This is a genomic window from Arthrobacter sp. 131MFCol6.1, from assembly GCF_000374925.1.
GTDB lineage: Bacteria > Actinomycetota > Actinomycetes > Actinomycetales > Micrococcaceae > Arthrobacter.
In genome coordinates this window covers 1-114,025 of sequence record NZ_KB895548.1, presented here as the reverse complement: position 1 = coordinate 114,025, position 114,025 = coordinate 1, and the positions used below count along the sequence as shown (strand labels likewise).

The window sequence follows — 114,025 nt, the reverse complement described above, 5'->3', positions numbered from 1 at the left end:
CAACATCCTGGCCCGGGGTACCGCCGTCGTTTCCACCGGCGCCACGATGCTGAGCTGGCATTCGGACTGAAGCGGATCAATGGCGGCGGGCAGGTGATGGGAGGCTGAGCACTCCCGCAGCTGCTCAAGGGCCGCCGGCTCCACCACGGCGTGGCTGACATCCAACACCAGGTGGAGTCCTTCCCTCAGGTGGTTCGCCCGCTTGACCACCACGTACAGGGCCTGGAGGCTTCTCGCCGTCACATGTCCCTGCGCTGCTACTTCTGCCTGACCGCAATCGAGGTCAAGCCTGACAAGAACCCGGAGTTTGTGGTTCAAACGATTCCCCTGTTCGTGCATTTACTGCTTTGGCCGCGACGCTGCGACCGGTTTGGCCGCGACGCTGCGACCGCCCCCAGCCTAGGCAGGGAGTGTGACGCAGGCAACAGTGCGCTTCATATCCGGGAAACCCCGCGTTATCTAGCGCCTTCTTGGGCCAGAAGTATTGTTGCCGTGCCCGGTGTACTGTAAAGAAGGCCGCCACCGCGCCCACTTTCCGGCGCCTGGCCCCCGGCGCAGCCAGCCTGAGTACGGCCAGCCTGAGTACGGCCAGATAGATTCCGGGCACCGTCCCGACTGACCAAGAGGAACACATGACGCACCCCTTCGACAGCGCAGACCAAGTCCCCGCGGCCGGATCCAGGGAACGGCGGCCCCTGAAGAAACACCGAGGCCGCAAGGTGCTGATCGCCGTCGCCGTGGTGGTGGCGCTCGTCGCGGTGGTGGCTGGCGGCTACCTCTTCAACCTGGCACGGACCTTCGACTCCGGTACGAGCAAGATTGAGCAGGCCTTCCCCGACGAGTCCACGCGGCCGCAGAAGACAAACTCCGCGATGAATATCCTGGTGATGGGCAGCGACAGCCGCGGCGCCACCGAGGCTGATGCGGCGGGCGGAACGCCCACGAACCAGCGCGCGGACACGCTGATGCTCATGCACATCCCGGCGGACCGCAAGAACATCTACACCATGTCCATCATGCGCGACCTCTGGGTGGACATCCCCGGGCACGGCGAGGCGAAAATCAACTCGGCGCTTGCCCTTGGCGGTACGCCGCTGATGGTGCAGACCATCGAGTCGATCTTCCAGCAGCGCATCGATCACGTGGCGATGATCGACTTTGAAGGCTTCAAGGGACTCACCGACGCGTTGGGCGGGGTGAGCGTGAACATCAAGGTGCCGTTCACCTCGACCGCACTGCCTGGCCAGTCCTTCGCCCCGGGCCAGCACACCTTCGACGGAACCCAAGCCCTGGCCTTCGTGCGCGAACGCCATGCCTACGCCGACGGCGACTACCAGCGGGTCCGCAACCAGCAGGAGTTCCTGCGGGCCATCATCAAAAAATCGATCGCCGGCCAGACGCTGAGCAACCCGATCACCATCAACAACATGGTCGGTGCCGTCTCGCCGTTCGTCACGGTCGACAAAACCCTCGATTCGGGCGCCGTGGCAGGGCTGGGGCTCGAACTCAAGGACATCCGGGCGCAGAACACCGTCATGTTCACCCTGCCGACCGGGGGCATCGGAACGTCCACGGACGGCCAGTCGATCGTGCTGGCCGACCCGGACGCCATCCAAAAAATCTCCGCGGCGATGGCCTCTGACACCCTGGGCGAATACGTCGCGGCGAACAAGTTCGAGAACGGCAACTAAGCCCGGCCGGGTGAGGCGCCCAGAGAGGCCCTTGGACCCATAGTCCGCGGCCGGGCGCAGTGGTAGCGTCCGCTTATGGGGAACGCTCCGGAGCCAGCAGCAGCGGCATCCGCGGCGTCCCCGCCCCCTCCCCCGCCCGCCGCGGCAGGCGCCCGCCGCCGGACGATGCTGCTGCTGGGAGTACTTCTCGCGGTCGCCGCCGCGGTGGCCGTCGCGGTCGCGGCGTACGTTCTCCCCGGGACCCGGCCCGGCAGCCCCGGACCGGCCGGAACCACGGCACCGGCCGCCGCCCCGGCGGCCGCGACCGCGACGCCGGCCAGCCCCACGCCGGCGCCCAGCCCCACGCCCACCCCGGAACCACCCGCCGTCGCCCTCAACATCCTGCTGATCGGGAGCGACAGCCGGGTGAATGAACGGGCGGCGGCGGCCGGCGGCACCACCTCCGACCAGCGCGGCGACGCCCTTGTGCTGATCCACCTCCCGGCGGACCGGAAGAACGTCTACGGCATCTCGATCATGCGCGACCTCTGGGTAGACATCCCCGGCCACGGAGCCGCGAAGGTGAATGCCGCACTGGAACTGGGCGGAGTGCCGCTGATGACGCGGACGGTGGAGGTGCTGCTGAGTGCCCGCATCGACCACACGGTGATGCTGGATTTTCAAGGGTTCGCGGCCATGACGGACGCGCTCGGCGGCGTCGACGTCACCATCAAACAGCCATTCACCGCCACCGCAGATGACAAGGTGCATTTTCCGGCGGGCGTGAACCACCTGAACGGGCTGCAGGCCCTGGCCTTTGTCCGCGAACGCCATGCCTTCGCCGACGGCGATTACCAGCGGGTCCGGAACCAGCAGACTTTCCTGAAAGGAATGATGGCCAAGATGGCTTCCGAAGGCGGCCTGGCGGACCGCGGCACCGTCCGCACACTCATCAAAACGGTGCTGCCGCACGTGACCTTGGACGCAAGCTTCACCCTGAAGCCGCTGGAAAACCTCGCCTTCAGCCTGCGGAACACCCCGCCGGGGCGTGCCGTGTTCTTCACCCTGCCGACCGCCGGCACCGGGACCAGCCGGGACGGCCAGTCGATTGTCCTGAAAGACCCTGCCGCGACCGCCGCGGTCTCCGCCGCACTGCGCTCGGGAACGCTCGCCGGCTACGTCGCGGCCAACAACCTGCAGAACGGCAATTGAGGCGCCGCTCTTCGGTAGATTGGGTCCATGACCCAGACTCCCGCCCAGCCGTCCCCGCAGCCTCCCGTCGCCCGGAAAGTCCCCTCGGTGCGCACCCACCACGGCGACGCATTCGAGGACAACTACGAGTGGCTCCGGGACAAGGAGTCCGCAGAGGTCGTGGACCTGCTCAAAGCGGAAAACTCCTACCAGGAGTCCGTAACCGCGCACCAGGAGCCGCTGCGCGAAGCGATCTTCCAGGAAATCAAGGGCCGCACCCAGGAAACTGACCTTTCCGTCCCGAACCGCAAGGACGGCTGGTGGTACTTCACCCGCTCCGTCGAGGGCAAGGAGTACGGCATCCACTGCCGCGTGCGCGGCCAGGACACCGGGGACCGCGTCGCGGACTGGACTCCCCCGGCCGTGGAGGCCGGCGTCGTCATCCCCGGCGAGGAAGTCCTCCTCGATGGCAACCTCGAGGCCGAGGGCAAGCCGTTCTTTGCCGTGGGCGGGGCCGCCACGACCATCGACGGCACCCTCTATGCCTATGCCGTGGACAACGCCGGCGACGAGCGCTTCACCCTGCGGATCAAGGACCTCCGCACCGGCGAGCTGCTGCCGGACGTGATCGAGAACGTCTTCTACGGCATCTCCTTCTCCCCCGACGGCAGCCGGATCTTCTACACCGTGGTTGACGACTCGTGGCGGCCGTACCAGGTCAAGTCCCACGTGCTCGGCACACCCGTCGGCGAGGACACAGTCATCTACCAGGAGGACGACGTCGCCATGTGGCTCGGCTTCGAGCTCTCGGCCGACCGGCGCCACCTGGTGCTCAGCATCGGCTGCTCCGAGTTCAGCGAGACCCGCCTGCTGCCCTTTGACGATCTCGACGCCGGCCTGCGCACCGTGATCTCCCGCGACGAGCGCATCCTCTACGAGGCCGAGCCGTTCCTGCTGACGGACGCCTCGGGCCGGGGCCAGGAGCGGATCCTGCTCACCCACAACAAGGACGCCATCAATTCCATGGTCTCGCTGGTGGACCCGGCCGAGCTCGCCAAGCCGCTCGCCGAGCAGCACTGGGACACCGTCGTCGCCCATTCCGACCAGGTCCGGGTCAACGGCGCCGGGGTCACGTCGACCCACGCGGTGGTCTCCGTGCGCAAGGACACCATTGAACGGGTCCAGGTCCTGCCCCTGGCCGGACTGGGCACCGCGGAGCAGGGCGCCGCGGTGGAACCTGCGTTTGCCGAGGAGTTGTATACCGCCGGCGTCGCGGGCTCCGACTACGAGGCGCCCGTGATCCGGATGGGCTATACCTCCTACTTCACTCCGTCGCGGGTCTACGACTTCGTGCTGCCCACCCCGGAGCTCCCGGCCGGTGAACTGCTGCTGCGCAAGGAGAGCCCGGTGCTCGGCGGCTACTCGCCGTCGGACTACGTCGCCACCCGGGAATGGGCGGTGGCCTCCGACGGGACCCGGATTCCGCTCTCGGTCCTCCGCCACGCCTCCGTCCGGCAGGATTCGACGGCGGCAGGCCTGGTGTACGGCTACGGCTCCTACGAAATGAGCATGGATCCGGGCTTCGGGATCCCCCGGCTGTCCCTGCTGGACCGGGGCATCGTGTTCGTGATCGCCCACATCCGCGGCGGCGGCGAGCTGGGCCGGCACTGGTACGACGACGGGAAGAAGCTGCACAAGAAAAACACATTCACCGACTTCATTGCGGCCACGGACTGGCTTGCCGGTTCCGGCTGGGTGGACCCGGCCCGGATCGCGGCGATGGGCGGCTCCGCCGGCGGCCTGCTGATGGGCGCCGTCGCCAACCTGGCGCCGGAAAAGTACGCGGCGATTGTTGCCGCCGTCCCGTTCGTGGACGCGTTGACCACCATCCTGGACCCGGAACTGCCGCTCTCGGCGCTGGAGTGGGAGGAGTGGGGCAACCCGATCACCGACCCGGACGTGTACGCGTACATGAAGTCGTACACGCCCTACGAGAACGTCCGCGCCGTGGCGTACCCGAAGATCGCCGCGGTCACCAGCTTCAACGACACCCGCGTGCTCTACGTGGAGCCGGCCAAATGGGTGCAGCGGCTGCGCGAGGTGAACACCGGCAGCGAACCGGTCGTCCTGAAAATCGAGATGGAGGGCGGCCACGGCGGCGCCTCGGGCCGGTACGTGCAGTGGCGCGAACGGGCCTGGGACTACGCATTCGTCGCCGATTCCCTCGGCGCCACCGAACTGCTGCCCGGAGCCGGACTGAAGTAAGAACCCGTCGGTTGCTCCGTAGCCGCCCTTTTGGACCTCCATTAGGGCAGCTACGGAGCAACCGATGCGCTTTCCGGTCGGTCAGCGGACTTTCCGGAAATAATCCGGGAGCCCGCTACCGCCTATTTGGTCATCATGCTTACTATTTACTGGCATGATGGGCCTTCGACGTGGAACCCGTCCGCTGGGGGCGGGGCGTCGAAGGGCTTTGACCGGGCACTGGGTGCCGGAGATGGAGTTTGTTATGAGCGTTGAGCAGGGAATGACCCCGTTGACTGATGATGAGCTGATGGCGCAGGGCGGGACGGCCCTTCCGGACAAGGAAGTCGCCTCCGTCCTGGACCTGAACGCCGACCTGAACCTGGGGATCAGCGCAGCGGCGCCGATCGACCTCGGCATCGCGGCCAACGCCAACGTGGCCGCCCCGATTGACGCGGCCGCCTCGGCTAACGTGCTCTCAGTCGGGTCCGAATCCCAGGCCCTCGCCGACCAGGGCACCATCATCAACCAGGGCGTCACGGGCGATGCCACGGCAGACTCCACCCAGGACAGTGTCATCGAGCAGGGCACCGGCGCGGATGCCGGCACCGGTACCGATGCCGCGCCTGCGCCCGCGCCTGCCGCCACGGATCCGGCCGCGTCTGCCACCACGGCTGATCTCGGCGGCGCCGTACCCGCCGGCACGGTACCCGCCGATGCCACCGGCGTCCTGCCGGATGGCACGGCCCCGGACCTGGGCGGCGCGCTGCCGACGGACGTGGGAGCCGCCGCCGGCGCCGCGGGCGCCCTCAGCGGCAACCTGCTCAACGTCGACGTGAACCTGGACGCCAACGCGGGGATCGCGGCACCGATCAATGGTGCGGTGGCCGCCAACGCCAACGTGGCCGCGCCGATCGACGCTGCCGTCGGCGCCAACATCGGCTCAATCGACAGCAACGCGTTCGCCGTCGCCCAGCAGGATGCCATCATCAACCAGGACATCCATGGCGACGCTACGGCGTCGGCTGACCAGCAGTCCGACCTGAAGCAGTAGCACCTAGATGAGCACAGTGCACGGAGGGCCGTCCGGGCAGGACGGCCCTCCCGCCGCGTCTGCCACCGGCGGCGCCCCATCCGGCGCCCCATCGCCCGTCGCCGACTCTGGCGCTGGCGCTGGCGCGCGCGGCGCCGCCGCCGCCGGGCCGGCGTCGTCCGTGGCGGTCGCCCTGCAGCCGGTTCCGGTGCGGGCCGCCGGCGTCCAGCTGATCGGCGAGGCGAAAGGGTCCGGTTACAAGGAAGCCCCGTCCCTGGTGCGCCGTGCCGACGGCCAGACCATCCAGCTCACCCGCCTGCTGTACCTGGTGCTCGAGACGATCGACGGCCAGCGGGGCATCGAAGAAATCGCCGGGCACGCCAGCGACAGTTTCGGACGGCTCGTCAGTGCCGAGAACGTCCGCACGCTGATCACCTCCCAGCTGCTCCCCCTCGGGCTCCTGCAACTGGCGGACGGTTCCGAGCCCGCGGTGAAGAAATCGAATCCGCTGCTGGGCATGCGGTTCCGCTACTCGGTGACCGATCCGGACCGCACCCGGAAGATCACGGCGCCGTTCGCCACTCTGTTCAACCCCTTGATCGTCGTGGCCGTGACTGCTGCATTCCTGGCCACGTGCTGGTGGGTGCTGATGGTCAAGGGGCTGGCGTCGGCCACGCATGAGGCCTTCGCCAACCCCGGCCTGGTGCTGCTGATCCTGGTGGTCACGGTGCTCTCGGCCGGTTTCCATGAGTTCGGCCACGCCGCCGCCGCCCGCCGCGGCGGGGCCACCCCCGGCGCCATGGGGACGGGCCTGTACCTGATGTGGCCGGCTTTCTATACCGACGTCACGGATTCCTACCGGCTGGGGCGCGGCGGCCGGCTGCGCACGGACCTCGGCGGCCTGTACTTCAACGCCATCGTGGCCGTCGCGATCATGGGCATCTGGTGGGCCACCGGCTTCGATGCGCTGCTGTTGGTGGTGGTCACCCAGATCCTGCAGATGGTCCGGCAGGTGATGCCGTTGGTCCGCTTTGACGGCTACCACATCCTGGCAGACGCTACCGGCGTCCCGGACCTGTTCCAGCGGATCAAACCCACGCTGCTGGCCCTGGTGCCGTGGCGGAAGACTGATCCCGAAGCCGGGCTCCTGAAGCCCTGGGCGCGGGCCGTGGTCACCATCTGGGTGTTGGTCACGGTCCCCCTGCTTCTGTTCAGCATGGCCACCATGGTGCTCACCCTGCCGCGCGTCCTGGGCACCGCCTGGGACAACGGCCTGAAGCAGCAGGCCATGCTTTCCCAAAGCGTCGCCACCGGGGACGTCGCCGACGCCGCCGTCCGGGTGATCGCGATCGCCTGCCTTGCGCTGCCGGTGCTGGGCATCTTGTACATCCTGCTGCGCCTGGTCCGCCAGCTGGCCACCGGGTTGTGGCGCAAGACCCGCGGCAAGGCCCTCCAGCGTGCCACCGCCATCGTTGCGATCGCGGCGGTGGCGGCGGGCCTCGCCTGGGCCTGGTGGCCCGGCGCTGACACCTACCGCCCGGTCCAGCCCTACGAGCGCGGCACCCTGGCCGACGCCACCACCGCCGTCTTCCCGGCCGCCACCGCGGCCCGGATGGCCGAGGGCCAGTCCGGAACGACCGTTGCCCTGTGGCCGGAGGGCGCCCGGCGGCCCACACGCGAGGACCCGCAGCTGAGCATGGTCCTGGTACCCCGGCAGTCCGGCACGTCCAACACGGCCGGCCCCGCGACAGCGCCCGCTGCCCCTTCCTGGGTGTTCCCCTTCGACAAGCCGGCCGCTCCGGAAGACGACGGCAACCAGTCGCTCGCGGTCAACACCACTGACGGTTCCGTGGTCTACGACGTCGCCTTCGCCCTGGTCTGGGCCGAGGACGGTGACACCGTGGACACCAGGAATGAGGCCTACGCCTTTGCCAGCTGCGCGGACTGCGCCGCGGTGGCGGTGGGCTTCCAGGTGGTCCTGATTGTGGGCCAGACCGACGTGATCGTTCCGGAAAACCTCTCGGCGTCAGCGAACTACAACTGCCTCCGGTGCCTGACCTACGCCCTGGCCAGCCAGCTTGTCTTGACCCTCGACGGGCCCCTGAGCAGCGACGGCATGGCCAGGCTCAACGCGCTGTGGCAGGAGATCGCCGCCTACGGCAAGGACCTGCAGAACCAGCCGCTCTCGGAGATCCAGGGCCGGCTCAGCGCCTACAAGGAACAGATCATGGCGGTCATCAAGGCCGATCCGAACGCCACCCCGGCCGGGTCCGCCGGCACGGCCTCGACGCCGGGGGCCACTCCCGGCGCAACCTCCGGCGCCACGCCTGCCGCCACCACGGGAGCCAGCACCGGCAACACGCCTGGTGCGACTCCCGGCGCCACTGCGGGAGCCACCCCCGGCAGCACGCAGCCCCCGGCCCCGGGACCCACGGGAGCCGCGGCGCCGACTGGCGGTACGACGTCGTCCGGGCCCGCCCCGGGTTCCTCTGCCACGGTGCCGGCGGGACAGCAAATGACGCAACCCGCGGCCCCCGCACCGGGCACGGTCTCACCGGTGCCCGCGTCGACCGCGCCGCCGGCACCCTAAGCCGGGGGCCCGAATCGGGTTCGAATTGACGCAGATGGCCGGAATGGGGACTTCATTCCGGCCATCTGCGTCAGACCGGTGTCCCGTTAGGTCGGCGTTCCGTCAGATTGGGGCTTCCCGGCGCCGTCAGCCGCCGGATACCTGCTGCCGGGCCTTCCACTCGTCCGCGAGGATGGCGTACACCACCTCCGTGGCCCATTCGCCCTTGTAGTGCCATTTGTCCACCTGCCGCGATTCCAGGCGCATGCCGAGCCGTTCACAGAGCGCCGCCGAGGCCGTGTTCAGGGCATCGAGCTTGGCGTCGATGCGGTGGAAGCCCAGATCCTCAAAGCCGAGCTTGAGCAGCGCCCGGGCGGCCTCACTCGCGATGCCCCGGCCCCGCGCCTCCGGGGCCAGGCTCCAGCCGATCTCGGCCTGCCCGCACCCTTCCAGCCATTTCAGCACCACCTCACCGAGGAGTCCGGGCGAATCCTGGGCCTCGATGGCCAGGGCCACCCAGTCGCCCTCCTTCTCGAACTCGAAATTGGCATACCGTCCCACCGTTTCCATCGACTGGGTGTAACTCTTGGCCTCGCGGGGCAGGAACCGGGCGGTTTCCGGGAGCGAGTGGTAGGCGTGGAAGGCATCGAGGTCGGCGGCGGCAAAGCGCCGCAGCACCAGCCGTTCAGTGCGGATGGGCAGCGGAGGGAGGGGCTTGGGTTCGGTCACATCTCCAACGCTACCCAATCAGCCGCTCCGTAAGCGCCGTTTTGAGCCGCCACAAGGGCGGCTACGGAGCAACGGATGCCCGGGCGACGACGGCGGCCGTTGCCTCTGCGATCGCCCGCTCCTCGTCGGTGGGAACCACGAGAACCGGCAGGGCCGACGTCGGGGTGGAAATGACGCGGGGTTCCCTGGACCTCTCCCGGTTCAGCCCGGCGTCGAGCTCGACGCCGAGGGCACCGAGCCGCTGCGCCACCAGGTTCCGGAACTGGTGCGAGTTCTCGCCGATCCCGGCCGTGAACACAAGGGCCTTCGCGCCGCCAACGGCCACGTGGTAGCCGCCGATGTACTTCGCTAGCCGGTAGGACGCGACCGCCAGGGCCATGGCTGCCTTGGCGTCGCCGGCCTCCGCGGCCTCCACCACCGAACGCATGTCGTTGTTTCCGGCCAGGCCCTTGAGCCCGGACTGCCGGTTCAGCATCGAATCCAGGTCCTCGGGGGACCAGCCGTTCCGGCCCAGGAAGACCAGGATGGACGGATCGAGGTCGCCGGAGCGGGTGCCCATGACCAGGCCCTCAAGGGGCGTGAATCCCATGGAGGTGTCGATCGACTGGCCGCCGCGGATGGCCGTGACCGAGGCGCCGTTCCCCAGGTGGGCGATCACGGCGTCGAACTCCTCGACCGGAACATCCAGCAGCGCCGCCGCCCGGTGTGCAACGTATTCGTGCGAGGTGCCGTGGAACCCGTAGCGGCGGATCCCGTGGTTCGTGTAGAGCTCGTCCGGCACCGCATAGCGCCAGGCGTGCTCGGGCAGGGTGCGGTGGAAGGCGGTGTCGAACACGGCCACCTGCGGCAGTTCGGGCCACTTCTTCGAGATCGCGCGGATGCCAAGGACGTTGGCGGGATTGTGCAGCGGTGCGAGCGGGTTCAGCCGTTCAATGGCCCGGGTAATCTCGTTGTTGACCAGCACCGGTTCGGCGAAGCGCTCACCGCCGTGCACCACACGGTGGCCCACCGCATCCAGCACTCGGTCCCCCAAGGCTTCGTGAATGGCCCCGTCCACCTGTTCCAGCGCCTCGGCGTGGTCGCGCGGGCCCTCGATCTGGCCGTCGCCCTCGCCGCCGGCACCCATGCCGATCTTCTCGACCAGGCCTTCGGTGAGCACGTTGCCGGCCTCGACGTCGCGCACCTGGTACTTGAGCGAGGACGAGCCGGAGTTGATGACGAGCACGAGCATGGGGCCTCCTAAAGCCTTGGCTTCGACGCTACCCTGGGGTGCGCCGTAACTGGCATCACGCCGGAGCCTGGCCGAGCGCTCCGTGGGATCAACTATAAATTGCCGGACGGAATTGCCGGACCAAAATGCCGGAACGCCAGGGCGGCAATCCGTTGCGAAAGCCGGGCCGGGCGCCTAGAGTCGGCGGACCAACTGGACAACTCACGAAAGGGATTTCCATGACTGACGACCCGACCCAGCCGGACAGCACCGAGCCAGAGGGCACCGGACCGGCCAGCGGTTCCGGTAAACCGGATCCCACCGGCGTCGTAGGCGCGAACCCGGCCTTGGACGACACAGGAAACCCCAAGGCCGCCGAGGTAGGGGAAGCACCCGAGGCCCCCGAGAATCTGGAGGACCTGGATCTCACCCCGGCGGGCCTGGCCGATGAGCCTGCCAAGCAGGAAGATCCCGACAGCCCGGCAAAGCCGGAAAACAGCTGAGCCGGAACACAGCTGACGGAAAACAGCTGGCTATGCGCTGGCGGCCGCGGGTGCCGGCTCCGCAGCGGGCTCCACGGACTGGGCCTGGATGGCCGTGATGGCCACGGTGTTGACGATGTCCTCCACCGTGCAGCCGCGCGAGAGGTCGTTGACCGGCTTGCGCAGGCCCTGCAGGACCGGCCCGACGGCGACCGCACCCGAGGACTGCTGCACAGCCTTGTAGGTGTTGTTGCCGGTGTTCAGGTCCGGGAAGATGAACACGGTTGCCTGCCCGGCCACGGACGAGCCCGGCATCTTGGACGCGGCGATGGCGGCGTCCACGGCGGCGTCGTACTGGATGGGCCCCTCCACCGCGAGGTCCGGGCGCCGGCTGCGCACCAGTTCGGTGGCCTCCCGGACCAGGTCCACGGCCCCGCCCGAGCCGGAGCCGCCCGTGGAATAGGAGAGCATCGCGACCCGCGGCTCGACGCCGAACTGCACCGCCGTTTCCGCTGACGCCAGTGCAATGTCCGCGAGCTGCTCCACGTTGGGTTCAGGATTCACGGCACAGTCGCCGTACACCAGGACCCGGTCCGGCATGAGCATGAGGAACACGGAGGAGACGATCTTGACGCCGGGCCGGGTCTTCACGAATTCCAGTGCCGGGCGGATGGTGTGCGCCGTGGTGTGGGCGGCCCCGGAGACCATCCCGTCCACCACGCCGAGCTGGACCATCATGGTGCCGAAGTAGCTTTCGTCCTGCATGACCTCCAGGGCCTTGGCCAGGTCCACGCCCTTGTGCGCGCGCAGTTCCGCGTACTTGCGGGCGAAATCGCCCCGGAGTTCGGACGAGGCCGGATCCACGATGTTGATGCCGGTGAGATCGACGCCATGGGTGGCTGCGACCTCGCGGACGTCGGCCTCGCGTCCGAGCACCGTGAGTTCGCAGACGTCGCGGCGGTGCAGGATCTCGGCGGCGCGCAGGATCCGCAGTTCCTTGCCCTCCGGCAGGACGATGTGGCGGCGCTGGGATCGGGCCCGCCCGATCAGCTCATGCAGGAACCGCAGCGGGGTCATCCGTTCCGGCCGGGGCAGGTGCAGGCGCTCCAGGAGCTCGGCCTCGTCCACCCGCCGGGCCCAGAGCCCCAGGGCGGAGGCGATCTTGCGGCGGTGCCCGGACCAGATTTCGCTCCGGACCTCGGAGACGCGTTTGGCGGTGACATAGGTGTCGTCGGGAGCAGCGAAGATCGGGAAGGGCGCCTGCGCCAGCAGTGAGTAGATGGTCGGGTCCGGGGCCAGGCCGCCGGTGAGGATCAGGGCCGACGGCACAGGGAACTCCGGCGAGAACGAGGACGCCAGGCAGGCCACGAGCACGTCCGCCCGGTCGCCGGGGACGATCACCAGCGCGCCGTCGTTGAGCACGTGCAGGAAGTTGGCGACGTTCATCGCCGCGACCTTGATGGAACGGACATCGCGTTCCAGGTCCGGAAGCCCGGCCACCTGGCCGAGGCTCAGGGCCGAGGCGACCTCCCCGGTGGTGGGCCGGGCGATGTCGTCCAATTCCGGGAAGACGTAGACAGGCCGGCCGGACGCGCCGGGCTTCACGGCGGCGGCAATGGCGTCGAGGTCTTCCGGGTCGGCACGGTTGACCATGATCGCCAGGAGCTCGCAGCGCTCCGCGAGGAGCTCCTTGCGCGCCACCTCGACGGCGTCCGCGGCCTCCGGTGCGGTGAGGCCGCGTGCGCCCACCACCGCTACCACCGGGGCGGCGAGGTTGTTGGCCAGCCGGGCGTTGAGGTCGAACTCGACGGCGGCGTCCTGGCCGGTCAGATCCGTTCCCTCGACGATCACGACGTCGCAGTGCTGGGACAAGTCGGCGAAGATTTCGACGCACCGGGAGTTGATTTCCTCGCGCTTTCCTTCGGCCAGGAGGCTGCGGACCTCGGCGAAGGTCAGGCCGCCGCGGCAGCGGTCGTCGTCCAGGCCGAAGCGGGACTTCATGACGGCCACCATGGGGTCCGAGGCGGCGTCGGGGCCGTTGACCACGGGCTTGAAGAAGCCGATCCGGTCCGCGTGCCGGTGGAGGGTGTCCGCCAGGCCCAGCGCTACGAGGGACTTGCCGGAGCCCGGGGTGGTCGCGCTGACATAGATTCCTTTGGCCATGCGTCCCAGCATACTTACACCCCTTGACAGCGGGCACCCACATGGGATTACCTAATGAACATTCGGTAAATAAAGCTGGAGGCAATGAGGCATGGCTGAACTGACGATTTCCGGTGACACCCACCCAATCCTGAAGGACGACTATGCCTCCGAATGGATGGGCATCGAAGTTCTCGCACTGGACGACGGACATGCCACGATCCGGATGAGGCTCCGGCAGGAAATGCTCAATGGCTTCGGCATGGCCCACGGCGGAATGATCTTCGCCTTCGGCGACACAGCCTTTGCGCTGGCCTGCAACCCGGCCAGCGCGAAACCCGGCGAAGCCGGGATCGACAGCGGCACCATCACCGTGGCCTCCGGCGTCGACATCAACTTCCTCAAGCCGGCCTTCCGCGGCCAGGTCCTGACCGCCGTCGCCAACCGCCGCGCCAGCACCGGGCGCAGCGGCCTCTACGACGTCCAGATCTATGCCGCCGATCCCGGCGCCGGCGGGGGCACTCCGCAGCCGGCACCCGCCGGCTCGGTTCCCAACGCCACGGTCCCGGGCGAACTCCCCGCGGACCCTGCCACCCCTGCGGGCGAACTCATCGCCGAGTTCCGCGGCCGCAGCCGCACCATCTCCAAGAAATAGAAACAGGGACCCACAGATGACCCAAGAAACTGCCGCCGCCACAACTGACGCCGTCCTGGACCGCGAGGAGACCATCTCCCGCGACGAGCTCGAGGCGCTTCAGCTCAGCCGCCTGCAGCACACGGTGGCCTACGCCTATGACCGCGTCCCCCTGTACAAGCGCAAGTTCGACGAGGCCGGCGTCCACCCGGCGGACCTGCGTGAGCTCTCCGACCTCGCCAAGTTCCCCTTCACCACCAAGGAGGACCTCCGCCTCGAGTACCCCTTCGGCATGTTCGCCGTGCCGCAGCACGAGGTCGCGCGGATCCACGCCAGCTCCGGCACCACGGGCCGCGCCACCGTGGTGGGCTACACGAAGAAGGACCTCGCCGACTGGGCCAAGCTTGTGGCCCGCTCGCTGCGCGCCTCCGGCGTCCGGCCCGGCATGAAAGTCCACAACGCCTACGGCTACGGCCTGTTCACCGGCGGCATGGGCGCCCACGCCGGCGCCGAGGCCCTCGGCTGCACCGTCATCCCGATCTCCGGAGGCCAGACCGAGCGCCAGATCACGCTCATCCAGGATTTCAAGCCCGACGCCATCCTGGCCACGCCCACGTACCTGCTGACGATTGCCGACGCGATGATCAAGCAGGGCATCGACCCGGCCTCCACGTCCCTGAAGTACGCGGTCCTGGGCGCCGAGCCGTGGACCGAGGAAATGCGGCACGAGCTCGAGGTGACCATGAACCTCAAGGCCTGCGACATCTACGGCCTCTCCGAGGTCATGGGCCCGGGCGTCGCCGGCGAAGCCGTGGAAACGCAGGACGGCAGCCACATCTGGGAGGACCACTTCCGGCCCGAGATCATCGACGCCTTCGACCCCACGGTGGTGCTGGGCGACGGCGAACCGGGCGAACTCGTCTTCACCTCGCTCACCAAAGAAGCGCTGCCGATCATCCGGTACCGCACCAAGGACCTCACCCGGCTGCTGCCGGGCACCGCGCGTCCGGCACACCGCCGCATGGGCCGCATCACCGGCCGCAGCGACGACATGATCATCCTGCGCGGCGTGAACCTGTTCCCGTCCCAGATCGAGGAGATCGCCCTGCGCATCCCCGAGCTCAGCCCGCACTTCCAGCTGGAACTGACCCGGCCCGAGGGACAGCGCATGGACCAGCTGACCGTCAAGATCGAGCGCCGCGACGCCGTCACGGTCAAGGGCGCCACGGACGCCGCCAAGGTCCTGCAGCAGCAGATCAAGATCCACGTCGGCTCCTCCTGCACAGTCGACGTCGTCGAGCCGGGCTCCCTGGAGCGGTCCAACGGCAAGCTGCGGCGGATTTACGACCTGCGCCCCAAGGCCTGAATGAGCACCCGATCGTGAGAAACTAGCCACTATGCCCAGCACAGCAACCACCACCAAGCGCGGCCGCCCCGGCTATGACCAGCAGTCCGTGCTGGTCATCGCCGTCGACGTCTTCAACCGCCACGGCTACGACGCCACCTCGATGGGTATCCTCGCCGAGAATCTGGGCATCTCCAAGTCCGCGATCTATCACCACGTGCCGTCCAAGGGCGACCTGCTGAAGCTCGCCCTGGACCACGCCCTGGGCGGGCTCGAGGCGATCCTGGACCAGCCCGGGGCAACCTCCGGTTCGGCAGATGCCCGGCTGGAGTTCGTGGTCCGCCAGACCATCTCGGTGCTGGTGGAGCGGCTGCCCTTCGTGACGCTGCTGCTGCGCCTGCGTGGGAACACGGAGATCGAGCGGGATGCGCTGGAGCGGCGCCGCACCTTCGACCACAAGGTCGCCGCACTGATTTCCAAGGCCCGGGATGAGGGCTCGCTCCGCCAGGACATTGACCCCCGCACCGTCACCCGGCTGCTGTTCGGCACCATCAACTCGATCGTCGAGTGGTACAAGCCGGGCGGTTCGCTGTCCCCGGAGAAGCTGGCCGACGACGTCATCACCATGGCGTTCCACGGCCTTCACGTCCCCCGCTGACCGCCTGCCGGCCGGCGGGTGGCCCGGCGAGTCGTTGACGGCAGGATAACGGACGCCCACCCTGTTGTCATGGCCACGAAGATCTCTGATGTCCTCTTCAGCACGTTCCCTGATTTGCGTTATCAGCCCACCGCGAAAAGGGTCCGTGCCATGGCGGGCGGGCGGGCCGTCGTCGACACCCTGGGCGCGCTCCTGGTGTGGGAGCCGAAACGCGTCACCCCCGTCTACGCCGTTTCCGAAGGTGACCTCCGGGCCGAGCTCGCGCCGACGGGGCAGCAGGCGGGCGACGTCCCGGAGCACGGGTTCAGGATGGGCCGGGAGGGGCAGCCGGCACTGGATCCGCGCACGGCGTTCGGCAGGCACACGGCGGCCGGTGAGGAGCTCGACGTCGTCACCTCCCATGCGAGGCTGCCGCGCGCTGCTTTCCGGCCGGCGGACCCCGACCTCGCCGGCTATGTGGTGCTGGATTTCACCGCTTTCGACTGGCTCGAGGACGATGAGGAGATCATCGGCCATCCACGTGATCCGTTCCACCGCGTGGACATCCGGGCGTCCTCGCTCACCGTGGAGGTTGGGATCGACGGCGTAACGCTCGCCATGACGAACGGTGCGCAGCTGCTCTACGAAACCATGCTGCCGGTGCGCTACTACATTCCGCCGTCGGATGTGCGGCTGGATCTGATGGAGGAGAGCCCCAAGCGGACCGTCTGCCCGTACAAAGGCCAGGCGAGCTACTGGAGCTACCCGGGTTCCGTGCAGGGCAGGAACGTCGCGTGGAGCTACGACCGGCGGTTCCTGGACGCCGCCCAGATCCACGGACTTGTCAGTTTCTTCAATGAAAGAGTGGACATCACGGTGGACGGCGTCCGGCAGGAGCGCCCGGTCACGCCGTGGTCCCGCCCGGACGGACCGGGGGCACCGGCGGTGTGAACCCAGCGCTTTAGTTCTCTTTCACCCGCATTGGGTGACGACTGCCCCCGGCTGGAAGCGCTAGCTTGGAGAACATCTGAAGGACCACCTCTATCGCTTGTGAGACCTCACCAAAGGCTCCCCGCCGTCTGGCGGAAGGAGGAGGGATGATGTTCTGCCCGTTGATCACCGGTGACCCGCGGTGTTGCCGGCCGGGCACGCCGCCCCGAGCTGGAAGAAGGACATTCGGGGTCACCCGGATCGTCTCAGTCGCGCCGGGTTGCCGAAAATGAGCGAGCCTGCAGCATCGCAGCCCAGTTTCGATCCGGCCGTCGTAATTCGTTCCAGGGCGTACATTTCTGCGCTTGTGCTGGCAGCGGTCCTGGGCGTTCCCATCTCGGTCATTGCGTACGGCTTTCTCGCTTTGGTCGCGGCGGTCCAGCAGTACGTCTTCGTCGGGCTGCCGGAACAAGTCTTCGGGGGACCCGCTCCTGCCTGGTGGCCGGTTCCGTGGTTGGTGCTGTGTGGGCTGTTGACGGCGTCGACCATCCGGTATTTGCCGGGAACCGGGGGCCATTCACCGGCTTTCGGCTTCAAGACGGGCGGCGGTCCGCCCAGCGGCCGGGAGCTCGTGGGCATCATTCTCGCGGCGCTGACCACGCTCAGCCTCGGTGCAGTGCTCGGGCCGGAGGGTCCGCTGATCGCGATCGGTGGCGGCCTCGGGGCGTTGGCGGTGCACCTGGCGAAGAAGGACGCCCCGCCGATGGCCCTGACGATCATGGCGTCGGCTGGCAGCTTCGCAGCGATCAGTACCCTGCTCGGATCCCCCGTGCTCGGTGCATTCCTGATCATGGAGGCCGCCGGAATCGGGGGAATGACGCTGAGCCTGATGGCCCTGCCCGGACTGCTCGCATCCGGCGTCGGGGCGCTGGTGTTCGTCGGCCTGGACGGCTGGACCGGGTTGGGAAGCTTCTCGCTGGCGCTGCCCGTCGTGCCGCCTGCGGTGCCGCCGACCCTGGCGACGCTGGGCTGGGCGGTGATCATGGGCGTCGTCGGCGCGCTGTTGGGATGGTTGATCCGCTGGGTCGGGCTCTCGCTTCGTCCGCTCGTGCACCTGAACCGGGTGCTGGTGACCTCTGGGCTCGGCCTGCTGATCGGTCTTGCCGCGATGGCCTACCAGTTGATCTCTGGGAAAAGCTTCACGCAGGTCTTGTTCTCGGGGCAGGACGCCCTTCCGGATCTGGTCGAACACGCCACGGACTACTCGCTTGCTGTGCTCCTCCTGCTGATCGCCTGTAAGGCCTTGGCCTACGGGCTCTCGCTGAGCGCCTTTCGTGGCGGGCCCGTGTTCCCTTCGATGTTTATCGGTGCGGCGCTGGGTATTGCCGCGAGCGGGTTGCCCGGAATGAATCTCGCGGCAGGGCTCGGCATGGGCATGGGAGCCATGTGCGCAGCCATGCTGCGGCTGCCGTTGACGTCGACGCTGCTGGCCACGCTGCTGCTGGGAGTGGACGGTGTGGCCGTAACACCGCAGGTGGTGGTGGCTGTGGCGGTGGCCTTCGTAATCTCCAACGTGCTTCCGGTTCCCGGGCCGAAAGTGCCCGCGGCGCCTGACGATGGCGGCAAGGTCCACCATCGGGCTGCCTCGAAGTCCGAGCATGCAAGTGAGATGACGAGCGCGGGCGGTTCGACCGGACGGGACCGGTGGATCGCCTGGTTGTTCATCATTGGTTCGAGTTTGTTCGCCTTGGGGGCGGTTCCGTCATACGCCGAGGCCGTGGGATTGCGCTTGTGTGCGCTCACCTTCTTCGTCGGTTCGCTGTTCTTCACCTCTGCGTCGTTCCTGCAGTACCGCGAAGCCGTTGACGCCCTCCCGTTCCTGGGGGCCACGCGCCGCCACTCGTTTTGGGTGTGGGCGCCACGGAATCTCGGCTGGCTCGCCTGCGCGGTTCAACTTGCCGGCACGCTGTGGTTCAACTGGAGTACGGGAAACGCATTGCGGGTCAATCTCAGTGTGGCGCTGACCGAGCAGCGGGTGTGGCGACCCGATGCGCTGGGTTCAGTCGCCTTCCTCGTTGCCAGCGGTGTGGCGTTGCGGGATGCGGGTCGCGCCATTGCCGGCAGGCCCAGGCCTAGGGTGTGGAAGATCGGCGTGATCAACCTGGCCGGCTCTGTTGCGTTCGGTGTCTCGGCTGTCGCGGCCTTTGTCATGCCGTCGAGCGGCGATGTCTGGAACGCCGACCTGGCCACTCTCGGCACATTCGTGGGAGCCCTGTGCTTCCTCACCGGCGCGATTCTGATGCTGAGTCCAGAATCCGCCGCCGTCTCGGTTCCCGCGGACCGTGGAGCTCATCCGTAACCCCCTTTCAACAGTCTCCCTAGGAGAAGTGATGTCAATAAATTCCCAGCCCGCGGATGCCGACGTGGCACTGTTCGGCAACCGATTTGTCACCCAGGAGGTTCCGAGCCGGGAGTTCCCGGAGACCGGCATTCCGGCTGAGGACGCCTTGCGGCTGGTGTCGGAGGACCTGGATCTGGAAGGTGATCCGGCCCGGAACCTGGCGACCTTCGTGACGACATGGATGGAGCCGCAGGCCCAGCAGATCATCGCCGCGAACCTGCACCGCAATTTCATCGACCACGCCGAATACCCCCGCACGGCCGAAATCGAGCAACGCTGCATTCGGATGCTCGCCGACCTCTTCCACGCGCCCGGCGAGACGACGGGAGCCCGCACCCAGGGATCGTCCGAAGCGATCATGCTCGGCGGCCTGTCCCTGAAGTGGAACTGGCGCAAACGCCGCGAGGCCGCCGGCGCATCGACGTCGAGCCCTAACCTGGTGTTCGGCGGCGACGTGCATGTTGTGTGGGAGAAGTTCTGCCGCTACTTCGACGTCGAGCCGCGGATCGTGCCCCTGCAGCCGGGGAAGTACACGATCGGCCCGGAGGACGTGCAGGCCCATATCGATGAGAACACCATCGGCGTCGCAGCCGTGCTGGGCACGACGTTCACCGGGCACAAAGACGACATCGTCGGCATCAACGACCTGCTGGTCCGGATCAAGGGTGAGCGAGGCCTTGATGTGCCGCTACACGTGGACGGGGCCAGCGGGGGGTTCGTCTGGCCCTTCCTGTACCCGGACTCCGAGTGGGACTTCCGGCTCGAGCAGGTCCGCTCTATCAACGTCTCCGGGCACAAGTTCGGCCTGGTCTATCCCGGCATCGGCTGGCTGATCTTCCGGGAGACGGCCGATCTGGCCAAGGACCTCGTCTTCGAGGAAAACTACCTCGGCAAGACCGACTCGACGTTCACACTGAACTTCTCCACCGGCTCGGCGATGGTTCTCGCCCAGTACTACAACATCGTGCGCTATGGCCGCGCCGGTTATACCTACACCATGCAGAACATGCAGACCAACGCCCGCGTCCTCGCCGAAAAGTTGGAAGCCATGGGCAGGTTCGAAATCATCGGCCCCGACGAGGAGCAACTGCCCCTCGTCGCGTTCCGGCTCGCCGCCGACACCGGGTACAACGAGTTCGACATCGCCTGGCAGCTCGCGGCCGAGCGCGGCTGGATGGTGCCGGCCTACACCCTGCCGCCGAACGCCCAAGACGTGACGATCATGCGGGCCCTGGTCAAGCAAACGATGAGCCGCGAGCACGTCGACACGCTCGCCCGGGACATCGAGGAGGCATGCTCCACGCTGGCGAAGAAGGGCGGCGCGCACGAATCCGAACGAAAGAAGATCGTCACCGGCCCCGGGCATTGACCCGGGGCACACCGGTGACACGCCCGGCCCGGGACATCCGCCCGGGCTGGCGCGGGAACCGGCACCGAACCGTGCCTGCCAGACGGGGTTGGGAGCCCGGATCTAGTCCCCGGCCTTGGGTCATGTCTTCTCCTTGACTGCGGCCGCTGTCGTTTCGCGCTGGGTCGCGGCCCAGCTGGCGAGGACTTTCAGGGCGTCCTCGGAGGGGGTCCCGGGATCTGCTGTGTAGACGTTGATGCGCAGTCCCGGGTCCGCGGGCAGTTCCAGTGCTTCGAAGCTCAGGTCCAGGTCCCCCACGATCGGGTGGTGGAGCCGTTTGCGGCCGGTGCGGTGGTACTTCACGTCGTGCCTCGCCCACCGGGTGCGGAACTCCTCGCTGCGGGTCGAAAGCTCTCCGATCAGGTCCGTGAGGTCCCTGTCGTAGGGGTTTTTCCCGGCAGTGGAGCGCAGGACCGCGACGATGTCGTCCGCGCTGCGTTCCCAGTCGGCGAAGAACTCCCGCGCTTTCGGGTTCAGGAAAGTGAACCGCGCACTGTTCGGCGGAGTGGTTGCTTCGGCCATCAAGTCCAGGTAGAGCGCACGGCCGAGTTCGTTGGCGGCGAGGACATCCCCGCGGTCGTTGCGGACCCAGGCCGGCGCCGTCGTGATCGCATCAATGACGCGTTGCACGCTCGGCCGCACCGTCTGTGGGCTGCGCTTGCGCCGCACCCGGGGAGCGGCCGTGGCCGCGCGGGCCAGGTCAAAAAGGTGGGCCGTCTCGGCGTCGTCAAGCTTCAGCGCACGGCAGAGGGCTTCAAGGACGCTGTCCGAGGCGCCGGAGAGGTTTCCGCGTTCAAGGCGGATGTAGTAATCGATGCTCATCCCGGCGAGCATCGCGACTTCCTCGCGGCGCAGCCCGGTAACGCGGCGGTTGCCGCCGTAGACCGGGAGGCCGGCCTCGTCCGGCGTGATCCTGGCACGGCGGGAGGTCAGGAACTTCCGCACGTCGTCGCTGTGTGTCATGGCCTCCACGCTACCCGCGGCCGATGCGACGAGGGAGGCACTGGCATTACCCGGAACGACCGTGACTCCCCGCCATTGAGGGATCAGGGTTGCATTGAAAGCATGAAACCTGAACCGGCACCTGCTGCCCACCCGGCAGCGATCCTGGCGATCATCCTCGTCAGCTACTTCATGATTTTGCTCGATAACTCGGTCATTTTCACGGCCCTGCCGAGCCTGCAGGCGGATCTGCAGCTGAGCACGGGTGAGCTCTCGTGGGTCCAGGACGCGTATACCCTGGTCTTCGGCGGCCTGCTGCTCCTCGGCGCCCGGGCAGGAGACCTCCTCGGCCGCCGGCGCGTCTTCGTGTTCGGGCTGGTGGCCTTCTCGATCGCGTCGCTGCTGATCGGCCTGGCCCCGGCGGGCTGGTGGGCGATCGCCGGCCGGGCGATCCAGGGTATCGGGGCGGCGATTGTCGCGCCCGCCTCGCTGTCCCTGCTCACGGCAAGCTTCCCGGAGGGCCGTGGGCGCACCCGGGCCGTGGCGTTGTACGGCGCGACCGCTGGGATTGGTGCCAGCCTGGGACTGGTCATCGGCGGGGCGTTGGCCCATTGGATCTCCTGGCGGGCCGGGTTCTTCGTCAACGTGCCCATTGGCGCGGCCATGATCGCGCTCGCTCCGCGGTTCCTCCCGGAAACCGGTCGGGCGAGCGGCCGCTTCGACGTGTTCGGGGCGCTCAGCGCGACCCTGGGTGTCGGCGCTCTCGTGTTCGGCATTATCAACACCGCCGACGCGGGCTGGACCTCCCCGGCCACGGTCACGGCCGTCACCGCCGGCGTCGGACTGCTCATCGTGTTCGTGCTGATCGAACGCAGGGCCGCCCAGCCGATCATGCCGCTGCGGCTGTTCGCCAGTTGCCGCCGCACCGGCGCCTATGTTGCACGCTTCCTGTATTTGGGCGCGATGATTGCATTCTTTTTCTTCACCACCCAGTTCCTGCAGGAGGTACTCGGCTTCGACCCCCTGCAGGCCGGCCTGGGATTCCTGCCCATGACGGCCGTCAACTTCGCCGTCGCAATGAGCATCCCGCGGCTCCTAAACCGGATGCCGGGTTCATTTCCCCTCGTGGCCGGCATCCTGGTCACCCTGGCCGGGATGCTCTGGCTCAGCCGGGTCGGCGTCGACTCCTCCTACCTGACGGGCGTCGCTTTCCCGATGGTCCTCATCGGAGCCGGACAGGGCTTGGCTTTTGCGCCCCTTACGTCGTTCGGCATCGTTGGTGCGCCCGCGGCCGACGCCGGCGCGGCATCGGGCCTGCTGAACACCTTCCACCAGGTGGGCACCTGCCTCGGGCTGGGCATCGCGGTCGCGGCCGCGGCCACCGTCCCGGCCGCCGGTTCTGCCGTGGCGCACCTGGCCGCGCAGGTCAGCGCCGCCCTCACGACAGGCAGTGTCCTCCTGTTCCTCGCCCTGGCCGTCACCGCGGCCCTCATCCTGCCGGCTGATCTGGCCGCCCGCCGGGCCCGGACACCGCTCGGGGCCGCACCCGCACCCCTGCCCGAGCCCGCCCGCTGACCTCTCAACATCCGAGAAGGGGGTGCTCACGTGCCCTCCCACAATCCCGCACAGAGAAGGAACCACCATGAAATACCGCCCCCTTGGCCGCACAGGCGTGCAGGTCAGTCCCCTATGCCTCGGCGCGATGATGTTCGGCCCCTGGGGCAACAATGACACCGCGGACTCCATTCGCATCATCCACCGCGCCCTCGACGCGGGCATCAACTTCATCGACACCGCCGATGTCTACTCCGGCGGGGCATCCGAGGAAATCGTCGGGCAGGCACTGGGAGGCCGGCGTGAGGACGTGTTCCTGGCCACAAAGTTCTTCATGCCCATGAACGAGGACGATCCCAACCAGCGCGGTGGATCCCGCCGCTGGATCATGCGGGCGGTGGAAGACTCCCTTCGCCGCTTGAACACCGACTACCTCGACCTTTACCAGGTGCACCGGCCGAGCCCCGACACGGACGTGGAGGAGACCCTCGGCGCCCTCACCGACCTCGTCCGCCAGGGCAAGGTGCGTTACATCGGGTCCTCGTCGTATTCCGGATCCCAGATCGTGGAAGCCCAGTGGGCATCCCGGGAGCGCAACCTGGAGCGGTTCGTCACGGAGCAGCCGCCGTACTCGATCCTCGTGCGCGGCATCGAGGAGGACATCCTTCCCACGGTGCAGCGCCACGGCATGGGCACCCTTACCTATAGCCCGCTCAGCGGCGGCTGGCTCTCCGGGCGCTGGCGCAAAGACTCGGCGTCCGCCCCCACCTCGAGTGCCCGCCCGAGCGCCCGGTTCGACATGACGAGCCCGGCCAACCAGCGCAAGCTCGACGTCGTCGAAGAACTCGCCCAGCTGGCCGAACAGGCCGGGCTGACACTCATCGAGCTGGCCATCGCCTTCGTGATCAACCACCCCGGCGTCACGGCCGCCATCGTGGGACCGCGCACCATGGAACAGCTCGAGTCCTACCTGCCGGCCGCCGACACCACTCTGTCTGCCGACGTGCTGGACCGCATCGACCAGCTCGTCGCACCCGGCGTGACCGTCAACCCCGAGGACAACAGCTACGGAGCCCACGAACTCACGGCGCAGTCACGGCGTCGGAAGACACCGTGACCGCCGCGGCAGTAGCGGCCCTGCATGAAGCCCTGTGCCAGGCGATGGTCGCCGGGGACCTGGCGGAGCTGGACAGCATCCTCGCCGACGATTTCACGCTCACGCACATGACCGGATATGTGCAGTCCAAGGCGGAATGGTTGGACGCCATCGAATCCGGCCAGATGCAGTACCACCGGATGGAAACAGTCGAGGCCACCATCAACGCGGAGGGGACCGCGCCCGGCTTGACTGCACGCACGCGCACCGACGCCACGATCTGGGGATCCAGGTCCACGTGGCGCCTGACGCTGCGTTCCTGGTTCGAGCCCCGCGGCGACGGCTGGGTCATAGCACGCACGGTCGCATCAACCTGGTAGCAGCTGGACACTGCCAGCCCGTCCCACGGGCGGATGCACCAAAACATACATCGAGCAGATCGTGCTTCCACTGAAAGAAGGAACATCATGACTGACCAACCCAAGCAGGTCGGCGGAGGCCGGAACATGTTCGGAGACTTCGCCCCGAAGCTCGCCGAGCTCACCGACGACGTCCTCTTCGCGGACGTCTGGAACCGCCCGGAGCTTCCGGCCCGGGACCGCAGCCTCATCACCGTCGCCGTACTCACGGCCGGCGGCAACACCGAACAGCTCGGCTTCCACCTTGGCCGCGCCATCGAGAACGGCGTCACCCAGGAAGAACTCATCGAAGCCATCACCCACGTCACGCTCTACGCAGGCTGGCCCAAGGGCATGGCCGCCATGGGCGTCGCCAAGCAACTCTTCACCGAGAGCAAGTAAGGATCACCATGAACATCGAACCCACTGTCCCCACTTCGAAGAACCCGCCGGCCCGGTTCGCCGGCGACGTCTGGCTCGATCCGATCGCGCTCCCGCACGAGCCGGATCAGACGCTGGTGGTCGTGACCGTCCGATTCGCGCCCGGAGCCCGCACCGCCTGGCACTCCCACGAACACGGCCAGTACCTCCGCGTCACCCAGGGCGTGGGCCGCTTCGGCACCCGGGACGGCAAGATCATCGAGGTCCACCCCGGCCAGACGCTCTACACGCCGCCCGGCGAGGAGCACTGGCACGCAGCTGCACCTGGCCGCTTCATGGAACATATCGCCATGCTCCAGAACGGCGAGGACCCAGCGACCACCACCACGTGGGGCGAGCACATCACCGACGACGAATACAACGGCCGCTGACCAGCCTGCGAGCCACTGGCGAGGCGCCCTGGATGACCGCAGGCAACAGAAAGGGCGCCCCGCTGAGCCGGAGCGCCCGAAAACTCGCCGTTGCCCGCCGTTTAGAGCTGGTAATCAGCTGCCGTGGTGATGTTCTCGTGGACGCACAGAATATTGTGCTCGGAGTCCATGAACCAGGCGCATTTCTCTGAATCTGTTGTACAAATGTGGTTCTCGGTCTTGAGATCCGGGCGATCGTAGTCCTGGAACATGACGCCCTTGGCTTCCATTTCCTGGACGGTGCGCTCGATCTCGTTGACTTCGAAGCTCAGGGTGGTGTGCTCTGAGTGCTTTCCATCCTTGACTGGCATCAGCTGCAGCATTGGGCCGCCTTCTGAGCCGAACAATTCGCTTCCGTCATCTGCCACGCCGCGGTGCGGGAGCCCCAAAGTGTCCGCGTAGAAATGCCGGGCACGCGCTGCATCATCAACTGGCAGGACTGTTGTGGCTTTATTGAGTACTAGGGTCATTTCGCCACCTCCTACGAGCAAGATTTTACGCCGGAGCGTGGTGGAAAGAGCCCGCTAATTGCTCCGCGGACAGCTGACGCTCCCTGGTTGCCCTATCACTTGTGGCGGCCATTTCGACCTTTTGGCAGCCACAAGTGATAGCGCAACGTGAGGGAGCGTCGGACGGGCTACTTCTCGACGAGGGTCAGGACGTCGTAGGTCGCCACGATTTCGTCGTTCTGGTTGGTCAAGACGGCGTCCCAGGCCACCTCGCCGTATTCGTCGGTCTCGCGCGGGGTGATCTTCTTGGCCGTCAGGGTCACCCGGATGGAGTCACCCGCAGCCACCGGGGTGATGAACCGCAGGCTCTCCAGCCCGTAGTTGGCCAGGACCGGGCCCGGTGCGGGCTCCACGAACAGGCCGGCGGCCCAGCTGAGCAGGAGGTAGCCGTGCGCCACGATGCCCGGGAAGAAGGGGTTGGCCGCGGCGGCTTCCTGGTTGGTGTGGGCGTAGAAGGTGTCGCCGGTGGAGTTCGCGAACTTGGTGATTTCCTCCAGCGAGACCTCACGCAGCTCCGAGCGGATGGCGTCGCCGATGTGCAGCGTGGCCAGGGATTTCCGGAACGGGTGCTGGCCCTCGGTCTCGAGCGTGAAGTTGCGGTCGGCGCCGGTGTGCCACACCCCGGTGACGGCGGTGAGCATGTTCGGCGAGCCCTGGATGGCGGTGCGCTGCATGTGGTGCATCACCGAGCGGATGCCGCCGAGCTCTTCGCCGCCGCCGGCGCGGCCGGGACCTCCGTGGACCAGGTGCGGGACCGGGGAGCCGTGGCCGGTGGAGCTGCGGGCGTCCTCGCGGTTGAGCATGAGCACACGGCCGTGGTGGGCCGCGATACCGGTGACCAGCTGCTGGGCCACGGCGGGATTGTTCGTGCAGACCGAGGCGACGAGAGAGCCGCCGCCGCGGGCGGCGAGGCGGACGGCGTCGGCCAGGTCCGTGTAGCCGATCACCGAGGACACCGGGCCGAAGGCCTCGAGCGAGTGGACCTCCTCGGCCTCCGGGTTGGCCCAGTTCAGCAGGACCGGGGACATGAAGGCGCCGCCGTCAACGACGCCGATGCTGCCGTCCGCGCTGGTGACCTTGGGCGCATCGAGCGTGCCGTAGGCGAGCTCCCCGCCGGCGTCGAGCATGGACTGGACGGCGGCGCGCACGTCGGCGAGCTGCTCGAGGGAGGCCAGGGCGCCCATGGTGACGCCCTCGGCGCGGGGATCACCGAGCACCACGCGTTCGCGGATGCGGTCCCCCACGGCCGCGGTGACGTCGGCGACGAGGTCCTGCGGCACGATTGCGCGGCGGATCGAGGTGCATTTCTGGCCGGCCTTGGCGGTCATCTCGGTGACGAGGGACTTGATGAAGGCGTCGAATTCAGGTGTGCCCTTGACGGCGTCCGGGCCCAGGATCGCGGCGTTGAGCGAGTCGGTCTCCGAGGTGAAGCGGACCCCGCCCTTGACCACATTGGGGTGGGACTTGAGCGTGTTGGCGGTCGAGGCGGAGCCGGTGAAGGCCACGAGGTCGCGGTAGTCCAGGTGGTCCAGCAGGGTGCGGACGGAGCCGGAAATCAGCTGCAGCGAGCCGGTGGGCAGGATGCCGGATTCGTCGATCGCCTTGACCACGGCCGCGGCCACGTACCCGGTGGGGGTGGCGGGCTTGACGATGGTGGGGACGCCGGCGAGGAAGGCCGGGGCAAGCTTCTCCAGCATGCCCCAGACCGGGAAGTTGAAGGCGTTAATCTGCACGGCGACGCCGGGGATGCGGGTGTAGATGTGCTCGCCGGCGAACGAACCGTCGCGGGACAGCACCTCCATGGGGCCATCCACCACCACCTGGGAGTTGGGCAGCTCGCGGCGGCCCTTGGACCCAAAGGTGAACAGGACGCCGATGCCGCCGTCGATGTCGATCATGGAGTCGATCTTGGTGGCGCCGGTTTGCGCCGAGAGCGCGTAGAACTCCTCGCGGCGGCCGTTGAGGTACTGCGCCAGCTCCTTGAGCTTGAGCGCGCGCTGGTGGAAGGTCAGCGTGCCAAGTTCCGCCTGGCCGGTGGTGCGGCCATAATCCACGACGGCGGCGAGGTCGAGCCCCTCAGTGCTCACCTTCGCCAGGAGCTCGCCGGTGCTGGCGTCCAGTACCGGCGCCGCGCCGGCGGCGGAGGTGGCGTCGGGAGTCCACCAGGAACCCCGGATGAAACTGGGAACGATCTCGACAGTGTCTACTGTGGGTGCGGCTGTGGTGGTCATCGTTGACGGGTCCTTCCAACGGGGGAGCAAGATCAACACGGCCGGAACATTACTGACCGTCCGTTCGGTAATATGATCTACAGTACATGAATGAGGCCTGCCGCACACTAGCCGCGGCGGCACCGACCGTCCGGGCCCCGGCCGGGCGGCAACAAAGGAGACGCTATGACGCCCGAGACCGGCAGCACCGACTTGTGGAAGATCACCCTTGGGGAACTCGACGAGAAGATGGGTGTGAAGATCGTCGAGGAGTCCGTGGACCGCGTGGTGGCGACCATGCCGGTGGAGGGCAACCGGCAGTCGTTCGGGCTCCTGCACGGCGGCGCCTCACTGGCCGTGGGCGAGGCCGTGGGATCCTGGGCCGCCGTCATCCACGCCAGCACCCTGGGCAAGACGGCGGTGGGCGTCGACGTCTCGGCCACGCACCACAAGTCGGCCCGCGAGGGACTGATCACGATCACGGCAACCCCCATCCATCTGGGCGGCACCCTGACCACCCACGAGGTGCTGATCACGAACGAGGCCGGCCAGCGGATCTGCACGCTGCGGATCACCAACCTGCTGCTGGACCGCAAGGGCTGAGTACGGGCCCCGCCCCTCGAGGTCGCCAGAACCGTGCGAGGTCGCCGTATCTTTCCGGCGACCCCGCAGCGTTCCGGCGAGCGGGGGCCTGCGGCTGATCACCCGGGCCTGAGCAGCCGCCTACACCGGACTCCGCCGGCGATGTAGGGCCGATGGACCCGGAAGGCCCGCTGCCCCGGCTGTTAGCGTGGAAGTGCTGAGTCGCCCGGCACCGCTGGGTATCACCGGTCTCACCGGAAGGGATCCACCATGCTCTCAGACACCTCACTTCCCGTCATCCAGGCAACGCTTCCCGTGGTTGGCGAGCACATCGAGGAGATCGCCAAGCGCTTCTACAAACATATGTTCGAGGCGCAGCCGGATCTCCTGGACGGGCTGTTCAACCGGGGAAACCAGGCGGACGGCCGCCAGCAGCAGGCACTCGCAGGATCCATCGCGGCATTCGCCGGAATGCTCGTGGAGAAACCGGACCAGGTGCCGGACCATCTGCTCTCCCGGGTGGCCCACAAACACGTCTCGCTGGGACTGAGCCCGGACCAGTACCAGATTGTCCACGACCACCTCATGTGGGCGATCGTGGACGTTCTGGGGGATGCGGTCACGCCCGAGGTCGCCGCGGCCTGGGACGAGGTCTACTGGCTGATGGCGAACCTGCTCATCAACAAGGAGCGCGGGCTGTACAACGCAGTGCACCTCTCCCCCGAGACCATTTGGCGGACGTGGCGGGTGGTGCAGCGGATCCAGGAGACCGCCGACGTCGTCTCGTTCGTCGTCGAACGGACCGACGAGCGGGACGTCAAACCGTCCCTGCCCGGGCAGTACGTGACTCTCAAGATGACCATGCCCGACGGCGTACAGCAGCCCCGGCAATACAGCCTGACCAAGGCCGACGACGGCCAGCACCGGCAATTCGCCGTCAAGAGGGTCCACGGACTTCCGACTCCCGACGGCGAGATGTCCACGCTGCTCCACAACGATGTCCAGGTGGGCGACGAAGTGGTGCTCTCAGCACCGTTCGGCGACGTAGTGCTGGAGTACACGGACCGGCCCCTGGTCATGGCCAGCGCCGGAATCGGCATCACGCCCATGGCCGGAATGCTCTCCCACCTCGTGCAGTCCGGGTCGCGACGCCAGGTGATGCTCCTGCATGCCGATGACAGCGAGGCAACCTTCCCGCTCCGCGCGCAGGTTACGGAGGATCTCGCGAAACTCGCGGACGGGACCCTGAAGACGTGGTTCCTGACACCCGCGGAAGCAGCGGAGGCCGGAGAGGCGACCGGGTCCGTGTTCTCCGGTTTCATGGACGTCAGCGACGTTGAACTCCCCGACGACGCCGAGTACTACCTCTGCGGTCCCCTGCCGTTCCTGAAGTCGGTTCGGAGCGCCCTGATTGCCGGTGGCGTCCCTGCCAAGGACATTCAATACGAGGTTTTCGGCCCGGATCTCTGGCTGGCCGACTTCCAGTAACCGCGGCGGGCTGTTCTGTCCCTATCGCGCGGATTCGCCCAAAACTCGCGGGGTCGCCGTAGCCGTACGGCGACCCCGCAGGTTTCCGGCGAGCCCGGGCTTGGAGCCCCTGCTACCGCACCGCCCGGCGCCGGCCGAACGCCACGAAGGCCGCGCCGAGCAGCAGGGCCCCGGCACCGAGCCCGGCGACAGGCAGAAGCCCGCCGGCGCCCGTGCTCGCCAACTGGTCTGCGGTGCCCGGCGTGTTGCCAGGTGCTGTGTTGTCCGGTGCTGTGCCGCCCACGCTGACGGAGGTGTCCGACGGCGGGGCGGGAGCCTGCACCGGTTTGGCCGGTCCGGCGGGAGCCCCGGCGGGGTTGGCCGGCTGCTGCGGGACTGCCGGCTGGCCGGGCGTTGCCGGCGTCCCGGCTCCCGGTTTCCCGGATCCCGGCGTGCCGGCCGGGGTGCCCCCGGAAGCAGGCGCGGCATCGACAACGAATGCCACGGCTGCCGGCAACGATGCGACACCGTCAATGGCTTGCGTCACGGTCACGGTGTGCGCTCCGGCGGCAAGTTCTGCGGGGAACGGGACACTCCACCGGGCACTGCCGGCCGAGGTCTGCGTGATCCCGGGCTCAAGCGCGGTCTCCGCCGCTCCGGAACCGGAACCGGCCTGCACGGAGTCAACAGCAACGCCGTCCACCGCCACGGCCACGTCGGCGCCATCAATTGCCCTGCCGGAGATGGTCGCTGGCAGGGCGTCCTGGCGCAGGTGTTTGCCGTCCCTGAGGTTCGACACCGCCGGTGCGGGCGGAATGACGGAGTAGGTGCGGGTCACCGCGGGACTGTCCACTTCTCCGGGGTCCGTGAGCACGGCCGTGACCGAAATTTTTCCGAAGACCGGCTGATCGGCCACGTTGATGCTCCAGCGGCCGTCTGCGTCGACGAGTCCGGTCCCGGTGAAGTCGCCGGAGAGCTGCACTGTGCCTCCGGCTTCTCCGGTGCCCTCGATGGTTTCGATGGCGGTGAGTCCGGGGCCGTCCGGCTGGCCGTCCACCGGTGAGGTGATGGCCGGAGCCGCGAGGCTGGAGACGTCGACGGACAAGGCGACTGCGCCGGAGCCGCTGAAGCCGTTCACGGTTTCAGCGGAGAACTTGAAGGGCCCGGCCGACGACGGTGCGGGGAACTGCCAGTTTCCCGACGCGTCGACCGGCACTTCCAAGGGCTGGCCGTCCTTCTGGCCGGAGGTCTGGCCCGGTTTCTGGTTCAGGACGGTGATGCGGACCTTGGAATTCGGAGCCACCACAGAGGCCGGACCGGCATCGATGTGCCCGGCAATCCGCTCACCGGCTGTGACGGTTCCGTTGGAGGCCGCCGCGAGCGTTGGCTTGGCCAGGAACAGTTGCAGCTGGACACCGCCGGGGACTTGGCCCATGGCGTCCTCGAGGGTGGTCGCGATGGCCCGTGTCTGGACGCCTTCGTCGGTACTTTCCGCCCCTGTGTGCAGCCCGACAGCGAAGTTCCCGCTGATCCACGGTCCGCCGGAGTCCCCGCCGCCGGAGGTGACGGACGTCGAGTCGAAGCCCCGGACCGCCCGGAGATCGTTGTCATAGTCCGGCGGCAGTGAATTTGGCCCAGGGATGGCCCAGATGCCGACCGAGTCCACCGTGCCGCACCTCCACCCGGTGGTCCGGCCGGAACGGCACACGGGCTGGCCTTGGAAGGGCGCCACAGTTCCCACGATCTTCACGGACGTCGGCCCCGGATCGGCAGGATTGTCCCATCGGGTGACGGCGGGCTGGAGGTCCAGGCCACTCCTGATGCCTTGGAGGACGGTGATGTCCGTGCCGACGTTGGTGCCGTCCGACGCAACCCTGGAATTGCCGGAGCCGCCGAACTGGCTGAACCCGAATGTGCCCAGGATCCCGGCGGCCGCGCCCGAACCGGCGCCCCCGGCCGCTGGCGCCCCCGCCGGATCTTCGATCTCGGCCTGCTTCGCGGCGCCGTCACCGGCGCAGTGCCCGGCGGTCAGGACCACGGGCTCGCCCGCGGGGCTGAAGGCCCCGAACCCGGCCGAACAGAGCGTGCGTCCGTCAACGATGTAGCCCTGGCCGCCAAAGAAGTCCTCTTCGGTGGTGACCCGCGATCCTTGTTCCAGCGTCACGTTGGAGTAGCGGGCCACGAACTCGGCCGGGGACATCTTCGTGCCCGGCTCTCCCGCCGGCTGCAGATTCAATCCGGCGGCAGGAACGGCGCCGGAGGCGGGAACGGACTGCGCCGTGTTGGTGCCGCCGGCGCGGATGACGAAGTGGCCGTCGGTGTAGGTGACGGCCTGGAGCCCGGCGGTCCCGACCTCGCGGACGTAGGCCTCGAACAGTTGCTGGGTGCTGGAGGCCAGCAGCTCCGCGGCCGAGGGAACAACGGCGGCGGCCGCAGGGGCGGCAAGCACGAAGTCGGCGTGGCCGGACCGGTTCAGTTCGGCCACGCGGGCACGGAGCTCGGGGCCGCTGCCTTCAACCGCGATCTTGCCGCCGGAGAGGCTGATCCCCACATAGCCGGGGAGCGCCCGCAGAGAGGGTGCGGCGTCGGCGGCCCGGCGGGCAAGGGCACCGGCGGCGTCGAATTCCGCAAGGGTCATGCCAAGGTCCCGCCGCACGGCCTCGGCGAGGCCGGCATCGCTGATCGGCGTCGCGGACGGCACCGCAGAAGAACCGGCCAAAGGCGCGTCAGACGGCGCCGGCACCGGGACCGCCGTCGAGACCGTCGACGGCGCCGGGTCCGGCGCGGCCGGGGTAGGGCTAGCCGCCGGCACCGGGACCGCCGTCGAGACCGTCGACGGCGCCGAGCCGGCAGGGGCAGGGGCCGGGGCGTTGGCTTCGGCCATTGCCGGGACTGCGGTGAACGCAAAGGCAGGCAGGGTACCGGCAAGCGCAATCGCGAGGGCCGCAGCGGCCCGCCCCAGCGGCTGGAACTTCGGAGTCTTCACTGGCCTACCCTAACTGCGCGCACCCTATCTGCCGAGCTTTCCCAGGATGGCCGCGAGTTCCTCGGACGTCACTCCGTGGCGGACCAGGTAGTCCGCTGTGTTGAGGGACCGGACGAAGTGCAGCAGGCTCTTGCCCCGGGATTCCAGCAGGGGCACCAGCACGTTCTCTGGCAGGAAACGCTCGTGGGGATGCGGGACGGCAGCGTGCCGGAGGTGCTCGTTGATGCCCCGCATGGAGCGCTGGTAGCCGCGCACAATGGCCTCGTCGCTGTGGCCGGCGAGGTCCTGGAGCATGGCGGCGATCATGCCGCTCCGGTCCCGCCCGGCGGAGCAATGGATAACCACGCCGCCCTCCGCGGCGGCCACCGCTTTGAAGACACGGGCCAGCAGGTGCGGGAACAGCCTGGCGTTGTCGGAATAACAGGCGGGGTCGTTCAGGTAAGGCACGCAGAGCTCGCGGAATTCGCGGTTATCTGGGTCTTCGGTGGGGGCCTGCACGACGTCGAAGCCGGCCAGGGCCGCCGCCCGCACCGGTGGATCGGTCTCCCGGCGCCGGATTTCGGCTTCGTTGCGGAGGTCGATGACGGTCCGGATACCCCGACGGTGCACCTGCCGCCAGCCGGCCTCGGTGAGCCATTCCCGGCGTCCCATGCGGAACACGTCCCCGGCCACGTGCCACGCGTTGACGGCCCCGTCCCACTCCATCGTTCCGGGCACCGCCTGCCCCTTGGCTTGGCCCAGGGGCGCTGCAGGAATCGTCATCCAGACAGCTAAGCACACGCACCGGCGCGATCCGCGGCAGGATTCACAAACGTTATACCGAGTGGGACCATTGGCAGAGTCTGGGGTTCACGCCTCGCGACTCGTTTCACAGCAGGCGCGCTGAAACCAGCGAGCCACTGAGGGGAAACACCATGGGAACTCTGAAACTTCGACGCCGGCGAACGGCTCTGGCGGCCGGTCTCGCCACCTTGGCCATGGCGGCCGGTGTGGCGGTTGTGCCGGCGCAGGCTGTGGACAGGACCAGGTACGTTGCACTCGGAGACTCCTACGCCGCCGGGCTGGGGGCGGGGCCGTACTTGGATGGTTGCTACCGCAGCGAGAACAGCTATTCCGAACTCGCTACCCACACGAAAACCATCAAGCTGGTTGCCAACGCCGCCTGCAGCGGCAAGACGACCCAGGACGTCGTCGACACCCAGCTCAAGCGGCTGAACAGGGCTACCGGGCTCGTCACCATCACTGCTGGCGGCAACAATCTCCGGTTTGCGGAAATCCTCGCCTCCTGCGGCGCTGCCATCGTCAATCCCGCCGCGGACCCACTGTGCGAAGCCGCCAGCGCCTACGCGGAGGACCAGATCTCCAGCCACAAACTGGCCGGTGACGTGACCGCGATGATCCAGCGCGTGAAGGCTGCCGCGCCCAACGCCAACGTTGTGGTGACGGGCTACCCCTACCTCTACGATCCGGTCGCCCCCGGCCAGACTGATTCGATGTCCCGGTTCATCTACAAGGCCACGCACTTGGCTGACGGCCTGAACGGCTCCATCGCCGCCGCTGCCCGGGCCACGGGGGCGGAGTACGTCGATGTCCGGGCCGCCTTCGCCGGTCACGGCGTCAACTCTGCGGCCCCGTGGATCAATCTCCACCGTTGGGCCCCGGCCAGTCCGGAAAACTTCCACCCGAACGCCAAGGGCTACGAGGCGTACTTCGCATCCCTTAGTGAGGCCAAGGCCTACGCGGCACCCTAGCGCCGCTTGGCCAGCCTTGATTCAAGGGCGTTCCGGACCATCGGCCACTCGTGTTCCAGGATGGAATACACGACGGTGTCGCGCAGCGCCCCGTCAGTGCTGCGCGTGTGGCTGCGGAGCACGCCGTCCTGTTTGGCCCCCAGCCGGGTGATTGCCTCACGGGACTGGTGGTTGAGCCAGTGCGTCCGGAACTCGACGGCGGGGCAGCCCAGCGTCTCGAAGGCGTGCCGCAGCAGCAGCAACTTGGAGTCCGGGTTGCTGCCGCTGCCATGTGCGGATGCCGCATTCCAGGTGGAGCCGATCTCCACCCGGGGCGTGGCGGCGTCGATGTTCATGTAGGTGGTCATCCCGATCACCCGGCCCGGTCCGCCCGTGGCGGGGTCGAGCAGCCGCGTGGTGAAGGGCAGCATGGCGCCGCTGTCCTGCAGGGCCAGGCGCCGCTCAATCTCGGCGGCCATCTGCTGCGGGGCGGGCACGCTGGTATACCAGAGTTGCCACAGCTCGCCGTCGCGGGCCGCCTCGACGAGGCCGTCATGGTGGTCTTGGCTCAGCGGCTCAAGGACGACGTATTTGCCAGCCAGGGTGATGGGGGCGATCGCGGGGCGGTCCAGGGAGGTCACCGCACCATCCTAGGGGCACGAACGAACGCCGGTCACTTGGTCCAGTCGAAGAAGCCCTTGCCGGACTTGCGTCCCAGTTCGCCGCGGGCAACCTTGTCGCGGAGGATCTGCGGCGGAGCGAAACGATCGCCCAGCGTGGACTGAAGGTACTCCGCGATGCCGAGGCGCACGTCCAGGCCCACAATGTCGGTGGTCCGCAGCGGGCCCGTGGGGTGCTTGTAGCCCAGAACCATGGCGTTGTCGATGTCTTCGGCGGTGGCCACGCCCTCTTCCACCATGCGCATCGCTTCGAGGGCGATCGCAACGCCCAGCCGGGAGGAGGCGAAGCCAGGTGCGTCGTTGACCACGACGGCGGTCTTGCCGAGCGCTTCGACCCAGCCTCGGGCGGCCTGGGCCAGGGCGTCGGAAGTCTGCTCGCCGAGGACCACCTCGATGAGCGTCGACGCCGGCACCGGGTTGAAGAAGTGCAGGCCCAGGAAGTTCTGCGGCCGCTTCAGTTCACGGGCCAGCCCGTTGACGGACAGCGACGACGTGTTGGAGGCAAGGTAGGCACTGTCGGCGAGCCGTTCCTCGATGCCGCGCAGCGCCGTGACCTTCAGGTCCCAGTCCTCCGGAACGGCCTCGACCACCAACTGCCGGCCGGCGAAGTCGTCATAGTCCACCGTGACCGCGAGCCGGGAAACGATCTCGTCCAGGTTGCCGTCCACGGCGCCCCGCTCGATGCTCTTGGCGGCGGCGGACTCTACCCGCTCCCGGGCTGCCTCGGCCGACGCCTCATCGCGCTCGACCACCACCACGTTGGCTCCGTTGATCAGGAAGGCGTGGGCGATGCCGGCGCCCATGCGGCCGCCGCCGAGAACTCCGACGGATGCGGGGAGGTTATCGGGGAGTACGGAGTTGCCCATGTTTATTTCTGCTTCCCTGATTCTTTGGCTGACTTTTTGGCTGATTTCTTATCCAGAAAAGCCTGCATACGGTCGAACTTGGCCTGGGACTCGAAGAGGATCCCCTGTGCCAACTGGTCAATGAGGGGATGCGCCTCGGCCGGGGCGTGGAACACGGATTTGGTAATCCGGACGGCCAGCGGATCCTGGGTGGCGATCCGGTCGGCGAGGCTGTGGGCCGCGGCCATCAGATCGGACGGTTCATGGATTTCGGTGATGAGATTGACCGCGAGGGCACGTTCTGCGCGCAGCACGGAACCGGCCAGCAGCATTTCCTTGGCGACGGGCTCCCCCACGAGTTCCTTGAGGCGCCAGCTGGCACCGGCGGCGGCCAGGATGCCGAGTCCGGTTTCGGGATTGCCGATCCGGACGGACGGTGTGCCGATCCGGAAGTCGGCGGCGTACGCCAGCTCGGCGCCGCCGCCGAGGCAGAAGCCGTCGAGGGCCGCGATGACGGGCATCGGCAGCTTGGCGATCCGGACGAAAATGGTGGAATTGATGCCCTGCAGGGCATCGTCGCGGCGGCGTTCGCGCAGCTGGCCGATGTCGGCACCGGAGGCGAATACCCCGTCAGCGCCGGCGATGATGAGGGTCTTGGGGAGACGCTCGAGATGGGCGCAGACGGTGTGGAGTTCGTCGACCATCTGCTGGTCGATTGCGTTGCGGACCTCGGGCCGGTTGAGCAGCACCACCACCCGGTCCTCGCGCTCTTCGACCAGGAGCGTGCTGAAGGTAGCGGTCTCGAGCGCTGCTGCCGGGGCCGCCACTAGACGCGCTCCAGCAGCATTGCCGTGCCCTGGCCGACGCCGATGCACATGGTGGCGAGGCCGATCTTCGCGTTTTCGCGTTCCATCCGGCCCAGCAGCGTGATGGCGATCCGGGAACCGGACGACCCCAGCGGGTGGCCCAGGGAAATCGCGCCGCCGTCGCGGTTCACGATCTCCGGGTCCAGGCCAAGCCGGCGCATGCTGGCCAGGGACTGGGTCGCGAACGCCTCGTTGAGTTCGACGGCGCCGAGGTCCTCGACGCTGAGCCCGGAACGGGCGAGCACCTTCTGGGTGGCCGGGACCGGGCCGATGCCCATGATTTCGGGCTCGCAGCCGGCGGAGGCGCCGTCGATGATGCGGGCGCGGGCCGTGAGGCCAAGCTTCTGGATCGCGGCCTCCGAGGCAACGATGATGGCGGACGCGCCGTCGTTGAGGGTGGAGGAGTTGCCCGCGGTGACGATCGAGCCGCCCTTGACTACCGGCCGGAGCCCGGCGAGGACGTCCATGGTGGTGCCGGCGCGGGGACCCTCATCGGTGTCCACCACGGTCTCGCCCTTGCGGGTCTTGACGGTCACGGGGACAATTTCCTCGGCGAAACGGCCGGCGGCGATGGCGGCCAGGGCGCGTTCGTGGGAGCGGACGGCGAAGGCGTCGGCGTCCTCCCGCGAGATGCCGTCAACCCGTCCCACCTCTTCCGCCGTCTCGGGCATGGAGTAGGTCATTTTTCCGTCCCGGGACAGCTCGCCCTTGGTGAACTGGGGGTTCACGAAACGCCAGCCGATGGAAGTGTCAAAGATTTCGCCCGGTTTGGCGAAGGCGGTCCGGGGCTTTTCCTGGACCCAGGGAGCGCGGCTCATGGATTCGACGCCGCCGGCGATCACGATGTCCGCGGCGCCGGACTTGATCATATGGCTGGCCATGATGATGGCGCTGAGCCCGGAGGCGCAGAGCCGGTTCACGGTGATGCCGGAGATGTGGAGGGGCAGCCCGGCAAGGAGGGTGGCCATGCGGGCCACGTTGCGGTTCTCTTCGCCGGCCCCGTTGGCGTTGCCGAGGATGACCTCGTCGATGGTGTCCGGATCGACGCCGGCGCGGGCCACAGCCGCGCGGACCACCAGTGCGGCCAGGTCATCGGGGCGGACCGCGGAGAGGGCGCCGCCGTACCGGCCCACGGGGGTGCGGGCGCCGCCAACAAGAAAAGCCTCGACCATGAGAACATCCTTCACCAAGAAAGCGGGGCCGGCAGCAAAGTAATTTACCGACCGTTCGTTCTATAAAGATTACACGGCGGTGCAAGGGGGTCAACCGGATGCCGCCGGATTACGCGACGACGACGCCCAGATGGGCCGCGAGCAACGGAGCGAGCAGGGTGAGCTGGTAATCGTCGACGACGAGGCCGGCCAGGCTGCCCAGGCCGCTGACTGTGCGGAAGTCGGTGCCGCGGAGGTCGAAGTCCTTGAGCCTGGCTCCGGTGAAATCAAGAGTGCCGATAGTGCAGTTCTTCAAGGCGACCCGCGTGGCGGTGCAGGAGCCCAGATCCAGCTCGCTAATGATGCAGTCGCTGATCTGCACGTCCGTGAGCTTGGATCCGCGAAGGTTCACGTAGTCGAGTTTGCCGCCGTCGATCCGCACGGACTGCCAGCCACTTTCGTAGAGCTCCGCCGATCCCCAGCGGGGGTTGCCGATCTCGACATCCCGCAGGCTGGTCCGGGCCGCCATCAGCACAGGGGCGTAAGCCTCGGTCAGGATGCAGTCACGAAAAGTCGCACCCCGCAGCTGCGTCTCATTGAACGACACCCCCGTGAACTCGCACTCGGCAAAGTCCGCACCGCCCAGGTCCAGACCTTCTGCCGACGCGCGGCTGTACCGGACGCCGTCGTACCGAACACCTCGCCGGAACTCCGGGGCAGGGTCATCCCGCAGCTCCCCGGTCCGGACCGGGGCGAGCCGGGGGGCGGTGACCTTCGGGGTTTTGTCCGCCGCATTCCGCCGGACCATCACAGGGACTCGGCCTTGGCCGCGATGTCCGCCAGGTCTTTTGCAAGGGCCTTGCGGGTGATGCGCATCCCGAGCGGACCGAACACAGTGAGCATGATCCTGCTGAACCGGGTCGGTTTGATGACTTCCGCGCCGAAGGTCAGCGTGAGGTCGGTTCCGCCGCCGCGCTCCGCCAGGGCGAACCTGGTGGTGTAGTCGGCGCCGCCCTGAAGGGCCTTCACCGTGGTGCTGCCGGCCCGGCCGTTCGACGGCGCCTCGGACTGGGACACCCACATCTCCACCGTTTCCGAGCGCCCCATCATGGTGCGGGTTTCCTTCCAGCGGGTGCCCACGGCATAGGGCCCGTCGGTGAGCATCTGGATCGAATCGACGCCGGACAGGGTCGCGGCAGATCCGGGAATGTCCGACACCACCGCCCAGACCGAGTCCGCCGGAGCATTGATGTGCTGCGTGAGAGTGGTCTTGTGGTCCATGACCTCGAGCCTAGCCCGCGGACCGGGGGAACTTCACCCTTTGACAAACCGCCCCGCAAACCGCCGCAGACGACACTCCGGAGGATTACCCCGCGAAACCCCTTGAATTAGTAAGCATGCTTTGTGTTAGGCTGATCGGACAGTATTTTCAACCGGAACGAAAGGTGGCCTACACCATGGGTGTCGGAGACAAGATTCAGAACGAAGCAGAGCACCTCGGCGGCAAGGCCAAGGAAGCTGCTGGCAACGCCACTGACAACGACCAGCTTCGAGCCGAGGGCCAGCGGGACCAGGTTGTAGCCGACGCGAAGAAGGTCGGCGAAAACGTCAAGGACGCCTTCAAGAAGGACTAGTCCTTAGGGCGACCGCGGCGCCGGATTTTCCTTTGGGGGATCTCCGGCGCCGCTTTTTTGTGCCCGTTTTGTCGTGCCGCGGTTTTGCGGCCATGCAAGAATGGCCCCACAGCCGACGGAGGGGCCAGCATGGACCGGACACACGCAGGACGCGGCAAGGCCGCCACCCGGGGTCTCAGCAATACTGACCTCAGCCAGGCCAGCGGCGCCGCGGCGGGCGGTTCGCCGGAGCTGCGCGGCTACCTGTCGACGCCGGCGGGCGAAGGGCCTTTCCCGGCCGTCCTGATGGTCCATGAAGCCTTCGGCCTGGACGACATCACTGTCCGCCACGCCGACCGGATGGCGGCGGCCGGTTACCTGACACTGGCCGTTGACCTGTACAGCGACGGCGGGGCGCGCCGCTGCCTCGTCGCCACCATGCGCGCGCTGTCCGCGGGCGAGGGCCGGGCCTTCACCGATCTGGCCACCGCCCGGGACTGGCTGCTTGCGTCCGGCCGGACCACGGGCAAGATCGGCGTGATCGGCTTCTGCATGGGCGGCGGCTTCGCCCTGCTGCTGGCCAATGACGGCTTCGACGCCGCCGCCGTCAACTATGGACGCAGGCCGAAAGACCCCGCGGCGGCCCTCGCCGGCGCGTGCCCGATCGTGGCCAACTTCGGCGGCCGGGACCGCACCCTGCCCGGCGAAGCGGCAAAACTCGCGGCCGTGCTCGACGGGCTGGGCGTGGAGAACGACGTGAAGGAATTCCCGCACGCCGGGCACGCCTTCCTCAATGATGTGGAGACCGGGCCGAGAGTGCTGCGGCCGCTCATGCGGGTCATGGGCATCGGCCCGGATCCGGAATCGGCCCCGGAAGCCTGGCAGCGGATCGAGGACCACTTCGCCAAGCATCTGAACCCCACCTGAGTCGCGGCAGGCCGTTTGGAGTCCCTGAGACAGCGCCAGCCGCGACTTACTTAGGCAGGCGGGCGCTGGGCGTGAAACCATACGGACCATGGTCCAGAAGATTGCGTACCAGGGTGAGCCCGGCGCCAATTCAAATATTGCCTGCGCGCAGATGTTTCCCGGGCTGGAGAGCGTCCCCTGCGCCAGCTTCGAGGACGCTTTGGAGCTGGTATCCAGCGGCGAGGCCGACCTGGCCATGATTCCGATCGAGAACTCGATCGCCGGCCGGGTGGCTGACATCCACATCCTGCTGCCCCAATCCCGGCTGCAGATTGTGGGCGAATACTTTCTTCCGATCCATTTCGACCTGATGGGCATCCCCGGCAGCACCATCGAGGGGGCCACCGAGGTCCACAGCCACATCCACGCTCTGGGTCAGTGCCGCAAGTTGATCCGCAGTGCCGGCCTGAAGCCTGTTATTGCCGGGGATACCGCGGGTTCCGCCCGTGAAGTGCGGGAGTGGAACGATCCAGCCAAGCTGTCCCTCGCTCCCCCGCTCGCGGCCCGGATCTACGGCTTGGAGGTGCTGGCTTCGCGGGTGGAGGATGATCCGTCCAACACCACGCGGTTCGTGGTCCTGGCGCCGGAAAAGGAGCTGCCGTCCCGGGAGGCGTTGCCGGGACCGGCTGTGACCAGTTTCCTGTTCCGGGTCCGGAACGTCCCCTCCGCACTCTTCAAGGCGCTGGGCGGGTTTGCCACGAATGGCGTGAACATGACAAGGCTGGAGAGCTATATGGTGGGCAACGAGTTTGCGGCCACGATGTTCATGGCCGACGTCGAGGGGCACCCCGAGGATTTGCCGCTCAGCCTGGCGCTGGAGGAACTGGAGTTCTTCACCACCGAGGTGCGCATCCTTGGCGTCTATGCCGCCGCCGAATACCGGACCGGGCAGGCAGTCCCCGGCTGAGCGCCCGCCCGGTCCAACCTTGCGAAGAAAGCCGGTCACACCGCCGCAGCCCGCCCTGCCTGCAGGAGGGGCGCGAAGAACGCGGCAAGCTCCGCCGTCGCCGTCAGCGGCAGGATGTTGGCCACGTACTGGTCCGGGCGCACCACCACGATGACGCCGCCGCGGTCGATGCCGCGCAGCTCAAAGATGTCCGCCGCCGGATCGGTACCGTAGACCTTCTCGAGGTAGGGGAGCTTGAACGGCCCCACCTCCGGTGTGAAGACCGCGGGGACGTTGCCGATGTCGATGCCCGTATGGTCCTGCTGGTAGATCACTTTCACGTCGAACCACGCATCACGGTCGGCCCCTGCGGGGGTGGCGGCGAGCGGCGAGTCCGGCGCGCCGGCAAGCCACGCGGCGAGGTCCGCGGCGGGCGACGGGGCCCCCGCCTGTTGTCCTGGCGCTGCCGGGTCCGCGAAGACGTAGATGCGCCAGCGGCCGTCCGCCGCGGCCTGGTGGCCGAGCTGGACCGGGTTGGTGTCGCAGACCCGCACAACGGGCGCGGACTTGAAACGCTTGCCGACGGGAAAGCCGGTGGCCAGCTGCTGGTGCGTCGCCTCGGCGACGACCATCGACGGCGAGTACTCGGTCATGAAGCCGGCAGGGAACTCGGCGGTGCGCACGTAGAAGTCCTCGAGCTCGGAGGGGTTTTCAAACTCCTCGGGCTTCTTCGCCATGAGCGTCGACCACACCTTGTCGAAGTCAATGAGGTTCTTCGCGACGACCTGCCGCTCGGCCGAGTACGTGGACAGCAGGCTCTCCGGGCTGCGGCCCTCCAGCACGTGGCCGAGCTTCCAGCCGAGGTTGAAGCCGTCCTGCATGGAGACGTTCATGCCCTGGCCGGCCTTGGCGCTGTGCGTGTGGCACGCATCGCCGGTGATGAACACGCGCGGCGTGCGGGTGCCCAGCTCCTCCGGGAGGACGTCGTCGAACCTGTCGGTGAGGCGGTGGCCCACCTCGTAGACGCTGTGCCAGGCCACGTTGCGCACGTCGAGCGTGTAGGGGTGGATGATCGCGTTGGCCTTGGCGATGATCTGCTCGATGGTGGTCTTGCGGACGGCCCCGCGGTCGTCCGCGGCGACCTCGCCGAGATCGACATACATGCGGAAGAGATGCCCGCCCTCGCGCGGAATCAGCAGGATGCTGCCGCCGTCGTGGGACTGGATGGCGCATTTGAGCCGGATGTCGGGGAAGTCCGTGGAGGCGAGCACGTCCATGACGCCCCAAGCGTGGTTGGCCTGGTCGCCGGCCATGGTGCAGCCGATCGACTCGCGCACCCTGCTGCGGGCGCCGTCCGCGCCCACGACGTACTTGGCCCGGACGATGCGTTCCCGGCCCTCGTCGGGACCGGCGGTGTGCGCCAGCGTCACCGTGACCGGATATTCACCCTCGCCGGTGACCTCCAGGCCGCGGAACTCCAGACCGTAGTCCGGGGACATTCTGGCCGGGGACATGGCCATGAACTCGGAGAAGTAGTCGAGCACGCGGGCCTGGTTGACGATCAGGTGCGGGAACTCGCTGATCCCGCCCGGGTCATCGAGGGTGCGGGCGCTGCGGACGATGTTCGAGGGGTCCGCGGGATCCGGCTTCCAGAACGCCATTTCGGTGATGCGGTACGCCTCGGCGATGATCCGCTCGGCGAAACCGAAGGCTTGGAAAGTCTCGACGCTGCGGGCCTGGATGCCGTCGGCCTGGCCGATCGCGAGCCGGCCCGGCCGGCGTTCCACGATCCGGGTGGTGACGCCCGGGAACTGGGACAGCTGGGCGGCGGCGAGCATGCCTGCGGGGCCGGAGCCCACGATCAGCACATCAACCTCATCGGGAAGCTGCGTGGGCCGATCGATGCCGACGCCGGCGGCCGGCTGGACTCGCGGGTCACCGGATACGTAACCGTGGTGGTGGAAATGCACGGGCTTTCCTCACTTCGTTGTGTGGCGGCCTGTCAACGGCCTAGCGTGTTCGATATTAGAACGTGACGTTCGATAATAGAATTTTGGTCCTTGATCCAGAACTGTACGGCAGATATGACGCAGGTTACAAGTGCGCCAGACGGTCCCGGCAAATGCCCAGACACATGTCCCGGCGCAGGGGGTTGACGCTCCGCCATTCCCGGGCCATAGTGTTTCGTATACGATTTCGTACTCGATGAGGAGTAACACTTGGAACAGGTCACCGACCACATCCTGGCCGCGGCCCGCAAGGTCATCGCGGTGCATATCAACTACCCCAGCCGGGCAGCCCAGCGCGGCCGCACACCCGAGCAGCCCTCCTACTTCCTGAAGCCGTCATCGTCCCTGGCTCTCGGTTCGGCGGCAGCCCCTTCGACCGTGGAGCGCCCGGCCGGCTGCGAACTCCTCGGCTACGAGGGCGAGATCGCCCTGATCATCGGCAAGCCCGCCCGCCGCGTGGGCATCGAGGATGCGTGGAGCCATGTCGAGTGGGTCACCGCCAGCAACGACCTCAGCGTCTACGACCTCCGCTACGCGGACAAGGGCTCCAACCTCCGTTCCAAGGGTGGCGACGGCTTCACGCCCGTGGGCCCGGGCCTGATCGCGGCAGACGCCGTCGATCCCGCAAAACTGCGGATCCGCACGTGGCACAACGGCGAACTGGTCCAGGACGACACCACCGGGGACCTGCTCTTCCCGTTCGCCCGGCTCGTGGCCGACCTCTCCCAGCTGCTCACCCTCGAAGAGGGCGACATCATCCTCACCGGCACCCCCGCCGGGGCGTCGGTCGCCACGCCGGGCGACGTCGTCGAAGTGGAAGTAGACGACGACGGCGGCGGGCTCACCACCGGCCGGCTGGTCACCCGGGTAGTGGAAGGCACGACGCCGTTCGCGGACTTCGGCGCCCGTCCCAAGACCGATGATCTCCAGCGGGAGGAAGCCTACGGTTCCCGTGAAGCAGCCGGCCTCTCCGCCGCCCAGCCGTCAGGAACGCCGGGCCTGTCCCCGGAGCTGAAGGCGAAGCTGGAGTCCGTCTGCACGGCCACCCTGTCCTCCCAGCTGCGCAAGCGCGGCCTGAACAACGTCAGCATCGACGGGCTGACCTCCACCCGCCCGGAGCGGCGGATCGTGGGACTGGCCCGGACCCTGCGCTACGTGCCCAACCGCGAGGACCTGTTCAAGACCCACGGCGGCGGCTTCAATGCCCAGAAGAAGGCCATCGATTCCGTCAACGAGGGCGAGATCCTGGTGATGGAGGCCCGCGGCGAAAAGGGCACCGGCACGATCGGCGACATCCTGGCCCTGCGCGCCCAGGTCCGCGGCGCCGCCGCCATCATCACCGACGGCGGCGTGCGCGACTTCTCCGCCGTGGCCGCCATGGAGATGCCGACCTACTATGCCAACCCGCACCCGGCCGTCCTGGGCCGCCGGCACATCCCCTGGGACACGGACATCACCATCGCCTGCGGCGGCACCACCGTGCAGCCCGGGGACATCATCGTCGCGGACGCGGACGGCATCCTGGTGATCCCGCCGGCCCTCGCCGAAGAGCTCGCGGACGACTCGATCGCGCAGGAACGCGAGGAAACCTTCATCGCCGAGATGGTGCAGCAGGGCCACAGCGTCGACGGCCTCTACCCGCTCAACGCCGCATGGCGGACCCGCTACGAGCAATGGGAAGCCGGCAAGGCCAATGACTGAGACAGCCAGGGCCGCAACCACGCCGGCCGCGACCTCCGGCAGTAAATCCGAGCAGGCCTATGCGGCCGTCAAGGCCCGGATCGTGGACGGGACCTACTCCCCCGGCTACCGGCTGGTGCTGGCCAAGATCGCCGAGGACCTGGGCGTCAGCGTGGTGCCGGTCCGCGAAGCGATCCGCCGGCTTGAGGCCGAGGGCCTGGTCAAATTCGAACGGAACGTCGGCGCCACCGTGTCCGGGATCGACCCCACCGAATACCTGTACACGATGCAGACCCTCAGCATCGTCGAGGGCGCCGCCACGGCACTCTCGGCCCCGCTGATCGGGGCGGCGGACGTGGCCCGCGCCCGGGCCGTCAACGCCGAGATGCGCGAGTGCCTGCAGCACTTCGACCCCGTCCGGTTCACCCGGCTGAACCAGGACTTCCACAGCGTCCTGTTCGAGCACTGCCCCAATCCGCACATCCTGGACCTCGTCCACCGGGGCTGGAACCGGCTGGCGTCGCTGCGGTCCTCCACGTTCCGCTTCGTCCCGGGCCGTGCCCACGAATCCGTCGATGAGCACGAGGCGCTGCTGCAGCTCATAGAGTCCGGCGCCAGCCCGGATGACATCGAAAAGGCCGCCCGCCGCCACCGCAGCGCCACCCTCGACGCGTACCTCGCCCAAACCAACGCGGGGTCACTTAGCGCCCATTAAGGCCCCCCTCATGGGCCGTAAGTGACCCGGCGTTGCACTACCAGTAAGGAAAAACAATGACGTTTACTGCCGCAGAAACCACAGCCCACTACGTTCCGCAGGGCCTTCCCACCCACATCCAGCACTACATCAACGGCGAATTCGTTGATTCGGTGGGCGGGGCAACCTTCGATGTTCTGGACCCGGTGTCCAACACCAACTACGCCACCGCCGCCGCCGGCCAGAAGGAAGACATCGACCTCGCCGTCGCCGCGGCCCGCGAGGCGTTCGTCAACGGCCCGTGGCCGAAGATGAAGCCGCGCGAGCGGGCCCGGGTCCTGAACCGGATCGCCGACGCCGTCGAGGCCCAGGAGGCACGCCTGGCCGAGCTCGAAACGTTCGATACCGGCCTGCCGATCACCCAGGCCAAGGGCCAGGCGCTGCGCGCGGCGGAGAACTTCCGCTTCTTCGCGGACCTGATCGTGGCCCAGTTCGACGACGCCATGAAGGTCCCCGGCGCCCAGATCAACTACGTCAACCGCAAGCCGATCGGCGTCGCCGGGCTCATCACGCCGTGGAACACCCCGTTCATGCTCGAGTCCTGGAAGCTCGCCCCGGCCCTGGCCACCGGCAACACCGTGGTGCTCAAGCCGGCCGAATTCACCCCCCTCTCGGCCTCGCTGTGGGCGCAGATCTTCAAGGACGCCGGGCTCCCCGACGGCGTGTTCAACCTGGTCAACGGCCTCGGCGAGGAAGCCGGGGATGCCCTCGTGAAGCACCCGGATGTGCCGCTGATCTCCTTCACCGGCGAGACCACCACGGGCCAGACGATCTTCCGTAACGCCGCGGCGAACCTCAAGGGCCTCTCGATGGAGCTGGGCGGCAAGTCACCGTGCGTCGTGTTCGCCGACGCGGACCTCGACGCCGCGATCGACTCCGCCCTGTTCGGCGTCTTCTCCCTCAACGGCGAGCGCTGCACCGCCGGCTCCCGGATCCTGGTGGAGCGCGCCGTATACGAGGAATTCTGCGACAAGTACGCCGCCCGGGCCAGGAACATTGTGGTCGGTGACCCGCACGATCCCAAGACCGAGGTCGGCGCCCTGGTCCACCCCGAGCACTACGCCAAGGTGGCCTCCTACGTGGAGATCGGCAAGACCGAGGGCCGGCTGCTGGCCGGCGGCGGCCGCCCCGACCACCTGCCGGAGGGCAACTACATCGCACCCACGGTGTTCGCCGACGTCGCCCCGGACGCGCGGATCTTCCAGGAGGAGATCTTCGGCCCCGTGGTCGCCATCACCCCGTTCGACAGCGACGCCGAGGCCCTCGCCCTGGCGAACAACACCCGGTACGGGCTCGCGGCGTACATCTGGACCCAGAACCTGACCCGCGCGCACAACTTCTCGCAGAACGTCGAGGCCGGCATGGTCTGGCTCAACAGCCATAACGTCCGCGACCTCCGCACCCCGTTCGGCGGCGTCAAGGCCTCCGGCCTGGGCCACGAGGGCGGGTACCGCTCCATCGACTTCTACACCGACCAGCAGGCCGTCCACATCACCCTGGGCACCGTCCACACTCCTAAATTCGGCGCCTAAGTTTCCCGCCGGCCCCACCCAGACCCCTTTCAAAGAAGAGAGAGCACCATGACCAACTTCGTCCCCACCCCCACTGTCCCGGCTCCGGACATCGTCCGCTGCGCCTACCTGGAACTCGTGGTCACGGACCTCGCCAAGTCCCGCGAGTTCTATGTGGACCTGCTGGGCCTGCACGTCACCGAGGAAGACGAGAACACCATCTACCTGCGCTCCCTCGAGGAGTTCATCCACCACAACCTGGTGCTGCGCAAGGGTCCCGTGGCCGCTGCGGCCGCCTTCGCCTACCGCGTGAAGTCCCCGGCCGAGGTGGACGCCGCCGAGGCCTACTACAAGGAACTCGGCTGCCGCACCGAGCGCCGCAAGGACGGCTTCACCAAGGGCATCGGCGACGCCGTCCGCGTCGAGGACCCGCTCGGCTTCCCCTACGAATTCTTCTACGAGACCGAACACGTCGAGCGCCTCACCCAGCGCTATGACCTCTACTCCGCCGGCGAACTGGTCCGGCTGGACCACTTCAACCAGGTCACCCCGGACGTCCCGCGCGGCCGGGCGTACCTCGAGGACCTCGGCTTCCGCGTCTCCGAGGACATCAAGGACTCCGACGGCGTCACGTACGCCGCGTGGATGCACCGCAAGCAGACCGTGCACGACACCGCCCTGACCGGCGGCAACGGACCGCGGCTGCACCACATTGCCTTCGCCACGCACGAGAAGCACAACATCATCCAGATCTGCGACAAGATGGGCGCCCTGCGCATCTCGGACCGGATCGAACGCGGCCCCGGCCGGCACGGTGTCTCCAATGCGTTCTACCTCTACATCCTGGACCCGGACGGCCACCGCATCGAGATCTACACCCAGGACTACTACACTGGCGACCCGGACAACCCCACCATCACCTGGGACGTCCACGACAACCAGCGCCGCGACTGGTGGGGCAATCCCGTGGTCCCGTCCTGGTACACCGAGGCCTCCCTGGTCCTGGACCTCGACGGCAACCCGCAGCCCGTGATCGTCCGCGAGGAAAAGAGCGAGATGGCCGTGACCGTGGGCGCCGACGGCTTCTCCTACACCCGCAAGGAAGAGGACGGCTCCGCCGGAGAAGCGACGGGCTTCAAGCTCGGGGCGCAGGTCTAGCGTGCTGGATCCCGCAACGATCGAGGCCATCGCGGACGAACTGCTGGAGGCCGGCCGCAACCGCACACCGGTCCCCCGCCTGACCACCCGCTACCCGGAGATGACGGTGGAGGACTCCTACGCCGTCCAGCAGCTGTGGCGGCGGCGCAACGAGGACGCCGGACGCCGGCTGGTGGGCCGCAAGATCGGCCTCACGTCCAAGGCGATGCAGGCCGCCACCGGCATCACCGAGCCGGACTACGGCGCCATCTTCGATGACATGGTGCTGGAAACCGGCTGCTCGGTGCAGTGGGACCGGTACACGCATCCCCGGGTCGAGGTGGAGCTCGCGTTCGTGTTGAAGCAGGACCTCGCCGGCCCCGGCTGCACCATCTTCGACGTCCTGAACGCCACCGACTACGTCGTCCCGGCCCTGGAGATCCTGGACTCCCGGATCGAGATGGAGGGCCGGACCATCGTGGACACCATCGCCGACAACGCGGCCATGGGCGCCATGGTGATCGGCGGCAACCCCGTCCGTCCCGATGCCGTGGACCTGCGTTGGGTCTCCGCTATCCTCTACAAAAACCAGACAGTGGAAGAAACCGGCGTCGCGGCAGGGGTCCTGGACCACCCGGCCAACGGCGTGCACTGGCTGGCCAACAAGATCGCCGCCCACGGCGACGGGATGAAGGCCGGCGACATCATCCTCGCCGGCTCCTTCACCCGGCCCCTCTGGGTCTACAAAGGCGACACCGTGCACGCCGACTACGGACCGCTGGGGAGCATCACATGCCGCTTCGAGTAGAACCCGCACCCACGTTCCGGGATGCCCTGCGCAACCAAACCGGCGCTGCCGGCCGGCCGCTGGCCGGGATGTGGGTGTGTTCGGGCAGCCCGCTGGTGGCCGAGCTCTGCGCCGGGTCCGGCCTGGACTGGCTCCTGATCGACGCCGAACACAGCCCCAACGGACTCGAGTCCATCCTGGCCCAGCTGCAGGCCGTGCACGGCTACCCGGTCCAGGCCATGGTCCGGCCGCCGGTGAACGACACCGTGCTGATCAAGCAGTACCTGGACCTCGGCGTCCAGAACCTGCTGATCCCCATGGTGAACTCCGCAGCCGAGGCGGAGGCCGCCGTGGCCGCCACCCGCTACCCGCCGCACGGGGTCCGCGGCGTCGGCTCCGCCCTGGCCCGGGCCGCGCGCTGGAACCGGATCCCGGACTACCTCGCCCGCGCCTCCGACACCGTCAGCGTCACCGTCCAGATTGAGTCCGAAGCCGCGGTTGCGGCCGTGGAGAACATCCTGGCGGTGGACGGCGTGGACGCGATCTTCCTCGGGCCCTCCGACCTCGCCGCCTCCATGGGGCTGCTGGGCCAGCAGGAACACCCCCGGGTGCGCGCCGCCGTCGAACACTGCCTCGCCGCCGCCACCGCGGCCGGCAAACCCGCCGGCGTGAACGCCTTCAACCCCGCAACCGCCCGCGCCTACCTGGCCGCCGGCGCAGCGTTTGTGCTGGTCGGGGCCGATGTGTCCATCCTGGCCCGCGGCTCCGAGGCCCTTGCCGCCGAGTACATCCCACCGGACCCGGTGGTTGAGCCGGGCGGCACCCCCGCCAGTTACTGAAGCTTCGGGGCCTTAAACGCGACGGCGGCAGCCACCTTCTCCAGGTGGCTGCCGCCGTCGCCGCGTTAAGCGCCGGACCGGTGGGTCCTAGCTGTAGAGCTCGCTCTTGGGTGCGTTGTTCTTGACCTTCTGCCAGCCCAGCCACAGCACCAGCGCGAAGAACGGAACGGTCGCCAGGGTCCACAGGCCCAGGTGGAAGACCTCACCGGTCTTGCTGGTCATGGTGTCGAAGCCAATCAGCACGGTGATGGCCAGCAGCGCGACCAGTCCGGCCCAGCTGGTCCACGGCGAGCCCGGCATGGGCAGGCTGGAGACGCGGCCCTTCTGGTGGCGCAGCGCGATCTGGCTGGCGAAGATGGCGCCCCACGTGAAGATCACGCCGATCGAGGCGGTGTTCAGTGCGAGGTCGAAGGCGTGCGAGCCGCCGAGCCAGATGTTCAGCAGGATGCCCACGAGGTAGAAGGCGGCGATCGCGAGGATGGCCGCGTACGGCACGTGGCGCTTGGACATCCGGGTGAGCCACTGCGGGGCATGCCCGTTGTTGGCCATGGTGCGGAAGACGCGGCCGATCGAGTACAGGCCCGAGTTGCAGGAGGACAGCGCGGCGGTGATGACGATCATGTTCATCACGTCGCCCACCCAGCCGAGGCCCATCTGGCCAAACACGGTGACGAACGGGGACACGCCGGCCTTGTACTGGTCCGAGGGCAGCAGCATGGCCAGCAGCAGCACGGAACCGACGTAGAACACCACAATGCGCAGTACGACGGCGCGGATCGCCTTGGGCACTTCGCGCTTGGCGTTCTCCATCTCGCCGGCGGTGATGCCGACGAGTTCGATGCCGTTGTAGGCGAAGATCACGGCGTTGAGCACGAGGACCATCACCAGGGCGCCCTTGGGGAACATCCCGCCGTCGTCGGCGAAGAGGTTGGCGACTGAGGCGTGGCCGGTGCCGACCTTGGCGTTGGTGACCACCATGAAGGTGCCGACGGCCAGGAAGATCAGGATGGCGCCGACCTTGAGGCAGGACGCCCAGAATTCAAACTCGCCGAACGCCTTGACGCTGAGCAGGTTGACGGCAACGAGCAGCGCGAGGGCGGCAATCGCGGAGGCTTCCACCGGCACGTTGGGGAAGAAGAACTGGAAGTACAGGCCGATCGCGATCAGCTCGGCGATCCCGGTCATGCCCCAGTTTATGAAGTACATCCAGCCGGAGAGGAAGGCGCCCTTCTTGCCGAACATTTCGCCGGCGTAGCTGACGAAGGAGCCCGAGGTCTGGCGGTACATGATGAGCTCGCCCAGTGCCCGCATGAGCAGGTAGGCGATCACGCCGGCGATGGCGTAGGAGAAGATCAGCGCCGGGCCCGTGGAGGCCAGGCGTCCGCCGGCGCCCATGAACAGGCCGACGCCGATTGCGCCGCCCATCGAGATCATCGTCACGTGGCGCCCGCTCAGGGTCTTCTTATAGCCCTCGGCGCTGAGGGTCGAGTCGACGGCGGATTCCGCCGGCGCGCTCTGGAGTTCTGTGGGGGTAATTGATGGCACAACGGTTCCTTGTAGGTCGGATTATGGCCGGGACGGGACCGGGATTCGGTTACACACCATTCGGGTTCTGCCCGGTGGGGCAGCAAGATGTACCGAACCTCACAAGGAGTCAAACCCTCGCGCGGCTCATCCATCGTACTGGATTTCCCGGCCTGGCCGTGACGCGGGCAACACCAGTCAGGCGCTATGCCTAATTAATGACACCCGTTTAGCTGATTCGCCGAATAATATTCTATTTGGGTTCCGCCAGCCCCGGCGAATCGTTCCGCTATGCCAGGGCGCCGTCCCGCATCGCGTACCGGAGCCAGTTCCCAGTGCTGTTCCCGTGCCGAGTTTCTTGGCTCGTTCCTCGCCGGGCGCAGGTGCTGAACCACTCCCCCAGCGCGCGGTCGTGGCTGACCATGACCAGCGTTCCTGCGAACTCGGACAGGGCCGCTTCGAGCTGTTCCACCAGCACGGGCGCCAGGTGGTTGGTGGGCTCGTCCACCAGCATCGTCCCGAACCCGCCGAGCAGGAGCCGGGCCAGCGCCAGCCGGCGTTGCTGCCCCGCGGAAAGGCTGCCCACCGGTACGTGGAATTCGCTGGTCCGGAAGAGCCCCAGCCGCAGCAGGGCCTCGGCGTGCTCATCGATGTTGCCGCCCAGGCCCGCGGCAAAAGCTGGCAGGAGACGCAGTCCCGGGCGCTGCGGAAGTTCCAACTCCTGCTGCAGGTAGCCGATCCGGCCGTGCCTCACCACTTTGCCCTGGGCCGGTTCCAGCGTGCCGGCGAGGACGGAGAGCAGCGTGGACTTCCCGGCCCCGTTGGGGCCCGTAATGAGGATCTTCTGGCCGGCTTCCACCCGGAAGTCCGTGGGTTCCAGGCGGCCGGGCACGGCGACCCCCTTCGCCTCGAGAGCCGGGCCTTCGGCTACGTCCGCCCGCAGATCGGTCGCCAGCTTCAGGGGCACCGGGGGACGGTCAATGGGGCTTGCCTCCAGCCGGCGCAGCCGCTCCTGGGCATTACGGACCTTGCTGGTGGCGGCCTTTTGCCACGTGCCGGCCTTGAAGTCGAACCCCATTTTGTCGCCGTCGCGCTGGCGGGCGTAGCCCATCTTCCCGGAAACAGTGTCCGCCTGGAGCCGTTCGGCGGCCATCGCGTCCAGCCATCCGTGGTACTGCTGGGCCCAGCGCTGGCGTTCGGCAGCCTTCTCCCGCAGATAGCCTTCATAGCCGTTGCCATACCGGTTGACCGACCGGCGTTCGGCATCGACCTCAATCACGGTTGAGGCCACTTTGCGCAGCAGGACGCGGTCGTGGGAGACCACCACCACGGTGCCGCGGTGCGCGGCCAGCCGTGCCTCCAGCCAGGCCGTGCCGCTGGCGTCCAGGTGGTTGGTGGGTTCGTCCAGGAGCAGGATGTCCGCGGGATCGGCGAGAACGCAGGCCAGTGCCACCCGTTCCTGTTCCCCGCCGGAGAGCGAGCCCAGTGTCCGCATCCGGTCCAGCCCGCCCAGGCCGAGCCGGTCCAGCGCCGCCTCCACCCGGGATTCCGCGGCGTAGCCCTCCCTGAGCTGGTACTGCGTCTGCAGGTTTCCGTAGCGCTCCAGTTCGTCCGCTTCCGCGCCGGCCAGCCCGTCCTCCAGACGGTCCAGCTCGGCCTCCAGCGCGCGGAGCGATTCGAGTGCGGCGTCGATCGCGTCGCGGACGGTGAACTGCTCCGGCAGGCCATGGGTCTGGGCCAGGTAGCCCACGCGGCCGTGGCTGACGGCCGTGCCCTCGTCCGGGGCCTCGAAGCCGGCCAGGATCCGCAGCAGCGTGGATTTGCCCGCGCCGTTTTCGCCAACGATCGCCACATGTTCACCGGCCGTGATGGCAAGGTCGACGCCGGCAAAGAGCTGGCGGTCCCCATAGCCGTGGGATACGCCCGAAAGGCGGAGATGTTCGCTCAAGGAGTCCTCGCAAGTAGGTGCCAGCCTGCCCGACGGCGGCCTGCAGCCTCAGTATGGCACCGCCGGCCGTCACTGGGGCACTGGGCGCCGGGGCGGGTGCCGCTGTCGCCGGCCGCCGTTGGCCGCTCAGGCGGCGAGCGCAACCGCCTTCTTGCGCCGGGCCTTCGCCAGGCGCGTCCCGATCAGGCCCTGCCGGGGGCTGAACAGATAGACGGCGGCGAAGGCGGCCCCCTGCGTCAGGACCACCATGGCGCCGGAAGCAGTGTCCAGGTAGTAGCTGATGTAGATGCCGGCGATGGAGCACACTGCGGAAATGACGGGCGCGATCACGAGCATGCGGGAGAACCGGTCCGTCAGCAGATAGGCCGTGGCGCCGGGGATGATCAGCATGGCCACTACCAGCACCACGCCCACGGTCTGCAGCGCCACGACGGAGGTCAGCGCCAGGAGGCCCAGCAACAGGGCTCCGAGGCGTTTCGGGGATAGGCCGATTGCGTGGGCGTGTGTGGGGTCGAAGGCGTAGAGGGTCAGGTCACGCCGCTTGAGGATCAGGATGGTGAAGGCGACGACACCCAGCACGAGAACCTGGATGAGGTCAGGGATGCTGACGCCGAGCAGGTTGCCGAAGATGATGTGGTTCAGGTCCGTCTGGCTCGGCGTGACCGAGATGAGCACCAGTCCCAGGGCGAACAGCGAGGTGAACACGATCCCGATCGCCGCGTCCTCCTTCACCCTGCTCGTGTTGCGGACCACCCCGATCAGGGTCACGGCAATCAGCGCGAACACCAGTGCCCCCAGGGCGAAGGGCGCCCCGACGATGTAGGCGAGCACGACGCCCGGCAGGACGGCGTGGGAGACGGCGTCGCCCATCAGCGACCAGCCAATCAGCACCAGCCAGCAGCTGAGCACGGCGCACACAATGGCAGCCAGCGCCGTGGTGATGAGCGCGCGGACCATGAAGTCATAGCTCAGCGGTTCCAGCAGAATGTTGACGAGGTCCATGGTTCAGCTCCTGCCCTGGGGGTTCGATGCGGTGCGGCCAGCGAGGCCCGGGCCAGCGAGGTTCGGGCCACCGAGGTCCGGGCTAGTGAGGTCAGGGGCAGCAGCCTCCGGGACGGGCAGATCCCGGTTGAGAACGTCGAGGCCGAAGGCCATGGCCAGGTGCTCGGGTTGCAGGACCACCTCGGGCCGGCCGTGCATCAGGACTTTGCGCATCAGGAGCACGGCTTCGTCGCAGAGATGCGGCAGTGCGTGCAGGTCATGGGTGGAGATCAGGATGGTGCAGCCGTCCGAGGCCAGCTCCTTCAGCAGGCGCGTAATGGTTGCCTCGGAGCGCTTGTCCACCCCGGCGAACGGCTCATCCAGGAGCATCATAGTGGCGCCCTGGGCGATCCCCCGGGCCACGAACGCGCGCTTCCGCTGGCCGCCCGAGAGCTGGCCGATCTGCCGGTTGGCGAACTCGGAGAGTTCCACCCGGTCTAGGGCGAGTTCGACGGCGGCGCGGTCCGCCTTGGACGCCCGCCGGGTGAACCCCTGGTGCCCGTAGCGGCCCATCATCACCACGTCGCGGACGGACAGCGGGAACTGCCAGTCCACGTCCTCGCTCTGCGGGACGTAGCCGATTCCGCCTGCTTTGCGTGCCTTCGCAGGCGATTCACCGTTGATGAGGACGCGGCCGGCGTCGGGCTTGATCATTCCCATGATCGCCTTGAAAAGCGTGGACTTGCCGGAGCCGTTCATGCCCACCAGACCGCAGATCCGGGCAGCATCAAGGGACAGCGACGCGGCGTCGAGCGCCAGGACGTCGCCGTAGTGGACGGTGACGTTTTCCACCAGAATCGCCGGATGGCTCATGATGCCGCTCCCGTCAGGCCTTCGGTGATGATCTTGGAGTCGTGCCGGATGAGGTCCAGGTACGTCGGGACGGGCCCGTCCGACTCGGAGAGCGAATCCACGTACAGCACCCCGCCGAATGTCGAACCCGTGGCTCCCACCACCTGGCGCATCGGGGCATCCGACACCGTGGACTCGCAGAAGACGGCAGGGACCTTGTTGGCCTTCACGAATTCGATGGCCTTAGTGATTTGTTGCGGGGTGGCCTGCTGTTCGGCGTTGACGGCCCAGATGTAGACCTCGCGGAGGCCGGCGTCGCGCGCCAGATAGGAGAATGCGCCCTCGCACGTCACGAGGGCCCGCTGCGCCTCGGGGACGGTGGCGAGCTTCTGGACCATTTCTTCCTTCACGGTCTGCAGCTGGGCCTTGTAGGCGGCACCGTTCGCCTCGAAGACCGCCGCGTTATCCGGATCAAGCTTGGAGAACGCCTTGACCATGTTGTCCACATAGATTTGAACGTTGACCGGCGACATCCACGCGTGCGGGTTCGGTTTGCCCTTGTAGGCGTCTTCGCCGATGGACATCACCTCCACGCCTTCGCTCACCACGGCGTGCGGAACGTCCAGGCCTTCGACGAACTGGGCAAACCACACCTCCAGGTTCAGGCCGTTGTCCAGGATCAGGTCCGCCTTGGCCGCCTTGCGGATATCGCCGGGCGTGGGCTCGTAGCCGTGGATCTCAGCGCCGGCCTTCGTGATCGATTCGACCTGCAGCTTGTCCCCCGCCACGTTCCGCGCCACGTCGGCTAGGACTGTGAAGGTGGTCAAGACGACGGGCTTCTCGCCCCCGGGCCCCTGGCCCGGCGCGGCACCCCCGCACGCTGTCAGGGACAGGCAGAGAACAATGGCAGCGACGGCGGCTCCGACGGCGCGAACCGGTCGGGATCGGCGGACGACTTTGGCGCACCGAAAAGAAAACTTAGGCATACCGAATATTGTACGGGACCATGCCACCTTGCCTCGGCGTTAGGCTGGGGACATGGGCACAGCTCTCCGCACACCACCCGCGCCGCAGCCGGAGCTTTACCGGTTCTCCCGGCTCGATTTCATCACTGTTGGACTCTATGTTGCCGTGGCCGGTTTATTCGCCGTGGCGGGCAGCCTGCTGGAGCCGCTGCTGCTGCAGCTATCGCCCAATCCTGCGGTGGCGTCCTACGCGGTGAACCTGATCTTCTACGCAACCGTCGGCGTCCTAGCCCTGACCGCCGCCCGGCGTGTTGCGGTCCGCGATCTCCGCGTCCTGGCCACGAGGCCCTGGTTCACGGCCCTGATGGTGCCGCTGACCGTCGTGGCGATGCTCATCCTCACCGCGGTGCTCGTGGCCCTTAGCGGGCCGGTGCAGACCTCCGCCAACCAGGCCGGCCTCCAGGCGCTCATGCAGCAGGTCCCGGTCTGGCTCATGGTGCCCCTGCTGGTGCTGGTCGGCCCGTTCGTCGAGGAATACATCTTCCGCCATCTGCTGATCGGCAAACTGAGCCGCCGGGTCAACCTCTGGGTCTGCTGCACCATGTCCGTGATTCTCTTTGCGGCCCTGCACATCGTGGGCCAGGAGCAAATGACCCTGCAGGTGCTGATGCCGTACATCGCTATGGGCGCCGTTCTGGTGTTCGTGTACGTCTGGACCGGGAAGAACGTCATGTTCTCCTACTTCGTCCACGCCTCCAAGAACCTCTTGGCGGTCATCTTCATCTACGCGATTCCGCCGGAGGTGCTCGAACAGCTGCAGCAGGTCCAGGGCTGACCGAAGGAACGCGGCGTCGGAGAGGCCTGAACCCTACCGCCGCACGCGGCGACGTCGTAGGTTCTTTCCATGACACTGAAAATCCAGATCGTCGTCGACTGTAAGAACCCGCACGAGCTCGCGGATTGGTGGGCCGAAACCCTGGACTGGGCCGTGGAGCCCCAGGATGAGGCTTTCATCCACTCCATGATCGAGCAGGGCTTCGCGACCGAGGCAGAGACCACCACACACCAGGGCAGGCTCGTGTGGCGCGAGGGTGCCGCCATCCGCCCGCCGGAGGAACTCGATGCCAAAGCGCCCGCCCACCGCGTTTTGTTCCAGATTGTCCCGGAGGAAAAGTCGGTCAAGAACCGGGTCCATTGGGACGTGCGGCTCGCGGGAGGGGACAAGGACGCCGTGCGGGCCGCCCTTGTTGCCCGCGGCGCGACGTTCCTCTGGTCAGCCAATCAGGGACCGCATTCCTGGCATACCATGGCGGACCCGGAAGGCAACGAGTTCTGCATCAGCTGACGCGATTACTAGACTCGGACTGTGAGCAACGAAATCCCCGCCAAGGTATCCGACGTCTTTGACCCCTCCCGGTGGCGCACCGTGTCCGGTTTCGACGACTTCCAGGACATGACCTACCACCGGCAGGTGGAGCGCTCCGCCGACGGGGAGGTGGTCCGGGACCTGCCCACCGTCCGCATCGCCTTCGACCGCCCCGAGGTCCGCAATGCCTTCAGGCCCGGCACCGTGGACGAGCTCTATCGCGCCATGGACCACGCCCGGATGACCCCGGACGTGGCGACCGTCCTGCTCACCGGCAACGGCCCCTCCCCCAAGGACGGCGGGCACTCGTTCTGCTCCGGCGGGGACCAGCGGATCCGCGGGCGTGACGGGTACCGCTATGCTGACGGCGAGACCAAGGAATCCATTGATCCCGCCCGCGCCGGACGGCTGCACATCCTGGAAGTCCAGCGGCTCATGCGCACCATGCCCAAGGTGGTCATCGCCGTCGTCAACGGCTGGGCAGCCGGCGGCGGGCACTCCCTCCACGTGGTCTCGGACCTCACGATCGCCTCCCGCGAGCACGGCAAGTTCAAGCAGACCGACGCCACCGTGGGCAGCTTCGACGCCGGCTACGGCTCGGCGCTCCTGGCCCGCCAGATCGGCCAGAAGTCCGCCCGGGAGATCTTCTTCCTGGCCCGCGAATATTCCGCCGAGGACATGGTCCGGATGGGCGCCGTGAACGAGGCCGTGGACCACGAACGCCTCGAGGAGGTCGCCCTGGAATACGCCGCCGACATTGCCCGGCAGTCCCCGCAGGCCATCCGCATGCTTAAGTTCGCCTTCAACCTGGCCGACGACGGCCTGGCCGGCCAGCAGGTCTTCGCCGGCGAGGCGACCCGCCTGGCGTACATGACCGACGAGGCCGTGGAGGGCAAGGAGGCCTTCCTCGAGAAGCGCGATCCCGACTGGTCCGCTTTCCCGTACTACTTCTAAGGCGCGCTGTGACTTCCGGAGCCATAAACATCGAGCCTGCGCTCAAGGCGTTGGCTGCTGCCCTCCATGGCGAGGGACCCGCCGTCGAACTCTCCGCCGGGCCGGACGGCTCGCCGGTGCTGGGATTCCCTGACACTGCCGGCATCGAGGACGCGGCCGTCGTGGTCCGGACCTCCGGGTCCACCGGCACACCAAAGGCGACCGTCCTGACCGTCGATGCCCTGGCGGCTTCGTCCGTGGCGACCGCCCTTGCGCTCAAGGGCGAGGGGCAGTGGCTGTTGGCCCTTCCCGTCCAGTATGTGGCCGGCGTCCAGGTGCTGGTCCGCTCGCTCTTTGCGGGGACCCGCCCGTGGGTCATGGACCTCTCCGGCGGTTTTACGCCGGAGGCCTTCACCGCCGCGGCGCTGGAGCTCACGGACAAGCTCCGTTTCACCTCGCTGGTGCCCACCCAGCTCCAGCGGCTCCTGGACGCGCCCTCCGCCGAGACGCTGGCGGTGCTGCGGCGTTTCAACGCCGTCCTGCTCGGCGGCGGTCCCGCGTCCGAGGAGCTGCTCGCCGCAGCCAGGGACGCCGGAGTGCGGGTGGTGACCACCTACGGCTCGTCCGAGACCTGCGGCGGGTGCGTATACGACGGCTTCCCGCTCGAGGACGTCCTGGTCCGCGTGGAGGACGACGGCCGCATCCTACTGGGCGGGGCAACCATTGCCGCCGGCTATCTTCAGGCCCCCGAGCTCTCCGCAGCGGCGTTCATCGAAGCGGACGGCGTCCGCTGGTACCGGACCAATGACCTCGGTGAGCTGGACGCCGACGGCCGGCTCACCGTGCTCGGCCGCGCCGACGACGTCGTCATCACCGGCGGCGTCAAAGTTTCGGCCGCGCATGTCCAGGCTGAGCTGGAAAAGCTCGACGGCGTACGGGCGGCTTTTGTCGCCGGTGTGCCGTCCGCCGAGTGGGGCCACGCCCTGGCCGCGTACGTCGCCGTGGTCGACAGTTCCCCGGAAGGGCTGGCGGCGTTCGCCGACCGCCGGAACGAGACCTGGGCACCATCGCTGGGCGCGCTGGCCCCGAAGACGGTGCTGCCCGCCGCGGAACTGCTCATGCTGCCCAACGGCAAACCGGACCGGCTGGGCATGACGGTCCTGCTGGACGCCCTCCATCAGGGAAAATAGACAAGCCGCCTCCGGCTTCGGGCCGGCTGCGTGTTTCAACCAACGAGTATTCAACCAACCAACGAGGTACTGACCGTGGCTACAGCCGCACAATGGATCCAAGGCGCCCGACTGCGCACCCTGCCCGCCGCGATCGCGCCGGTGCTGATCGGCAGCGCGGCCGCCTACGAGATGGATTCGTTCATCCTGCTGAACGCCGTGCTGGCCGCGCTGGTCGCCCTGCTCCTGCAGATCGGCGTCAACTACGCCAACGACTACTCGGACGGCATCCGCGGCACGGATGAGGACCGGGTGGGTCCCCTCCGGCTGGTGGGCTCTGGGGCCGCCAGCCCGGAGCACGTCAAAAGGGCAGCGTTCGCGGCCTTCGGGCTGGCGATGCTGTTCGGCCTGATCCTCGTGATTATCACTCAGGCCTGGTGGCTGATCCTGGTCGGCGTCGGCTGCGTGCTGGCCGCCTGGGGCTATACCGGCGGCAAGAACCCGTATGGCTACCTCGGCCTGGGCGACGTCTTCGTGTTTGTGTTCTTCGGGCTCGTCGCAACGCTTGGCACCACGTACACCCAGGCGGGGCAACTGAGCCTCGCCGCGATCATCGGGGCGATAGGCACCGGACTGATCGCGTGCGCCCTGCTGATGGCCAACAACGTCCGTGACATCCCCACCGACAGAAAGGCGGGGAAGAAAACCCTGGCCGTGCGGCTCGGGGACAAGCACGCGCGCGAAAGCTACGTGCTGATGCTGGCCGTAGCGATCCTGCTGGTCATCGTCCTGGCCCCCGCCCGGCCCTGGATGCTGATTGTGCTCCTGCTGATCCCCGCCAGCCTCATGCCGTCCTGGCTGATGATCTCCGGGCGGCGCCGCAAGAGCCTGATCCCGGTCCTGAAGCAGACCGGACTGATCAACCTCGGCTTCGCCGCACTGTTTTCACTCGGGCTCGTACTCAGCCACGGCTTCTAGGCCGGGGGCTCTGAGCCGCGGTTTCCCGGGACTGCACGGGACTAGGCCGGGGGCTCAGGCCCCGGGCTGCCGAGAATCTTTGGGGCGGTTGTCCGTGCGGACGGCAATGTCGGGGTTCTCGTCCACGAGGCGGTCTTCGGCCTCGGCGTCGGCCACCTCGCCGGCGCTGCGCATCGGCTTGGCCTTGCCCGAGAACCGGTGGTGGAGCGTCGCGGTGGCCGCGTCGCGCTGCTTCTGGAAGAACAGGAAGCTGACGGCGAACGACATCATCCCGGCGCACAGGGCGGCCAGGAGCACCCCCAGCTGAAGGTAGAGGAAGAGCGCAAACAAGGGCGCAAACAGCGCCAGCCGAATCAGGGTGTATTTGAGGAAAGCCACGCCTCAAGTTTAGCCGCCAGGACGGCGCGTTGCTTCGGCCATCCCGCTCCAGGCGGCCGCGGTGCCGGTGGCCTGCACCCGGGCATAGTGACCGGCGCCGTCGAGGCGCCCGACGGCTAGACTGAAGGTATGCTCCGTGTAGTGGTTCCGATCGTCATACTGGCCGTGTTTGTCTATGGACTGGTCGACCTCATCCGCACTGACGCGCGGCTGACCAGGGGCATCTCCAAGACCGCCTGGATCTTCGTGCAGGTCCTCCTCCCCGTGGTCGGCGCCACCCTGTGGTTTCTCATTGGACGCCCCCGCGCCACGGACACCGCACCGGTTGCCTACAGCCACCCGGTAGCGCCCGATGACGACCCCGAGTTCCTGCGCAACCTTGAGATCCGCCGCCGCAACCAGGCCGAGGCCGACAGGCTCAAGAAGCTCAAGGAAGAATTCGACGCCAAGGGCCGCAAGCACGACGCCGGCAACGCGGAAGCCGGCGGCACCGAGGGCGCCGGCGATGCCCACGAACCCGGCGACGCCGGAACGCCCGGCACTGACGAAGTCAAGTAGAGGTCAAGTAGCACCATCCCGGGCCTCCATCTGCGGCCGTTCGCCCCAAATGGCCGGAATCCCACGCTCTAAGCGGCCATCTCCGGCAAATGGCCGCCACCCATCCGCGCCCGCGTCTGCTGCCCACCCCTCCTCTGGCCATTGTGCACGCGCCCCGGCCCAGGCGTCCCTTTCCCATCTTCGGCCGCCCCCGTCACCCCGCCCGGGCCTCCATCTGCGGCCGTTCGCCCCAGATGGCCGGAATCCCACGCTTTAAGCGACCATCTCCGGCAAATGGCCGCCACTCGTCTGCGCCCGCGTCTGCTGCGCGCACCGCCCACTCCTCCCCCACACTGTGCCTGCTCTGTGGATAACCTCCGAGCCTTGTCCGCGCGGGCGCAGAATGCCCGTATGCGCCAGCCCAGTGAGCTTCCCCCGCATCTTCGAAACCAGCCCTTCACCGTGGCCGCGGCCCGCACTGCCGGGGTGGGGCGACGACGGACCCGGGCCAGGGATCTCGTCAGCCCCTGTTACGGGGTGCGCGCCACGGCCGCCACCCCAAACAGTTTGCTGAAACGTGTGCATGCCCTGACTGCCGTGACGGGCGCAATCGTAAGCCACCTGTCTGCGGCAGTGCTGTGGGGATTTCCACTGCCGCAGACCCTGGAGAACCTGGCGGTCATCCATCTGACGAGTCGGCCGGGCCAGCGGGCGGTCCGGCATAAGAATGTTGTGGGCCATCAGCAGTCACTTGAACCGGAGGAAATCGTGACCGGGGTGCGGGTGAGCTGCACCTCTCCGCTGCGGACGTGGTTCGATCTCGCGGGCATACTAAGCCTCGATGACTTGGTGATCGCCGGGGACTTCCTGCTGCGGCGGAGAAATCCGTTGACCACGCTCGCTGAGCTGGACGCATTCCTCGCCGGGAAGCAAGGCCGGGCGGGTTACCGGCGGGCCATGCAGGCCCGCTCCCTGATACGCGCCGGCACGGATTCCCCCAAGGAGACCGAACTCCGGCTCCTCCTGATTCGACATGGCCTGCCCGAACCCGGAATCAACGTCCCCATGTTCGATGAAACCGGCGGTTGGATCCAGGACCCGGATCTCTCCTATGAGCAAGAAAGGATCGCGATCCAGTACGACGGCGGTCACCACGCCGGTCCGGCCCAGCGTCGCAGCGACATCTTCCGGGATGAGAACGCCAGGGATGCCGGGTGGCGCGTCGTCGTATTGACCCAATGGCACTTGACCCCGCCCGGCCCTGGGATGGAGCCGGCCGCGGTTACCCGCGTGCGTGCGGCTCTGACGGAGCGCGGCTGGACCCCGGAACCGGGCCAAAAGCCGGGCCGGCGTCAACGTGCCCACCCCCAGCCGCACCCACTTGACACGAATGGCCGCTAAGCGCATCGGCTTAGCGGCCATCTGTGGCAAATCGATGGAGTGCGGTCCCTGCCAGCCCCGAAAGCACCGTCCGAGGTCCGCGGCCGCGTCCAGCACACAGGTGCCGGCACGCCACGCCACCCCAGCCGACCCCAGCCGCACGCCACACAGCCCCCAGCCGCACCCGTTTGACACGAATGGCCGCTAAGCGGATCGGCTTAGCGGCCATCTGTGGCAAACCGATGGAGTGCGGTCCCTGGCAGCCCCGGAAGCAGCCGCCCGAGGTCCGCGGCGCCCAGCACACAGGTGCCGGCACGCCACGCCACCCCAGCCGACACCAGCCGACCCCAGCCGCACCCGTTTGACACGAATGGCCGCTAAGCGGATCGGCTTAGCGGCCATCTAAGGCGAATCGATGGAGTGCGGTCCCTGGCAGCCCCGGAAGCAGCCCCCCGAGGTCCGCGGCGCCCAGCACACAGGTGCCGGCACGCCACGCCACCCCAGCCGACCCCAGCCGCACGCCGCCCCAGCCGACACCAGCCGACCCCAGCGGCACCCACTTGACACGAATGGCCGCTAAGCAGATCGGCTTAGCGGCCATCTGTGGCAAATCGAGGGAGTGCCGGCCCGGAAGGACCCGGCTGCGGTGCGGCTTACAGTCCCGAGTAGGAGTGCAGTCCGTTGAAGAACTGGTTCACGATCGTGAAGTTGAAGACCACGCACAGGTAGCCGACGATCGACAGCCAGGCGGCACGGGTTCCGGTCCAGCCGCGGGTGGCACGGGCGTGCAGGTATCCGGCGTAGACCACCCAGATCACGAACGTCCAGACTTCCTTCGTGTCCCAGCCCCAGAACCGGCCCCAGGCCTTCTCCGCCCAGATGGCGCCGAACATGAGCGTGAAGGTCCAGCCGACGAACGCGATCGCGTTGATGCGGTAGGACAGGTTCTCCAGGCTCAGGGCGTTCGGAACCAGGCGCATGAACCCGAGCTTGTCGGCGCCGCCGGCGGCGATGGTCTTCTGCCGGTGCGACTGCACGAGCTGCAGCGCGGACATGGCGAAGGTCAGGGTGAACAGGGCCGAGGACATTACCGCGATGGACACGTGGATGATCAGCCAGTAGCTCTGCAGCGCCGGCACGAGGTGGCCCACGGGGGTCCAGAAGGCGATGGAGGCCGCGACCAGCATGATGATGGCCAGCCCGATCACAAACGTGCCCAGGAAGCGCAGGTCGCGGCGGATCAGCACCAGCAGGAAGACGGCCACGGCCACGAACGCGCCCGTCGTGAGGAATTCGTACATGTTGCCCCACGGCACCCGGCCGGCACCCAGCGCGCGGGTGATCACGCCTGCCGCATGAATCGCGGCGCCGAGGACGGTCAGCGCGACGGCCACCCGGGCGGGGGCGCGCCGCTCGCCGGCGTAGCGCATGCTGCCGTCGGCGGTCTGTCCCGCGCCTGCCGCGGTGCCGCGGCGGGAGGTGGCCGACGTCGGACGCTCGGCACGGCCTGCCGGTCCGCTGACGTCCGCATCGGAGCGGGCGACGTCGGCTCCGGCGGCCGCCGCGCCGACACCGACGGGAACCCGCGCGGCATCGGCCTCGGCCGCCCCGGAGAGCTCTGCGGCCTTGAGGTCCACCGCGCGCAGCGTTTTGCTGCTCTTGGCCAGGTCCCAGGCGAAGGCGATGAACGCCACCGTGTACGTGCCGGCGGCCAGCAGCATGAACAGCTCGCTGTACTGGCCCATGGTTTCGTTGATCGAGAACGGCATTACTGGTCCTTCTTCGACTCGGAAGAGCCGGCTGTTGACTGGATGAAGTCTTCTGCGGGTTGTTCAGGAGAGGCGTCTGCGCCGCTGGCACCGTTCGCGGCGGTATCCGCCCGGTCATTATCCGCTGTTGCGCTGGGAGCGGGCTGGGAACCGGTTGGGGCGTCATCGCCCAACAGCCAATCGTCGGAAAGGAGCTTGCGGATGGCCGCGGCCTCCCCGGCCAGGCGGTGGTCTTCGCCGCGGGCCAGCAGACCGTACTCCACCATGGTCCGTCCGTCCTCGTGGGTGCCCGTGCGGACCCAGACGCGGCGGCGGTTCACGTAGAGCGAAGTCACCAGACCGGCGACGGCCAGGAGCGCGAAGATCAGGGCGTAGAGCTGTCCGGGGTTGTGGTGGATGTCCACGCCGATGTAGCGCTTGACGCCGTCGAAGCTGATGGAACCCTTGCCGTTCGGCAGCGTGTAGCTGCTTCCGGGCGCCAGGACGATGCCCTTCGTGTCCAGGTTGCGGGCGTTGAGCGGCGTGAGCTTCTTGACGTCGAGCTCGAAGACGTTTTGCGGGGAGCCCGCGTCGAGGCCGAGGTCGCCGAAGTAGGAGTTGAGCGTCAGCTGCGGGTTGATGAGCTCCGGATCACCGCTGAAGGACACGCCCTGGTCGGTGACGAACGCCGTCGGCAGGAAGAACCCGGCGAAGGCGAGCTGTTCCGGTTTGGCGTCCGGGACCTTGATGACCACGGAGGAGTAGTAGTTCTCGCCCTGGAGCTTGGCGACCACGGGACCTTGCATGGCAACGTTGCCGGCGCCGTCGCGGATGGTGACCACGGGAGCGTAGCCGTTGCCCGTGAGGTACACGCTGGTGCCGCCGAGGCTGAGGGGGTCGTTGACCTTGAGCACCTCTTTCTTGGCGGGTGCGTCCGGGTTTTCCTTCGTGGTCACGGCGGCGGTGAAGTCGATGGGCTGACCGAACTTGCCCTTCGATTCACGGTCGAAGGTGATGTCGAACTTGTCCAGCTGGACCGAATAGGGCTGCAGCTGGCTGCTCTGGAAATTGGTGCCGGGGGTGAACTGGTCGTACCCGACGAGGGTGTTGACGAACGTGTCCCCCTCCACCAGGATCCGCTGCCCGCTGTAGCCGAAGAGGCCGCCGGCCGCCACCGAGACCAGCACCCCGATCAGCGCGGTGTGGAAGACGAGGTTGCCGACTTCCTTCAGGAAGCCGCGCTCGGCACCCAAAGACGGGCGGGCGCCGTCGCGGTCCCGCACGTCGACGCGGTATCCGCGCTTTTTCAGCAGCTCGGCGGCGTCGGTGATGGCGGCCGACGCCGGGATCCCGGCGTCGGCCGGAATCACCAGGGTGCCGTATTCGGGCAATCTGGACAGTCGGGCGGGGGTGCGCGGGGGCTGGGAGCGCATCGCCTTGTAGTGCGCGATGGCGCGGGGGATCACGCAGCCGATCAGCGAGACGAACAGCAGGATGTAGATCGCCGAAAACCACGCCGAGGAGTAGACGTCGTAGAGCTGCACCGAGTCCAGGATCGCGCCGTAGTCCGGGTGGTCCTTGATGTACTGCGTGACAATCGCCGGGTTGGCCGGGCGCTGCGGGAACAGCGAGCCGGGCACGGCGGCGACGGCCAGCAGCAAGAGCAGGAACAGGGCTGTGCGCATGCTGGTCAGCTGCGTCCACGCCCACCGGAGCATGCCCAACGGACCCAGGGTGGGCAGGACGGCCTCGGGCTTCGGGGACTTCTTCTTTTCGTTCACGCGCTCGCTCATCAGATTGGCAATTTCACATCGGTTTGGAACCAGTACTGCAACCCGGAGACCCAGGTGCCCCACACGCCGCTCGCCATCAGGATCCCGAGCAGGATCAGGATGCCGCCGCCGGTGCGCTGGATGGCGAGCCGGTGGTTGCGGAAGAAGGACATCACGCCGATGCCGCGGCGCACGGCCAGGGCGATCAGCAGGAACGGGATTCCCAGCCCAAGGCTATAGACGAACGCCAGGAACGCCCCCTTGGCCGCCGAGGAGCCGCCGGAGAGGCTAAGCAGCTGGACGGCCGAATACGTCGGACCGATGCACGGCGCCCAGCCCAGCCCGAAGGTGATGCCCAGCAGGGGCGCGCCCCAGAGGCCGGCCGGCGGTTTGGCGTGGATTTTGGCATCGCGCTGGAGCCAGCCGAAGCCGCCCATGAACACCACGCCCATGACGATCACCAGGACGCCCAGCAGCTGGGTGATCCAGGTGTTCTGCGAGCCCGTGATGACGCTGCCCAGCTGCCCGAAGGCGCCGCCGAGCAGCACGAAGATCACGGAGAATCCGAGGACGAACAGCCCGATGCCGGCCAGCATGCGCCCGCGCCTTTGCTTCTGCAGGTCGACGCCGGTCAGTCCCGTGACGTAGCCCAGGTATCCGGGCACCAGCGGGAGGACGCAGGGCGAGAGGAAGGAGACCAGTCCGGCCAGCAGCGCGACAGGAATGGCAAGCAGGAGCGATCCGTTCAGGATGGCTTCGGCGAAGGGGCTGTTCACAGTGGGGCCGCGCTACTCGGCCACGGCGGCGGCAATGAGGGACTTCAGGGTGCCCTGCTGGATTTCGCCCAGGACCCGGGAGGCGACGCGGCCCTGCTTGTCCAGCACGAGGGTGGTAGGCACGGCACCGGGCGGCACGAGTCCGGAGACGGCCAGCAGCACGGCGCCGTCCTTGTCATTGAAGCTCGGGTACGTCAGGTTGAAGGTCTTGTCGAACGCGTCGGCCGTGGCCTTCTCATCGCGCAGGTTGACGCCGAAGAACTGCACGCCCTTGGTCTTGAATTCCTGGTTCAGCGCCTCGAGGGAGGGCGCCTCGACCCGGCAGGGGGCGCAGGCGGCGAACCAGAAGTTCAGCACGGTCACCTTGCCGGGGAAGTCCGCCGACGTCACGGCCGTGCCGTCGAACAGCGTCCCCTTGAGCGCCACGGGACTCTTGCGGTCCGCGACGGCGAACTCGGTGACGGACCCGTCGCCGGCCACATAGTTCTTGTTATCCCCGGCCTTGGCCTGTTTGGCCAAGGCGTCGTCCTGGGCGCAGCCGGACAGCCCGAACACGGCGGCCAGCGCGGCCCCGCCGGCGGTCAGCACGCGGCGGCGGGACAAAGGAGTTTCTTCGCGGTGGTTCGCGGCCATGGTCAGGCTCCCGGGGTGCTGGCGGCACCGGGCAGCAGGGCGGCAGCGGGCTCGCTGTAGTCGACGCGCACGAGGCCGCCGGCGTCGTCGAACACCAGGGACGTCAGGGAGGTCAGCGTGCATTCGCGCTTGCGCGGGTCGTGCCACAACGGCCGGCCTTCGGCGCTGAGCCGCGTGGCCCAGATGGGCAGCTGGTGGCTGACAAGGATGGCTTCGGCCCCGTTGCCGCCCAGTTCGAGGGCCCGGACGCGCGCGTCCTGGACTGCCGCGATGACCCGCGCGGCCTGCTCCTTGTAGGGCTCACCCCACGAGGGCCGCAACGGGTTGTACAGCCGGGCCCAGTGTTTGGGCCGCAGCAGCTCCGCTTTGGAGACGTGGAGGCCCTCAAAGTAGTTGGCGGCCTCGATGATGCGGGCTTCGGTGGCAATCTCCAGGTCCAGGGCGTCGGCGATCGGCTGCGCAGTCTCCTGCGCGCGGGTCAGCGGGGACGCGGCGAGGTGGACGATCCGGGCCCCTTGCGCGGAACGCTCCCTGAAGTGTTCCGCCAGGGTGCGGGCCATCTCCCGGCCGAGTTCGGAGAGGTGGAATTCCGGCAGCCTGCCGTACAGGACACCATCGGGATTGTGGACCTCGCCGTGGCGGAGCAAATGAACAGTGGCTTGGGGCATGTCTACCAGTTTCTCAAAGATGCCGGTCGATCTGAAATCTTCTACAGGAGGTAGAACTGATGAGTTTGGAAAAATGTTCCCCGGAGTTGGAATAAAAGATGCAAATGCATGTTTATACTGGGTGAAGCAGTTAGTTGAGAGTTCAACCAATGATGCTTCAACTAGCGATCAGACGAACCACCGCAGTACCAACCCGACTCAAGGAGAACCACCATGGCACTTCCCGCAAACGTCACTACCGGCACCTGGACCCTCGACCCGTCGCACAGCGAGATCGGCTTCACCGTCCGCCACGCCGGCATCAGCAAGGTCCGCGGTCAGTTCACCGACGCTTCAGCCACCCTGGACCTCGCCGAGAACGTCACCGACTCCAAGGTCAACGCCTCGATCAAGACCGCAAGCTTCGACTCCGGCGACGCCAACCGCGACGGCCACGTCCGCGGCGAAGACTTCTTCGACGTCGAGACGTTCCCGGAGATCTCCTTTGTCTCCAACACCATCGTCCCCAAGGGCGACGCCTACGAGCTGCAGGGCGACCTCACCATCAAGGGCATCACCCGCCCCGTCGCCCTCGAGACCGAATTCAACGGCGTGGCCGTCGATCCCTTCGGCAACACCCGCGCCGGCCTCAGCGCCGAAACCACGATCAGCCGCAAGGACTTCGGCCTGACCTGGAACGCCGTCCTCGAAGCCGGCGGCGTGCTGGTCAGCGACAAGGTTGCCATCAACCTGGAACTGGCCTTCATCGCTCCCGCAGCGTAACCAGTATTCAACAGGTCCGGTCCCGGTCACTCCAGTCCGGGCCTGATGGCCGACGCCGGTCAGCCGGCTCCAGCGCCCTGCTTCATCTTCGCGATGAAGCAGGGCGCTGTTGTTTGCGCCGCTGCTATTTGCCGCTGTTGGGCGCCGCCGGCGGGCACCGGGACGCGGCTGCAGATTCCCTAGATAACAGGGAAACGGCGGTCTACAGTGAGAGCCATGAGCAACCCGAGTGATGTACCTCCGCAGCAGCCGGGCGCCCAGCCACCGGCGTCGGGCAACGTCCCGCCCGCGGGACCGCAGCAGCCCCCGGCCAACCCGCCGTTCCCTCCCGGTTATCAGGCACCGCCGCCGGGGTACCAGGCACCGCCACCGGGGTACCAGGGCCAGCCGGCCCCTGCCAGCGGATTCCGCTTTGAGATGCCGACCGACCGCCCCCGGAACTTCGGCGATGCACTGCCTGCGGGCGGGCTCTCCGGCATGTTCAAGGTCGCTGTAATGCCCACCGAGCTGAAGGTCTCGTACTGGATCTGGCTTATCGGCGGGCTCCTGGGACTCCTCGGTGGAATCATCGGGTTGTTCGGGTCCTTCGTTTTGATCGCCTTCGCGCCGGCAATCGGGCTCCTGGTGCTGTTGCTCGTCATCGTGGCGCTCATGCTGGCAACTGCTCAGATCATCCTGGCGATGAAGATGAAAGAAGGCCGGGAGTGGGCCCGCTTCGCCCTCACCATCCTTGTTGGCATCTCCTTGGTCCTGGCACTCATCAGTTCCGGCATCGCGGACGGCCGGGCGGGCGGAAACCTGCCGGGCTTCCTCATCAGCCTGGTGGCGACCGTGCTCATGTGGCTGCCGAACGCACAGGCCTGGTTTGTCGCCAACCGGGGCCGAATCTAGGCCTGCCGCCGCACAGGGCACGGGCCGGATCGTGGCAGCGCCAGGGCTCCACCGCCGCCACTCGCCGGCCACCGAATGAGGGTTGAGAATACCTCTCCGGAATGATCCGCACGGGGGCCAGCCCGCGGTACGGTTGAGCTAAACCATGCTGGGGGCAGGGCAGGATCTCTGATCCCGGTGGCCGATTCGATCGATCGACACGCAAAGGACCGCTTCATGAGCAACCCGCCAGTCCAGCCCCCACCCTCCGACGGCTCCGAGCCGGGCCAGGAATCCACTCCGGCCCCGCAGACGCCCCCGGCCTACGGCCAGAACGCCCCCCAGGCACCGCAATACGGCCAGCAGACACCCCCGGCCTACGGCCAGAACGCCCCCGAGGCACCGCAATACGGCCAGCAGACACCCCCCGCCTACGGCCAGAACGCCCCCCAGGCACCGCAATACGGCCAGCAGACACCCCCCGCCTACGGCCAGAACGCCCCCCAGGCACCGCAATACGGCCAGCAGACACCCCCGGCCTACGGCCAGAACGCCCCCCAGGCACCGCAGTACGGCCAGTCTCCCTACGGTCAGTCCCCCTACGCCCAGTACCCGTCCGAACAGCCGCAGGCTCAGGGCGCGGTTCCCCAGCTGGTCAATACTTCGTTCTGGCTGATCATCGCAGCCGGAGCCCTCTGGGTCATCTCGATGCTGGTGTCCCTGGGAACCCTGGACAGCCCTGCCGTCAGGGACATGTTCGAGCAGCAGATGGCAGCGAGCGGCACGAGCATCGATTTCGAATCCATCAAGGGTGTGCTGATCGGCACCATCGTGGTGTTCGCCGCCATCAGCGCCGGGCTGTACGCCCTCGTGGCATTCAATGTCCGCAAGGGCAAGAACTGGGCCCGCATCCTGGGCACCGTATTCGCCGCCTTGTCGGTCTTCAACATCATCCCGCTCAGCCTGGCCACCCTGGCGGCACTGGTCGGTATCGCGGCCATCGTGCTGCTTTACCTGCCCGCGGCAGCGCCGTACTTCCAGAAGCGGCAGCCCTTTGCCAACCCCTACGGACAGCCCGGAGCCCCGTTCGGGAAGTAGCTTCGCCAGTCTCTGCCCAGTAGGGAACCACCCAGCGGCGCGGGAGCCGGAAGGCTTCGCCGACCTTAGTCGGCGTCTTCCGGGTCCTGCGCCCTTTGTGCGTGGTAGGCCAGAATCTGCAGTTCCGTTGCCATGTCCACCTTGCGGAGGTTGACCCCAGGGGGGACCTGTAGCATCACCGGCGCGAAGCTGAGGATGCTCCGCACGCCGGCGGCAATCACCCGGTCGCAGACGTCCTGGGCCACAGCGGCAGGCAAGGCGAGGACCACCATGTTGGCGCCCGTCCGCTGCAATACCGGCTCAAGGTCGGCGGCGTCGCTGACCCGCAGCCAGCCGACCTCGCTGCCCACCACCATCTGGTCGGCGTCGAAAATTGCCACGATGTCAAAGCCCCGCGACTCGAATCCGCCGTACCGGGCCAGGGCCTTGCCCAGGTTGCCCGCACCGACGATCGCGACTTTCCAGTCATGCGTCAGCCCGAGCGCGGCCGCGATGTTGCGGTTGAGGTACTGGACCTCATAACCGACACCCCGGGTTCCGTAGGAGCCGACATAGGAGAGGTCCTTGCGCAGCGTCGAGGAGCTGACGCCGGAGGCCTCGGCCAGCGATTCGGACGAGACCCGGTCCACCCCCTCAGCCAGCAGTGTGGTCAGGGCGCGCAGATAGATGGTCAGCCGGGCCACGGCCGCGGGTGGAATCTGTTTGGCCGCAGTCCCGGCTCCCCCGGGGACAGCCCCGGGAGATGAATCCAGCGAAGTCACTATCTGCTCCATTGCGTCGCGTTGTGCTTCCCACTCTAGAGCCCCCGCGCATCACGCAACAAAGCACCCGCCGTCAGGAGGACTGGTCTAGGACCCGTTGCAGGGTCCGGGTCAGGCGGGCCTCGTCGATCTTCCAGAAATCCCGCTGGACACCATTGACCAGCACCACCGGGATCTCCTCGGCAAAGCGTTCCCGCAGCCCGGCGTCGTCGTCCACCGATTTCTCCGACCACTCTATTCCGAGCGCAGCGGTGACGCGGCCGACGGCGGCGCGCGCCTCTGTGCACAGGTGGCAGTCAGTTTTGGTGATCAGAACTACATCGGGGAAGGACGCGGGTTTGGCCATGCATCCACCGTAGCCCGGCGGCCACTCGGCGTCGACGCGCGGCGCAGTCCGCCCGGGGCCGGGGCCGTCCTGCCGTCGCGCCGCGCGCCACGGGGGCGGCCGGGGGCCGGTCATTGACTAGACTCGTGGCATGCCCGAGGAGAAATACGTCATTGTGGCCAATGAGCCTGCTGCATCGACGCAGCACGGCGAGGCCGCATTTTTCGACGTCGACAACACCCTCATGAAGGGCGCAAGCCTTTTCCATGTCGCCCGGAAGCTTCACCAGCGTGGCGCCTTCACGCTGCCGCAGGCTGCCGGGTTCGCCTGGAAGCAGTTCATGTTCGTACTGCGCGGCGAAAACATGGATGACGTCCATGCCGTCCGCGATTCGGCCCTGACGCTGGCCGCCGGCATCACGGCGAAGGATATCGAGGCGTTGGGCGAAGAGGTCTACGACGAGATGATTGAGTCGCGGATCTGGCCGGGGGCAAAGGCCCTGGCCGAACAGCATCTCCGGGTCGGGCGCAAGGTATGGCTCGTCACGGCGACGCCGATCGAGGTGGCCACGGTCATTGCCGCCCGGCTGGGCTTGACCGGGGCGCTGGGCACGGTGGGCGAGATCATGGACGGCTCGTACACGGGGCGGCTGGTGGGCGAGATCCTCCATGGACCGGCCAAAGCGGTTGCAGTCCAGCAAATTGCCGAGGAGCAGGGCCTGGACCTGAGCCGCTGCTGGGCGTACAGCGATTCCCACAACGACATCCCGTTGCTGAGCATGGTGGGGCACCCCGTTGCCATCAATCCCGACTCCAAGTTGCGCCGTTACGCCCGCGAGCACAACTGGCCGGTCTACGACTTCCGTGCCGGCCGGCGCGCCGCCACGTTGGGCTTCAAGGCCGCGACGGTCGGAGGGGCCATCTACGGCCTGTGGCGGGGGTTCTCCCGCTTCCGCGGCCCCAGCCGCTAGGCCGCCCGCGGTTTTCCGCTGCAGTTTCGGACCCGGGTTGCGGTTTCAGACCCGTGCGCCGCGGATCCGGGCCGCCTGTGTCCGATTCCGTAGCCCGTGTCCTTGATCCGGTGCGAAATCTTCCCACCGGGACGGGGCAAGAAAAATGCCCGCCGCCTGGAAGGCAACGGGCATTTCATGCATTTCGAAGTATTGCTACTTCTTATTGCGACGCTGGTGGCGCGTCTTGCGAAGCAGCTTGCGGTGCTTCTTCTTGGCCATACGCTTGCGACGCTTCTTAATAACTGAACCCACGAAAGTTCCTTACCGGCTAGATGCAGTACCTGCCTGTTGGGAAGTGTCCGCGGGCTAAGCAGCAGACTAAAACAACTGACAGGTTCTTACAATGACGTAAAACGTTCCTTAACAGGGTACCGCCTCTGCGAGGCACCCCACGACCGCGGGCCCCGTGCGGGACCCAAAGCAGTCGATTCACGCTGTGAATGTTGCCGCTGACTGTTCAGCCAGTTCCGGCGTGGCCGTCGTTCCGGTCGACGACGGCACCCTTGAGGTACTGTTCGACGGCGTTTTCCGGCACGCGGTAGGAGCGGCCGAACCGCACGGCCGGCATCTCCCCCGAATGCACAAGACGGTACACAGTCATTTTTGATACCCGCATAAGTTCCGCGACTTCGGCCACGGTCAAAAAACGGGCCTTGGAGAAGTTGGCCTCCGTAGACATTTCCCTATTCCTTTGCTCAAGCGAACGGCAGCCCCACCTGTTGACATGGCGGTGTGCCGATGCTGAGCCATCAAACAACCATGTGTTAGCAACACTAGTTGCTCATGGTGCCAAAGTGAAAGACTTCCTCAGGAATCCCCCCACGATTTCCGCAGGAATCTCGAAAAACTCGCAGCACCGGGCTCCTCCGGTTACCGACTCAGGCAAGCGTCCGCCGCGTGCGGGCCGAGGCGGCCAGCTGGCCAAGTACCGATGCCGTCACGTCCCAGTCCATGCAGGCATCAGTGACGCTCTGGCCGTAGACCAGCCCGTCGCGTCCGGCGCCTGTGACTGTGTTGACGGCGGCGTTGACCTCAAGGGTCTGCGCCCCGCCCACCAGGAAGCTCTCCAGCATGACGCCGGCGATGGCCCCGGCGGCGGCTCCGGCACTTTCCAGCTGCGCACCGATTTCGAGGGCGACCTCGGCCTGGCGGTGGTGGTTTTTGCCGCTGTTGGCGTGGCTGGCATCGACGATCAGGCGGGGGTTCAACTGCTTCGCGGCGAGTTTCGCCGAGGCTGCTTCAACGTCGGCGGCTGAGTAGTTGGGACCCTTGCGTCCGCCGCGGAGGATGACGTGGGTGTCCGGGTTGCCGGCGGTAGCCACAAGCGCCGCCCTGCCGTCGTCGTCGATCCCGAGGAATGCCTGGGCGGCGGCGGCGGCGCTGCACGCGTCCAGTGCCACCTGGAGATCTCCGTCGGTCCCGTTCTTGAAGCCGATCGGCATCGACAGCCCGGAGGCCAGCTGGCGGTGGATCTGGCTCTCCGTGGTCCGGGCGCCGATCGCGCCCCAGGCGACCAGGTCCGCGACGTACTGGGGGCTGATGGGCTCAAGGAACTCAGTGGCGGTGGGCAGGCCGAGGGCGGTGACCTGCCGCAGGAACGCCCGGGCTGCGCGGAGGCCCGCGGCGATGTCGTGGCTGCCGTCCAGCCGGGGATCGTTGATCAGGCCCTTCCACCCGACCGTAGTGCGCGGCTTTTCGAAGTAGGTGCGCATGACGATCAGCAGATCCTCGCGGTGCTTCTCCGCCTGGCTGACCAGCCTACGGGCGTATTCCAGCCCCGCCTTGGGGTCGTGGATGGAGCAGGGGCCCACGATGACGAGCAGCCTGTCGTCCACACCGTCCATGATGGCCCGGACCTCGTCCCGGCCCCGCCCGACCACCTCGGCCAGGCGGGCCTCCAAGGGCAGTTCCGCCATGAGGTCCTGCGGGGTGGGCAGCGGGGTGAACTCGCTGACGCGCAGGTTCGAGGTGGGGTGCTGGGTGCCGGTGGCTGCTTCGATGCTCATGTTCGGGTCCTGTTCCGGATGCGGAGCGGGCCCTGATCAGAACCCGCCGGAGAAATGGCGAAGGGCAGAGAATGATCTCTGCCCTGTTGGCTCTGAAGGAAAGTTGGATGCGTGTCAGTTAGACGCGGGCCCCTCCAGAGCCAACGAAAAATACGCATACCAACGGTTAGTCATAGCCTCGACCATAGCCCCGGAGCCGCGGCGGGGGCAAACGCCGGGCGTAACAATCCGCCGTCGCACCGGGCCGGGACGTACCTCCCGTCATCGGGCAACAGGTCAACGGTTCCTGCGGGCACCAGGCTGGTCGGGGACGCCCACGGGTCTGGCCCGAACGCCCTGGCGGCCACTGGGCCACACCTGCCGGGCCCCAGAAGCATGGCCATTAGAGTGTTCTGGAGCACACGCTTAAGATCCTGCAGAACCGGAGGCAGCCATGACGCAGACCGTCCCGTCCCGCAACCCCGAGGCTCCGACCACACCCGCGGCCACTGCGCCCGGCCACGCGGCCCCCGCATCCGGCCACGACACAGCCGCGGCCGCCCGCGGGCTCCCTGCCGCGCTGAAGCGCCGGGTGCCCAAATACGCCGACCTTGCGCCCCTGATGCAGTTCAAGAAGCCGGAGTTCAGCCGGGCTGCCAGGCTCCGCCGGGCCAGCACCATCTGGGACCTGCGGGACATGGCCAAACGCCGCACACCCCAGGCGCCCTTCGACTACACCGACGGCGCCGCCGAGGCCGAAATCTCCCTCCGCCGCGCCCGCCAGGCGTTCCTGGACATCGAGTTCCGGCCCGGGGTCCTGCGTGACGTCTCCAGCATCGACCTCAGCACCGACATCCTGGGCGGGCCGTCCCGCCTCCCGGTGGGGATCGCGCCTACCGGTTTCACCCGGATGATGCAGTCCGAAGGCGAATACGCCGGCTCCCAGGCCGCCGAAGCCGCCGGCATTCCATACACCCTCTCCACCATGGGCACGGCCTCGCTCGAGGACGTGGCCGCCGCCGCACCCACCGGCCGCAACTGGTTCCAGCTGTACCTGTGGACTGACCGGGACCGTTCCCTGGAACTGATCCAGCGTGCCGCCGCGGCGGGCAATGACACCCTCATGGTCACGGTGGACACCGCCGTCGCCGGCGCCAGGCTCCGCGACGTCCGCAACGGCATGACCATCCCGCCCGCCCTGACCCTCAAGACCGTCCTCGATGCGTCCCACCGGCCCGCGTGGTGGTTCAACTTCCTCACCCACGAACCACTGACCTTCGCATCCCTCTCCCGGTACACCGGCACGGTCGCGGACCTCATCAACTCCATGTTCGACCCCACCCTGACCTACGCCGACCTCGACTGGCTGCGCGAGACGTGGAAGGGCAAGCTCGTGGTCAAGGGCATCCAGACAGTCGACGATGCCCGCAAAGTCGTGGACCACGGCGCCGACGGAATCGTGCTCTCCAACCACGGCGGCCGCCAGCTGGACCGCGCACCGATCCCCTTCCACCTGCTCCCCGAAGTCTCCGCCGCCCTCAAGGCCGACCACAGCGACGCCGCGATCCTCCTGGACACCGGCATCATGAGCGGCGCGGACATCATCGCCGCCCTCGCCCTCGGCGCCGACTTCACGCTGATCGGCCGCGCCTACCTCTACGGGCTTATGGCCGGCGGACGGGCCGGCGTGGACCGCGCCCTCCAAATCCTCGAAAAGGACATGGAACGCACCATGGCCCTGCTCGGCGTCAGCCGGGTCGCGGACCTCACCCCCGAGCACGTGCGGATCCTCCGCACCTAGCGCACAGGCGCCCGCAAGGTCCGCCTGGTCCGCAGTGGGCAGAGCTGCCGGCCGCGGCGCATACCCGCGGCGGCATACGCAGCGGCGGGAAAGGTTACTTTTTGCGGCCGAACTTGGGCAGGTTGGCCAGGAGATCCGCGGCCCTGGTGGCCGCCCGGCCCACGGTCCGCCCGATCTGCTGGGGCATCTTGTCCTCCCATGCCGTCCCCACCGGAATGACGACGGCGGGGCTCAGCGGGCTGCCGGCCGGGCGGCCCGCCAGTGCAGCGGCGGGTTGCGCGGCGACCGGTTGCGGGACGGCCGGTTGCGCAACAGCGGCGGCGGCCAGGCCATCCGGGACGGCTGTGGGGCCGGTTTCGGGGTGGAGGGCTGCGGCCGCGTCCGCTGTCACGGCGGGGCCGACGTCGAATGCCTGCAGCCAGCTGGCAACCCCGGCGAGCGGCTTGGGATTGAGCGTGTAGTACCGCTTCTGGCCCTGGGCGCGCATGCTCACCAGGTCCGCTTCGCGGAGGACTTTAAGATGCTTGGAAATAGTGGGCTGGCTTGCTTCAAGCTCCTGGACCAGTTCCCCCACCGCTTTGTCCCCCTTGCGGAGGGCTATCAGAATGTCACGCCTGGTTGCCTCAGCAATGACGGCAAATACGTCGTCTGTCACCATGCCCTCCACACTAGCGACATATACGCCAGATGGCATCCACGAATTGGTGCCTTGCTGCCGGGCCTTGGGCCCGGTCGGGATTTAGTCGAACCAGGGGTCAAGTCCGTGCAGCGGAAACACCTCCTTGCGGGTGGCCATGATGGTGCGGTCCACCTCGTCGTTGGGGTCGAAACCCACTTCCCAGGACCGCCACCAGAGGTCCACGTCGTCGCCCATCGTCTCGGGGGGCTCCACGCCGAACTTGGCGCCGTACTTGTCTTTGACGTAGTTGCGCCAGTCCTCCGGAACCGGGGTGCGCAGCGGCACCGGGCGGCCGGCGGCGATGGCTATGAGGTGGCTCCAGGCCCGCGGCACCACGCTGACGACGTTGTAGCCGCCGCCTCCGGTCGAAATCCACCGGTTATCGCAGTAGCGGGCGGCGAGGTTGCCGATCGCTGTGGCGGCCTCGCGCTGGCCGTCCACACTGATGTTCAGGTGGGTCAGCGGGTCAAGCCGGTGCGAATCGCAGCCGTGCTGGCTGACGATCACTTCCGGTTCGAACGCACCAATGAGCTGGGGCACGACGGCGTGGAAGGCCCTCAGCCACCCGGCGTCAACGGTGCCGGCCGGGAGGGCGACGTTCACGGCGCTGCCCTGTGCGTTCGGTCCGCCGATCTCGTTGGCAAACCCGGTGCCCGGGAAGAGGGTCAGACCGGATTCGTGCAGCGAAATTGTCAGGACGCGCGGATCGTCCCAGAAGATGCTTTGCGTGCCGTCGCCGTGGTGGGCGTCGACGTCGACGTAAGCCACCCGCCGGACGCCGCCGTCGAGCAGCCGCTGGACGGCCAGGGCGGCGTCGTTGTAGATGCAAAAGCCGCTCGCGCGGTCCCGGGAGGCATGGTGCATCCCGCCGCCGAAGTTCACGGCCCGCACCGCGCTTCCGTCCAGGACAGCTGCGGCCGCCAGCAGGGAGCCGCCGGCCAGCCGGGCACTGGCTTCGTGCATGCCGGCAAAGGCGGGGTCATCCTCGGTTCCGAGGCCCCTGGCATGGTCGGGGGTGTCCGGGTTTTCGCTCACGCGCCGTACGGCGGCCACAAACTCCGGGCTGTGGACTGCGCACAGCTCCGCGTCGGTTGCGACGTCGGGAGCCGATACCGTGACGTGGTCCAGATCCAGCAGTCCAAGGCTTCCGGCCAGCTTCGCGGTGAGCTCCATGCGTTCCGGCGCCATGGGGTGGGAGTGGCCAAAGTTGTAGGCAGTCATGGCTGGGGCCCACACCACCGTCGTTGGCAGCGCGGTCTGAGCGAGTCCGGGCAGGAATGTCATCAATCACAGGCTACCCGAGCGGTCCCCGGCTTCCCGCGCGTGCACGTTGGATCCCCGGCCATTACGCGGTGTTTAGTGGTTTACTACTTGGGGAAGAAGTTTCAACCGAGGAAAAACATGACGCAAAGCCAGTCGAGGTCCACGAGCCCGGCCAACTGGCAGCCAGGCATGCCGGAGCGGGAAGGCCTGTGGATTTTCACACGCCTGCGCGACTTCATTGACGGCATCGCCAACAGCTCGCCTGCCCGCCTGGCTCTCTCGGCGTTCGGCGTCGTGATTCTGGTTTTCACCGCTTTGCTCTCGCTGCCCCTAGCTTCCGCGACGGGACAAGTCACACCACTGCATCAGGCGTTCTTCACCGCGGCGTCCGCTGTCTGCGTCACGGGCCTGACCGTGGTCTCCACGGCTGTGCACTGGTCCTTCTTCGGCCAGCTCGTGATCCTGGTCGGCATTTTCGTGGGCGGCCTGGGTACGTTGACCCTCGCGTCGCTGCTGGCGCTCATGGTCAGCAAGAGACTCGGTGTCCGCGGCAAGCTGATCGCCCAGGAGGCCATGAATGCCGGCCGGCTCGGCGAAGTCGGTACGCTGCTCCGGATCGTGATCGTGACCTCCGTGGTGATCGAGGCCGCCCTGGCGCTGACTCTTATCCCCCGCTTCCTGATCCTCGGGGAGAGCTTCCCGCAGGCCGTCTGGCACGGGATCTTCTACGCCATTTCGTCGTTTAACAACGCCGGATTCACGCCGCATTCGGACGGAATCGTGCCGTACGAAACGGATCTCTGGATCCTCGTCCCGCTGATGCTCGGGGTATTCCTGGGCAGCCTGGGCTTCCCGGTGGTCATGGTGCTGCACCAGAACGGGCTGCGGTGGAAGAAGTGGAACCTCCACACCAAGCTGACCATCCAGGTCTCCTTCATTCTCCTGGCCGCCGGCACGGTCCTCTGGGGTTTCCTGGAGTGGGACAACCTGCGCACCATCGGGGACATGGACCTCGGCGACAAGATCACGCATGCGCTGTTTGCCTCAGTCATGTTGCGCTCCGGCGGCTTCAACCTGGTGGACCAGAACCACATGGAGTCCACCACCATGTTGCTCTCCGATGCCCTCATGTTCGCCGGCGGCGGTTCCGCATCCACGGCCGGCGGCATCAAGGTCACCACCATCGCCGTGATGTTCCTGGCGATCGCCGCCGAGGCCCGCGGCGACGCGGACGTGAAAATCTACGGCCGCACCATCCCCGAGGGCACGATGCGCGTGGCCATCTCGGTGATCGTTGCCGGCGCCACCCTTGTCTCGGTCTCGGCCCTCCTGCTCCTGCACATCAGCCATGCCTCCCTGGACCGGGTCCTGTTTGAAACCATTTCCGCCTTCGCCACGGTGGGCCTCAGCACCAACCTCAGTGCAGAGTTGCCGCCGTCGGGGGTTTATGTCCTCGCTTTGCTCATGTTCGCCGGGCGCGTCGGGACGGTCACCCTTGCGGCCGGCCTCGCCCTGCGCCAACGCAGCCAGCTGTACCACTACCCGGAAGAGAGACCGATCATTGGCTAGTTCCTCAGGCGCCGTCAACCGCCCCGCCCACAACGCCCCTGTGCTGGTGATCGGGCTGGGCCGTTTTGGTGCGTCCACCGCAGAGCAGCTGGTCAAGCAGGGCCGGGAGGTCCTTGCCATTGAACGCGACCGCACCCTCGTCCAGAAGTGGGCGAGCGTCCTGACGCATGTGGTGGAAGCCGACGCCACCAACATCGATGCCCTCCGCCAGCTCGGCGCCCAGGAATTCAGTTCCGCCGTCGTGGGCGTGGGCACCTCGATCGAATCCTCGGTGCTGATCACGGTAAACCTCGTGGACCTCGGGATCGAACACCTCTGGGTCAAGGCGATCACGCCCTCGCACGGCAAGATCCTCACCCGGATCGGCGCCAACCACGTCATCTACCCGGAGGCGGACGCCGGCGTCCGCGCCGCGCACCTGGTCTCCGGGCGCATGCTGGACTTCATTGAGTTTGACGACGACTTCGCGATCGTCAAGATGTACCCGCCGCGCGAGACCGTGGGCTTCACCCTCGATGAGTCCAAGGTCCGGTCCAAATACGGCGTCACGATTGTCGGCGTGAAGTCCCCGGGCGAGGACTTCACCTACGCGCGGCCGGAAACCAAGGTTTCCTCGCGGGACATGCTCATTGTTTCGGGGCACGTGGACCTGCTCGAACGGTTCGCTGCCCGCCCCTAGCCCGCAGCCGGAGCCGGCCGCGGGAACTGGAGCCCGCGGCGGCTCCGGAACCTGCAGCAGCCCCATGGGCCGCCCGGGCCGGCTCAGGCGAGCTGGCGGGTGATTTCGGCTGCGCGCTCAGCCGCCGCGCGGGCGCCGTCGGCGATGATGGCCGGCAGTCCGCGCTCGTCAAACGTCGCGATGGCCCGTTCCGTGGTGCCGTTCGGGCTCGTGACCGCCTTGCGCAGCGCGGCGGGATCCGCGCCGGGCTCGGCCAGCATGAAGCCCGCCCCGGCGACGGTCTCGCGGGCCAGCAACAGGGACAGCTCCGGGTCCAGGCCCAGTTGCGCCCCGGCCTCGGCCATGGCCTCCGCCAGGTAGAAGGCGTAGGCCGGGCCCGAGCCGCTGATCGCGGAGAGTGCGTCCACCTGGTCTTCGGGGATCTCCACGACCGTGCCGGCGGCCGCGAGAATGTCCTTGGCGCGCTGGAGCTGCCCGGCGGAGCAGTTGGTCCCGGGCGAGACGGAGACGACGCCGCGGCCCAGCTTCGCCGGAGTGTTCGGCATTGTGCGGATGACGGGCTGGCCGGCCGGCAGCGCCGCCTCGAGCTGTTCCAGGGACACGGCGGCGGCAACGCTGATGACGATTGTGTCCGGAGCCAGGGAGCCGCTGATTTCCCGGGCCAGGTCCGCGATCCCCACGGGTTTGACGCCGAGGATCACGACGCCGGAGCCGGTGGCGGCCTGTTTGTTGTTGTCGGGCTCTTCTTCGCCCGCGATGGCCGTGATCCCGTGGTGGCGCTGGGCCAGCTCGGCCGCGCGCTCGGCCCGACGGACGGTCGCGACGATGTCGCCCGGGTCGACGCCGCCGTCGATCAGCCCGCCCATGATTGCCTCGTTCATTGACCCACAGCCCAGGAATGCGATTCGGTTGCTCATGTCCCCATCATTGCAGTCTGACGTGATTCCCAGCCAGCTCCCACCTTCAGCGCAGTCAGCGCACAACTTTGGAACCTAACGTTGTAACTACCTCATTGAGGGTGCGAGTGATGCAGCAGGCATGCGGATGCCTGCGCGGCACCGGTGGTTGCAGCGGGTTTTCCCATTTTCCCGCAGCGGACCGCCGGTGCCTTTGCCGTTTAATCCACCCTTGCCGTTTTGACCCATGGCGGAGCTGGCCGCAGCCCCGGGCGACGCCGTCGGATTGCCAGCAAACGTACAGGGAAATCTCGCCGGGCGCCCAAGATCGGCCATTACCTTGGAAAGTGCCTCAACAGGTGCGAGTGATGATAGCCGGTTCCCCCCGAGCCGGCGGTGCGCCGGGCGATTCGCAGCAGAGTTCCCCCAAGTCCTGCTCCGGATCGCCCGGCCCTACTCGTTTAACCGGCGTGAACGGGCCCGCACCGGGGGCCCGGTCCGGACCCCGGTTCCTAGCCGTCTCCGTCCCCGCCGAACGCCGGGCTGCGGAGCTTGCCTTCCAGGAACCGGCGTTCCGCGGCGCTGCCGGCAAGCGCCAGGGCCCGCCTGTAGCCTTCGACGGCCTCCGGATAGCGGCGCAGGCGCTCCAGGAAGTCGGCGCGGACGGCGTGGACGAGGTAGTAGTTGTCCAGTCCCAGGCCCTCGACCGCCGCCAGCGCAGCAGCGGGCCCGTGCAGTTCTGCCAGGACCACGGCGCGGTTCAGCGCCACGACAGGCCCCGGCGCGACGGCCAGGAGCTGGTCATACAGCTGCAGGATCTGCGCCCAGTCGGTGTCCCCGGCGGTCGCGGCGTCGCTGTGGACGGCGTTGATCGCCGCCTGCAGCTGATACGGTCCGGGCCGGTTCCGGCGCAGGCACCGGCGCACCAGCTCACGGCCTTCGGCGGCCAGGTCGCCGTCCCAGCGCCCCCGGTCCTGGGCCGCGAGCAGCACCAGTCCCCCGTCGGGTGTGAATCGCGCGGCACGGCGGGACTCGATGAGCAGCATCAGCGCCAGCAGTCCCGCCGCTTCCGGCTCGTCCGGCATCAGCGACGCCAACAGCCTGCCGAGCCGGATGGCTTCCGTGCAGAGCTCCGTGCGTTCCGGGCCGTCGGCGGGGCCTGCGGTGTAGCCCTCGTTGAAGATCAGGTAGACCACCGCCAGCACCGATTGCAGCCGTTCGGGCAGCTCGGCGCCGTGCGGGACCCGGTACGGGACCTTGGCATCCCGGATTTTCGCTTTCGCCCGGACCAGCCGCTGTGCCATGGTCACCTCCGGGACCAGGAAGGCCCTGGCGATTTCCGCCGTCGTCAAGCCACCCAGAAGCCGCAGCGTCAACGCCACCCGGGCGGACCCGGCCAGGGCGGGATGGCAGCACGTGAAAATCAGCCGCAAAGTGTCGTCGTCCACGTCCTCGACCCCTGACTGTTCCGCCAGGAACTGCTCTTCGGCGGCCGGCGCGGGTCCGGTCCCGGACCGCGCCGCCGCGAGCAAAGCCGCCTGTGCGTGCTTGTCCTCGCGTGAGGCTTCCCTCCGCAGCCGGTCGATCGCCCGGTGCCGTGCCGTCGTGATGATCCAGCCGGCCGGGCTGGGCGGGATGCCGGCCGAGGGCCAGTGCTGGACCGCAGCGGCAAAGGCATCCTGGACGGCGTCCTCGGCAATATCGATGTTCCCGAACGTCCGCGTCAGAACGGCTACGGCGCGGCCGTATTCGCGCCGGAAAACCCGCGCAATGTCCGCCTCGGTCGCTGCCTCATTTGCATAACGGTCACCCACAGCGGCACCCCGGCCCGGCGGCTAATGCTGGAACGGACGGACTTCAACGGGAAGTGTGGTGGCGCCGGCCAGCTTCCGCGCCCAGCCAAGGGCCGCGTCCAGGTCCTCGGCCTCGATCACGGTGAATCCGCCGAGGTGCTCCTTGCCTTCGGTGAACGGCCCGTCGGTCACGAGGATCTCGCCGCCGTCGGGCCGCAGGACCGTCGCGGACTCTGCCGGGTGGAGCCCCGCGGCGAACACCCAGGCCCCCGCCGCCTGCATTTCATGGTTCAGGGCCGCCAGGTCACGCATGATGGGTTCGAGGAACTCAGGGTCCGGGGCAGGGCCGTCCGGCTGGTAAATGCTGAGCAGGTACTGCGTCATTTCGGGTGCCTCCTTGTCGAATCAGCCGGCGGTGTGCCGGCCTCTCAGCAATTACACGATCGAGGACGCTCCGGATCGACACAGTCCCGGCACCGTGGCTCACCGGAGTGGTCTCAGGAAGCTTTTGCCGGCGACTGGAGCCGCGCCGGCGGCTGCTCTGCCACATGCGGCGCGGGCTCGACCGGCCCCTCAAACACCAGCTGGTCCAGGCGGCGGAGGATGAGTCCCTCACGCAGGGCCCACGGGCAGGTCACCATGCCGTCGAATTTGAACATCTCCAGGGCCGCTTCCGCGACGAGGGCGCCGGCGAGGACCTGCGGCGCGCGGGCCTCGGAGACCCCGGGCAAGTGGAGCCTGTCCTCTATCTCCATGGCAGAGATCCGCTGCGCCCAGAGCCCCAGGTCGAGGGCCAGCAGCTCCCTCTTGACGTAGGGCCCGGCGCCGCTGGGGGCGGCCCCGGCAATCCTGGCGAGGGACCGGAACGTTTTGGACGTGCCCGCGACAAGGTTGGGCGGGCCCAGCTTCTCGAATTTGCGCACCGCGGGTTTGAGCGTGGAGCGGATGTAGCGGCGCAGCTCTTTGATGCTCTTGGCCGAGGGCGGGTTCTCGGGCAGCCAGTCGCGCGTCAGCCTGCTGGCGCCGAGCGGAACGGACATCGCCAGCTCGGGCAGCTCGTCCTGTCCGAGGGCCATCTCGAAGGAGCCGCCGCCGATATCCAGGTTCAGGATGGACCCGGCGCCCCAGCCGTACCAGCGCCGGACGGCGAAGAACGTCATGGATGCCTCCTCGCTGCCCGTGAGCTCCCGGAGGGTGACGGTGGTTTCATGCTTGACGCGGGCCAGGACGTCAGCGCCGTTGGTGGCCTCGCGGATGGCCGAGGTGCAGAACGCGAGCAGGTCGTCGGCTTTGTGCTTGGCCGCGAATTCCCACGCCTCGAGGACAAACTCGACAAGTTCATGCTGCCCCTCGTCGTCGATGTTGCCGTCGTCATCGAGGTACTGCACGAGCGACAGCCGCCGCTTGTGCGAGGCGTAGGGGACCGGACGGGCGCCGGGATGGGCGTCGACCAGCAGGAGATGGACAGTGTTGGACCCGATGTCGAGGACGCCTAGACGCATGCTGCCATTATTCCCCCCACGGACCGGTCGGCCTAGCTGCGACGGCGGTATTCGCGAAGAATACCGCCGTCGCAGCTCTGGCCGATCACGGGCTTAGGCAGGGTCGCTGTCCTGCGCCGGGCGGTCAGCGGACAGGTCAGTCGGCTGGGCAGCAGTGCCGTCAGCGGGCTCGTCCGTTGGCTTGAAGTCGCGGCGGATGTTGGCCACGCCCTCCGGGTCGATTTCAAAGCCGTAGGCGGCGCCGGGGTTGATCACCATGCCAAGTTCCGCGCCGAGGTTGCCGATGATCGCGGCGCCCTGCGTGCCCAGCACGTTCGGGGCGGCGGCGAGATACTGCTCGGTGACGCGGCTCGGGTGCGAGAAGACGGCCAGGACGGGCTTGCCGGAGGAGTTGGCGAGGACCAGCGGCTCCACCTGCGAGTCGGGGCCCTCCAGGGCGTCGGAGCTGACCACATAGACCTCATTGTTGAGGAAGGCCAGGATCACGTCCACCGGGTTGGCGTCCGGCTGCTCCCCCCGGGCGAGCTGCTCCTCGAGTTCGTTCAGCGGCTGGTTGTCCAGGTGTGCGGGCTGTTCAGTCATATTCCTACTCGATCACGTCCACGGCCGGTCCGCAAACGCGAAATCGCCGGAAACCTGCGGTTTCGCCGGTAATTTCCGGCGAATCGTCAGGTTTCCGGCGATTTCGGCGCGCTGGCCTACTTCTTGGCCGGGGCCTTCCGAGCGGGTGCCTTGCGGGCCGTCGTCGTGCGCTTGACCGGGCCCTTGGCCCGCTTTTCGGCGAGGAGTTCGACGGCGCGTTCCCGGGTCAGCTCCTCGATCGAGGTGGTGCGCGGCACCGTGATGTTAGTGATGCCGTCAGTGATGTACGGGCCGAACCGGCCTTCCTTCACCACGATGTTCTTCTCCGAGACCGGGTCCGGCCCGAATTCGGCCAGCGGCGGCACGGCGGCACGGGCGCCGCGCTGCTTGGGCTGCGAGTAGATCTCCAGCGCCGCCTCGAGCGTGATCGTGAAGATCTCCTCTTCGGAGCCGATGGAGCGGGAGTCCGTGCCCTTCTTCAGGTACGGGCCGAACCGGCCGTTCTGCACCGTGATCGGGTTGCCGTCGGCATCCTGGCCGAGCACGCGGGGCAGGCTCATGAGCTGCAGCGCCTCGTCCAGCGTGATGGTGTCCACGCTCATGGACGCGAACAGGGACCCGGTGCGCGGTTTGGCCTTGACGGGCTTCTTCGGCGGCTTGGGCTTGCCGTTCTTGTAGTACTCAACGGGCTGGTTGGCCAGCTGTTCCTCGGTCATCTCCGGGATGATCTCGGTCACGTAGGCGCCGTAGCGGCCGTTCTTGGCCACGATCGTGTGCCCGGTGTGCGGGTCCGCGCCGAGGACACGCTCCTCCGGGGCAGCGGTCTCCATGAGTTCGATGGCCTTGGCGGCCGTGAGCTCATCCGGGGCCAGGTCCTCGGGAACGTTGGCGCGGGCCGCCTCAACCACTTCGCCGGTCTCGGGATCCACCGTCGCGGTGGAGCTTTCCAGGTACGGGCCGAACTTGCCCACCCGGAGCGTGATCGCGTCCGTGATGGGGATGGAGTTGATCTCGCGGGCATCGATCTCGCCGAGGTTGTTCACGATGCTCAGCAGGCCGGGCTCGGAGTCCTCACCGAAGTAGAAGTGCTTGAGCCACGCCGGTCCGGCCGCCTGGCCGTTGGCGATCTTGTCCAGGTCCGCTTCCATGTCGGCCGTGAACTCGTAGTCCACGTAGTCGTGGAAGTGCTGCTCCAGAAGCCGGATCACGGAGAACGCGATCCAGCTCGGGACCAGCGCGGAACCCTGCTTCCGGACGTAGCCGCGGTCCTGGATCGTGGAGATGGTGGAGGCGTAGGTCGACGGGCGGCCGATGCCCTTCTTTTCCAGCTCCGCGGTCAGCGAGGCTTCGGTGTAGCGCGGCGGCGGCGAAGTCTCGTGGCCGACGGCGACAATGTCGGTGGCGGTGAGCGCGTCGTCCTTGGCCACGTTGGGCAGCCTGCGTGCTTCCTCGGACTCGTCGTCTCCGCGGCTTTCGTCCTTGCCTTCTTCGTAGGCGGCGAGGAAGCCGGGGAAGGTGATGACGGTGCCCGAGGCCGAGAACTCGGCGTCGCGGCGGTCGGCCGGGTCACCCACGGTGACGGCGCCGAGGCGGATCGTGGCGGTGGAGCCCTTGGCGTCAGCCATCTGCGAGGCGACCGTGCGCTTCCAGATGAGCTCGTAGAGGCGGAATTCGTCGCCGGAGAGCTGCTGGGCCACCTGGGCCGGGGTGCGGAAGGAGTCACCGGCGGGACGGATGGCCTCGTGGGCTTCCTGCGCGTTCGCTGCCTTGCCACTGTAGACCCGCGGCGACTGCGGCACGTACTCGGGGCCGTACAGCTCGGAGGCCTGGCGCCGGGCGGCCGTGACGGCCTCGTTGCTCAGCGCGGACGAGTCCGTACGCATATAGGTGATGTAGCCGTTTTCGTAGAGCCGCTGCGCCACCTGCATCGTGCTCTTCGAGGAGAAGCGCAGCTTGCGGCCGGCCTCCTGCTGCAGCGTGGAGGTGGTGAACGGCGCGGCCGGGCGGCGGGTGTAGGGCTTGGTGTCGACGGAGCGGACGCGGAAGTCGGCGTCCTGCAGCCCCGCCGCGAGCGAGGCGGCGAGTTCCTCGTTGAGGTGCACGGCGTTGCGGGAGGTGAGCTCGCCGTTGTCGTTGAAGTCCCGGCCGCTGGCGACCTTGGCGCCGTCGACGGCGGCGAGTTTGGCTTTGAAGGAGCCGGAACCGGCACCGAACTGGCCGGTGAGGTCCCAGTAGGAGGCGGCCTTGAAGGCCATCCGCTCGCGTTCGCGGTCCACCACCATGCGGGTGACGACGGACTGCACGCGGCCGGCGGAGAGGCCGCGGGCCACCTTGCGCCAGAGCACGGGGGAGATCTCATAGCCGTAGAGCCGGTCCAGGACGCGGCGGGTCTCCTGGGCGTCCACCAGGTCCTGGTCGACATCGCGCAGGTTGTCCATGGCGCGGTGGATGGCTTCCTTGGTGATTTCACCGAAGGTCATCCGGTAGACGGGAACCTTGGGCTTGAGCACTTCCAGCAGGTGCCACGCGATGGCCTCGCCCTCGCGGTCCCCATCGGTTGCGAGATAGAGAGCGTCGGCGTCTTTGAGCTGGGCCTTGAGCTCGGCGACCTTCTTCTTCTTGTCCGAGGACACCACGTAGTAGGGCTTGAAGTCGTTGTCGATGTCGACGGCGAACTTGCCCAGCGGGGTCTTCTTCAGTTCCGCGGGGAGCTCCGAGGGCTGCGGGAGGTCGCGGATGTGACCGATGGAGGCCTCCACTATGAAGCCTTCGCCGAGGTACTTGGCGATGGTCTTGCTCTTGGCGGGAGACTCCACAATCACGAGTTTCTTGCCGGTTTTGGCCTTGCTTGGCACGGTGCTCCTACAGAAAAAGGTGGCTCGGGCAGATGCGCCCATACCCGCCTAGTTCACCATATTTTGCAGAATCCCGCGCATCCGGCCGGAAATGACGGCCCGGCGGACGCGGCTTCCGGCCGCAAAAAGGCCGGGTCGCGGGCGGCCCCCGGGGGCGCCCCGGCTGCAGACCCGCGCCGTGCCCGCGACCGGTCCAGGCCTTCCCGGCGTCGGCCTCAGCCCTTGCCGGCGGCGGGCTTGCCGGGGGCGGCTTTTGCAGCCGGTCCGCGGTCGTCCGGAATCATCGACCACATAGTGGCCATGCGCTCGGCGCCCTCGGGCACATGGTCCGGATCCTCGAGTTCGTAGTCTCGCAGCAGGTCGAAGATCCGCCGCGTCAGTTCGGCCCGCTGCTCCGGCGTCAGGTACAGCAGGTTGCTGGCCAGTACCACCGAGGACGGGCCGTCGGCGGTGTCGCCGCTCTCGCGCCGGGCGTTGCGGGCCGTGGCGTAGGCACGGACCCGGCGGCGGTAGGCGTCGAGCTCCAGGTCCAGGACGGCGAGTTCGGGGCTGGCCACTCCCCCCAGAGAGTGGATGGTGAAATCTGTACCGGCGGCCTGCCAGCGCCGCTCCCGGGCATCCCCTGCGGTGGCCGCGGGAACCACGATGCCCCACTTCTGCAGTGCCCGCAGGTGGTAGCTCATGGCGCTGGGAGTCAGTCCGGTCTGCGCGGCAAGCTCGGTGGCCGTGCGGCTCACCTGGGTGGAATACAGCTCGGAAATGACCTCCAGCCGGGCGGCGTGGGCCAGGGCACGGATCGCCTTCGGGTCAGTGATTTCCACTTGCTTCTCCGGACGGTGCCGGCGCTTGGTGGCCGGCGGAGCCGTTGACTCCGCCGTCGGGGTTTCTGCGTTCACTCCTCCAGTGTATCCAGACCCGTCAAACTATGAAAGAAATGCTTGACATTTGTTTTGCCGCCGGGCTACGTTCCTGTTTATGAAACAGACACTTCATAAATTGCCGGCCCCCGCAACCGGCGTGCGGCCCCTGTGGCGCAACCGCGACTTCCTGATTGCCGGCACCGCCCGGTTCGTGGCGACGGCGGGGATGGGCGCCGTCGTCGTCAGCGTCATGCTGCATCTGCAGAACGCGGCCGCGGCCGGCGAAACGCCTGTCGCCGGGCCCTGGCTCGTGGCCTCCTACCTTTTGTGTTCAGCGCTGCCGCTGGTCCTGCTGGCCCCGTGGGCCGGCCGGCTCGCCGACACCATGGATTCGCGCACGCTGGCGACGGCGAGTTCCGCGGTCAGCGCCGCCGCCGTCGCCGGCATGGGGCTTGGCATGCAGTATCTGGAGAACTATCTGCCCGTGCTGTTTGCCATGACGTTCATGCTCGACGCAGCCCAGTCCGTGGCCAGCCCCACCTGGCAGGCCCTGCTGCCGCGGATTGTGGGCGAGGACCGCACGCCCCGGGCCATGGGGACCATGCAGGCGACCATCATGATCGCGGGCATGGCCGGCCCCGCCGCGGGCGGCCTGCTCAGCGGCTGGGGCGGGACCGGGCTGGTGTTCGCCGTGGCCAGCGGCTGCTATGTCGCCATGGGGCTCGGCGCGCTGCTGATCCGCACCCGCCGCGGCACGGCGGCCGAACGGGCCGGCCAGGCGAAGCCGGCGCTGCTGGACGGGCTGCGCTTGATCCGCCGGGACAGCCTGGTCTGGGCCCTGGTCCTGGGGGCGATGTTCTTCATCGTCGTCGGCGAAGCCACCAACGTGCTCGAGGTGTTCCTGGCCCGCGACGAACTTGGCGCCACCGAGATCCAGTACGGCCTCCTGTCCGCGGCCTTCGGCCTCGGGATGGCAGCCGGGGCCGCGATGGCCGGCAGGATCAGGACGCCACGGGTCCGGCTGCGCGTGCTGCTGGCCTCCATGACCGCAGCCTCGGCGTGCCTGGTCCTCACCGGGATGGTCCCGAGCGTGGAACTGCTCTTTGCCGCCTACACAGGGACGGGGGTGGCCTGCGGTGTCCTGAACGCCTGTTTCGGGGCGATCGCGATCCTGCGGATTCCGGAAAGCGGGCGCGGCCAGGCGATGGCGATTGTGGGCGGGATGACGCGTGCCGTCTCCATTGGTGCGCTGGCCCTGGGCGGCCTCCTGGGCGCCCTGGTGCCGGTGCGCGTCAGCTTCGTGCTCACCGGCGTCGTCGGGGCCGTGGTCGCCCTCGCCCTCACGGCGTACGTCCTGCCGCGGTTCGGCCGGGAGGATTCCGACTCCGGTACTGGTCCTGCGGCAGCCGGGGCTGCGGCAGAAGCGGCGTTGCCGGCCGCTACCGAACCGCCGTTGGCGGGCGCGGCCGCTGCCGTATCAGGCAGGCAGAAGGAAGCCGTCGCGGACGAGGTTCCCGACTTCTTCGAGCAGGCCAGTGCGGAACTCCGCGCCGTCGAACCCCTCGTAGCCGCCCAGCAGGGCCTCGAGGGCGCCGATGATCTGCCCGACGGACAGGTCGCCGTCGCACGCTGAGACGAGGCCCGCCAGCTCGGTACTGAGCAGGTTGGTGCGGCGCAGCCCGGCACCCTGCCGCAGCAGGATGACGCCGGGGTGTTCCGCGCCGGGGCGCTGGTGCCGTTCTTCGGTGACGTCCTCCGCGACCAGCAGGTGGGCGGCGGCCAGATCATGGCCGGCCAGCCAGTCGGCACGCTCGACGGCGGCGCCCAGGTGCGGCCCGACCGGTTGTTCGATCGGGTAGGTGATCTCCTCGAAGCGCGACAGCACCCGTCCGGCGCCGTCGGCAGGCCGCCGCAGCCAGATCATGCCGAAGCCGATTCCGGCCACATTGCGCGAGGCGAAGTCGTCCAGGTAGGCCGCGTACGAGTCCTCGTAGAGCCGGCGGTCGCGGCCTTCCGAGGCGTCTTGGAGCCAGGTCTCGGCATACTGCTCGGGGCCCACCTGCTCGCGCTGGATGAACCAGACGTCGGCGGCCGGGCCGACCCAGCTCTGGGGCCGGTCGGCCCAGCCGGCGCCCGCCGTGATCTCCCAGTTGCCCAGAAGCTGGGCCGTTCCGCCCGGGGCAAGGACCGAGGGCAATGCGCGGACCAGCGAGGACACAATCTCGTCCCCCGGCAGGCCGCCGTCGCGGTACGTGAACTGGTCCGTGGCGGTCTCGCCCAGGCTGCGGGGCGTAATGACAAACGGCGGGTTGGACACCACCAGCTCGAACTCCTGCCCCGCGACCGGGTCCAGCAGGGACCCGAGCCGCAGGCTGACGCGGGCATCAAGGTCGGCCGGGTCCAGGTGCAGTTCGGCGGCGTTGAGCAGCAGGTTGAACCGCGTGAACGCCAGCGCACGTTCGGAGATGTCCGTGGCGGTCACGTGCTCGGCGTGGTGCAGCAGGTGGAAGGTCTGGATACCGCAGCCGGTGCCGAGATCGAGGGCCGTGGCAACATGGCGGCGGGCGGTGACCTGGACCAGGGTGGTGGAGGCCTGCCCAATCCCCAGGACGTGGTCATGCCGGAGAACGCCAGCGCGCTGATGGGCCGCGAGGTCGCTGGCCACCCAGAGGTCCGCGCCGCCCGCACTGGTCCCGTCCTCCCCCACGGCCGGGTCCCAGCCGTAGGGCCTGAGGTCCACCTTCGCCTGGACCAGGTCCCCGCCCGAGGGCTCCACGAGACCAAGTTCCATCAGCCCCCTGGTACGGATGCCGGGGAGGGCGTCGTCGAGCGTCTCCGCGCGCTGCGGTTCGGACAGGAGCCAGAGACGCACGACGCCGGCGAGCGCCGCCGTCGCCGGCTCCCCGAGGGAACGCCCGGTGATGATCAGCGCCGGGATGAGCTGGTCCCGGCCCAGGGCCGAGTGCGCGGCCTCGCCGAGCAGCTCCGCGACCCCGTCCACGGTGTAGCCAACGGCACGCAGGTCAGCGGCCAAGGCCTCGAGGAGGCCGGGGAGGTCGCTGCGCGGAGCGTCCGGAGTATTGCCCGCCGTGAACGGGGTAGCCGGAGCCTGCGTTGAACGAGCCTGTGTTGAACGAGCCTGCGTGGAACGAGCCTGCGTTGAACGAGCCTGCGTGGAACGAGCCGGTGCGGCGGGGCCTTGCGCTGAGGAAGTCACCGGACAAGTTTAGTCCCCGGGGCCGGGCCCCCTTCATTCCGGAGGCCGTGCCCGGGTTTGGGCCCGGGCGTGGGCCCGGGCGATGCAAGTCCGGCTACAGCTCGGTCTCCGCATAGATTTTCAGGGCGTCCCGGACGATGGCGGCGCCGTCGGCACCTCCATAGTTGGCGGCGAACCTGGGATCGGCCACGTACATCTCGCCGAGCCCCGTCACGTACCCCTTGATGTCGCCATCGGTCGCTGGGCTGCCGCCCGCTGCGGGTGACGCCGGCGTGCCGGGGATTCCCCTAAGCCATTCGACGTGGCGCCGGGCCAGGTCCTGCGCCCGCGCGCTGTCCGCCGGAACCCCCGATGCCGCAGCAGCCGTCCAGTCGGCACCGAGCTGCCGGGACTGTTCCGTCCAGGCAGCCTTCTCCCCGGCCCCCATGCCGCGCCACCAGGCGTCCGACTTCGCATAGGCGTCCTTGCCCCACCGCTGCTCCACCTCTTCCTGGTACGTGGTGTGGTCGAAACCGTCGAACATTTCCTCCGCCATGATCTTTCCTCCCGTTTGCAATGCCTCGATGGTGTGACGGACCGAGGCAATCTGCCGCCCCAGCCTGTCCTGTTCCTGCAGCAGCCACGCCAAGTGCCGGCCCAGTGCATGCTCCTCGTCCGCCTCGTTGCCGAGCACGTCCGCGATCGCCGGCAGCCCGAGCCCCAAGTCGCGCAGGAGCAGGATCCGCTGCAGACGGACCAGGGACTCCTGGCCGTAGTACCGGTAGCCGTTGTTGCCGGTGCGGCTTGGCCTGAGCAGGCCGATGTCGTCGTAATGACGCAAAGTCCGGCCGGTGGTGCCGGCCAACTTCGCGATCTGCTGAACGGACCAGTCCATGCCTCCACCCTTCTGCGCCCTCGAGGCCCGCGTCCCCTGGACCCCGCTGTTCCCGTGCCGGCCGGCCGCTGCCGGCCGTCGCTTCGACTCTAAACTTTGACGCAGCGTCAAAGTCAAGGGTCCGCAGGGAAGGGTGCCCGGGACGTCGGCGCGGCCGGAGGGCAGCCCGCGGGACGGTAAGTTTGAGGCATGGTTTTCCCTTCCTCCCACGCCCCGGCCGGCCGCCTGGCCCGGCGGACACTGAGCGGCACGGCCGCCGCCGTCGTCGTACTGGCCGCGGCGGCATGTTCCCCGGCCGTTTCGATTGAAAGCGCCGACGTCCCGGCGTGGAAGGCCACTGCGCTGCCCTCCGCCCCGGGGACAGTGCTGGAGGATGCCGGCAAAATCCTGAACCGGGATCCGATCGTCCGGTCCGCTTCCGGCGTGCCCGCCGGCACCTACACCTTGACCATGACCTGCGACGGCGGCGGGAAGGCGTTCTTCGCCGTCAACCTGGACGGCAGCCAGTTGGCCGAAGCCGGTGCCGCCTGCAACGGCAGCCGCGAAACCGCCCGCATCAAAGTGCCCGCCGCGGGCAAGATCACGCTCAGCACGTCCAGTGTGGATGCCCCGCTTCTCTACGCCTACCACCTGGCGGCGTCCGAGTAGCGTGCGCCGCAGCCCGGTCCGCGGTGTCCGGCCCGACGCCCTCTGACGGCCTGTCCGACCCGGACCTTTGGCCTCTGGCGTTTGACCCCGGGCGGCCCTAATCTCAGGGTATGCCAACTGTGCCGGCGAGCAGGGTGCCGCGACGGCGCACCCCGGCGGCCGCCGTGGTGCTTTCAGTTGCGGTATTTCTCGGGACGGTCCTGTCCGGTTGCGCGTATGAATACAGCGCCGACCACTGGGACGATGAATCGACCTCCGCTGCCCCTCCGACCACTGACGCCGCCCTGCCCCAGGACCCCCATCTCAACGAGCCGGTGACGGGCGAGGAGCTGGATGACTGGGTCGATGCCGTGCTGCCCGACGCCGAGGGACAAGTCCTCCATACCGGTTTCGGGACGCTGGAGGCCGACGAGGAGCGGAAAGAGACGACAGCCCAGCTGCCCAAGGGTACGTACGCCGTGACCCTGGCTTGCCGCAGCACCCGCCGCGTGTCGTTTTCCATCGAGAACGGTGAGGACGAACTCGTGGACCTGAGTCTCCGGTGCGGGACGTCCAGGGTGAACGTGGTGCAGCTGGCCGCAGATGCGTCGCTCTCGATCAAAGTGGATGCCAACGCACCGGCGAACTTTGCGTACCGGGTGAGCCGCATCTGAGCGTGCCCGGCCGGCCGAAAGTCCGGATCGTGCCTCAGGCGGCGCAGCCCTCGGGGCACCGCAGGGTGTCGGGGCTCGCGGCGCACCCGGCGCAGTAGAGCGTGAGATTCCGGCAGGACGGATTCGAGCAGTTTTCGAACTTGCTTGTGGGTGCCGAGCAGCGGACGCATTTGCCGATGGTCTTGGCGTCCCCGCTGAACTCGACGTGCATGCGCTTGTCGAACACATACAGGGAGCCCTCCCACAGGCCCTGGTCCTTGAAGGCCTCGCCGTAGCGGACAATGCCGCCGTCGAGCTGGTAGACCTCCTTGAACCCGCGGTTCACCATGAGGCTCGAGAGCACCTCGCAGCGGATGCCTCCGGTGCAGTAGGTGACAACCGGTTTGTCCTTGAGGGCGTCGTATTTACCGGAGTCGAGTTCCTTGATGAAGTCGTGGGTGGTGGCGACATCGGGAACTACGGCGTCCTTGAATTTGCCGATCTGGGCCTCGAAGCCGTTCCGGCCGTCGAAGAACACGACTTCGTCGCCCTGCTGTTTCTTGGCTTCAATGAGTTCGTGGAGTTCCTCGGGTTTGAGGTGGGTTCCGCCGCCCACCACTCCGCCGGCGTCGACTTTGAGTTCGCCCGGGGCGCCGAAGGATACGATTTCGTCCCGCACCTTCACGCTGAGCCGCGGGAAGTCCGCCGCGCCGCCCTCCGACCACTTCACGTCGATGCCCTGGAAGCCCTTGTACTCCCGCGTCGTTTTGACGTATTGCTTCACGGCGTTCAGCTCTCCGCCGACCGTGGCGTTGATGCCGTCCTTGGAAAGGATGATGCGGCCGGTCAGTCCGAGCTTTTCGCACAGGGCGCGCTGCCAGAGCCGGACGGCGTCCGGGTCAGGCAGGGGGGTGAATCCGTAAAAAAGCACAATCCTGTTCAAAGCCACGCTTTTAAGGGTACTTGCTGGCGCGGACGGCCAGGCGACAATCACAATTGGATAAGCAAGCGGCTTCCCCCAACCCGGCCCCTGTTGCTTGTGGCACGGCTGGAATACGCTCATCACATGAGTCTTGACGCCATGGTTGAAGACACCACTCACCTGCTGGAAATCTGGGTTGCCGGATGGGCCGGTTGCCGCGGATACGAGACGCGCAGGGAGGGACGGTTCCCCGCGGCCTTACGCGCGGACACCACCCACGAATGGGAGTATTTCGCCTACGATCCGTCCGACGCGGAGTTCGAGGCGCTGGCTGCAAAGACGGCCGAAGTGCCGGCCCGGGTCCTCACCATCCTCACCAACGATGCGGCCCGGTACACGTTGCTGGGACAGCGGAACGGCCTCCATGTCACCTCGGCCTCCCAAACCATGATGATCGTGGACATGGAGACCCAGGATTCTGAGGACCCTTGGCTTTCGGACGACGACCTCAAGCTCGAGACCTCCCGGACCGACGGCGTCCACCACGCAGTAGTCACCGCCGGCGAGGACGTCGCCGCGAGCGGACGCGTGTTTGTGGTGGGACACACCGCCATCTTCGACAACATCGTGACGTCGGCGGCCTACCAGCGGCGGGGGCTGGGCAGCTTCATCATGAAGGCCCTGGCCGCCCAGGCGTTCGAACACGACGTCGACTCCGGACTGCTGCTCGCCTCCCTCGACGGCCAAAAACTCTATTCACACCTCGGCTGGCGCGAGGTGTGCCACGTCCTGATGTTGTCGACTTCCGACGAAGGTGCCGACCTGTCCGTGGGGTGAGGCGCGCTCCGTGGGTTGAAGCGCCGCTCGCGTCTGCCGTCCGGCGGGCGTGCGCCCGGGGCAACATGCCTGCCCGGCGGAAGGCCGCCGCGCCTGCCGGGCGATTTGAGGGCGGATGAAAGAATATGTGAGTGAACCCGCATGAGTCCTTGATTCCGTTGCTGGGCCGAGGTCCGGACCCGGAACAGTTGCGTCATGTGCGGACGATCCCCGCCCGCCAGGCCGTTAATGCGCCGTGGCCGGAGTGGTCCCACCCCGATCTCGTGGCAGCCTACGGTTCCCTGGGCATCCACGAGCCCTACCTTCACCAGGTCCGGGCCGCCGAACTGGCCCACGCCGGAGAGAACGTGGTCATCGCCACCGGCACCGCGTCCGGCAAGTCCCTGGCGTATCAGCTGCCGGCCCTGGACGCGATCCACCGTTCCGAGCTCAAGGTCCTGTCCGATCCCGGGAAAATCCACGACGACGGGGCTGTGACCCTCTACCTCTCCCCGACCAAGGCGCTCGCAGCCGACCAACTGGCAGCGATCAGGGCACTGAAGCTCCCCACAGTCCGGGCAGAAACCTACGACGGCGACACCGATCCCGCTTCCCGGCGCTGGATCCGGGACCATGCGAACTTCATCCTGGCAAACCCGGACATGCTTCACTTCGGCATCCTCCCGAACCATGCCTGGTGGGCGAGGTTCTTCCGGCGCCTCCGCTACGTGATCGTGGATGAGGCCCACAGCTACCGCGGCGTCTTCGGCTCCCATGTGGCAAACCTCATGCGCCGGCTGCGTCGGATCTGTGCTTACTACAGCCCGGGCGGCTCGCATCCCGGACCGGTGTTCATTGCGGCGTCCGCCACGGCCTCTGAACCCGGGCAGTCCTTCGGCCGGCTGATCGGCGCACCGGTACGGGCCGTTTCCGAAGACAGTTCCCCCCACGGGTCCACCACGGTGGCGTTTTGGGAGCCGGCACTGACCGAACTCCGGGGCGAAAACGGCGCCAAAGAGCGCCGGACGGCCGTCGCCGAGACCGCCGACCTGCTGGCCAACCTGGTGTCCTCCCGGACCCGGACCATTGCGTTCATCAAGTCCAGGCGCGGGGCAGAGACGATTTCCTCCATCGCCAAACGCCTCCTCGACGAGGTGGACCCCAGCCTGCCGCAGCGCGTGGCCGCCTACCGCTCGGGCTACCTGCCGGAAGAGCGGCGGGCCCTGGAAAAGGCGCTGCGCTCGGGTGAACTGTTGGGCGTCTCGAGCACGTCCGCGCTGGAGCTGGGCATCGACATTTCCGGTCTCGACGCCGTCCTGGTCGCAGGCTGGCCGGGCACCCGCGCGTCGCTGTTCCAACAGATCGGCCGGGCAGGACGCGCCGGGCAGGACGCGATCGCGGCCTTCGTGGCCAGCGACGACCCGCTGGACACCTACTTGGTGAACCACCCCGAGGCGATTTTCGACGTCTCGGTGGAGGCCACGGTCTTCGATCCCTCCAATCCATATGTTCTGGGCCCGCACCTGTGCGCGGCCGCCGCGGAACTGCCCCTCGGGTTCGCCGAACTGGAGCTCTTCGGGGCCACCGCCGAGAAGCTGCTGGACCGGCTGGTCCTGCAGGGCTACCTGCGCAAACGGCCGGCCGGATGGTTTTGGACCCATCCGCAAAATGCCGCAGCCATGGTGAACCTCCGGGCCGACGGCGGAGGTCCGGTGAGCATCGTGGATGCCGAGACGGGCTCCTTGCTCGGCACCATGGATTCGCCGCAGACCCACTACCAGGCCCACACCGGCGCCATCTATGTCCACCAGGGCGACAGCTACGTGGTGGAAGACCTGAATGAGGACGAGCACTGTGTGGTGGTGCGCCGGGCGAACCCCGACTACTACACCACCGCCCGGGACGTGACCCAGATCGAGGTCCTCGAAACGCAACGCACCACCCAGTGGGGCGATGTGGCTGTGCACTTCGGCGATGTGAAAGTGACAACCCAGGTGGTGTCCTTCCAGCGCAAGGCGTTGATTTCGAATGAGATCCTCGGCGAAGAACCGTTGGAATTGGGCGCCAGGGACCTGTTTACCAAGGCAGTCTGGTTTGTTGTGGACAACCGCTCGCTGACCGGCGCGGGGCTCATCGAGGCACAGTTCCCCGGCGCGCTGCATGCTGCCGAGCACGCGGCCATCGGCCTCCTTCCGCTGGTGGCCTCCAGCGACCGCTGGGACATCGGCGGAGTGTCCACGGCCATCCACGCCGACACTGGAGTGCCCACCATCTTTGTCTACGACGGCCATCCCGGCGGGGCCGGGTTCGCCGAACGCGGCTACGACAAGGCCAGGTTGTGGCTGACCGCCACGCGCGACGCCATCAAGGCCTGCGAATGCGAGTCCGGCTGCCCCTCCTGCGTCCAGTCACCCAAGTGCGGCAACAAGAACAACCCGCTCGACAAGGACGCCGCCGTCACACTGATCGATGTACTGCTCCAGGACGCCGGCGACCTCATGCACGCCGGCAATCCCGGCACAACGGCGGCCGCGGCCGGGACCTCGGAAGATAAGCCCGCCCAGCCGCTCCGCGCCTGAACACCTGTCCCGGCGACCCGCCGGAAACGAAGCATCATTCACCGTGCGGACCCGTTCCCGGCCGCGGGGGGTCCCGCCCTGGCCCGTCCCGTGGCCGCCCCGAGGAACGGACCGGCGCCGAACTCGGTGCGGACCTGAACCGTGGCGTCCGGTCCTTCAGCACAGGCGGCCAGCGTGGCGTTGTTCTTCAGCGCGACCTCTCGAGCCACAGCGCAGGGCTCGCCGGGCGTGATCCCCCGCGCGGCATCCGCGGCAGCCAGCGCCGCCAGATCGGCAGCCGCCGCGGCCCTCGACGCCGCGACGGCCGACTGGGCCAAAAGCAGCAGCAGGGCCAACGCCATGATGACCGCCAGCCCGAGTCCGAGGGCCAGCACGGTCCCCGACCCCCGCTCTGAAGACGTACACCGGTGCCGGGCGCGGGCAGGATCCGGGCTCCGCGGTCGCGGCCCGCGGGCCCGGACACGCGACATCACGTGCCGCCCTGCCACGGGGACCGGGAGACGCCCTTCAGTCCGGACTCGTCCAGCCCGGGACGTTGCTCCGCGCCAGGGGCCTCAGCACGCGCCCACGCGCTGGCGCTGAGGGCCCAGGGAACCAGGGACCCAACAGCCCCGGGGACGCGACCGGAAACGGTGACCCTGTGCAAATCGCCGTCGCGCGTCACCTCGGAGTCCGCCGTTTCGCCGGCGAGACGGCGGACAATCTCACCGACTTCGCCGGCCGCGGCTCCCCTCGCCACCGCCCGGGCACCGCCACGGGCCGCCTCCTCGACGCGGAGCTGCATCACCCCGGCAGCCGAACCCGCGAGCAGCACGGAGAGCAGGAGGACGACCGAGGGCAACGCGACGGCGAACTCAGCGGTGACGGCCCCGCGGCACTCCGCCGTTGGCGGCGGCTCCCTCCGGCCGCCGCTCCCCCGGGCGTGCCAGAGTCCGTTCATGGCAACGTGAGCGCTGTCCGGATGAGGTTCAGGAGGAACCCGCGGACCTCATCGCTGCGCATGATGAACACTAGGACCCCGGCGAAGCCCACGGCGGCCAGGGTTGCGATGGCATATTCAGCGGTAGCCATGCCCGCCTGCGCGGCCGGCGGCCCTGTGCGTCCCTGCGGTTGAATGGGAACAACCGAGCGGGCGCCGGGGTAGATCTCATAGACCTTGGCAACGCCGCCCTCCCCTGCTTCAATGCGACGTGCAGCGGGAGTGTCCTGATTTGTTGACATCTGCTTTCCTTCCACGGGACACCGGCGTGATCGCCGGCTGATTCGACTCTCCCGGCTTGTACGCCGCGTCATAAGCCCCGATGGCAGCCAAGTGGAAAACCTGCCCGAAAATGCCGTCGTGGCTGCCTGTGGAGGAGAACTGTATGGTCCCCGCCGGGCGGCCAACAGACGCCGAACGCCGGGCCCGGATCCGCCAGCACCCTGCCCGGACCCAGACAGGGCTGAACCCGAGGGGCTGCGGTCCGTCCTGCGACGACAGCCCCTCGGGTTCAGTTGGTGCGGGTCTCCCGCGCGTCCCTAAGGGAGGAAGTATCCCGCGAGGTCGGCGATGAGGTGTGAGGACCCGGAGGAACGGTTGAACAACGTCACCTTTCCATCTGAACCGACGGGGACCGAGACCAGGTTCGGCACAGTCTGTCGGGCGGAGAAGTTCAGGTTGGACGCGTCCGGACGGGCGGAGCCCGAGGGGTAGGCGGTGACGTAGCCGATGGACTGGGGCGACACGACCGTCAGGTTGAAAACAGCCGCCAGGACACTCGAGGGGATGCCGTTGGCCCCGGCAATCTGGAAGGACACCGCGGAGTCCGGGCGCACAGCCGTTGTGTTTCGGGTGTCGAGGATCCTGGATGGACCGGTGGCCTTGAACGCACCGGTGGCCGACGGCGTGCCGCCGAGGTAGTAGCCGGCAACGTCTGCGATCAGGTGTGAACGTCCGAAGGAACGATTGAGCAGTGTGACTTTACCGTCTGGGCCGATGGGGACCGTGACCAGGTTCGGCACTGTCTGTCCGGCGTTGAAGTTGAGGTTGGACGCGTCCGGACGCGCCGAGCCCGACGCATAGGCGGTAATGTATCCGATCCTCGTTGGCTCGGTCACTGTGAGGTTGAAGACCACAGCAGCGGCAGATGCCGGGACGCCGTTGGTCCCCGCAACCTGCAGGGACACCGTGGAATCCCCTGCAAGCGCCGTGGTGGACCGGGTGTCCAGCAGCCGCTTTGGCGCCAGACTTTGGAAGGCACCCGGCGTCGCTGGGGCCCCCGTGACGTAATAGCCGGTAACGTCGGCGATGAGGTGGGTTGTGCCAGAGGATCTGTTGAACAGCGCAACTTTTCCGTCCGCACCCACCTTGACCGTTACCAGGTTAGGCACGTTTTGGTTGGCGCGGAAGTTCACATTGGATGCATTCGGCCGTACTGTCCCGGAGGGGTAGGCGGTGATGTAGCCAATGGATTTTCCTTCGGTGACGGTCAGGTTGAAGACGACCGCGGCGACTGTTGCCGGGATCCCGTTGGCCCCCGCAACCTGGAAGGAGACGGACTTGTCGGCACCCACCGGCGACGTTTTCCGGGTGTCGAGGAACCGCTGAGGGGCAATCGGGGTAAACGTCCCGGGAAGCTGGCCGGCCGCCTTTTTGGCCTTGATGACCACGTCGTCAATGAAGCTGTCGCCGGCCTGCCGCCGGTGTTCGGCGCCGAGTTGCATCTTGGTGACCGCGGTAAAGGCCGTGGCGACCTGCTTGCTGGAATACACGAGCTTGCCGTCGAAGATCACCTCGACCGTGGAGGAGGCCCCATTTGCGATGACGTGTGTGACGAGATGGTGCCAGGTGCCGAGCGGAACGTTCACCTTCATCGCGGTGTAGCGGAGGGTTCCGTCGGGCGCCGCGACGCGCAGCCACAGCGGGCCGACGCCGCCGTTGGAACGGTAGACGTCCACGAACCGGGTGTTCCCGTTGAAGAACCGGAAGTACGGGACGTTGTTGCCGGCGACGCCCTCCTTGGTGATGTTGAACCAGCCGTCGGCGTAAACCTCATTGTTCCCGGCAGGAACTGGTGCGGAAAAATTCGCCACGGAACCGGCATCCGTGGTGACGTGGACCTTGGCTGAGCAGCGGCCGGAGTGTTGCTGGGCCGAGGAGACTTCGGCGGTGCCGGTTCCGGAAGTGAAAGCGGTGGCGAAGCCGGCGGTGGTGAGGCTTCCGGACTCGAAGTTCGTGGCAATCACCGTTGTGCCAGGGAATTGGTTGGTCGGTTGGGGTGTTCCCGGCTGACAGGTCGGTACGGCGGCGGACGCCGGACTGGCTCCCACCGCCAAACCGGTCAAAACTAGTAGGTTGAGCGCTGCAATCACGCCCGCTTTGTACAGTCGAATCATTGATCTGCCCCCCTGGCGTGGCTCCCAGTTAGTACGAGACCCCAGATACTCCGGGATTCGAGGCGCCAAGGAAGTGCTGTGAGTAGCCGACGCACGAGACCGCTCATACTCCGACGGTGCCTGCCCCCAAGGTATCCCCCAGCAACTTGAATAAACCTTGGGTCCAGGTGATCCGCGGGCTGCCGGCATCACGTCGGAAGCAGCCCCAGGAGCACGGGCACGACGCCGAGGCAGACGAATGCCGGCAGGGAGCACAAGCCCAGCGGCACGACCAGCTTCACGCCGAGCGCCGCCGCGCGCTGCTCGGCGGTCCTGTTGCGTTCGCGGCGAAGCCGGGCCGCCTGGGCATAGAGGAGCGCTGAGGAGGGGGCACCGGTGAGGGCGGCGAAGGAAAGGGCGTCGCGCAAGGCATGAAGTTGGGGCGCCTGGGCACCGGAACTGCGCCATGCCGTGCCCCAGTCCGCACCGATTGCGAGGGCTGACACAACCGGCCGAAGCTGCCGCCCGAGTTCCGGTGGCATGAGGGCGGCCACGAGTTCAAGGGCCCGGCCAAGTCCGGCTCCCGCATCCAGCATGGCGCCGATCAGTTCCAGCATCATGGCGGTGTCCCGCAGACCCTGGAAGCCGTGACGTCCCAGTCCTGCGTCGTGGACCGCCGGGCGTCGCGCGGCCCCGTCAGACGGTGCCCGAAGCTGGCGCCGGAGCCGCCGGCGGACACGGCCCGGGCGGGCGAGGACCACGGCGGCTGCCCCGGCAAGGCTCGCTGCGATCACGAATCCGGCAAGTTCGGGCCTCACGGCGGCCGCTGCGTCACGTTGGGGCTTCCGCCGCGGCGCGGACGAGCCTTGCGGACCACAGCCGGCCGACGACGGTGAGCGCCACGCCCGCGGCCACCGCAGTGAGGCCCCAGGGATTTCCCAGCAGTGTCGCGACCGGGTCAACGCCGAGCAGCAGGCCGAGGCCCAGGCCTGACAGCGGCAGCCAGGTCAGTAGGCGGACGGTTGCGCGGGGCCCCGCCAAGGCGGTCTGCCGGGCAGCCTCGGCGTCGTCCTCCGACTCAAGGTGGGCGGCAAAGCGCGCCAGGACATCGGCCAGGGGGCAACCGCTGGCCTCAGCGGTGTCAAAGCATGCGGCGAGCTCGCCCCACACGCGCACGTCGCGGCGGGCCCGGATGCCGACGGCACCCTTGGTGGCCGGGACGACGGCGCCCTCACCGGCAGAAACCGCGGAGACCTCGCGGCGGATGGCCGCGCCCACGGAGGACCCGCGCAGGGCGGCGCCACGCGCGGCTGCAAGGATCCTCCGGGACTCCGGGCCGAGGACCGTTCCGGCGCCGTCCCCTGTGCGGTCGCGGGGGCGATCGCGGCCGGCGCCGTGAACCGCGACCTGCGACACCGGCCAGTCCCCCGCGGCGTCCCCGCCGTACAGCGCCCACAGTTCATCCCACAGTCGGGCGGGGATGCGCCCTCCCCTCAGCAGCGCGGCCAATTGTTGGACCAGGACCGTCATGGGGACGGGCCCGGCATCGGCGGATCCCCCACCGCGCCAACGGGCCATGCCCCCGACGGCTCGTCCTTGCCGGGATCCCGGCGGCCCGTGAGCCGCCGGACCTCGCGTGCCCGCGGCCTGCAATGCCCTGCGGGTACGATGGCCGGCCGCGCGCGGGGAGGGAAATGCCAACCACACGGCCAGGACCAAGACGACGATGAGGAAACCGGTCATCGCTGCGCCCATGGCTGTAAGGATTCGTGCACGGATCCCGGAGGGCGTCCTGCCGGCGGCGGCGCCGCCGGCAGATCGGAGGGGCCCGCCCCGGCCAACCCGGGATCCATGCCGAGACGGTGCGCCAGCAGTGGCCAGGCCCCGCCGAAGCGGAGCTCGCCCCGTTGGATCTCCAGTGCGGCAGCGACAGCCAGGCCCGAGTCTTGGACCTCCATGATTCCAACGCTGGCGACCTGGCGCCCCGATTCGGTCCGCTCGACGTGCACGACGGCGTCGATCGCGCTGGCGACCTGCATCCGTACCGCGTCCTGGCCCATGCCGGCGAGCGCGCCAAGGGCCGCCAGCCGGGCCGGCACAGCCGCCGCCTCATTCGCGTGGATGGTCCCGCCGCCTCCGGTGTGTCCGGTGTTCATAGCCGAGAGCAGCTCGCGGACCTCAGCGCCGCGGCATTCGCCCACCACCAGCCGGTCCGGCCGCATCCTGAGAGCCTGGCGGACCAGTTCGCCCAAGTCCACGGCGCCACCACCTTCCAGGTTTCCGTGCCGGGATTCCAGCGAGACGACGTGCGGGTGGACGGGATTTAGTTCTGCGGCGTCCTCGATCAGGACGAGCCTCTCCCCGGGGTGGCACAAACCCAGCAACGTCGCCAGTAGCGTGGTCTTCCCCGAACCGGTGGCCCCGCTGATGAGGAAGCTCAGCCTGGACGCCACCATGCGTTCGAGCACGGACTGGACCAGGCTCCCGAGCGTCCCGGTCCCGAACATGCCGGCGCGCTGCAGCTCCGGCATGGAGAAAACCGTGGCCCGCCGGATCCGCACGCTCAGGAGTGTCCCGGCCGTGGAAATCGGCGGCAGCACCGCGTGCACCCGGTAGCCGCCGTCGAGCCGGACATCGACGCAGGGCGAACCGTCATCCAGGCGGCGGCCGCCGGCTGCCACCAGCCTCGCGGCGAGGGCCCTGACCTGCGGTTCCCCGGAAAAGACGACCGGCGCCTTCTCAAGACCGCGGCCGCGGTCCAGCCAGACCGAGTCCGGCCCGTTGACGAAAATGTCCGTCACGGCGGGATCCCGGGTGAGCGGCTGCAGGGGACCCAGTCCATTCAGTTCCGCGCTGATGCTCTCCACGGCGGCCAGCGCGCCGGCCGTGCCAAGCAGCCGCCCGCTCGCCTGGACCGCCGCCGCGACCCTTGACGCGGTCACCGGGGAGGCATCGGCCATGACGGACTCGCGTACGGACTCCAGCAGCGTTTCGTCGAGAAATCCCTGCGAGCGGCGGCGGCCCGGTGCCCGGCGGGCCGGACGTTCCGGTTCTGCCGGTCCTGCGGCCGAATGGGCACTCATGCCTCATCTCCTCCGTTCAGTTCAAGGAGTCCGGCCGCGAACCGGCGGACGGCGCGGTGCCGGCCGGTTTCGAGTAGGCGGCCGAGTTCCGTTGCCCCGGCCAGATCCTTGATGTCCGGCATGATGCCCTGAAGGACAAGCCCCACGGAGCCGGCGATCAGCGGCGCATCCAAGGCGGCGCCGCGACTGGCCCGGACCACGAGCGCGGTGTCCACGGGTGGAAGCTCCTGCAGCAGCCAGGCCGTGGCGACGGCGGCCCGCAGCCGGGCGGGCGCCACGACGATGATCCGATCGCATTCGCCGGCGAAGGCGCGCAAGGCTTCCCGTTCCCGGCCGATATCCAGCACCACCAATTCGTAGCCGCGGCGGGCGGCGTCGAGAACCGCGGCCACGGTGGCCGCGTCCACGCCGGCGGCCCGGTCCCGGGTTCCCGGCCACGACAGGAAGGAGAATCCACCGGCGACGGGCAGCGACTCCTCCAGCTGGGCGGTGTCGATACTGCCGCTCACCCCGGCAAGATCCGGCCAGCGCAGCCCGTGGGCGTCCTCTGCGGCCAGCGCCAGTTCCAGGCCCCCGCCCCAGAGGTCGCCGTCGATCAGCAGCACCCGGACCCCGGCCCCGGCGGCGGCCTGCGCGATCCAGATGGCAGCTGTCGTGGCCCCGGCACCGCCGCAGCCGCCGGTGAGACCCAGCACGAGTCCGCCGGCTTCCGGCGCACGGGACCGGCTCAGGTATTCCGCCAGCCAGGCCGCCGCGTCCGGCAGCACCGCGACACGTTCGGCCCCGACGGCGGCGGCCAGATGCCACAACCCTTCTTCATCACCTTCGAGGCCGAGCAGCACCGCAGGGGCCCTCCGCCGGGGCGGCAACCCGCGGATGTCGCTGCCCACCAGCACGGCGGCCGCGGCGTCCCAAAACGGCGCGGCCTCGGCAACGTCCTGCACCGTCCGCAGCTGGCCCCCGGCCGCCGCCACGATGCGTTCCACCTCGCTGCGCAGCGCATCGACCCCGGTGACGAGCAGGGTTTCCGCGGAATCCCCGGGGGTCCAGGGCTCATGCGCCCGCGGTGGCGGCGAGCCCGGACCACGGTGCTGGTGCCTGTTCATGCTGCCACTGTGCCCGGGCCGGAAGCGCGGCGGAACCGCCGTCGTGGGCTATGTGGACAAGTCTGGCGGCTTCCCTCTACCCGCCGCCGGGGGAAATGGGCACGGACCACGTCCTGGAGCAGGGCAGAATTGACCCTATGTACCTGCTGCTCGCCGCCCACGCCGATGGCGCGGCATTGCAGCAACTCACGGCCGATGGCGTGCCCGAACCCGCCAATCCGGAACCCCGAGTTGTCTGGGCCGGCGACCTCGCCGGAGTTGTGCGCGAGCTTGAGGCGCGGCAGCCGCGCTGGATCTGGCACCGTACGCAGGACTGGTATCCAGCGCTGCTGCGCGCCGGGGTGGAGCTCGAGCGCTGCTACGACCTCACCTTGTGCGGTTCGATCCTGGCGCACTCGGAGTTCACCGCCCACACCGGCTACGCACAGGCGGCGGAGAAGCTGACCCAGGACGACGAGCTACACCAGCCGCCCCGGGGGCTGCAGCCTCCTGCCCCGCCGCCGGAACAGGGGGCCCTGTTCGATGCCCCGGCCCCCGGTCAGCGTCCCGGCCAAACCCTTGAGGCTCTCCGCACCGAGTACGCCGCGCAGCAGGAAGCACTTCGCCAGGCGGGAACGGCGCCCGGCACGGGGCCCGGCACGGACGTCGTTCCTGACGCCGGCCGGCGTCAACGGCTCCAGCTGCTGCTCGCGGCGGAATCCGCCGGGGCCATGATCGCCGCCGAAATGCAGCACACCGGCGTCCCGTGGCGGGAGGAACTCCACGAGCAGATCCTCGCGGAACACCTGGGACCCCGCCCGGCTCCCGGCCAGCGTCCGGCCAAACTCGAATCGCTCACGGCCGAACTGAGGCTGCTGCTGAAGTCGCCGGCGCTGAACCCGGACTCCCCGCAGGAGCTCATGCGCGCCCTGCACCGCAACGGCATCGAAGTGAAAACCACCCGCCAATGGGAGCTGAAAGAATCCAGCCACCCCGCGATCGTGCCGCTGCTGGCCTACAAGAAGCTGGCCCGTCTGCACGCGGCGAACGGCTGGGCATGGCTTGATACCTGGGTGAAGGACGGCAGGTTCCAGCCTGAGTACGTGGTGGGCGGCGTGGTCTCGGGCCGGTGGGCGTCGCGGGGCGGCGGGGCGCTACAAATCCCGCGCCAGGTCCGCGGGGCGGTCCACGCCGATCCCGGCCACAAACTGATCGTTGCCGACGCCTCGCAGCTCGAGCCCCGCGTGCTTGTGGCACTGGCCCAGGATTCCAAAATGGCCGAGGCTGCGCGGGACAAGGACCTCTATGCCGGCATTGCCGCCCAAGGCTTCGGCGGCGACCGGGCCAAGGCGAAGGTGGCCCTCCTCGGGGCAATCTACGGGGCGACCACGGGCGAGTCCGGCCGGCTGATGCCCCAGCTGGCCCGCACCTACCCCCGCGCCGTGGGCTTCGTCGAGCAGGCCGCCCGCGACGGCGAAGCCGGCAGGACCGTCACCTCACGCCTGGGCCGGAGCAGCCCGCCGCCGTCGGAGCGCTGGCTGCAGACCCAGCACTCCACCACCGCGGAAGAACAGCGCCGGGCGGACTCGATCGCCCGCTCGCGCGGCCGCTTCACCCGGAACTTCGTGGTCCAGGGCTCGGCCGCGGACTGGGCGGCGTGCTGGCTCGCGGAACTGCGACGCCGGCTTCGCGCCGCACGGGCGGAAGGCGCCGCCGCTGGCGAACTGGTGTTCTTCCTCCACGACGAGGTGATGGTGCACTGCCCTGAAAGCGCGGTCGGAGACTGCATCAAGGCGATTGAGGACTCCGCGGCTGCCGCCAAGGAGCTGTTGTTCGGCCGGATTCCGGTCGAATTTCCAGTCAGTGTGGCCGTCGTGGACTCGTACGACAACGCCAAATGAGTGACCCAAGTCACCGCCTGTAACGTACCCGTCGGTAGCGTTGTGTGCGCTCCGTCACCGGGCTACCCTCGGAAAGGCCGGCGAATTTCCCGTACGATCCGCCGGCTATTGCAACGACGCAAGGAAATTGGGGAGGCAGAGGTTTGGCTGGCATTTTTGAGATCGCGCAGGCTGGCGACAAGGCATATTTCTTCAGGCTGACGGCGGCGGATGGCACAGTAGTGGCCGTGTCCCCGCTCTTCAGCTCCATCAAAAGCGCCGCGGCGGGCATCAACGCCGTGCGCGAGAACGCCGCGACCGGCCTGGTTGTGGATCGTTCAGGAGCTCACCGGCGGGTCGCCACCAGCAGGTCGGGCGGACGGGCGCTGGCTCCCCGGGCAGGCAGCCCGGTGGCTGCCGGCTAGCAGACCGGCCGGCTAGCCGGCGCCCTGCGGGCTTTACACATCGATCCCGTACAGCCGTGCGCGGTCCCACGGCACGGCCCAGCCCAGCTGTTCAAAGAGTTGGTTCAGGATCATCCCGGTAAACCCCCACACCACGACGCCGTTGACGGTGAAGGCCGGGCTCTGGAAGGTCTGGCCGGCCCGGCTGACCGTGGCCATCACCCGGTTGTCCGGGTCCAGCAGGTCCCGGACCGGGACGCGGAACACCTGCGCGGATTCACCGTAGTCCACCACCCGGACCGGCGACTGTGCGGCCCACCAGGCCAGGACCGGGGTCACCAGGAAATTACCCCGGGGCAGGGCCAGTTCAGGCATCACGCCGAGGACGTCCACGCCCGCAGGGTTCAGGCCAGTCTCCTCCTCCGCCTCACGGAGGGCCGCGTCCACCACGGACTCACCCGGATCGATGCCGCCGCCGGGAAACGCCACCTGCCCGGGATGGTCGTCCAGCGTCTGGGCCCGCTGCAGCAGCAGCACGTCCAAATCGGCCGGAGCGAGCAACTTCTCGGACACCGCGGGGACGTTGTCCAGCGCACCAAAGAGCATCAGCACCGCGGCCCTGCGGACCCGCTCACCGGGTTCGACGGCGAGTTCCCGCCAGCGCGGGTCCGGGGCCGGCGCCGTGCCCGCTTCCACCGCGGCAACGAGATCGACGAGGTCCTGGCGCGCGGTCACGGCTGTTTCCTCTGCGATTCCATCCGGATTTCCGCGGCGCGGTGCGTCTCGGCCAGCAGCCGGGCCAGCAGTTCCTCCTGCCCCGGGGCGAGTTCGTACTTGAGCAGCTTCCGGGCCTTCTCCGGGTCGGTCTCGCCGGCACCGTAGCTGGGGCACCAGTTAGCCACGGCGCAGGCGCCGCAGGCCGGCTTGCGGGCGTGGCAGACGCGGCGGCCGTGGAAGACGACGCGGTGCGAGAGCATGGTCCAGTCCTTGGGCTCGAACAGCGCGGCGACGTCGGACTCGATCCGGACCGGATCATCGGACTCCGTCCAGCCAAAGCGCCGGGCCAGGCGACCGAAGTGGGTGTCCACCGTGATGCCCGGAATGCCGAAGGCATTGCCCAGCACAACGTTCGCGGTTTTCCGCCCGACGCCGGGCAGCGTCACCAAGTCCGCGAGCCGGCCCGGCACCTCGCCGTCGTACTCGTCCACCAGCCGGTTGCACAGCGCCAGGAGATTTCTGGCCTTGGCGCGAAAGAAGCCGGTGGGCTTGATGATGGCCTCCAGCTCGGCCGGATCCGCCTCCGCCATCCGCCGCGCATCCGGGTAGCGCGCGAACAGCAGGGGCGTGATCTGGTTGACCAGCACGTCTGTGGTCTGTGCGGACAGCACGGTGGCTATCACGAGCTCGAACGGCGTGCGGAAGTCCAGCTCCGCGTGGGCGTAGGGGTACTGTTCCGCGAGTTCCCGGTTGATCCGACGCGCGCGGCGCTTGAGCGCCAGCACCGACTCTCCTGACGCCCGCGGCGCACCCGGCTTGGCGCTCCCCGGGTTCGGGGTCCCGGGGACCGCGCTGCCGGATTCCGTGGTCACGGCGGCGGACTAACCGCGTTCGATGTTGCTGAGGTCCCGCAAAACGCCGAGCCGGCCGTCAGTGTGCTGGACCAGGAACTCGTTGCCGCGGTCCTCCAGGGCAAGGACCCAGCCGCCGGGTTCAATGACGAACGCCGGGGCACCGGTGCGCTCATCGACGGCGGTGCGGGGCTGTGCGACGGCGAACCAGAAGGCCTCGTGCACGGGGTGGACATCGTCCTCCGCGGGCCGGCTGGCGGGATCAACGGTCGCGCCGATGGGCTCCTGCGGCCGGGCTTGTTCCTGCGGCCGGACCTGGGGGTTGACCGTGGTGGGGGCACTGCCGCCGGCAGCTGCCGGAACGGCGGCGGCCTGGGTCTGTTCCGCGGCGGGAGCAGGCTGCGCACCAGCGCCCGCGGCACCGGCAGCGGCGGCGGCAGGAACGCCGGCGGTACGGGTCTTGTCCGCGGCGGACGGAGCGGGCTCCGCAGTCTGGGCCGGCGTCGACGGCGTCGATGAGGCCGTCGGTGCCGGGGCAGCCGCTGGCACGACGCCCGAGACCTGGGTCTCGGGTGCACCGGGAGCCGCAGCGCTGGGCGCTGCAGCGGACGCCGCGCCCGCCGCCGCTGCCCCGGCAGCGGGCCCGGCAGGTGTGGTTGCCGCCGGCATGGCCGCCTGGCTGCCGGTGCCCGGACGCTTGGCCCAGCCCGCAGCCGCGCCAGACGCGGCCTCCCCCGACGCAACCGCGCCGGACGCAACCGCGCCGGATGCGGCCGCCGAAGAGGCGCCCGCCCCGGCTGCGCCTGTACCCGCAGTGTCCTTGGTCAGCTTGGATTGTTTCGGTTGCTTCGCCGCCTTAGGCGCTCGGGGCTTCCGCACCGGGACAGCAGCTTCGCGGGCAACCACGTGGGCAGGCGCATCCTCCCGGCCCAGGAAGTCGCCGGCAAAGAACGGAATCCAGCGGGCCAGCACCGTGGCGGCGAAGAGCCCCAAGGCGCCCAGGAGCGCGATCAGCATGCTCGGCACGAACGCCCCGGCGGCCGCGAGGAAAAAGAAGGCCAGCGTGAAGGACGCCACAACGGACGCGAACTGGTCGATCGACAGGGATCCGATCCGGATCTTGGTCGACGGGCTGAGACGGCGGGCCACAAACAACGCGGTGACAATGAGCGGCAGCACGATGCCCAGGCCCAGGAAGAACAGGCTGCCCAGGTTCCAAAGGTTGTAGGCGAAGGCAAACATCGGAATCAGCGAGGCGATGAAAAGAAGGAGCGTCGAGCCGAAAACGGTGAGGTCACGGATGGTGAACGGACCGAGGACGGCTTCGTTCTTCTTCCCGGTCTTCTTGTCCACCGTGAAGCGTGGCGCATCCCCGAACCCGGCGGGCCCCGGCTGCGCCGTTCCACCTTGGTTCTGGGCGGGCGCCCGGAGTTGCCCGTTGTCTTGCTCGTTCATTCCGTATCTCCTTAGCATGGCGGCGCCCTGGACAGCGCCGTCTAACGGCAGGCAAGGACAGAACCGCCAGCGGTCCTGTCGCCTCCATCGGATGTCACAACTTCATCTCAGCCTAGCCAAGTGAATGGCCGATCACTAGCTGACAAGCCGAGGGCGGACGCAGCAGAATTCCCCGGATTTCCGAATCGCGGACGCTTGCCCCGGCCCGCCGCCCGGCGTCGGCGACAGACCACTCGGCGCTTAACAAACACCGCTCACGGTGCTGTTTGTGACGGGGCGCACGTTTGGTCGGACCCACGTATTAGTGTTGATTCCAGACAGCGCTAGCGGCACTGCCGCGGTCTGCCGCCGCCCGACGTCGCGCATGCGGCCCGGCGCGGAGGCACCACGAACGTCCGCGCGGCACGGATCGATGAATGATGAGGTTCACCATGTCCCAGCAGACTCCCGTATCCACCGCATTGCAGGCGCCCCAGGGCGATGCCTTCGAAAACCTGTCCCAGGAGAACCGCCGGTTTGCGCCGTCGGCCGGGTTCGCCGCGAACGCAGTGGCCACCGCCGCCGAGTACGCCGAGGCCGACGCCGACCGTCCCGCGTTCTGGGCGAAGCAGGCCCGCGAGCTGCTCAGCTGGTCCAAGGACTTCACCCAGGCACTCGACTGGTCCGACCCGCCGTTCGCGAAGTGGTTCGTCGGCGGCGAGGTCAACGCGGCCTACAACGCCCTGGACCGGCACGTCGAGGCCGGCAACGGGGACCGGGTGGCCATCTACTTCGAGGGCGAGCCGGGAGATACCCGCACGTACACGTACGCGCAGCTGACCGAGGAAGTGAAGAAGGCCGCGAACGCGTTCGAGTCCCTCGGCGTGGCCAAGGGCGACCGCGTGGCCGTGTACCTGCCCATGATCCCCGAGGCCGTCATCACGCTGCTGGCCTG

The 114,025-nt window shown here is 68.0% G+C and carries 106 protein-coding genes and 1 pseudogene (1 of these 107 cut by a window edge); 51 read left to right on the top strand and 56 right to left on the bottom strand.

Annotation, left to right across the window (positions count from 1 at the left end):
- Positions 1-243, bottom strand: the 5' portion of a protein-coding gene (locus C566_RS0114715; protein WP_018775116.1) for a hypothetical protein. The gene continues 9 nt to the left of window position 1, outside the view; only the first 243 of its 252 coding nucleotides appear in the window; it begins with the start codon at positions 241-243; its stop codon lies beyond the left edge, outside the window.
- Positions 244-632: 389 nt separating this feature from the next.
- On the opposite strand from C566_RS0114715, the gene C566_RS0114710 reads away from it, so the two are divergent.
- From C566_RS0114710 to C566_RS0114690, 5 genes are all read left to right on the top strand, one after another.
- Positions 633-1,691, top strand: coding sequence for an LCP family protein (locus tag C566_RS0114710; protein ID WP_018775115.1), 1,059 nt, complete (start codon positions 633-635; stop codon positions 1,689-1,691).
- A gap of 75 nt (positions 1,692-1,766) precedes the next feature.
- Positions 1,767-2,882, top strand: a complete 1,116-nt coding sequence (locus tag C566_RS21580; protein WP_043467038.1) for an LCP family protein — start codon at positions 1,767-1,769, stop codon at positions 2,880-2,882.
- Positions 2,883-2,909: 27 nt separating this feature from the next.
- On the top strand, positions 2,910-5,126 hold the full coding sequence (locus C566_RS0114700; RefSeq protein WP_026266719.1) for a S9 family peptidase: 2,217 nt from the start codon (positions 2,910-2,912) through the stop codon (positions 5,124-5,126).
- Between the two features lie 244 nt (positions 5,127-5,370).
- Positions 5,371-6,159: a hypothetical protein gene (locus C566_RS0114695; RefSeq protein WP_018775112.1), complete on the top strand. Its 789-nt coding sequence runs from the start codon at positions 5,371-5,373 to the stop codon at positions 6,157-6,159.
- 7 nt (positions 6,160-6,166) lie between these two features.
- The gene (locus tag C566_RS0114690) at positions 6,167-8,728 is read left to right on the top strand and encodes a hypothetical protein (RefSeq protein WP_018775111.1); all 2,562 of its coding nucleotides are present in this window, start codon (positions 6,167-6,169) and stop codon (positions 8,726-8,728) included.
- A 126-nt stretch (positions 8,729-8,854) separates the two neighbouring features.
- Here C566_RS0114690 and C566_RS0114685 read toward each other — a convergent pair whose 3' ends face one another.
- A complete protein-coding gene (locus C566_RS0114685) occupies positions 8,855-9,436 on the bottom strand; it encodes a GNAT family N-acetyltransferase (protein WP_018775110.1) in 582 nt (193 codons plus the stop codon).
- A 61-nt stretch (positions 9,437-9,497) separates the two neighbouring features.
- Positions 9,498-10,667, bottom strand: a complete 1,170-nt coding sequence (locus C566_RS0114680) for an acetate kinase (protein ID WP_018775109.1) — start codon at positions 10,665-10,667, stop codon at positions 9,498-9,500.
- A gap of 218 nt (positions 10,668-10,885) precedes the next feature.
- Between C566_RS0114680 and C566_RS0114675 the strand changes: the two genes are divergently transcribed.
- Positions 10,886-11,149 carry a hypothetical protein gene (locus tag C566_RS0114675; protein ID WP_018775108.1) on the top strand — a complete coding sequence of 88 codons (264 nt, stop codon included), beginning with the start codon at positions 10,886-10,888 and terminating at the stop codon, positions 11,147-11,149.
- Positions 11,150-11,179: 30 nt separating this feature from the next.
- On the opposite strand, the gene pta is transcribed toward C566_RS0114675, so the two are convergent.
- Positions 11,180-13,291, bottom strand: coding sequence for a phosphate acetyltransferase (gene pta / locus C566_RS0114670; RefSeq protein ID WP_043467094.1), 2,112 nt, complete (start codon positions 13,289-13,291; stop codon positions 11,180-11,182).
- Positions 13,292-13,382: 91 nt separating this feature from the next.
- On the opposite strand from pta, the gene C566_RS0114665 reads away from it, so the two are divergent.
- The 6 genes from C566_RS0114665 to C566_RS0114640 all read left to right on the top strand — a co-directional run bounded on the left by C566_RS0114665 (position 13,383) and on the right by C566_RS0114640 (position 20,586).
- Positions 13,383-13,925 (top strand): hotdog fold thioesterase, encoded by a 543-nt coding sequence (locus tag C566_RS0114665; RefSeq protein ID WP_018775106.1) that lies wholly within the window; start codon positions 13,383-13,385, stop codon positions 13,923-13,925.
- Positions 13,926-13,941: 16 nt separating this feature from the next.
- On the top strand, positions 13,942-15,270 hold the full coding sequence (paaK, locus tag C566_RS0114660; RefSeq protein ID WP_018775105.1) for a phenylacetate--CoA ligase PaaK: 1,329 nt from the start codon (positions 13,942-13,944) through the stop codon (positions 15,268-15,270).
- A 31-nt stretch (positions 15,271-15,301) separates the two neighbouring features.
- A complete protein-coding gene (locus C566_RS0114655; RefSeq protein WP_018775104.1) occupies positions 15,302-15,907 on the top strand; it encodes a TetR/AcrR family transcriptional regulator in 606 nt (201 codons plus the stop codon).
- 69 nt (positions 15,908-15,976) lie between these two features.
- Positions 15,977-16,837: a DUF427 domain-containing protein gene (locus tag C566_RS0114650; RefSeq protein ID WP_018775103.1), complete on the top strand. Its 861-nt coding sequence runs from the start codon at positions 15,977-15,979 to the stop codon at positions 16,835-16,837.
- A gap of 268 nt (positions 16,838-17,105) precedes the next feature.
- Positions 17,106-19,175: a chloride channel protein gene (locus C566_RS22995; RefSeq protein ID WP_018775102.1), complete on the top strand. Its 2,070-nt coding sequence runs from the start codon at positions 17,106-17,108 to the stop codon at positions 19,173-19,175.
- Positions 19,176-19,206: 31 nt separating this feature from the next.
- Positions 19,207-20,586: a glutamate decarboxylase gene (locus tag C566_RS0114640; RefSeq protein ID WP_018775101.1), complete on the top strand. Its 1,380-nt coding sequence runs from the start codon at positions 19,207-19,209 to the stop codon at positions 20,584-20,586.
- Between the two features lie 120 nt (positions 20,587-20,706).
- Here the strand turns inward: C566_RS0114640 and C566_RS0114635 are convergent, their stop codons facing one another.
- Positions 20,707-21,588: a helix-turn-helix transcriptional regulator gene (locus tag C566_RS0114635; RefSeq protein ID WP_018775100.1), complete on the bottom strand. Its 882-nt coding sequence runs from the start codon at positions 21,586-21,588 to the stop codon at positions 20,707-20,709.
- A gap of 102 nt (positions 21,589-21,690) precedes the next feature.
- Between C566_RS0114635 and C566_RS0114630 the strand changes: the two genes are divergently transcribed.
- From C566_RS0114630 to C566_RS0114610, 5 genes are all read left to right on the top strand, one after another.
- A complete protein-coding gene (locus tag C566_RS0114630; protein WP_018775099.1) occupies positions 21,691-23,142 on the top strand; it encodes an MFS transporter in 1,452 nt (483 codons plus the stop codon).
- Between the two features lie 67 nt (positions 23,143-23,209).
- On the top strand, positions 23,210-24,238 hold the full coding sequence (locus tag C566_RS0114625) for an aldo/keto reductase (protein ID WP_018775098.1): 1,029 nt from the start codon (positions 23,210-23,212) through the stop codon (positions 24,236-24,238).
- Positions 24,235-24,597 (top strand): nuclear transport factor 2 family protein, encoded by a 363-nt coding sequence (locus C566_RS21570; RefSeq protein ID WP_018775097.1) that lies wholly within the window; start codon positions 24,235-24,237, stop codon positions 24,595-24,597. The genes C566_RS0114625 and C566_RS21570 overlap by 4 nt, the downstream gene beginning before the upstream one ends.
- A gap of 87 nt (positions 24,598-24,684) precedes the next feature.
- Positions 24,685-25,017: a carboxymuconolactone decarboxylase family protein gene (locus tag C566_RS0114615; RefSeq protein WP_018775096.1), complete on the top strand. Its 333-nt coding sequence runs from the start codon at positions 24,685-24,687 to the stop codon at positions 25,015-25,017.
- 8 nt (positions 25,018-25,025) lie between these two features.
- The gene (locus C566_RS0114610) at positions 25,026-25,427 is read left to right on the top strand and encodes a (R)-mandelonitrile lyase (protein ID WP_018775095.1); all 402 of its coding nucleotides are present in this window, start codon (positions 25,026-25,028) and stop codon (positions 25,425-25,427) included.
- Positions 25,428-25,528: 101 nt separating this feature from the next.
- On the opposite strand, the gene C566_RS0114605 is transcribed toward C566_RS0114610, so the two are convergent.
- Complete coding sequence (locus tag C566_RS0114605) at positions 25,529-25,936, bottom strand: VOC family protein (RefSeq protein ID WP_026266718.1); 408 nt, start codon at positions 25,934-25,936, stop codon at positions 25,529-25,531.
- Between the two features lie 167 nt (positions 25,937-26,103).
- A complete protein-coding gene (paaZ, locus tag C566_RS0114600; protein WP_018775093.1) occupies positions 26,104-28,206 on the bottom strand; it encodes a phenylacetic acid degradation bifunctional protein PaaZ in 2,103 nt (700 codons plus the stop codon).
- Between the two features lie 165 nt (positions 28,207-28,371).
- Between paaZ and C566_RS0114595 the strand changes: the two genes are divergently transcribed.
- Both C566_RS0114595 and C566_RS0114590 read left to right on the top strand, forming a co-directional pair.
- On the top strand, positions 28,372-28,788 hold the full coding sequence (locus tag C566_RS0114595) for a PaaI family thioesterase (RefSeq protein WP_018775092.1): 417 nt from the start codon (positions 28,372-28,374) through the stop codon (positions 28,786-28,788).
- Positions 28,789-29,037: 249 nt separating this feature from the next.
- Positions 29,038-30,255 carry a globin domain-containing protein gene (locus C566_RS0114590; protein ID WP_018775091.1) on the top strand — a complete coding sequence of 406 codons (1,218 nt, stop codon included), beginning with the start codon at positions 29,038-29,040 and terminating at the stop codon, positions 30,253-30,255.
- A 112-nt stretch (positions 30,256-30,367) separates the two neighbouring features.
- Here C566_RS0114590 and C566_RS0114585 read toward each other — a convergent pair whose 3' ends face one another.
- Entirely contained in the window at positions 30,368-33,220 is a 2,853-nt protein-coding gene (locus tag C566_RS0114585) for a hypothetical protein (protein WP_026266717.1), read from the bottom strand.
- 24 nt (positions 33,221-33,244) lie between these two features.
- Positions 33,245-33,925, bottom strand: coding sequence for a tyrosine-protein phosphatase (locus tag C566_RS0114580; RefSeq protein ID WP_018775088.1), 681 nt, complete (start codon positions 33,923-33,925; stop codon positions 33,245-33,247).
- Positions 33,926-34,134: 209 nt separating this feature from the next.
- On the opposite strand from C566_RS0114580, the gene C566_RS0114575 reads away from it, so the two are divergent.
- Positions 34,135-34,971, top strand: coding sequence for an SGNH/GDSL hydrolase family protein (locus tag C566_RS0114575; RefSeq protein ID WP_081627344.1), 837 nt, complete (start codon positions 34,135-34,137; stop codon positions 34,969-34,971).
- Here the strand turns inward: C566_RS0114575 and C566_RS0114570 are convergent.
- The 6 genes from C566_RS0114570 to C566_RS0114545 form a co-directional block, all read right to left on the bottom strand.
- A complete protein-coding gene (locus tag C566_RS0114570; RefSeq protein ID WP_018775086.1) occupies positions 34,968-35,591 on the bottom strand; it encodes a GNAT family N-acetyltransferase in 624 nt (207 codons plus the stop codon). The genes C566_RS0114575 and C566_RS0114570 overlap by 4 nt on opposite strands.
- A gap of 32 nt (positions 35,592-35,623) precedes the next feature.
- Positions 35,624-36,496 (bottom strand): 3-hydroxyacyl-CoA dehydrogenase family protein, encoded by an 873-nt coding sequence (locus C566_RS0114565; RefSeq protein ID WP_018775085.1) that lies wholly within the window; start codon positions 36,494-36,496, stop codon positions 35,624-35,626.
- Between the two features lie 2 nt (positions 36,497-36,498).
- A complete protein-coding gene (locus C566_RS0114560; protein WP_018775084.1) occupies positions 36,499-37,302 on the bottom strand; it encodes an enoyl-CoA hydratase/isomerase family protein in 804 nt (267 codons plus the stop codon).
- Positions 37,302-38,513, bottom strand: coding sequence for a thiolase family protein (locus C566_RS0114555; protein WP_018775083.1), 1,212 nt, complete (start codon positions 38,511-38,513; stop codon positions 37,302-37,304). The genes C566_RS0114560 and C566_RS0114555 overlap by 1 nt, the downstream gene beginning before the upstream one ends.
- A gap of 109 nt (positions 38,514-38,622) precedes the next feature.
- Positions 38,623-39,300, bottom strand: coding sequence for a pentapeptide repeat-containing protein (locus C566_RS0114550; protein ID WP_018775082.1), 678 nt, complete (start codon positions 39,298-39,300; stop codon positions 38,623-38,625).
- Positions 39,300-39,773 (bottom strand): SRPBCC family protein, encoded by a 474-nt coding sequence (locus C566_RS0114545; protein WP_018775081.1) that lies wholly within the window; start codon positions 39,771-39,773, stop codon positions 39,300-39,302. The genes C566_RS0114550 and C566_RS0114545 overlap by 1 nt, the downstream gene beginning before the upstream one ends.
- A gap of 176 nt (positions 39,774-39,949) precedes the next feature.
- Between C566_RS0114545 and C566_RS21565 the strand changes: the two genes are divergently transcribed.
- The 3 genes from C566_RS21565 to C566_RS0114530 all read left to right on the top strand — a co-directional run bounded on the left by C566_RS21565 (position 39,950) and on the right by C566_RS0114530 (position 41,978).
- Positions 39,950-40,126 (top strand): CsbD family protein, encoded by a 177-nt coding sequence (locus C566_RS21565; protein ID WP_043422699.1) that lies wholly within the window; start codon positions 39,950-39,952, stop codon positions 40,124-40,126.
- A gap of 129 nt (positions 40,127-40,255) precedes the next feature.
- Positions 40,256-41,032 carry a dienelactone hydrolase family protein gene (locus C566_RS0114535; protein ID WP_018775079.1) on the top strand — a complete coding sequence of 259 codons (777 nt, stop codon included), beginning with the start codon at positions 40,256-40,258 and terminating at the stop codon, positions 41,030-41,032.
- An 88-nt stretch (positions 41,033-41,120) separates the two neighbouring features.
- Entirely contained in the window at positions 41,121-41,978 is an 858-nt protein-coding gene (locus tag C566_RS0114530; protein WP_018775078.1) for a prephenate dehydratase, read from the top strand.
- A 35-nt stretch (positions 41,979-42,013) separates the two neighbouring features.
- On the opposite strand, the gene C566_RS0114525 is transcribed toward C566_RS0114530, so the two are convergent.
- The gene (locus C566_RS0114525) at positions 42,014-43,927 is read right to left on the bottom strand and encodes an FAD-binding monooxygenase (RefSeq protein WP_018775077.1); all 1,914 of its coding nucleotides are present in this window, start codon (positions 43,925-43,927) and stop codon (positions 42,014-42,016) included.
- Between the two features lie 249 nt (positions 43,928-44,176).
- Between C566_RS0114525 and C566_RS0114520 the strand changes: the two genes are divergently transcribed.
- From C566_RS0114520 to C566_RS0114495, 6 genes are read left to right on the top strand one after another with little or no spacing between them, the layout of a single operon-like run.
- Complete coding sequence (locus C566_RS0114520) at positions 44,177-45,667, top strand: fumarylacetoacetate hydrolase family protein (protein WP_018775076.1); 1,491 nt, start codon at positions 44,177-44,179, stop codon at positions 45,665-45,667.
- Complete coding sequence (locus tag C566_RS0114515; protein ID WP_018775075.1) at positions 45,660-46,361, top strand: GntR family transcriptional regulator; 702 nt, start codon at positions 45,660-45,662, stop codon at positions 46,359-46,361. The genes C566_RS0114520 and C566_RS0114515 overlap by 8 nt, the downstream gene beginning before the upstream one ends.
- 56 nt (positions 46,362-46,417) lie before the next feature.
- Positions 46,418-47,932 carry a 5-carboxymethyl-2-hydroxymuconate semialdehyde dehydrogenase gene (hpaE, locus tag C566_RS0114510; protein ID WP_018775074.1) on the top strand — a complete coding sequence of 505 codons (1,515 nt, stop codon included), beginning with the start codon at positions 46,418-46,420 and terminating at the stop codon, positions 47,930-47,932.
- 48 nt (positions 47,933-47,980) lie between these two features.
- Positions 47,981-49,069 carry a 3,4-dihydroxyphenylacetate 2,3-dioxygenase gene (hpaD, locus tag C566_RS0114505; RefSeq protein ID WP_018775073.1) on the top strand — a complete coding sequence of 363 codons (1,089 nt, stop codon included), beginning with the start codon at positions 47,981-47,983 and terminating at the stop codon, positions 49,067-49,069.
- Between the two features lies 1 nt (position 49,070).
- Positions 49,071-49,856 carry a 2-oxo-hept-4-ene-1,7-dioate hydratase gene (gene hpaH / locus C566_RS0114500; protein ID WP_018775072.1) on the top strand — a complete coding sequence of 262 codons (786 nt, stop codon included), beginning with the start codon at positions 49,071-49,073 and terminating at the stop codon, positions 49,854-49,856.
- Entirely contained in the window at positions 49,841-50,674 is an 834-nt protein-coding gene (locus tag C566_RS0114495; protein ID WP_018775071.1) for an HpcH/HpaI aldolase family protein, read from the top strand. The genes hpaH and C566_RS0114495 overlap by 16 nt, the downstream gene beginning before the upstream one ends.
- An 87-nt stretch (positions 50,675-50,761) precedes the next feature.
- Here the strand turns inward: C566_RS0114495 and C566_RS0114490 are convergent, their stop codons facing one another.
- The 5 genes from C566_RS0114490 to C566_RS0114470 form a co-directional block, all read right to left on the bottom strand.
- Positions 50,762-52,219, bottom strand: coding sequence for an amino acid permease (locus C566_RS0114490; protein WP_018775070.1), 1,458 nt, complete (start codon positions 52,217-52,219; stop codon positions 50,762-50,764).
- Between the two features lie 268 nt (positions 52,220-52,487).
- Complete coding sequence (locus C566_RS0114485) at positions 52,488-54,146, bottom strand: ABC-F family ATP-binding cassette domain-containing protein (protein ID WP_018775069.1); 1,659 nt, start codon at positions 54,144-54,146, stop codon at positions 52,488-52,490.
- 126 nt (positions 54,147-54,272) lie between these two features.
- Positions 54,273-55,148 carry a metal ABC transporter permease gene (locus C566_RS0114480; RefSeq protein WP_018775068.1) on the bottom strand — a complete coding sequence of 292 codons (876 nt, stop codon included), beginning with the start codon at positions 55,146-55,148 and terminating at the stop codon, positions 54,273-54,275.
- 3 nt (positions 55,149-55,151) lie between these two features.
- Positions 55,152-56,000 carry a metal ABC transporter ATP-binding protein gene (locus C566_RS0114475; RefSeq protein ID WP_018775067.1) on the bottom strand — a complete coding sequence of 283 codons (849 nt, stop codon included), beginning with the start codon at positions 55,998-56,000 and terminating at the stop codon, positions 55,152-55,154.
- Positions 55,997-56,965 carry a metal ABC transporter substrate-binding protein gene (locus C566_RS0114470; protein WP_026266715.1) on the bottom strand — a complete coding sequence of 323 codons (969 nt, stop codon included), beginning with the start codon at positions 56,963-56,965 and terminating at the stop codon, positions 55,997-55,999. The genes C566_RS0114475 and C566_RS0114470 overlap by 4 nt, the downstream gene beginning before the upstream one ends.
- A gap of 52 nt (positions 56,966-57,017) precedes the next feature.
- Here C566_RS0114470 and C566_RS0114465 point away from each other — a divergent pair, with 52 nt between their 5' ends.
- The 5 genes from C566_RS0114465 (at position 57,018) to C566_RS0114445 (ending at position 61,390) form a co-directional block, all read left to right on the top strand.
- Positions 57,018-57,779 carry a CPBP family intramembrane glutamic endopeptidase gene (locus C566_RS0114465; RefSeq protein ID WP_018775065.1) on the top strand — a complete coding sequence of 254 codons (762 nt, stop codon included), beginning with the start codon at positions 57,018-57,020 and terminating at the stop codon, positions 57,777-57,779.
- 69 nt (positions 57,780-57,848) lie between these two features.
- Complete coding sequence (locus C566_RS0114460) at positions 57,849-58,289, top strand: VOC family protein (RefSeq protein ID WP_018775064.1); 441 nt, start codon at positions 57,849-57,851, stop codon at positions 58,287-58,289.
- Positions 58,290-58,310: 21 nt separating this feature from the next.
- Complete coding sequence (locus C566_RS0114455) at positions 58,311-59,264, top strand: 1,4-dihydroxy-2-naphthoyl-CoA synthase (RefSeq protein ID WP_018775063.1); 954 nt, start codon at positions 58,311-58,313, stop codon at positions 59,262-59,264.
- A gap of 8 nt (positions 59,265-59,272) precedes the next feature.
- The gene (locus C566_RS0114450) at positions 59,273-60,433 is read left to right on the top strand and encodes an AMP-binding protein (RefSeq protein ID WP_018775062.1); all 1,161 of its coding nucleotides are present in this window, start codon (positions 59,273-59,275) and stop codon (positions 60,431-60,433) included.
- 75 nt (positions 60,434-60,508) lie between these two features.
- A complete protein-coding gene (locus C566_RS0114445) occupies positions 60,509-61,390 on the top strand; it encodes a 1,4-dihydroxy-2-naphthoate polyprenyltransferase (protein WP_018775061.1) in 882 nt (293 codons plus the stop codon).
- 54 nt (positions 61,391-61,444) lie between these two features.
- Here the strand turns inward: C566_RS0114445 and C566_RS0114440 are convergent, their stop codons facing one another.
- On the bottom strand, positions 61,445-61,768 hold the full coding sequence (locus C566_RS0114440) for a DUF4229 domain-containing protein (protein ID WP_018775060.1): 324 nt from the start codon (positions 61,766-61,768) through the stop codon (positions 61,445-61,447).
- Between the two features lie 129 nt (positions 61,769-61,897).
- Between C566_RS0114440 and C566_RS0114435 the strand changes: the two genes are divergently transcribed.
- A complete protein-coding gene (locus tag C566_RS0114435) occupies positions 61,898-62,326 on the top strand; it encodes a PLD nuclease N-terminal domain-containing protein (protein WP_018775059.1) in 429 nt (142 codons plus the stop codon).
- A 363-nt stretch (positions 62,327-62,689) separates the two neighbouring features.
- Complete coding sequence (locus C566_RS0114430; RefSeq protein ID WP_231386375.1) at positions 62,690-63,706, top strand: hypothetical protein; 1,017 nt, start codon at positions 62,690-62,692, stop codon at positions 63,704-63,706.
- A 632-nt stretch (positions 63,707-64,338) separates the two neighbouring features.
- Here the strand turns inward: C566_RS0114430 and ccsB are convergent.
- Genes ccsB through C566_RS0114405 form a run of 5 tightly spaced genes read right to left on the bottom strand, consistent with a single transcriptional unit; the run spans position 64,339 to position 69,282 of the window.
- Positions 64,339-65,454, bottom strand: a complete 1,116-nt coding sequence (ccsB, locus tag C566_RS0114425) for a c-type cytochrome biogenesis protein CcsB (protein WP_018775057.1) — start codon at positions 65,452-65,454, stop codon at positions 64,339-64,341.
- The gene (gene resB / locus C566_RS0114420) at positions 65,454-67,226 is read right to left on the bottom strand and encodes a cytochrome c biogenesis protein ResB (RefSeq protein WP_018775056.1); all 1,773 of its coding nucleotides are present in this window, start codon (positions 67,224-67,226) and stop codon (positions 65,454-65,456) included. The genes ccsB and resB overlap by 1 nt, the downstream gene beginning before the upstream one ends.
- Entirely contained in the window at positions 67,226-67,981 is a 756-nt protein-coding gene (locus tag C566_RS0114415) for a cytochrome c biogenesis CcdA family protein (RefSeq protein WP_018775055.1), read from the bottom strand. Before C566_RS0114415 ends, resB begins: the two co-directional genes overlap by 1 nt.
- Positions 67,982-67,993: 12 nt before the next feature.
- Complete coding sequence (locus C566_RS0114410; RefSeq protein WP_196802382.1) at positions 67,994-68,614, bottom strand: TlpA family protein disulfide reductase; 621 nt, start codon at positions 68,612-68,614, stop codon at positions 67,994-67,996.
- Between the two features lie 2 nt (positions 68,615-68,616).
- Positions 68,617-69,282 carry a histidine phosphatase family protein gene (locus C566_RS0114405; RefSeq protein WP_026266714.1) on the bottom strand — a complete coding sequence of 222 codons (666 nt, stop codon included), beginning with the start codon at positions 69,280-69,282 and terminating at the stop codon, positions 68,617-68,619.
- Between the two features lie 213 nt (positions 69,283-69,495).
- Between C566_RS0114405 and C566_RS0114400 the strand changes: the two genes are divergently transcribed.
- The 3 genes from C566_RS0114400 to C566_RS0114390 all read left to right on the top strand — a co-directional run bounded on the left by C566_RS0114400 (position 69,496) and on the right by C566_RS0114390 (position 72,012).
- Positions 69,496-70,044 (top strand): YceI family protein, encoded by a 549-nt coding sequence (locus C566_RS0114400; protein WP_018775052.1) that lies wholly within the window; start codon positions 69,496-69,498, stop codon positions 70,042-70,044.
- A 216-nt stretch (positions 70,045-70,260) separates the two neighbouring features.
- Positions 70,261-70,935, top strand: a complete 675-nt coding sequence (locus tag C566_RS23225) for a hypothetical protein (RefSeq protein ID WP_155846888.1) — start codon at positions 70,261-70,263, stop codon at positions 70,933-70,935.
- A gap of 216 nt (positions 70,936-71,151) precedes the next feature.
- Entirely contained in the window at positions 71,152-72,012 is an 861-nt protein-coding gene (locus tag C566_RS0114390; RefSeq protein WP_018775050.1) for a Yip1 family protein, read from the top strand.
- 65 nt (positions 72,013-72,077) lie between these two features.
- Here the strand turns inward: C566_RS0114390 and C566_RS0114385 are convergent, their stop codons facing one another.
- Positions 72,078-72,773 carry a redox-sensing transcriptional repressor Rex gene (locus tag C566_RS0114385; RefSeq protein ID WP_018775049.1) on the bottom strand — a complete coding sequence of 232 codons (696 nt, stop codon included), beginning with the start codon at positions 72,771-72,773 and terminating at the stop codon, positions 72,078-72,080.
- Positions 72,774-72,846: 73 nt separating this feature from the next.
- On the bottom strand, positions 72,847-73,119 hold the full coding sequence (locus C566_RS0114380) for a glutaredoxin family protein (RefSeq protein WP_018775048.1): 273 nt from the start codon (positions 73,117-73,119) through the stop codon (positions 72,847-72,849).
- A 130-nt stretch (positions 73,120-73,249) separates the two neighbouring features.
- On the opposite strand from C566_RS0114380, the gene C566_RS0114375 reads away from it, so the two are divergent.
- Entirely contained in the window at positions 73,250-74,068 is an 819-nt protein-coding gene (locus C566_RS0114375) for an HAD family hydrolase (RefSeq protein ID WP_018775047.1), read from the top strand.
- Positions 74,069-74,263: 195 nt separating this feature from the next.
- On the opposite strand, the gene C566_RS22435 is transcribed toward C566_RS0114375, so the two are convergent.
- The 3 genes from C566_RS22435 to C566_RS0114365 form a co-directional block, all read right to left on the bottom strand.
- On the bottom strand, positions 74,264-74,362 hold the full coding sequence (locus C566_RS22435) for a 30S ribosomal protein bS22 (protein ID WP_003792170.1): 99 nt from the start codon (positions 74,360-74,362) through the stop codon (positions 74,264-74,266).
- A gap of 205 nt (positions 74,363-74,567) precedes the next feature.
- Positions 74,568-74,789, bottom strand: a complete 222-nt coding sequence (locus C566_RS0114370; protein WP_018775046.1) for a helix-turn-helix domain-containing protein — start codon at positions 74,787-74,789, stop codon at positions 74,568-74,570.
- Between the two features lie 199 nt (positions 74,790-74,988).
- Entirely contained in the window at positions 74,989-76,116 is a 1,128-nt protein-coding gene (locus C566_RS0114365; RefSeq protein WP_018775045.1) for a 3-deoxy-7-phosphoheptulonate synthase, read from the bottom strand.
- 433 nt (positions 76,117-76,549) lie between these two features.
- On the opposite strand from C566_RS0114365, the gene C566_RS0114360 reads away from it, so the two are divergent.
- Positions 76,550-77,896, top strand: coding sequence for an alpha-hydroxy acid oxidase (locus C566_RS0114360; protein ID WP_018775044.1), 1,347 nt, complete (start codon positions 76,550-76,552; stop codon positions 77,894-77,896).
- A 94-nt stretch (positions 77,897-77,990) separates the two neighbouring features.
- Here the strand turns inward: C566_RS0114360 and C566_RS0114355 are convergent, their stop codons facing one another.
- On the bottom strand, positions 77,991-78,554 hold the full coding sequence (locus tag C566_RS0114355) for an ArsR/SmtB family transcription factor (protein ID WP_018775043.1): 564 nt from the start codon (positions 78,552-78,554) through the stop codon (positions 77,991-77,993).
- Positions 78,555-78,635: 81 nt separating this feature from the next.
- Positions 78,636-79,859, bottom strand: a complete 1,224-nt coding sequence (locus C566_RS0114350; RefSeq protein ID WP_018775042.1) for an acetoin utilization protein AcuC — start codon at positions 79,857-79,859, stop codon at positions 78,636-78,638.
- A 117-nt stretch (positions 79,860-79,976) separates the two neighbouring features.
- Between C566_RS0114350 and C566_RS0114345 the strand changes: the two genes are divergently transcribed.
- On the top strand, positions 79,977-81,407 hold the full coding sequence (locus tag C566_RS0114345; protein WP_026266713.1) for a TrkH family potassium uptake protein: 1,431 nt from the start codon (positions 79,977-79,979) through the stop codon (positions 81,405-81,407).
- Between the two features lie 40 nt (positions 81,408-81,447).
- Positions 81,448-82,086, top strand: a complete 639-nt coding sequence (locus tag C566_RS0114340; RefSeq protein WP_026266712.1) for a potassium channel family protein — start codon at positions 81,448-81,450, stop codon at positions 82,084-82,086.
- An 83-nt stretch (positions 82,087-82,169) separates the two neighbouring features.
- Here the strand turns inward: C566_RS0114340 and proC are convergent, their stop codons facing one another.
- The 7 genes from proC to C566_RS0114305 all read right to left on the bottom strand — a co-directional run bounded on the left by proC (position 82,170) and on the right by C566_RS0114305 (position 90,610).
- The gene (proC, locus tag C566_RS0114335; RefSeq protein WP_026266711.1) at positions 82,170-83,003 is read right to left on the bottom strand and encodes a pyrroline-5-carboxylate reductase; all 834 of its coding nucleotides are present in this window, start codon (positions 83,001-83,003) and stop codon (positions 82,170-82,172) included.
- Positions 83,004-83,494: 491 nt separating this feature from the next.
- Complete coding sequence (locus C566_RS0114330; protein ID WP_018775038.1) at positions 83,495-84,796, bottom strand: RNA polymerase sigma factor; 1,302 nt, start codon at positions 84,794-84,796, stop codon at positions 83,495-83,497.
- 21 nt (positions 84,797-84,817) lie between these two features.
- Positions 84,818-85,159, bottom strand: a complete 342-nt coding sequence (locus C566_RS0114325; protein ID WP_018775037.1) for a YciI family protein — start codon at positions 85,157-85,159, stop codon at positions 84,818-84,820.
- 113 nt (positions 85,160-85,272) lie between these two features.
- Entirely contained in the window at positions 85,273-86,277 is a 1,005-nt protein-coding gene (locus C566_RS21560) for a Ppx/GppA phosphatase family protein (RefSeq protein ID WP_018775036.1), read from the bottom strand.
- A 93-nt stretch (positions 86,278-86,370) separates the two neighbouring features.
- Entirely contained in the window at positions 86,371-86,859 is a 489-nt protein-coding gene (locus C566_RS0114315; RefSeq protein WP_018775035.1) for an SseB family protein, read from the bottom strand.
- Between the two features lie 116 nt (positions 86,860-86,975).
- Positions 86,976-89,714: a type I DNA topoisomerase gene (topA, locus tag C566_RS0114310; protein ID WP_018775034.1), complete on the bottom strand. Its 2,739-nt coding sequence runs from the start codon at positions 89,712-89,714 to the stop codon at positions 86,976-86,978.
- A gap of 215 nt (positions 89,715-89,929) precedes the next feature.
- Positions 89,930-90,610 carry an ArsR/SmtB family transcription factor gene (locus C566_RS0114305; RefSeq protein WP_018775033.1) on the bottom strand — a complete coding sequence of 227 codons (681 nt, stop codon included), beginning with the start codon at positions 90,608-90,610 and terminating at the stop codon, positions 89,930-89,932.
- A 79-nt stretch (positions 90,611-90,689) separates the two neighbouring features.
- On the opposite strand from C566_RS0114305, the pseudogene C566_RS22430 reads away from it, so the two are divergent.
- Positions 90,690-91,949, top strand: a pseudogene (locus C566_RS22430) (MFS transporter); the annotation flags it as partial.
- 102 nt (positions 91,950-92,051) lie between these two features.
- Here the strand turns inward: C566_RS22430 and C566_RS23220 are convergent.
- Genes C566_RS23220 through C566_RS0114290 form a run of 3 tightly spaced genes read right to left on the bottom strand, consistent with a single transcriptional unit; the run spans position 92,052 to position 94,665 of the window.
- Positions 92,052-93,608, bottom strand: a complete 1,557-nt coding sequence (locus tag C566_RS23220) for a DUF7059 domain-containing protein (protein ID WP_018775031.1) — start codon at positions 93,606-93,608, stop codon at positions 92,052-92,054.
- On the bottom strand, positions 93,598-93,828 hold the full coding sequence (locus C566_RS23460; RefSeq protein ID WP_155846886.1) for a hypothetical protein: 231 nt from the start codon (positions 93,826-93,828) through the stop codon (positions 93,598-93,600). The genes C566_RS23220 and C566_RS23460 overlap by 11 nt, the downstream gene beginning before the upstream one ends.
- A gap of 57 nt (positions 93,829-93,885) precedes the next feature.
- The gene (locus tag C566_RS0114290; protein ID WP_018775030.1) at positions 93,886-94,665 is read right to left on the bottom strand and encodes a MerR family transcriptional regulator; all 780 of its coding nucleotides are present in this window, start codon (positions 94,663-94,665) and stop codon (positions 93,886-93,888) included.
- Between the two features lie 189 nt (positions 94,666-94,854).
- Between C566_RS0114290 and C566_RS0114285 the strand changes: the two genes are divergently transcribed.
- Both C566_RS0114285 and C566_RS0114280 read left to right on the top strand, forming a co-directional pair.
- Complete coding sequence (locus C566_RS0114285) at positions 94,855-95,313, top strand: hypothetical protein (protein WP_018775029.1); 459 nt, start codon at positions 94,855-94,857, stop codon at positions 95,311-95,313.
- Positions 95,314-95,423: 110 nt separating this feature from the next.
- A complete protein-coding gene (locus tag C566_RS0114280) occupies positions 95,424-95,966 on the top strand; it encodes a DUF6023 family protein (protein ID WP_026266710.1) in 543 nt (180 codons plus the stop codon).
- Between the two features lie 34 nt (positions 95,967-96,000).
- Here the strand turns inward: C566_RS0114280 and trhO are convergent, their stop codons facing one another.
- Complete coding sequence (trhO, locus tag C566_RS0114275; RefSeq protein WP_026266709.1) at positions 96,001-96,894, bottom strand: oxygen-dependent tRNA uridine(34) hydroxylase TrhO; 894 nt, start codon at positions 96,892-96,894, stop codon at positions 96,001-96,003.
- Between the two features lie 117 nt (positions 96,895-97,011).
- Here trhO and C566_RS0114270 point away from each other — a divergent pair, with 117 nt between their 5' ends.
- Together C566_RS0114270 and C566_RS21555 are read left to right on the top strand one after the other, a co-directional pair.
- Entirely contained in the window at positions 97,012-97,704 is a 693-nt protein-coding gene (locus C566_RS0114270; protein WP_018775026.1) for a GNAT family N-acetyltransferase, read from the top strand.
- A 131-nt stretch (positions 97,705-97,835) separates the two neighbouring features.
- Entirely contained in the window at positions 97,836-100,262 is a 2,427-nt protein-coding gene (locus C566_RS21555) for a DEAD/DEAH box helicase (protein WP_231386374.1), read from the top strand.
- Positions 100,263-100,300: 38 nt separating this feature from the next.
- Here C566_RS21555 and C566_RS21550 read toward each other — a convergent pair whose 3' ends face one another.
- The 8 genes from C566_RS21550 to ssd all read right to left on the bottom strand — a co-directional run bounded on the left by C566_RS21550 (position 100,301) and on the right by ssd (position 107,805).
- A complete protein-coding gene (locus C566_RS21550) occupies positions 100,301-100,732 on the bottom strand; it encodes an Rv3654c family TadE-like protein (protein WP_081627346.1) in 432 nt (143 codons plus the stop codon).
- A complete protein-coding gene (locus C566_RS0114255; protein WP_018775023.1) occupies positions 100,732-101,202 on the bottom strand; it encodes a TadE family type IV pilus minor pilin in 471 nt (156 codons plus the stop codon). Before C566_RS0114255 ends, C566_RS21550 begins: the two co-directional genes overlap by 1 nt.
- The gene (locus C566_RS0114250; RefSeq protein ID WP_442852622.1) at positions 101,199-101,525 is read right to left on the bottom strand and encodes a DUF4244 domain-containing protein; all 327 of its coding nucleotides are present in this window, start codon (positions 101,523-101,525) and stop codon (positions 101,199-101,201) included. The genes C566_RS0114255 and C566_RS0114250 overlap by 4 nt, the downstream gene beginning before the upstream one ends.
- 255 nt (positions 101,526-101,780) lie before the next feature.
- Positions 101,781-103,487, bottom strand: coding sequence for a hypothetical protein (locus tag C566_RS22985; protein WP_018775021.1), 1,707 nt, complete (start codon positions 103,485-103,487; stop codon positions 101,781-101,783).
- Positions 103,488-103,825: 338 nt separating this feature from the next.
- Complete coding sequence (locus C566_RS0114230; protein WP_018775020.1) at positions 103,826-104,434, bottom strand: type II secretion system F family protein; 609 nt, start codon at positions 104,432-104,434, stop codon at positions 103,826-103,828.
- A 13-nt stretch (positions 104,435-104,447) separates the two neighbouring features.
- Positions 104,448-105,194, bottom strand: coding sequence for a hypothetical protein (locus C566_RS0114225; RefSeq protein WP_018775019.1), 747 nt, complete (start codon positions 105,192-105,194; stop codon positions 104,448-104,450).
- Between the two features lie 161 nt (positions 105,195-105,355).
- Complete coding sequence (locus C566_RS0114220; protein WP_018775018.1) at positions 105,356-106,699, bottom strand: TadA family conjugal transfer-associated ATPase; 1,344 nt, start codon at positions 106,697-106,699, stop codon at positions 105,356-105,358.
- Positions 106,696-107,805: a septum site-determining protein Ssd gene (gene ssd / locus C566_RS0114215; protein WP_018775017.1), complete on the bottom strand. Its 1,110-nt coding sequence runs from the start codon at positions 107,803-107,805 to the stop codon at positions 106,696-106,698. Before ssd ends, C566_RS0114220 begins: the two co-directional genes overlap by 4 nt.
- Before the next feature lie 137 nt (positions 107,806-107,942).
- Between ssd and C566_RS0114210 the strand changes: the two genes are divergently transcribed.
- Entirely contained in the window at positions 107,943-109,685 is a 1,743-nt protein-coding gene (locus C566_RS0114210; protein ID WP_018775016.1) for a bifunctional 3'-5' exonuclease/DNA polymerase, read from the top strand.
- Positions 109,686-109,828: 143 nt separating this feature from the next.
- Entirely contained in the window at positions 109,829-110,089 is a 261-nt protein-coding gene (locus tag C566_RS21540) for a YegP family protein (protein WP_018775015.1), read from the top strand.
- Positions 110,090-110,122: 33 nt separating this feature from the next.
- On the opposite strand, the gene C566_RS0114200 is transcribed toward C566_RS21540, so the two are convergent.
- The 3 genes from C566_RS0114200 to C566_RS0114190 form a co-directional block, all read right to left on the bottom strand.
- A complete protein-coding gene (locus C566_RS0114200) occupies positions 110,123-110,803 on the bottom strand; it encodes an NUDIX hydrolase (protein WP_018775014.1) in 681 nt (226 codons plus the stop codon).
- Complete coding sequence (gene nth / locus C566_RS0114195) at positions 110,800-111,570, bottom strand: endonuclease III (RefSeq protein ID WP_018775013.1); 771 nt, start codon at positions 111,568-111,570, stop codon at positions 110,800-110,802. Before nth ends, C566_RS0114200 begins: the two co-directional genes overlap by 4 nt.
- A gap of 96 nt (positions 111,571-111,666) precedes the next feature.
- Positions 111,667-113,091 (bottom strand): hypothetical protein, encoded by a 1,425-nt coding sequence (locus tag C566_RS0114190; RefSeq protein WP_026266706.1) that lies wholly within the window; start codon positions 113,089-113,091, stop codon positions 111,667-111,669.
- 431 nt (positions 113,092-113,522) lie between these two features.
- On the opposite strand from C566_RS0114190, the gene C566_RS21535 reads away from it, so the two are divergent.
- Positions 113,523-114,025: acetyl-coenzyme A synthetase N-terminal domain-containing protein (locus tag C566_RS21535; protein ID WP_155846889.1), on the top strand; the 503-nt coding region annotated here is incomplete at its 3' end.

What these genes read in the sequence shown, in the direction of transcription:
- C566_RS0114710 (WP_018775115.1), top strand. Translation starts at nt 633, where the DNA reads ATGACGCACCCCTTCGACAGCGCAGACCAAGTCCCCGCGGCCGGATCC.
- C566_RS21580 (WP_043467038.1), top strand. Translation starts at nt 1,767, where the DNA reads ATGGGGAACGCTCCGGAGCCAGCAGCAGCGGCATCCGCGGCGTCCCCG.
- C566_RS0114700 (WP_026266719.1), top strand. Translation starts at nt 2,910, where the DNA reads ATGACCCAGACTCCCGCCCAGCCGTCCCCGCAGCCTCCCGTCGCCCGG.
- C566_RS0114695 (WP_018775112.1), top strand. Translation starts at nt 5,371, where the DNA reads ATGAGCGTTGAGCAGGGAATGACCCCGTTGACTGATGATGAGCTGATG.
- C566_RS0114690 (WP_018775111.1), top strand. Translation starts at nt 6,167, where the DNA reads ATGAGCACAGTGCACGGAGGGCCGTCCGGGCAGGACGGCCCTCCCGCC.
- C566_RS0114680 (WP_018775109.1), bottom strand. Translation starts at nt 10,667, where the DNA reads ATGCTCGTGCTCGTCATCAACTCCGGCTCGTCCTCGCTCAAGTACCAG.
- C566_RS0114675 (WP_018775108.1), top strand. Translation starts at nt 10,886, where the DNA reads ATGACTGACGACCCGACCCAGCCGGACAGCACCGAGCCAGAGGGCACC.
- pta (WP_043467094.1), bottom strand. Translation starts at nt 13,291, where the DNA reads ATGGCCAAAGGAATCTATGTCAGCGCGACCACCCCGGGCTCCGGCAAG.
- C566_RS0114665 (WP_018775106.1), top strand. Translation starts at nt 13,383, where the DNA reads ATGGCTGAACTGACGATTTCCGGTGACACCCACCCAATCCTGAAGGAC.
- paaK (WP_018775105.1), top strand. Translation starts at nt 13,942, where the DNA reads ATGACCCAAGAAACTGCCGCCGCCACAACTGACGCCGTCCTGGACCGC.
- C566_RS0114655 (WP_018775104.1), top strand. Translation starts at nt 15,302, where the DNA reads ATGCCCAGCACAGCAACCACCACCAAGCGCGGCCGCCCCGGCTATGAC.
- C566_RS0114650 (WP_018775103.1), top strand. Translation starts at nt 15,977, where the DNA reads ATGGCCACGAAGATCTCTGATGTCCTCTTCAGCACGTTCCCTGATTTG.
- C566_RS22995 (WP_018775102.1), top strand. Translation starts at nt 17,106, where the DNA reads ATGAGCGAGCCTGCAGCATCGCAGCCCAGTTTCGATCCGGCCGTCGTA.
- C566_RS0114640 (WP_018775101.1), top strand. Translation starts at nt 19,207, where the DNA reads ATGTCAATAAATTCCCAGCCCGCGGATGCCGACGTGGCACTGTTCGGC.
- C566_RS0114635 (WP_018775100.1), bottom strand. Translation starts at nt 21,588, where the DNA reads ATGACACACAGCGACGACGTGCGGAAGTTCCTGACCTCCCGCCGTGCC.
- C566_RS0114630 (WP_018775099.1), top strand. Translation starts at nt 21,691, where the DNA reads ATGAAACCTGAACCGGCACCTGCTGCCCACCCGGCAGCGATCCTGGCG.
- C566_RS0114625 (WP_018775098.1), top strand. Translation starts at nt 23,210, where the DNA reads ATGAAATACCGCCCCCTTGGCCGCACAGGCGTGCAGGTCAGTCCCCTA.
- C566_RS0114615 (WP_018775096.1), top strand. Translation starts at nt 24,685, where the DNA reads ATGACTGACCAACCCAAGCAGGTCGGCGGAGGCCGGAACATGTTCGGA.
- C566_RS0114610 (WP_018775095.1), top strand. Translation starts at nt 25,026, where the DNA reads ATGAACATCGAACCCACTGTCCCCACTTCGAAGAACCCGCCGGCCCGG.
- C566_RS0114605 (WP_026266718.1), bottom strand. Translation starts at nt 25,936, where the DNA reads ATGACCCTAGTACTCAATAAAGCCACAACAGTCCTGCCAGTTGATGAT.
- paaZ (WP_018775093.1), bottom strand. Translation starts at nt 28,206, where the DNA reads ATGACCACCACAGCCGCACCCACAGTAGACACTGTCGAGATCGTTCCC.
- C566_RS0114595 (WP_018775092.1), top strand. Translation starts at nt 28,372, where the DNA reads ATGACGCCCGAGACCGGCAGCACCGACTTGTGGAAGATCACCCTTGGG.
- C566_RS0114590 (WP_018775091.1), top strand. Translation starts at nt 29,038, where the DNA reads ATGCTCTCAGACACCTCACTTCCCGTCATCCAGGCAACGCTTCCCGTG.
- C566_RS0114580 (WP_018775088.1), bottom strand. Translation starts at nt 33,925, where the DNA reads ATGGAGTGGGACGGGGCCGTCAACGCGTGGCACGTGGCCGGGGACGTG.
- C566_RS0114575 (WP_081627344.1), top strand. Translation starts at nt 34,135, where the DNA reads ATGGGAACTCTGAAACTTCGACGCCGGCGAACGGCTCTGGCGGCCGGT.
- C566_RS0114565 (WP_018775085.1), bottom strand. Translation starts at nt 36,496, where the DNA reads ATGGGCAACTCCGTACTCCCCGATAACCTCCCCGCATCCGTCGGAGTT.
- C566_RS0114555 (WP_018775083.1), bottom strand. Translation starts at nt 38,513, where the DNA reads ATGGTCGAGGCTTTTCTTGTTGGCGGCGCCCGCACCCCCGTGGGCCGG.
- C566_RS0114550 (WP_018775082.1), bottom strand. Translation starts at nt 39,300, where the DNA reads ATGGTCCGGCGGAATGCGGCGGACAAAACCCCGAAGGTCACCGCCCCC.
- C566_RS0114545 (WP_018775081.1), bottom strand. Translation starts at nt 39,773, where the DNA reads ATGGACCACAAGACCACTCTCACGCAGCACATCAATGCTCCGGCGGAC.
- C566_RS21565 (WP_043422699.1), top strand. Translation starts at nt 39,950, where the DNA reads ATGGGTGTCGGAGACAAGATTCAGAACGAAGCAGAGCACCTCGGCGGC.
- C566_RS0114535 (WP_018775079.1), top strand. Translation starts at nt 40,256, where the DNA reads ATGGACCGGACACACGCAGGACGCGGCAAGGCCGCCACCCGGGGTCTC.
- C566_RS0114530 (WP_018775078.1), top strand. Translation starts at nt 41,121, where the DNA reads ATGGTCCAGAAGATTGCGTACCAGGGTGAGCCCGGCGCCAATTCAAAT.
- C566_RS0114515 (WP_018775075.1), top strand. Translation starts at nt 45,660, where the DNA reads ATGACTGAGACAGCCAGGGCCGCAACCACGCCGGCCGCGACCTCCGGC.
- hpaE (WP_018775074.1), top strand. Translation starts at nt 46,418, where the DNA reads ATGACGTTTACTGCCGCAGAAACCACAGCCCACTACGTTCCGCAGGGC.
- hpaD (WP_018775073.1), top strand. Translation starts at nt 47,981, where the DNA reads ATGACCAACTTCGTCCCCACCCCCACTGTCCCGGCTCCGGACATCGTC.
- C566_RS0114495 (WP_018775071.1), top strand. Translation starts at nt 49,841, where the DNA reads ATGCCGCTTCGAGTAGAACCCGCACCCACGTTCCGGGATGCCCTGCGC.
- C566_RS0114480 (WP_018775068.1), bottom strand. Translation starts at nt 55,148, where the DNA reads ATGGACCTCGTCAACATTCTGCTGGAACCGCTGAGCTATGACTTCATG.
- C566_RS0114475 (WP_018775067.1), bottom strand. Translation starts at nt 56,000, where the DNA reads ATGAGCCATCCGGCGATTCTGGTGGAAAACGTCACCGTCCACTACGGC.
- C566_RS0114470 (WP_026266715.1), bottom strand. Translation starts at nt 56,965, where the DNA reads ATGCCTAAGTTTTCTTTTCGGTGCGCCAAAGTCGTCCGCCGATCCCGA.
- C566_RS0114465 (WP_018775065.1), top strand. Translation starts at nt 57,018, where the DNA reads ATGGGCACAGCTCTCCGCACACCACCCGCGCCGCAGCCGGAGCTTTAC.
- C566_RS0114460 (WP_018775064.1), top strand. Translation starts at nt 57,849, where the DNA reads ATGACACTGAAAATCCAGATCGTCGTCGACTGTAAGAACCCGCACGAG.
- C566_RS0114435 (WP_018775059.1), top strand. Translation starts at nt 61,898, where the DNA reads ATGCTCCGTGTAGTGGTTCCGATCGTCATACTGGCCGTGTTTGTCTAT.
- ccsB (WP_018775057.1), bottom strand. Translation starts at nt 65,454, where the DNA reads ATGCCGTTCTCGATCAACGAAACCATGGGCCAGTACAGCGAGCTGTTC.
- resB (WP_018775056.1), bottom strand. Translation starts at nt 67,226, where the DNA reads ATGAGCGAGCGCGTGAACGAAAAGAAGAAGTCCCCGAAGCCCGAGGCC.
- C566_RS0114410 (WP_196802382.1), bottom strand. Translation starts at nt 68,614, where the DNA reads ATGGCCGCGAACCACCGCGAAGAAACTCCTTTGTCCCGCCGCCGCGTG.
- C566_RS0114405 (WP_026266714.1), bottom strand. Translation starts at nt 69,282, where the DNA reads ATGCCCCAAGCCACTGTTCATTTGCTCCGCCACGGCGAGGTCCACAAT.
- C566_RS0114400 (WP_018775052.1), top strand. Translation starts at nt 69,496, where the DNA reads ATGGCACTTCCCGCAAACGTCACTACCGGCACCTGGACCCTCGACCCG.
- C566_RS23225 (WP_155846888.1), top strand. Translation starts at nt 70,261, where the DNA reads ATGAGCAACCCGAGTGATGTACCTCCGCAGCAGCCGGGCGCCCAGCCA.
- C566_RS0114390 (WP_018775050.1), top strand. Translation starts at nt 71,152, where the DNA reads ATGAGCAACCCGCCAGTCCAGCCCCCACCCTCCGACGGCTCCGAGCCG.
- C566_RS0114380 (WP_018775048.1), bottom strand. Translation starts at nt 73,119, where the DNA reads ATGGCCAAACCCGCGTCCTTCCCCGATGTAGTTCTGATCACCAAAACT.
- C566_RS0114375 (WP_018775047.1), top strand. Translation starts at nt 73,250, where the DNA reads ATGCCCGAGGAGAAATACGTCATTGTGGCCAATGAGCCTGCTGCATCG.
- C566_RS0114370 (WP_018775046.1), bottom strand. Translation starts at nt 74,789, where the DNA reads ATGTCTACGGAGGCCAACTTCTCCAAGGCCCGTTTTTTGACCGTGGCC.
- C566_RS0114365 (WP_018775045.1), bottom strand. Translation starts at nt 76,116, where the DNA reads ATGAGCATCGAAGCAGCCACCGGCACCCAGCACCCCACCTCGAACCTG.
- C566_RS0114360 (WP_018775044.1), top strand. Translation starts at nt 76,550, where the DNA reads ATGACGCAGACCGTCCCGTCCCGCAACCCCGAGGCTCCGACCACACCC.
- C566_RS0114355 (WP_018775043.1), bottom strand. Translation starts at nt 78,554, where the DNA reads ATGGTGACAGACGACGTATTTGCCGTCATTGCTGAGGCAACCAGGCGT.
- C566_RS0114350 (WP_018775042.1), bottom strand. Translation starts at nt 79,859, where the DNA reads ATGACATTCCTGCCCGGACTCGCTCAGACCGCGCTGCCAACGACGGTG.
- C566_RS0114345 (WP_026266713.1), top strand. Translation starts at nt 79,977, where the DNA reads ATGACGCAAAGCCAGTCGAGGTCCACGAGCCCGGCCAACTGGCAGCCA.
- proC (WP_026266711.1), bottom strand. Translation starts at nt 83,003, where the DNA reads ATGAGCAACCGAATCGCATTCCTGGGCTGTGGGTCAATGAACGAGGCA.
- C566_RS0114325 (WP_018775037.1), bottom strand. Translation starts at nt 85,159, where the DNA reads ATGACGCAGTACCTGCTCAGCATTTACCAGCCGGACGGCCCTGCCCCG.
- C566_RS21560 (WP_018775036.1), bottom strand. Translation starts at nt 86,277, where the DNA reads ATGCGTCTAGGCGTCCTCGACATCGGGTCCAACACTGTCCATCTCCTG.
- C566_RS0114315 (WP_018775035.1), bottom strand. Translation starts at nt 86,859, where the DNA reads ATGACTGAACAGCCCGCACACCTGGACAACCAGCCGCTGAACGAACTC.
- C566_RS23460 (WP_155846886.1), bottom strand. Translation starts at nt 93,828, where the DNA reads ATGAAGGGGGCCCGGCCCCGGGGACTAAACTTGTCCGGTGACTTCCTC.
- C566_RS0114290 (WP_018775030.1), bottom strand. Translation starts at nt 94,665, where the DNA reads ATGGACTGGTCCGTTCAGCAGATCGCGAAGTTGGCCGGCACCACCGGC.
- C566_RS0114285 (WP_018775029.1), top strand. Translation starts at nt 94,855, where the DNA reads ATGGTTTTCCCTTCCTCCCACGCCCCGGCCGGCCGCCTGGCCCGGCGG.
- C566_RS0114280 (WP_026266710.1), top strand. Translation starts at nt 95,424, where the DNA reads ATGCCAACTGTGCCGGCGAGCAGGGTGCCGCGACGGCGCACCCCGGCG.
- C566_RS0114270 (WP_018775026.1), top strand. Translation starts at nt 97,012, where the DNA reads ATGAGTCTTGACGCCATGGTTGAAGACACCACTCACCTGCTGGAAATC.
- C566_RS21550 (WP_081627346.1), bottom strand. Translation starts at nt 100,732, where the DNA reads ATGTCGCGTGTCCGGGCCCGCGGGCCGCGACCGCGGAGCCCGGATCCT.
- C566_RS0114255 (WP_018775023.1), bottom strand. Translation starts at nt 101,202, where the DNA reads ATGAACGGACTCTGGCACGCCCGGGGGAGCGGCGGCCGGAGGGAGCCG.
- C566_RS0114225 (WP_018775019.1), bottom strand. Translation starts at nt 105,194, where the DNA reads ATGGCCCGTTGGCGCGGTGGGGGATCCGCCGATGCCGGGCCCGTCCCC.
- C566_RS0114220 (WP_018775018.1), bottom strand. Translation starts at nt 106,699, where the DNA reads ATGAGTGCCCATTCGGCCGCAGGACCGGCAGAACCGGAACGTCCGGCC.
- ssd (WP_018775017.1), bottom strand. Translation starts at nt 107,805, where the DNA reads ATGAACAGGCACCAGCACCGTGGTCCGGGCTCGCCGCCACCGCGGGCG.
- C566_RS0114210 (WP_018775016.1), top strand. Translation starts at nt 107,943, where the DNA reads ATGTACCTGCTGCTCGCCGCCCACGCCGATGGCGCGGCATTGCAGCAA.
- C566_RS0114190 (WP_026266706.1), bottom strand. Translation starts at nt 113,091, where the DNA reads ATGAACGAGCAAGACAACGGGCAACTCCGGGCGCCCGCCCAGAACCAA.